At 69.3% G+C, this 106257-nt stretch carries 98 protein-coding genes (1 of these 98 only partly in view); 27 read left to right on the top strand and 71 right to left on the bottom strand.

Going from position 1 to position 106257, the window contains the following annotated elements:
• Positions 1 to 333: 333 nt before the first annotated feature.
• Positions 334 to 1638 carry a tyrosine--tRNA ligase gene (gene tyrS, locus RZO50_RS09995; RefSeq protein ID WP_322599557.1) on the bottom strand — a complete coding sequence of 435 codons (1305 nt, stop codon included), beginning with the start codon at positions 1636 to 1638 and terminating at the stop codon, positions 334 to 336.
• A gap of 108 nt (positions 1639 to 1746) precedes the next feature.
• Between tyrS and RZO50_RS09990 the strand changes: the two genes are divergently transcribed.
• Positions 1747 to 2355 carry a DNA-binding protein gene (locus RZO50_RS09990; protein WP_322599556.1) on the top strand — a complete coding sequence of 203 codons (609 nt, stop codon included), beginning with the start codon at positions 1747 to 1749 and terminating at the stop codon, positions 2353 to 2355.
• A 12-nt stretch (positions 2356 to 2367) separates the two neighbouring features.
• The gene (locus RZO50_RS09985) at positions 2368 to 2949 is read left to right on the top strand and encodes a hypothetical protein (protein WP_322599555.1); all 582 of its coding nucleotides are present in this window, start codon (positions 2368 to 2370) and stop codon (positions 2947 to 2949) included.
• 19 nt (positions 2950 to 2968) lie between these two features.
• Here the strand turns inward: RZO50_RS09985 and argH are convergent, their stop codons facing one another.
• From argH to infC, 19 genes are all read right to left on the bottom strand, one after another.
• Positions 2969 to 4399: an argininosuccinate lyase gene (gene argH, locus RZO50_RS09980; RefSeq protein WP_322599554.1), complete on the bottom strand. Its 1431-nt coding sequence runs from the start codon at positions 4397 to 4399 to the stop codon at positions 2969 to 2971.
• 9 nt (positions 4400 to 4408) lie between these two features.
• Complete coding sequence (locus RZO50_RS09975; protein WP_322599553.1) at positions 4409 to 5560, bottom strand: heparan-alpha-glucosaminide N-acetyltransferase domain-containing protein; 1152 nt, start codon at positions 5558 to 5560, stop codon at positions 4409 to 4411.
• Positions 5561 to 5589: 29 nt separating this feature from the next.
• The gene (argF, locus tag RZO50_RS09970; protein ID WP_322599552.1) at positions 5590 to 6513 is read right to left on the bottom strand and encodes an ornithine carbamoyltransferase; all 924 of its coding nucleotides are present in this window, start codon (positions 6511 to 6513) and stop codon (positions 5590 to 5592) included.
• Entirely contained in the window at positions 6510 to 7763 is a 1254-nt protein-coding gene (locus tag RZO50_RS09965) for an acetylornithine transaminase (protein ID WP_322599551.1), read from the bottom strand. Before RZO50_RS09965 ends, argF begins: the two co-directional genes overlap by 4 nt.
• Positions 7760 to 8659: an acetylglutamate kinase gene (gene argB, locus RZO50_RS09960; RefSeq protein WP_322599550.1), complete on the bottom strand. Its 900-nt coding sequence runs from the start codon at positions 8657 to 8659 to the stop codon at positions 7760 to 7762. The genes RZO50_RS09965 and argB overlap by 4 nt, the downstream gene beginning before the upstream one ends.
• Positions 8656 to 9813, bottom strand: a complete 1158-nt coding sequence (gene argJ / locus RZO50_RS09955) for a bifunctional glutamate N-acetyltransferase/amino-acid acetyltransferase ArgJ (protein ID WP_322599549.1) — start codon at positions 9811 to 9813, stop codon at positions 8656 to 8658. Before argJ ends, argB begins: the two co-directional genes overlap by 4 nt.
• On the bottom strand, positions 9810 to 10919 hold the full coding sequence (gene argC / locus RZO50_RS09950) for an N-acetyl-gamma-glutamyl-phosphate reductase (RefSeq protein WP_322599548.1): 1110 nt from the start codon (positions 10917 to 10919) through the stop codon (positions 9810 to 9812). Before argC ends, argJ begins: the two co-directional genes overlap by 4 nt.
• A 277-nt stretch (positions 10920 to 11196) precedes the next feature.
• A complete protein-coding gene (locus RZO50_RS09945) occupies positions 11197 to 13035 on the bottom strand; it encodes a hypothetical protein (protein ID WP_322599547.1) in 1839 nt (612 codons plus the stop codon).
• Positions 13032 to 16028, bottom strand: a complete 2997-nt coding sequence (locus RZO50_RS09940; protein WP_322599546.1) for an MMPL family transporter — start codon at positions 16026 to 16028, stop codon at positions 13032 to 13034. The genes RZO50_RS09945 and RZO50_RS09940 overlap by 4 nt, the downstream gene beginning before the upstream one ends.
• Before the next feature lie 21 nt (positions 16029 to 16049).
• Complete coding sequence (gene pheT / locus RZO50_RS09935; RefSeq protein WP_322599545.1) at positions 16050 to 18548, bottom strand: phenylalanine--tRNA ligase subunit beta; 2499 nt, start codon at positions 18546 to 18548, stop codon at positions 16050 to 16052.
• Positions 18548 to 19594: a phenylalanine--tRNA ligase subunit alpha gene (gene pheS / locus RZO50_RS09930; protein ID WP_322599544.1), complete on the bottom strand. Its 1047-nt coding sequence runs from the start codon at positions 19592 to 19594 to the stop codon at positions 18548 to 18550. The genes pheT and pheS overlap by 1 nt, the downstream gene beginning before the upstream one ends.
• Before the next feature lie 42 nt (positions 19595 to 19636).
• Positions 19637 to 20557, bottom strand: coding sequence for an amino acid ABC transporter permease (locus RZO50_RS09925; RefSeq protein ID WP_322599543.1), 921 nt, complete (start codon positions 20555 to 20557; stop codon positions 19637 to 19639).
• Positions 20554 to 21201 (bottom strand): amino acid ABC transporter permease, encoded by a 648-nt coding sequence (locus RZO50_RS09920; RefSeq protein ID WP_322599542.1) that lies wholly within the window; start codon positions 21199 to 21201, stop codon positions 20554 to 20556. Before RZO50_RS09920 ends, RZO50_RS09925 begins: the two co-directional genes overlap by 4 nt.
• A gap of 69 nt (positions 21202 to 21270) precedes the next feature.
• Entirely contained in the window at positions 21271 to 22143 is an 873-nt protein-coding gene (locus tag RZO50_RS09915) for a glutamate ABC transporter substrate-binding protein (protein WP_322599541.1), read from the bottom strand.
• A 75-nt stretch (positions 22144 to 22218) separates the two neighbouring features.
• Positions 22219 to 23013: an amino acid ABC transporter ATP-binding protein gene (locus RZO50_RS09910; protein ID WP_322599540.1), complete on the bottom strand. Its 795-nt coding sequence runs from the start codon at positions 23011 to 23013 to the stop codon at positions 22219 to 22221.
• Between the two features lie 89 nt (positions 23014 to 23102).
• Positions 23103 to 23900, bottom strand: a complete 798-nt coding sequence (locus RZO50_RS09905; protein WP_322599539.1) for a TrmH family RNA methyltransferase — start codon at positions 23898 to 23900, stop codon at positions 23103 to 23105.
• 233 nt (positions 23901 to 24133) lie between these two features.
• A complete protein-coding gene (gene rplT / locus RZO50_RS09900; RefSeq protein ID WP_322599538.1) occupies positions 24134 to 24517 on the bottom strand; it encodes a 50S ribosomal protein L20 in 384 nt (127 codons plus the stop codon).
• Positions 24518 to 24549: 32 nt separating this feature from the next.
• Complete coding sequence (gene rpmI / locus RZO50_RS09895) at positions 24550 to 24744, bottom strand: 50S ribosomal protein L35 (RefSeq protein WP_194425229.1); 195 nt, start codon at positions 24742 to 24744, stop codon at positions 24550 to 24552.
• A 71-nt stretch (positions 24745 to 24815) separates the two neighbouring features.
• Positions 24816 to 25526, bottom strand: coding sequence for a translation initiation factor IF-3 (gene infC, locus RZO50_RS09890; protein WP_322599537.1), 711 nt, complete (start codon positions 25524 to 25526; stop codon positions 24816 to 24818).
• Between the two features lie 177 nt (positions 25527 to 25703).
• Here infC and RZO50_RS09885 point away from each other — a divergent pair, with 177 nt between their 5' ends.
• The gene (locus tag RZO50_RS09885; protein ID WP_322599536.1) at positions 25704 to 26102 is read left to right on the top strand and encodes a DUF1844 domain-containing protein; all 399 of its coding nucleotides are present in this window, start codon (positions 25704 to 25706) and stop codon (positions 26100 to 26102) included.
• On the opposite strand, the gene RZO50_RS09880 is transcribed toward RZO50_RS09885, so the two are convergent.
• The 6 genes from RZO50_RS09880 to RZO50_RS09855 are packed head-to-tail and all read right to left on the bottom strand — an operon-like array spanning position 26095 to position 30400.
• Entirely contained in the window at positions 26095 to 26898 is an 804-nt protein-coding gene (locus tag RZO50_RS09880) for an SseB family protein (RefSeq protein ID WP_322599535.1), read from the bottom strand. The two genes, RZO50_RS09885 and RZO50_RS09880, sit on opposite strands and share 8 nt — an antisense overlap.
• A complete protein-coding gene (gene priA, locus RZO50_RS09875) occupies positions 26882 to 27628 on the bottom strand; it encodes a bifunctional 1-(5-phosphoribosyl)-5-((5-phosphoribosylamino)methylideneamino)imidazole-4-carboxamide isomerase/phosphoribosylanthranilate isomerase PriA (protein ID WP_322599534.1) in 747 nt (248 codons plus the stop codon). Before priA ends, RZO50_RS09880 begins: the two co-directional genes overlap by 17 nt.
• A gap of 52 nt (positions 27629 to 27680) precedes the next feature.
• Entirely contained in the window at positions 27681 to 28331 is a 651-nt protein-coding gene (gene hisH / locus RZO50_RS09870) for an imidazole glycerol phosphate synthase subunit HisH (protein ID WP_322599533.1), read from the bottom strand.
• Complete coding sequence (hisB, locus tag RZO50_RS09865) at positions 28328 to 28927, bottom strand: imidazoleglycerol-phosphate dehydratase HisB (RefSeq protein WP_416211586.1); 600 nt, start codon at positions 28925 to 28927, stop codon at positions 28328 to 28330. The genes hisH and hisB overlap by 4 nt, the downstream gene beginning before the upstream one ends.
• Positions 28924 to 30018, bottom strand: coding sequence for a histidinol-phosphate transaminase (locus RZO50_RS09860; RefSeq protein WP_322599532.1), 1095 nt, complete (start codon positions 30016 to 30018; stop codon positions 28924 to 28926). Before RZO50_RS09860 ends, hisB begins: the two co-directional genes overlap by 4 nt.
• 25 nt (positions 30019 to 30043) lie before the next feature.
• Complete coding sequence (locus RZO50_RS09855; protein ID WP_322599531.1) at positions 30044 to 30400, bottom strand: LysM peptidoglycan-binding domain-containing protein; 357 nt, start codon at positions 30398 to 30400, stop codon at positions 30044 to 30046.
• 279 nt (positions 30401 to 30679) lie between these two features.
• Here RZO50_RS09855 and lexA point away from each other — a divergent pair, with 279 nt between their 5' ends.
• From lexA to RZO50_RS09840, 3 genes are all read left to right on the top strand, one after another.
• Entirely contained in the window at positions 30680 to 31360 is a 681-nt protein-coding gene (gene lexA, locus RZO50_RS09850) for a transcriptional repressor LexA (protein ID WP_322599530.1), read from the top strand.
• Positions 31361 to 31430: 70 nt separating this feature from the next.
• The gene (locus RZO50_RS09845) at positions 31431 to 32858 is read left to right on the top strand and encodes a hypothetical protein (protein WP_322599529.1); all 1428 of its coding nucleotides are present in this window, start codon (positions 31431 to 31433) and stop codon (positions 32856 to 32858) included.
• Positions 32859 to 32896: 38 nt separating this feature from the next.
• On the top strand, positions 32897 to 34822 hold the full coding sequence (locus tag RZO50_RS09840) for a S9 family peptidase (protein WP_322599528.1): 1926 nt from the start codon (positions 32897 to 32899) through the stop codon (positions 34820 to 34822).
• A gap of 18 nt (positions 34823 to 34840) precedes the next feature.
• Here the strand turns inward: RZO50_RS09840 and hflX are convergent, their stop codons facing one another.
• Positions 34841 to 36361 carry a GTPase HflX gene (gene hflX / locus RZO50_RS09835; RefSeq protein WP_322599527.1) on the bottom strand — a complete coding sequence of 507 codons (1521 nt, stop codon included), beginning with the start codon at positions 36359 to 36361 and terminating at the stop codon, positions 34841 to 34843.
• Positions 36362 to 36498: 137 nt separating this feature from the next.
• On the opposite strand from hflX, the gene RZO50_RS09830 reads away from it, so the two are divergent.
• Positions 36499 to 37140 carry a class I SAM-dependent methyltransferase gene (locus tag RZO50_RS09830; protein WP_322599526.1) on the top strand — a complete coding sequence of 214 codons (642 nt, stop codon included), beginning with the start codon at positions 36499 to 36501 and terminating at the stop codon, positions 37138 to 37140.
• Between the two features lie 22 nt (positions 37141 to 37162).
• Here RZO50_RS09830 and dapF read toward each other — a convergent pair whose 3' ends face one another.
• From dapF to miaB, 3 genes are read right to left on the bottom strand one after another with little or no spacing between them, the layout of a single operon-like run.
• Entirely contained in the window at positions 37163 to 38032 is an 870-nt protein-coding gene (gene dapF / locus RZO50_RS09825; protein WP_322599525.1) for a diaminopimelate epimerase, read from the bottom strand.
• Positions 38033 to 38037: 5 nt separating this feature from the next.
• Positions 38038 to 38973, bottom strand: coding sequence for a tRNA (adenosine(37)-N6)-dimethylallyltransferase MiaA (gene miaA, locus RZO50_RS09820; protein WP_322599524.1), 936 nt, complete (start codon positions 38971 to 38973; stop codon positions 38038 to 38040).
• Entirely contained in the window at positions 38970 to 40517 is a 1548-nt protein-coding gene (miaB, locus tag RZO50_RS09815; RefSeq protein ID WP_322599523.1) for a tRNA (N6-isopentenyl adenosine(37)-C2)-methylthiotransferase MiaB, read from the bottom strand. The genes miaA and miaB overlap by 4 nt, the downstream gene beginning before the upstream one ends.
• Before the next feature lie 392 nt (positions 40518 to 40909).
• Between miaB and RZO50_RS09810 the strand changes: the two genes are divergently transcribed.
• Positions 40910 to 43471 (top strand): helix-turn-helix transcriptional regulator, encoded by a 2562-nt coding sequence (locus RZO50_RS09810; protein WP_322599522.1) that lies wholly within the window; start codon positions 40910 to 40912, stop codon positions 43469 to 43471.
• Between the two features lie 42 nt (positions 43472 to 43513).
• On the opposite strand, the gene RZO50_RS09805 is transcribed toward RZO50_RS09810, so the two are convergent.
• The 7 genes from RZO50_RS09805 to RZO50_RS09775 all read right to left on the bottom strand — a co-directional run bounded on the left by RZO50_RS09805 (position 43514) and on the right by RZO50_RS09775 (position 49999).
• Positions 43514 to 44254, bottom strand: a complete 741-nt coding sequence (locus tag RZO50_RS09805) for a regulatory protein RecX (RefSeq protein ID WP_322599591.1) — start codon at positions 44252 to 44254, stop codon at positions 43514 to 43516.
• Positions 44254 to 45300 carry a recombinase RecA gene (gene recA, locus RZO50_RS09800; protein ID WP_322599521.1) on the bottom strand — a complete coding sequence of 349 codons (1047 nt, stop codon included), beginning with the start codon at positions 45298 to 45300 and terminating at the stop codon, positions 44254 to 44256. Before recA ends, RZO50_RS09805 begins: the two co-directional genes overlap by 1 nt.
• A 235-nt stretch (positions 45301 to 45535) precedes the next feature.
• Positions 45536 to 45757, bottom strand: coding sequence for a DUF3046 domain-containing protein (locus RZO50_RS09795; protein WP_322599520.1), 222 nt, complete (start codon positions 45755 to 45757; stop codon positions 45536 to 45538).
• Between the two features lie 24 nt (positions 45758 to 45781).
• Positions 45782 to 46090, bottom strand: a complete 309-nt coding sequence (locus RZO50_RS09790; protein ID WP_322599519.1) for a helix-turn-helix domain-containing protein — start codon at positions 46088 to 46090, stop codon at positions 45782 to 45784.
• Between the two features lie 164 nt (positions 46091 to 46254).
• Complete coding sequence (locus RZO50_RS09785; RefSeq protein WP_322599518.1) at positions 46255 to 46728, bottom strand: CinA family protein; 474 nt, start codon at positions 46726 to 46728, stop codon at positions 46255 to 46257.
• Positions 46725 to 47291, bottom strand: coding sequence for a CDP-diacylglycerol--glycerol-3-phosphate 3-phosphatidyltransferase (gene pgsA, locus RZO50_RS09780; RefSeq protein ID WP_322599517.1), 567 nt, complete (start codon positions 47289 to 47291; stop codon positions 46725 to 46727). The genes RZO50_RS09785 and pgsA overlap by 4 nt, the downstream gene beginning before the upstream one ends.
• 5 nt (positions 47292 to 47296) lie before the next feature.
• Positions 47297 to 49999 (bottom strand): FtsK/SpoIIIE family DNA translocase, encoded by a 2703-nt coding sequence (locus RZO50_RS09775; RefSeq protein WP_322599516.1) that lies wholly within the window; start codon positions 49997 to 49999, stop codon positions 47297 to 47299.
• A 128-nt stretch (positions 50000 to 50127) separates the two neighbouring features.
• Between RZO50_RS09775 and RZO50_RS09770 the strand changes: the two genes are divergently transcribed.
• Genes RZO50_RS09770 through RZO50_RS09760 form a run of 3 tightly spaced genes read left to right on the top strand, consistent with a single transcriptional unit; the run spans position 50128 to position 52858 of the window.
• Positions 50128 to 51150 carry a sugar-transfer associated ATP-grasp domain-containing protein gene (locus RZO50_RS09770; RefSeq protein WP_322599515.1) on the top strand — a complete coding sequence of 341 codons (1023 nt, stop codon included), beginning with the start codon at positions 50128 to 50130 and terminating at the stop codon, positions 51148 to 51150.
• Positions 51147 to 51812: an alanine racemase C-terminal domain-containing protein gene (locus RZO50_RS09765; RefSeq protein WP_322599514.1), complete on the top strand. Its 666-nt coding sequence runs from the start codon at positions 51147 to 51149 to the stop codon at positions 51810 to 51812. The genes RZO50_RS09770 and RZO50_RS09765 overlap by 4 nt, the downstream gene beginning before the upstream one ends.
• Positions 51812 to 52858 (top strand): alanine racemase, encoded by a 1047-nt coding sequence (locus RZO50_RS09760; protein ID WP_322599513.1) that lies wholly within the window; start codon positions 51812 to 51814, stop codon positions 52856 to 52858. The genes RZO50_RS09765 and RZO50_RS09760 overlap by 1 nt, the downstream gene beginning before the upstream one ends.
• On the opposite strand, the gene RZO50_RS09755 is transcribed toward RZO50_RS09760, so the two are convergent.
• Genes RZO50_RS09755 through thyX form a run of 4 tightly spaced genes read right to left on the bottom strand, consistent with a single transcriptional unit; the run spans position 52845 to position 56994 of the window.
• Complete coding sequence (locus RZO50_RS09755; RefSeq protein WP_322599512.1) at positions 52845 to 54527, bottom strand: ribonuclease J; 1683 nt, start codon at positions 54525 to 54527, stop codon at positions 52845 to 52847. The genes RZO50_RS09760 and RZO50_RS09755 overlap by 14 nt on opposite strands.
• A complete protein-coding gene (gene dapA, locus RZO50_RS09750) occupies positions 54524 to 55501 on the bottom strand; it encodes a 4-hydroxy-tetrahydrodipicolinate synthase (RefSeq protein WP_322599511.1) in 978 nt (325 codons plus the stop codon). The genes RZO50_RS09755 and dapA overlap by 4 nt, the downstream gene beginning before the upstream one ends.
• 30 nt (positions 55502 to 55531) lie before the next feature.
• Positions 55532 to 56293 carry an SDR family NAD(P)-dependent oxidoreductase gene (locus RZO50_RS09745; RefSeq protein ID WP_322599510.1) on the bottom strand — a complete coding sequence of 254 codons (762 nt, stop codon included), beginning with the start codon at positions 56291 to 56293 and terminating at the stop codon, positions 55532 to 55534.
• 2 nt (positions 56294 to 56295) lie between these two features.
• Positions 56296 to 56994, bottom strand: coding sequence for an FAD-dependent thymidylate synthase (gene thyX / locus RZO50_RS09740; RefSeq protein WP_322599590.1), 699 nt, complete (start codon positions 56992 to 56994; stop codon positions 56296 to 56298).
• A gap of 157 nt (positions 56995 to 57151) precedes the next feature.
• Between thyX and RZO50_RS09735 the strand changes: the two genes are divergently transcribed.
• From RZO50_RS09735 to RZO50_RS09720, 4 genes are all read left to right on the top strand, one after another.
• Positions 57152 to 57589 carry a thioredoxin domain-containing protein gene (locus RZO50_RS09735; protein WP_322599589.1) on the top strand — a complete coding sequence of 146 codons (438 nt, stop codon included), beginning with the start codon at positions 57152 to 57154 and terminating at the stop codon, positions 57587 to 57589.
• On the top strand, positions 57582 to 58115 hold the full coding sequence (locus tag RZO50_RS09730; protein ID WP_322599509.1) for a DUF4395 domain-containing protein: 534 nt from the start codon (positions 57582 to 57584) through the stop codon (positions 58113 to 58115). The genes RZO50_RS09735 and RZO50_RS09730 overlap by 8 nt, the downstream gene beginning before the upstream one ends.
• 115 nt (positions 58116 to 58230) lie before the next feature.
• Complete coding sequence (locus tag RZO50_RS09725; RefSeq protein ID WP_322599508.1) at positions 58231 to 58656, top strand: OsmC family peroxiredoxin; 426 nt, start codon at positions 58231 to 58233, stop codon at positions 58654 to 58656.
• On the top strand, positions 58649 to 59560 hold the full coding sequence (locus RZO50_RS09720) for a TIGR01777 family oxidoreductase (protein ID WP_322599507.1): 912 nt from the start codon (positions 58649 to 58651) through the stop codon (positions 59558 to 59560). Before RZO50_RS09725 ends, RZO50_RS09720 begins: the two co-directional genes overlap by 8 nt.
• On the opposite strand, the gene RZO50_RS09715 is transcribed toward RZO50_RS09720, so the two are convergent.
• Both RZO50_RS09715 and dapB read right to left on the bottom strand, forming a co-directional pair.
• A complete protein-coding gene (locus tag RZO50_RS09715) occupies positions 59561 to 60007 on the bottom strand; it encodes a hypothetical protein (RefSeq protein WP_322599506.1) in 447 nt (148 codons plus the stop codon).
• The gene (gene dapB, locus RZO50_RS09710) at positions 60004 to 60816 is read right to left on the bottom strand and encodes a 4-hydroxy-tetrahydrodipicolinate reductase (protein ID WP_322599505.1); all 813 of its coding nucleotides are present in this window, start codon (positions 60814 to 60816) and stop codon (positions 60004 to 60006) included. Before dapB ends, RZO50_RS09715 begins: the two co-directional genes overlap by 4 nt.
• Before the next feature lie 54 nt (positions 60817 to 60870).
• Between dapB and RZO50_RS09705 the strand changes: the two genes are divergently transcribed.
• Positions 60871 to 61338, top strand: coding sequence for a GNAT family N-acetyltransferase (locus tag RZO50_RS09705; RefSeq protein WP_322599504.1), 468 nt, complete (start codon positions 60871 to 60873; stop codon positions 61336 to 61338).
• Between the two features lie 103 nt (positions 61339 to 61441).
• Here RZO50_RS09705 and RZO50_RS09700 read toward each other — a convergent pair whose 3' ends face one another.
• From RZO50_RS09700 to RZO50_RS09680, 5 genes are all read right to left on the bottom strand, one after another.
• Positions 61442 to 62044 (bottom strand): histidine phosphatase family protein, encoded by a 603-nt coding sequence (locus RZO50_RS09700; protein ID WP_322599503.1) that lies wholly within the window; start codon positions 62042 to 62044, stop codon positions 61442 to 61444.
• Between the two features lie 97 nt (positions 62045 to 62141).
• Complete coding sequence (locus RZO50_RS09695; protein ID WP_322599502.1) at positions 62142 to 63059, bottom strand: aldo/keto reductase; 918 nt, start codon at positions 63057 to 63059, stop codon at positions 62142 to 62144.
• 318 nt (positions 63060 to 63377) lie between these two features.
• Positions 63378 to 65654 (bottom strand): polyribonucleotide nucleotidyltransferase, encoded by a 2277-nt coding sequence (locus RZO50_RS09690; RefSeq protein WP_322599501.1) that lies wholly within the window; start codon positions 65652 to 65654, stop codon positions 63378 to 63380.
• Positions 65655 to 65924: 270 nt separating this feature from the next.
• A complete protein-coding gene (locus tag RZO50_RS09685; protein ID WP_322599500.1) occupies positions 65925 to 66704 on the bottom strand; it encodes a fructosamine kinase family protein in 780 nt (259 codons plus the stop codon).
• A 56-nt stretch (positions 66705 to 66760) separates the two neighbouring features.
• Positions 66761 to 68734, bottom strand: coding sequence for a glycosyltransferase (locus RZO50_RS09680; RefSeq protein ID WP_322599499.1), 1974 nt, complete (start codon positions 68732 to 68734; stop codon positions 66761 to 66763).
• 139 nt (positions 68735 to 68873) lie between these two features.
• Here RZO50_RS09680 and RZO50_RS09675 point away from each other — a divergent pair, with 139 nt between their 5' ends.
• Positions 68874 to 69482, top strand: coding sequence for a DedA family protein (locus RZO50_RS09675; protein ID WP_322599498.1), 609 nt, complete (start codon positions 68874 to 68876; stop codon positions 69480 to 69482).
• Between the two features lie 2 nt (positions 69483 to 69484).
• Here the strand turns inward: RZO50_RS09675 and RZO50_RS09670 are convergent, their stop codons facing one another.
• Both RZO50_RS09670 and RZO50_RS09665 read right to left on the bottom strand, forming a co-directional pair.
• Entirely contained in the window at positions 69485 to 70138 is a 654-nt protein-coding gene (locus tag RZO50_RS09670) for a CE1759 family FMN reductase (protein WP_322599497.1), read from the bottom strand.
• A gap of 1 nt (position 70139) precedes the next feature.
• A complete protein-coding gene (locus RZO50_RS09665; RefSeq protein ID WP_322599588.1) occupies positions 70140 to 71336 on the bottom strand; it encodes an LLM class flavin-dependent oxidoreductase in 1197 nt (398 codons plus the stop codon).
• Positions 71337 to 71470: 134 nt separating this feature from the next.
• Here RZO50_RS09665 and RZO50_RS09660 point away from each other — a divergent pair, with 134 nt between their 5' ends.
• Entirely contained in the window at positions 71471 to 72607 is a 1137-nt protein-coding gene (locus tag RZO50_RS09660) for an acyltransferase family protein (RefSeq protein ID WP_322599496.1), read from the top strand.
• A 76-nt stretch (positions 72608 to 72683) separates the two neighbouring features.
• Here RZO50_RS09660 and rpsO read toward each other — a convergent pair whose 3' ends face one another.
• A complete protein-coding gene (rpsO, locus tag RZO50_RS09655; RefSeq protein WP_322599495.1) occupies positions 72684 to 72953 on the bottom strand; it encodes a 30S ribosomal protein S15 in 270 nt (89 codons plus the stop codon).
• Positions 72954 to 73164: 211 nt separating this feature from the next.
• On the opposite strand from rpsO, the gene RZO50_RS09650 reads away from it, so the two are divergent.
• Entirely contained in the window at positions 73165 to 74106 is a 942-nt protein-coding gene (locus RZO50_RS09650; RefSeq protein ID WP_322599494.1) for a DMT family transporter, read from the top strand.
• 59 nt (positions 74107 to 74165) lie between these two features.
• Here RZO50_RS09650 and RZO50_RS09645 read toward each other — a convergent pair whose 3' ends face one another.
• The 3 genes from RZO50_RS09645 to RZO50_RS09635 all read right to left on the bottom strand — a co-directional run bounded on the left by RZO50_RS09645 (position 74166) and on the right by RZO50_RS09635 (position 76683).
• Entirely contained in the window at positions 74166 to 74729 is a 564-nt protein-coding gene (locus RZO50_RS09645) for a YceI family protein (protein WP_322599493.1), read from the bottom strand.
• 134 nt (positions 74730 to 74863) lie between these two features.
• The gene (locus tag RZO50_RS09640) at positions 74864 to 75232 is read right to left on the bottom strand and encodes an FKBP-type peptidyl-prolyl cis-trans isomerase (RefSeq protein ID WP_322599492.1); all 369 of its coding nucleotides are present in this window, start codon (positions 75230 to 75232) and stop codon (positions 74864 to 74866) included.
• Positions 75233 to 75450: 218 nt separating this feature from the next.
• Positions 75451 to 76683: a PrsW family intramembrane metalloprotease gene (locus RZO50_RS09635; RefSeq protein WP_322599491.1), complete on the bottom strand. Its 1233-nt coding sequence runs from the start codon at positions 76681 to 76683 to the stop codon at positions 75451 to 75453.
• Positions 76684 to 76736: 53 nt separating this feature from the next.
• Here RZO50_RS09635 and RZO50_RS09630 point away from each other — a divergent pair, with 53 nt between their 5' ends.
• Complete coding sequence (locus RZO50_RS09630) at positions 76737 to 77606, top strand: fumarylacetoacetate hydrolase family protein (protein ID WP_322599490.1); 870 nt, start codon at positions 76737 to 76739, stop codon at positions 77604 to 77606.
• Between the two features lie 51 nt (positions 77607 to 77657).
• Here the strand turns inward: RZO50_RS09630 and RZO50_RS09625 are convergent, their stop codons facing one another.
• The 3 genes from RZO50_RS09625 to RZO50_RS09615 all read right to left on the bottom strand — a co-directional run bounded on the left by RZO50_RS09625 (position 77658) and on the right by RZO50_RS09615 (position 80828).
• Positions 77658 to 78209, bottom strand: a complete 552-nt coding sequence (locus RZO50_RS09625; protein ID WP_322599489.1) for a DUF4190 domain-containing protein — start codon at positions 78207 to 78209, stop codon at positions 77658 to 77660.
• Between the two features lie 109 nt (positions 78210 to 78318).
• The gene (locus RZO50_RS09620) at positions 78319 to 79803 is read right to left on the bottom strand and encodes an aspartate ammonia-lyase (RefSeq protein WP_322599488.1); all 1485 of its coding nucleotides are present in this window, start codon (positions 79801 to 79803) and stop codon (positions 78319 to 78321) included.
• A gap of 119 nt (positions 79804 to 79922) precedes the next feature.
• Complete coding sequence (locus RZO50_RS09615) at positions 79923 to 80828, bottom strand: phosphodiesterase (protein ID WP_322599487.1); 906 nt, start codon at positions 80826 to 80828, stop codon at positions 79923 to 79925.
• A gap of 44 nt (positions 80829 to 80872) precedes the next feature.
• On the opposite strand from RZO50_RS09615, the gene RZO50_RS09610 reads away from it, so the two are divergent.
• Entirely contained in the window at positions 80873 to 82990 is a 2118-nt protein-coding gene (locus tag RZO50_RS09610) for a S9 family peptidase (protein ID WP_322599486.1), read from the top strand.
• Between the two features lie 129 nt (positions 82991 to 83119).
• Here RZO50_RS09610 and RZO50_RS09605 read toward each other — a convergent pair whose 3' ends face one another.
• The 5 genes from RZO50_RS09605 to RZO50_RS09585 all read right to left on the bottom strand — a co-directional run bounded on the left by RZO50_RS09605 (position 83120) and on the right by RZO50_RS09585 (position 89450).
• A complete protein-coding gene (locus RZO50_RS09605) occupies positions 83120 to 84064 on the bottom strand; it encodes a hypothetical protein (protein ID WP_322599485.1) in 945 nt (314 codons plus the stop codon).
• Positions 84065 to 84263: 199 nt separating this feature from the next.
• Positions 84264 to 85292 carry a 6-phosphofructokinase gene (locus RZO50_RS09600; protein WP_322599484.1) on the bottom strand — a complete coding sequence of 343 codons (1029 nt, stop codon included), beginning with the start codon at positions 85290 to 85292 and terminating at the stop codon, positions 84264 to 84266.
• A gap of 90 nt (positions 85293 to 85382) precedes the next feature.
• Positions 85383 to 86450, bottom strand: coding sequence for a hypothetical protein (locus RZO50_RS09595; protein WP_322599483.1), 1068 nt, complete (start codon positions 86448 to 86450; stop codon positions 85383 to 85385).
• A 19-nt stretch (positions 86451 to 86469) separates the two neighbouring features.
• Positions 86470 to 88629, bottom strand: a complete 2160-nt coding sequence (locus RZO50_RS09590; protein WP_322599482.1) for a DEAD/DEAH box helicase — start codon at positions 88627 to 88629, stop codon at positions 86470 to 86472.
• A gap of 212 nt (positions 88630 to 88841) precedes the next feature.
• Positions 88842 to 89450 carry a hypothetical protein gene (locus tag RZO50_RS09585; RefSeq protein ID WP_322599481.1) on the bottom strand — a complete coding sequence of 203 codons (609 nt, stop codon included), beginning with the start codon at positions 89448 to 89450 and terminating at the stop codon, positions 88842 to 88844.
• Positions 89451 to 89575: 125 nt separating this feature from the next.
• Here RZO50_RS09585 and RZO50_RS09580 point away from each other — a divergent pair, with 125 nt between their 5' ends.
• Together RZO50_RS09580 and deoC are read left to right on the top strand one after the other, a co-directional pair.
• Entirely contained in the window at positions 89576 to 90946 is a 1371-nt protein-coding gene (locus RZO50_RS09580) for an MFS transporter (protein ID WP_322599480.1), read from the top strand.
• Between the two features lie 9 nt (positions 90947 to 90955).
• Positions 90956 to 91672 (top strand): deoxyribose-phosphate aldolase, encoded by a 717-nt coding sequence (gene deoC, locus RZO50_RS09575; protein ID WP_322599479.1) that lies wholly within the window; start codon positions 90956 to 90958, stop codon positions 91670 to 91672.
• A gap of 21 nt (positions 91673 to 91693) precedes the next feature.
• On the opposite strand, the gene RZO50_RS09570 is transcribed toward deoC, so the two are convergent.
• From RZO50_RS09570 to truB, 4 genes are read right to left on the bottom strand one after another with little or no spacing between them, the layout of a single operon-like run.
• On the bottom strand, positions 91694 to 92677 hold the full coding sequence (locus tag RZO50_RS09570) for a bifunctional riboflavin kinase/FAD synthetase (RefSeq protein WP_322599478.1): 984 nt from the start codon (positions 92675 to 92677) through the stop codon (positions 91694 to 91696).
• Entirely contained in the window at positions 92674 to 93120 is a 447-nt protein-coding gene (locus RZO50_RS09565) for a hypothetical protein (protein WP_322599477.1), read from the bottom strand. The genes RZO50_RS09570 and RZO50_RS09565 overlap by 4 nt, the downstream gene beginning before the upstream one ends.
• Before the next feature lie 37 nt (positions 93121 to 93157).
• Positions 93158 to 93526: a hypothetical protein gene (locus RZO50_RS09560; protein ID WP_322599476.1), complete on the bottom strand. Its 369-nt coding sequence runs from the start codon at positions 93524 to 93526 to the stop codon at positions 93158 to 93160.
• On the bottom strand, positions 93523 to 94413 hold the full coding sequence (gene truB, locus RZO50_RS09555; RefSeq protein WP_322599475.1) for a tRNA pseudouridine(55) synthase TruB: 891 nt from the start codon (positions 94411 to 94413) through the stop codon (positions 93523 to 93525). The genes RZO50_RS09560 and truB overlap by 4 nt, the downstream gene beginning before the upstream one ends.
• 63 nt (positions 94414 to 94476) lie before the next feature.
• Here truB and RZO50_RS09550 point away from each other — a divergent pair, with 63 nt between their 5' ends.
• Positions 94477 to 95397 carry an HhH-GPD family protein gene (locus RZO50_RS09550; RefSeq protein ID WP_416211585.1) on the top strand — a complete coding sequence of 307 codons (921 nt, stop codon included), beginning with the start codon at positions 94477 to 94479 and terminating at the stop codon, positions 95395 to 95397.
• Between the two features lie 15 nt (positions 95398 to 95412).
• Here the strand turns inward: RZO50_RS09550 and rbfA are convergent, their stop codons facing one another.
• From rbfA to RZO50_RS09525, 5 genes are all read right to left on the bottom strand, one after another.
• Positions 95413 to 95841 (bottom strand): 30S ribosome-binding factor RbfA, encoded by a 429-nt coding sequence (gene rbfA / locus RZO50_RS09545; RefSeq protein ID WP_322599473.1) that lies wholly within the window; start codon positions 95839 to 95841, stop codon positions 95413 to 95415.
• Between the two features lie 147 nt (positions 95842 to 95988).
• Positions 95989 to 98769 (bottom strand): translation initiation factor IF-2, encoded by a 2781-nt coding sequence (infB, locus tag RZO50_RS09540; RefSeq protein WP_322599472.1) that lies wholly within the window; start codon positions 98767 to 98769, stop codon positions 95989 to 95991.
• A 56-nt stretch (positions 98770 to 98825) separates the two neighbouring features.
• Positions 98826 to 99098 (bottom strand): YlxR family protein, encoded by a 273-nt coding sequence (locus tag RZO50_RS09535; protein WP_322599471.1) that lies wholly within the window; start codon positions 99096 to 99098, stop codon positions 98826 to 98828.
• Positions 99099 to 99146: 48 nt separating this feature from the next.
• A complete protein-coding gene (nusA, locus tag RZO50_RS09530; protein ID WP_322599470.1) occupies positions 99147 to 100133 on the bottom strand; it encodes a transcription termination factor NusA in 987 nt (328 codons plus the stop codon).
• Positions 100134 to 100222: 89 nt separating this feature from the next.
• Entirely contained in the window at positions 100223 to 102088 is a 1866-nt protein-coding gene (locus tag RZO50_RS09525) for a lipase family protein (RefSeq protein ID WP_322599469.1), read from the bottom strand.
• Positions 102089 to 102159: 71 nt separating this feature from the next.
• Here RZO50_RS09525 and RZO50_RS09520 point away from each other — a divergent pair, with 71 nt between their 5' ends.
• The 3 genes from RZO50_RS09520 to RZO50_RS09510 all read left to right on the top strand — a co-directional run.
• Positions 102160 to 103671 carry an alanine/glycine:cation symporter family protein gene (locus RZO50_RS09520; RefSeq protein WP_322599468.1) on the top strand — a complete coding sequence of 504 codons (1512 nt, stop codon included), beginning with the start codon at positions 102160 to 102162 and terminating at the stop codon, positions 103669 to 103671.
• Between the two features lie 63 nt (positions 103672 to 103734).
• Positions 103735 to 104556, top strand: coding sequence for a DUF1206 domain-containing protein (locus RZO50_RS09515; RefSeq protein WP_322599467.1), 822 nt, complete (start codon positions 103735 to 103737; stop codon positions 104554 to 104556).
• Between the two features lie 147 nt (positions 104557 to 104703).
• Positions 104704 to 106257, top strand: the 5' portion of a protein-coding gene (locus RZO50_RS09510; protein ID WP_322599466.1) for a LamG-like jellyroll fold domain-containing protein. The gene runs 954 nt beyond the window's last position; 1554 of the gene's 2508 nt are visible here — the first part of the coding sequence; its start codon is at positions 104704 to 104706; its stop codon lies off the right edge, out of view.

The raw sequence follows: 106257 nt of genomic DNA, 5'->3' as shown, positions 1-106257 counted from the left end.
GGTCCGCTACTTGAGGGGGCGGGGCCTTCCGGCCGCTCCGCTCTCCCCTTTGGGGCGAACAACAAGAACATTACGCACAATCCCCCCACCCAGCAAACCCAACCCACACCCCGGGCGTGTCGCACGCGGAGAACCGCGGAATCACGCCGATGTTGGGACAGTCGGCCGACGTCTCGGGCGGGAGAGACGCGACCCCTCCTCGGCGCCGGCGCACCCGACTCGCCTCCGGATGGGTGCACGGAGGGCGCGCGCCGCAGAGCGCGTCGCATGCGACGCCCGGTCGGCGCTCCCCGCGAACGGCAAGCCGGGCTGCGCCTGTGGTCGTGCGAGGCGTCAGATGTCGAGGAAAAGCCCGGCGAGCGTCTTCTTGCCGCGCCGCAGGACCGCCACGCCGCCTGGAAGATCCCCCGAGACCCGGGCGGCGTCGTCGGCGACCTTGGCGCCGTTCATCGTCACGCCGCCCTGCGCGATCGCGCGGCGCGCCTCGGACAGACTCGACACGAGCCCGGTCGCGACCAGTGCATCGACGACGGCGCTGTCGGGCGCAACCGACGCGTGAGGCAGCTCCTGCAGGGCCTGACGCAGCGTGCCCGCATCGAGAGACGTCAGGTCCCCCTTGCCGAACAGGGCATCGGAAGCGGCGATCACCGCCTCCGTCGCCTCGACGCCATGCACGATGGTGGAGACCTCGCGAGCCAGTCGACGCTGGGCCGCGCGACGGAACGGCTCCTCCGCGACGACCCTGTCGTATTCCTCGATCTCGTCTCGGGTGAGGAACGTGAACACCTTGAGGCGCTCGATCACATCGCGGTCGTCCGTGTTGAGCCAGAACTGGTAGAACGCGTACGGGCTGGTGAGCTCGGCGTCGATCCAGATCGCGTTGCCCTCGCTCTTGCCGAACTTGGTGCCATCGCTGTTCGTGATCAGCGGCGTGCCGATCGCATGGACCGAGACGCCCTCGACACGGTGGACGAGGTCGGTGCCACTGGTGAGGTTGCCCCACTGGTCGCTGCCACCGGTCTGGAGCATGCATCCGTACTGACGATGAAGCTCGAGGAAGTCGAGGCCCTGAAGGATCTGGTAGCTGAACTCGGTGTAACTGATACCGGCATCCGAGTTCAGGCGCGCACTGACGGCGTCCTTCTTGATCATGGTGCCGACGCGGTAGTGCTTGCCGATCTCGCGCAGGAAATCGATGGCCGACAGCGGTGCGGTCCAATCGAGATTGTTCACCATGCGCGCGGCGTTCTCGCCCTCGAAGCTCAGGTAGCGCTCCACCTGAGCCCGCAGACTCTCCACCCACTCCGCGACGGTCTCGCGCGTGTTGAGGGTGCGCTCGGCTGTGGGCCGCGGGTCACCGATGAGGCCGGTCGACCCCCCGACGAGACCGAGGGGGCGGTGGCCTGCGAGCTGGAGACGCCTCATGGTGAGCAGCTGCACGAGGTGACCGAGGTGAAGGCTGGGGGCCGTCGGGTCGAAACCGCAGTAGAACGTCGTGGCAGACCCGCCGAGCAACGAGCGCAGCGCGTCCCGATCGGTGGACACATGCACCAACCCCCGCCAGACGAGCTCGTCCCAGACGTTCTCGAAGGTCGGGTCGTTCTTGGGCACGACCGCGCTCACGACGGTTTCAGACACCGTGAAAGGCTATCAGCGGCGCTGTGCGCCACCGCACGCGAACCACGGGATAATTTAGTTTCTACGCTTATTTATGTACGCGTTATGTCTTTGAGCTAAACTCAGGTCATGTTCGTGATCACCAGTGACCAGCGGAACAGCCGGGATGGAGATGACCTGGTCCCCCCGGCCCTCGACCTGCTCGACCGACTCGGTGAAGACCGCTGGGCGGCCCGACCGGAGAGAACCGCCGGCGACGAGATCCAGATGGCCACGGCTGACCCGGCGTTGGCGCTGGCGACGCTGCTCACCTTGACCCGCACCGGCGACTGGAGCGTGGGGGTGGGCGCCGGTCCGGTCGAACGCCCCCTTCCCTCCAGCGTCCGAGCCGGACGCGGGATCGCGTTCGTCGCGGCTCGGGAGGCCGTCGAACGGGCGAAGTCGGCGAGTTCTCGATGCACCGTCGTCGGCGGCTCGGGCGGACACGACGCGGATGCACTGGTGGCCCTGCTGATCGATCTGCGCGACCGTCGCAGCCCGGAAGGGTGGGAGGTTTTCGACCTCCTCGCCGAGGGCATGACGCAACGCGAGGCCGCCGAGCGACTCGGCATCAGCGCCGGCGCGGTGAGCCTTCGGGCGAAGGCCGCCGGACTCCGGCTCGAAGAGGCTGCGACCCCCGCGCTCGTACACGTTCTCGAGCATGCCGCCGACTCCCCCGACGACGTCGACGGCCCGTGACACACTGACGACATGCTGTCGCCCGAGCCGTTGATCACCATCAGCACGGCCGCCGCGCTCCTCCTCGGGATGTCGCTGGCGCTGGTGGCCGTGGTCGTCACCACCCGCCGAGACTCACCGATCCTCATCACGATCACCGGCGTCGCCGTCGCGGTGATGCTGACCGCCGTCGTGGTGGTCCCGGTTCCACTGCCCCCGGCGGTCTCCTTCCCCCTGGCGCTCCTCGGCTCGGCCGTCGCCGTCGTGGGCGGAAACCCCTTCACCCGCGACGTCCTCAGACGCGCGACCGCCGGCGCCGTCCGTGAAGGCGAACACGGCGGGATCCTGCTCCGGACCACGCGCGAGGGAGACGCCGCGGTCCGAGAGGTTCTCCTCGGCGGAACGACGATCGGCTACCTCGAGCGCGTGGCGGCGACCGTGACGATCCTCGTGGGCTTCCCCGAGGGACTCGCGGTGGTCGTCGCCCTCAAGGGGATCGGACGATTCTCCGAGCTGGCCAGCTCCGAGGCGCGAGAGCGGTTCATCATCGGCACGCTCGCCAGTCTGGTGTGGGCGTGCGCGGTCGCCGCAACGGTGCGATTCGCCGTCTGGTGACGAATCGTCGGCGGGCCGGTCAGAGACCGAGAGCGTGCGCGGCGGCTTGTGCGCGCTCCACGAGCTCGACACGTTGCTCGGCCACCCGGATCGGCGCGGTGCCGCCGAGTCCCGTCCGGCTGGCCACCGACCCTTCGACGGTCAGCACGTCCCGTACATCCGGGGTCAGATGTGACGAGACGTCGACGAGGACCGCGTCCGACGCCTCGTGCAGCTCGAGGCCGCGCTCCTCGCAGACCCGCACCAGGCTGCCCGAGATCTCATGAGCCTCGCGGAAGGGAACACCGCGCTTGACCAACCACTCGGCGACGTCGGTGGCGAGGGAGAATCCCGCCGGAGCGAGCTCCGCCATACGCGTCGTGTCGAAGCGCAGCGTCGCGATCATGCCGGCGAATGCCGGCAGAACGAGCTCCAGGGTGGCCACGGAGTCGAAGACGGGCTCCTTGTCCTCTTGCAGGTCGCGGTTGTAGGCGATCGGGAGCGCCTTGAGTGTCGCAAGCAGACCCGACAGGTTTCCGATGAGGCGCCCCGACTTGCCTCGCGCGAGCTCTGCGATGTCGGGGTTCTTCTTCTGCGGCATGATGCTCGAACCGGTGGAGTAGCCGTCATCCAACGTGACGAAGCCGAACTCCCGGGTGTTCCAGAGGATGATCTCCTCCGACAGCCGCGACAGGTCGATCCCGATCATCGCGGCGATGAAGGCGAACTCGGCCACGACATCGCGAGATGACGTGCCGTCGAGCGAGTTCTCCGCCGGTCGGGCGAGACCCAGCTCGTCCGCGACCAGCTGGGGGTCCAACCCGAGGGTCGACCCGGCAAGCGCGCCGCCCCCGTACGGCGAGACCGACGCTCGCGCGGACCAGTCGCGGAGGCGCTCGAGATCGCGCACGAGCGGCCACGCGTGGGCTTGGAGATGGTGGGCCAGCAGCACCGGCTGCGCGTGCTGGAGGTGGGTGCGGCCGGGCATGATCGCCTCGGCGTGCGCCTCGGCCTGAGCCGTCAGCGCGTCGATGACGCGGAGGACCTCGCGCGCGATCGTGCGCGCATGGTCGAGCAGGTAGAGGCGGATGAGGGTCGCGATCTGGTCGTTGCGACTGCGCCCTGCGCGGAGTTTGCCCCCCAGGTGCGGGCCGACCTCCGCGATCAGCGCGGCCTCCAGCGCTCCGTGCACGTCCTCGTCGTGCGGTGAGGGCTTCAGAGACCCGTCCGCGACACGCTCCGCGAGTGCGTCGAGTCCGGCGTGCATCGCCGCTTCCTCGTCGGCATCCAGGTAGCCGGCTGCGGCGAGCGCCTTGGCGTGGGCGTGCGAGCCGGCGAGATCATAGGGTGCCATCGCCCAGTCGAAGTGCGTCGAGCGACTCAGCGCCTCCAGCTCAGGCGACGGTCCCGTCGCGAATCGCGCGCCCCACAGGGCGCCTTCGTTCGTGCCTTCGCTCTTGCTCTCGCTCACCGTGTCAGCCTACCGATCGCCGGAGGTCCCACTGGCAGGCGGACGACCCGGCACCAGCGTGCGCGCGATGCGGTCGGTCGCGGCCTCCAGCGGCCCCCGCCCCACCAGGAGCGCCCAGGCGGTCGCGCCGGCCACGATCGACGCGGTGAGGATCCAGAAGAGGTCGAGATCACGGAACCCCGCGAGATCGGATGGATCGCCCAGCACGACCGCCGCGATCAGCGCCCAGGCCACGAGTTGCACGGTGTACGCCGTCAGCGGCATCGCACCGACCGCGCGGATGGGGAGAGCGAGCCATCCGACCGGGCTCATCGTGCGCCCCGGCCACATGCACGCCAGCACGCACGCGCCGATCACCGCGATGGCGAGGCCCCCCGAGCCCACGACTTCCAGCAATCCCGTCGAGTGCGGTCGCGCGGTCCACACCGCGCCGAGATACGTCGTCCACTCGTCGCCGGGCTCGAAACCGCTCACAGCGTTCGATCCGTAGGCGGCGATCGCCAGCGCCCCGCCCACCACCATCGCGCCGATCTGCGTGGCGCGTCGCATCAGGTCGGCTCGGGCCAGTCCGAGACCGGCGAGCACGAAACAGATCCAGACCGGGAACGGATACTGCCATCCGACAGCGAGGGCCGCCCCCTCTCCGAGCGGGGTGGTCCAGAACGTCAGGTCGTCGAGGAACACCTGCACGAAAGGCATGACCAGAGCGACCAGGGCCGCCAGGGCGAACAGCACCGGCGCCGCCAGACCCAGGGCCGGAAGGGCGAGCAGGAACAGCAACGCGTAGGCGGGCAGGATGACGTAGACCGGCACGCCCGTCGCGATCAGCAGCATCCCGAGGACCCACAAGAGCGCCGCGCGCACGGCGATCCGACGCCGCGAGAGGGCGAGCCGGTCCGCGGACACGGGGACGGCGCCGCCCGTGAGCAGCCCGAGTGACACCCCCGCGAGGGTCGCGAACAGAATCGAGGAACGCCCCGCGGCGATGTTCGACCACGTCGACGGATCCGACAGCACGACGCTGTCGCCGAGCCACAGCAGGTGCGCGGCGAGCATGCCGATCACGGCGAGCCCCCGCGCGAGGTCGATCCCGGCGATGCGGCCGGCAGCGTTCAGCTGCCACGCTCGTGCCCGCGCGTCGGGAGGTCCCGAGGCCGTCATCGTCGGATCGATCTTCGTACGGCGCCGGGTCAGTCCTGGCGCAGGAGCCAGACCAGCAACGCCTTCTGCGCATGGAGTCGGTTCTCTGCCTCGTCCCACACCACGCTCTGCGGTCCGTCGATGACCTCGGCGTCGACCTCGTAGCCGCGGTCCGCCGGCAGGCAGTGGATGAAGACCGCGTCGTCCTCGGCCAACCGCATCAGGTCGGTGGTGACCTTGTACTCGCCGAGGTCGCGGAGTCGCGCGAGCTTCTCCTCCTCTTTGCCCATCGACACCCAGGTGTCGGTGACGACCACGTCAGCGCCGGCGGCGGCCTCGTTCGGGTCGGTGAACAGCGTCACCGACCCTCCCGTCTCGGCCGCACGACGATCCGCGTCGGAGATCACATCGTCCCGCGGCGCGTAATGCTCCGGCGACGCGACCCTGACATGCATCCCCGCCGTGACTCCGGCCAACACGTACGAGTGGGCCATGTTGCTGCGTCCATCTCCGAAGAACGCGAGCGTCAGCCCCTCGAGATCACCCTTGTGCTCACGGATCGTCAGCAGGTCGGCCAGCAACTGACAGGGGTGGAAATCGTCGCTGAGGGCGTTGACCACCGGCACACGCGTTCCTTCGGCCATCTGCTCGAGCCCCGCCTGCGCGTAGGTGCGCCACACGATCGCCGCGACCTGACGCTCCAGCACCCTGGCGGTGTCGGCCGGGGTCTCCTTGCCGCCCAGTTGGCTGTTGGCGGTCGAGATGATCAACGGGGATCCCCCGAGATCGGCGATCCCCACGGCGAAGGACACCCGGGTGCGCGTGGATGACTTGTCGAAGATGACCGCGACGGTCTGTGGGCCCTCGAGCGGCTTGAGCTTCCACCTGTCCTTCTTCAGCGCGAGCGCGAGATCGAGGATCTCGCGCTGTTCCGCGGAGGTGAGGTCGTCGTCGCGGAGCAGGTGTCGGGTCATGCGGATACCTCCGTCGTGGCCGAATGGTCGGCGTCCAGCAGAACGGACGTCTCCACCGTTGCCAGAGCACGGGTGAACAGTCCGATGAAGTCGTCGATCTCGACGTCGCCGATGTTCAGCGGTGGGGCGATCCTCACCGTCGACGGGTTGGCGGCGTTGACGATCAGTCCGTGCTCCTGCGCCGCGGCGACGACCGCCCCCGCGACCGGGTGCTGCAACGCGACCCCGATGAGGAGGCCGCGGCCGCGGGTGCCGCGCACCAATGGCGATCCGATCGACGCGATGCGCTCGCGGATCTGGACTCCCCGCGCCGAGGCGTTCTCGACCAGACCGGCCCGCTCGATCTCGTCGAGCACCGCGAGGGACACCGCGGTCCCCAGCGCGTTGCCTCCGAAGGTGGACCCGTGGGTCCCGGGGTAGAACAGCTCGCTGGTCTCACCGAACGTGACGAGGGCCCCGATCGGGAAGCCGCCGCCGATGCCCTTGGCGACCGTGATCGCGTCGGGCACGATCCCCGCGTGCTGGAAGCCGAACCACGCTCCGGTGCGCCCCGCCCCGGTCTGGATCTCATCGACGATCAGCAATGCGCCGTGGCGTGAGGTGAGCTCCCGTGCCCGCTCGAGGTACCCGTCCGGAAGGTCGACCACGCCCGCCTCGCCCTGAATCGGCTCGACGACGAGAGCGGCGACGTCGTCCGCCATCGCCGCCTCGAGGGCGGCCACCGTGGGTGCGATGTGCTCGACACCGGCGACCATGGGAAGGAACGGCTCTTGCATGGCGGGCTTGCCCGTCATCGCGAGGGTCCCCATGGTGCGGCCGTGGAAGGCGTTCTCCAGCGTCAGGACGCGCGGCCGGGCGGCACGGGCATCCTGAGAGGCACCGTGCAGGCGGGCGAGCTTGAAAGCCGCCTCGTTCGCCTCGGCTCCGGAATTGGCGAAGTACACGCGGCCGTCGGGCCCGGTCCCGGCGAGCTGCTTCAGTTTCGCCGCCAGGGCGAGCTGGGGCGGGGTCGCGAAGTAGTTCGAGACGTGCGCGAGGGTCGCCGCCTGGCCGGCCACCGCGTCCACGAACACCGGATGCGCGTGTCCGAGCGAATTCACGGCGATACCGGCGAGGAAATCGAGGTAGCGCGTGCCGTCTTCATCCCAGAGGTAGGCGCCCTCGCCGCGGACGAAGAGAGCGAACCGGTCGCCGACGTTGCGGACCAGATCCCGTCCGGCGTCTTCCCGCCATGTCGTCGTCCCGGTCATCCGTTCACCACCTCGGTCCCGATTCCCTTGTTCGTGAAGATCTCCACCAGCACCGAATGCGGCACGCGCCCGTCGATGATGGCAGCCGTCTCGACACCGCCCTGCACCGCGTGCAGGCACGCGGTCATCTTGGGGATCATCCCCGACTCGAGGGTGGGCAGCATCCCCGTCAGCTCGGCCGCCGTCAGATGCGACACGAGGGAGTCCCGGTTGGGCCAGTCGGCGTAGAGACCGGCGACATCGGTCAGCACCACGAGTTTCGCCGCGCCCAAGGCCACGGCCAGGGCCGAAGCGGCCGCGTCCGCGTTCACGTTCAGCGACTGACCGGGGTTGTCGGTGTCCGGGGCGATGCTGGAGACCACCGGAATGCGTCCGGCCTCGAGCTGATCGAGCACCGGCTGCGGGTCGACATCCACGACGTCGCCCACCCGGCCCAGGTCGTGCTCCACCCCGTCGAGCATCACGCCGCGACGACGCCCCGTGAACAGCCCCGCGTCTTCGCCGGACAAACCCGTCGCCAGCGGACCGTGGGCGTTGATCTTCGCCACGAGCTGCGGATTGATCTGTCCGGTGAGAACCATGCGCACCACGGAGATCGCCTCGGTGGTGGTGACCCGGTAGCCGCCCTTGAACTCGCTCGGGATCGCGAGGCGGTCGAGCATCGACGAGATCTGCGGCCCGCCGCCGTGGACGATGACCGGTTTCACGCCCACGTAGCGGAGGTAGGCGATGTCGGCGGCGAAGGCCTCCTGCAGCTCGTCCGAGACCATCGCGTTGCCGCCGTACTTGATGACGATGATCTGGTCGCGGAAGCGCTGCAGCCACGGCAGCGACTCGATCATCGCCTCCACCCGGGCGCTGGCGGTGGTCGGATCGGTGTCCTGGATGTCGGTCATGAGGAGTAGGCGCTGTTCTCGTGGACGTAATCGTGGGTGAGGTCGTTGGTGTAGATCGTCGCCGCGGCGTCGCCGACGCGGAGGTCGATCAGCACGTGGGTCGCGCGCGGGGTCAGGTCGACCTCGTCGCGCGGGCGGTCCGGCCCCCCGGCCGTGCACACGCGGACACCGTTCATCGAGACGTCCACGTCGTACGGATCGAACGACGCGTCGGTCGTGCCGATCGCCGCCAGCACGCGGCCCCAGTTGGGGTCGTTGCCGAAGATCGCCGCCTTGAAGAGGTTGTTACGTGCGACCGAGCGTCCGACGTCGACGGCGTCTTCTTCGGAGGCCGCCCCGACGACCTCGATCGTGATGTCGTGGCTCGCGCCCTCCGCGTCGGACTGCAGTTGGATCGCAAGATCGGTGCACACCTCGGTGAGCGCGGCGCGGAAGGCGTCGGGTTCCGGCGTGATCCCGGATGCGCCGCTGGCCATGAGGGTCACCTGATCATTGGTGGACATGCAGCCATCCGAGTCGAGCCGGTCGAAGCTGACGCGCGTGGCGGCCCGCAGGTGGTCGTCGACATCCGCCGCCGGGAGCACGGCATCGGTGGTGATGACGACGAGCATGGTCGCCAGCCCCGGCGCCAGCATCCCGGCCCCCTTGGCCATGCCGCCGATCGTCCAGCCGTCCCGCGTGCGCACCGAGCGCTTCGGGCGCGAGTCGGTGGTCATGATCGCGAGCGAGGCGTCCTCTCCCCCGTCGGCGGACAGGGAGGCGATCGCCCGCTCCGTCCCATCGAGCACCTTCGCGCGGAACACCTCGTCACCGGTGCCGATCAGACCGGTCGAGCACACGACGACGTCACCGGCGCCGATCCCGAGGAGCTCGGCGGCCCGCTCAGCGGTCTGGTGGGTGGTCTGGAAGCCGAAGCTGCCGGTGAAGCAGTTCGCGCCCCCGGAGTTCAACACGATCGCCTCGATCGCACCGTCCTTGACGACCTGTTCCGACCACAGGATCGGATTCGCTTTGGCGCGGTTGGACGTGAAGACGGCGGCGCCGGCCGTGAGCGGGCCCCGGTTCACGACCACGGCGACGTCGGGCTTGCCGGTCGACTTCAGGCCGGCAGCCACCCCGGCTGCCTCGAATCCCTGCGCTGCGGTGACGCTCACGGGGCCACTCCGTTCACGGTGAGGGCACGGTCCTCGGGGAGGCCGAGCGCGATGTTCATGGATTGGACGGCCGCGCCCGCGGTGCCCTTGACGAGGTTGTCGACGGCCGCGACCACCACGACGCGGTTCGCCGACCGGTCGATCGCCAGCCCGAGGAGAGCCGTGTTGGCGCCGATGACGTCGGCGGTGCGGGGAAACGCCCCCTCGGGCAGCACGTGCACGAAGGGCTCGTCCGCGTAGGCCGACTCCCAGGCATCCCGGATCTGCGCATCCGTGACGCCGGGGGTGATCGGGGCGGTCGACGTGGCGAGGATGCCGCGCGACATCGGCACGAGCACCGGCGTGAAGGAGATCCCGACCCGTCGCTCGTCGGAGAATCCGTCCGATGTCGGAGAGGCCGCGGCGATCCCTCCGACATCGGGGCGATCGTCCGACATCGCGGCGGTGAGGGCTTGGCGGATCTCGGGGATGTGACGGTGCGTACCGCCGACGGCATACGGGTTCGCCGTTCCCAGGATCTCGGCAGCGAGGAGGTTCGTCTTGGCGGCCTTGCCCGCGCCGGAGGGCCCGACGGCGAGCACGCTGACGATGTCAGACGGGTCGATGACGCCGGCGGCCACGCCCGGCGCAAGGCTCAGACTCACGGTCGAGGCATTGCAGCCCGGTGCGGCGATCCGCGTCGCGCCCACCAGCCGCTGTCGCTGCTTGCCGCCGTCGACGAGCAGTTCCGGAACGCCGTAGGTCCAAGGCTCGTGGAACGCCCCGCCGTAGAACGCGTTCCACGCCTCTTCCGACGCGAGCCGGTGGTCGGCGCCGGCGTCGATCACGAGCGCGGCATCCCCGAGCGCATCGGTGTACTGCCCCGACTGGCCGTGCGGCAGGGCCAAGAACACGACATCGTGCCCGGCGAGCACCTCGGCCGAGGTCGGTTGGATCGTCAGGTGCGCCAGCGATCGCAGGTGCGGCTGGTGCTGGATGAGAGGCTGGCCGGCGGTCGAATGCGCCGTGACGGTGCGGATCTCGACGTCGGGATGCGCGGCGAGCAACCGCAGGATCTCACCACCGGCGTAGCCGGATGCGCCGGAGACGGCGACCGAATAGGTCATGCGTTCCACCTTAGTTTCGAAGGAGTCGGAGCCTGGAGACGGCGACACCCGCCGGTCCGATGAGGACCGCGTGCGAGGTCGCCTAAAGTCGGCGGCCGCGACGGAGCGAACCGAGGTGGCGTCGGCGCGACGAGGCGGTGCGCGTCGGCTGCGAGCCGACGACGAGCACCGGGCCCATGGCGGGCACCGTCGGGACCGAGGCAGCCGGAAGCATGGGGCTGACGATAGTCGCGTGCGAGCGGGCAGGGCAAATCGCGATGGGTCCGAGGGCAGGCGGTCACACCGCGCCGGCGACGAGTCCGGCCAGGGTGCGCCGACGTTCCCGGGCGACGGCGACACCGGTGCCGATGACGGCGAGCACCGCCCAGATCCCGAGGCCGACCGCCGATGCGAGGACGGCGTGCAACGAGCCGCCCATGAGCGCGTCGCCGCCCTGCAGCGCGATGCTCAGGGGAAGCAGCGCGACGGTCGGATCGTGGATGCCCGCGACCAGCGTGCCCGACGCGACCAGCTGGAGCCCGAGGGCGACGGCCGAGAACACGAGCCCGACGCGGCCGAGCAGGGCGACCAGCGCCTGGTGCACGAGCGCGAACGCGATGGCGGCGGCCAGGATCAGACCGAAGGCGACGAGCAGTCGTTCCGGGGCCGCCCCCAGCAACGCCATCGCGAGCCACACGAGGACGGCCTGCACGGTCCCGACGCCGATCGCCACCAGCGCCCCGTCGATGGCGATCCGTGCGGGCGAGCGGGACGTGGACACCTGCGAACGCGAGAACGGCGCGATGACGGTGAACGTCGCCATCGCTCCCAGCCACAGCGAGATCGGCACGACCGCCGCGAGCGTGGCGGCGAGCGCACTGGGTGGACCCGCGACCATGTCGATGCTCGAGGTGATCGGCTGCGCGACCACGGAGGCGATGTCCTTCTGCTGGTCGTCGCTGTAGTCAGGGACGGACGCGGCGATCTCGTCTGTGCCCGTGGCGACCTCGTCCGTCGCGGCGCCGAGCTGGACGAGGCCCGTTGCGAGGGCGCTGATCCCCTCGGCGAGTCCGACGGAACCGGCTGCGGCCTCATCGGTGAGCGCCGCGAGCGTCGTCAAGCCCTGGGCGACCGGCCCGCTGATCACCGCGATGCCCTCCGCACCGACCGCGATCACGGCGGCGTCGGCCGCGTCGGCGGCGAGGGCACGCGACTGTCCGGCGATGTCCTCTTCCACGACGGCGGCGCCTTGCCGGAGCGCCGCGATCTCATCCAGGAAATCTCCGGCCGGTGCCGTCGGGTCGGCCCGCACGGCGTCTTCGAGGTCGCCGAGTGCGTCGACGCCGAGGCTCTGCGCGACGGCGAGTTCCGCGAGCTCGAACGAGGACGCCGCAAGCGACTCGGCCAGGGATGCCGACGCCGCCGCGCCGTCCGCGCTCAGCGTGCCGAGGTCCGTCGCGCCCTGCGGAAGCACCTCGATGACGCGGTCGATTTCGGCGATGCCGTCTGCGAGGAGCTGCGCATCCGCCGCGAGCTCTTCGGCGCCGGCCGTCGCCGCGTCGGTTCCCTCCTGAAGCCCCGCCACCCCGGTCGCCAGTTCGGACAGTCCGTCGTGCAGCTCCGCGAAGGCCGCCAGCGTTCCGGCGACGTACTCCTGGGTGAGCTCCTGCGACACGTCCGCGGGAAGGCCGACGGCGACCGCCTCGGCCACCACACCCCCGACGTACCCGTGCTCGGTGCTGGTCTGCACGGCCAGCGTCGATACCGAGGGGTCGTCGGTCGAGATGCTGGAGACTGTCTTGGAGAAATCGGCAGGGATCGTCACGACCGCTTGGAAGGTGCCGTCGGCGAGGCCCGCGGAGGCGGTGTCGGCATCCGTGAGCGTCCACGCGATGTCGTCGTCGGAAGTCACGAGGTTCTGGGTCAGGAGCTTTCCGGCGGCGACGGTCGAGTCGGCATCCTGGATCGGCACGTCCAGGTTCACGATCGCGGCGGGGACCGCGTCGCCTCCCGACTTCGGCGCGAGCGCGAGGACGACGAGCATCGGCGCGATCACGGCAAGCGAGATCACGATGATCAGCGGCCAGCGTGCGCGGCCCACGGCGGGCGCGGACGCGAGAGGCCAGAACCGGCTCATGCGAACACCTCCGCTTCCGCCGCAGGACCCGCGGCGACGGCGACGACCGTGCGGTCGGTGACAGGGCACGGCGCGTCGGTGGCGAGGACGAGCGTCGCGGCGTGCGGTGCGCGGGCCACGACCACCGACAGCAGCGCGGCCGCCGGCTCCCGTCCGGTGAGGTCGATCGCGACGAGTGGTCGCTCGCCCGCGAGCGCGGCTGCGACATCGAGCGCCCACCGGCCACCGTCGTCGAGGTGCGACACCGGCGTATGGGGTGCGATATCCGGAGCGTCGCCGGGACGCAGGGTGTCCATGAGCCGATCGAAAGTCTCCGCGGCCGCGGCCTCGCGCTCGTCGCGCATCGGTCCCGCGGTGGTGCGCCCCCGGAGGCGTTCCTCCACCGTCTCCCCCGCGGGCGCATCGGCAACAGCCGGCACGTACGCGCTCTGGCGGGCGATCGCTGCGCGGTCGAAGGGAACGATCCTGTCGAACACACGCAGATCCCCCTCGGTGACCGCGGCACGGCCTGCGACGGCCGCGACGACGGCACCGGCACCTCGCCCTCCGATCAGAAGCAGATCGCGTCCCCGTGCGGCGAACGTCACCGGCTCGCTGTCGCCGACCCGCAGAGCATCGGCATGCACCCCGCCGCGTTCCCCGGCTTCGGCCCATTCGCGTTGGCGCAGCATGCGCTGGACCTCCTCGCCTTCGATGTCCGCGTTCGGCAGGAGTCGCTCGAGCCAGGCCGGCAACCACCAAGCCTTGTCACCGAGCAGCATCATCACCGCCGGAACGAGGGTCATCCGCACGACGAAGGCGTCGATGAGGACGCCGACGCCGAGAGCGAGTGCGATGGGCTGGATGATCGCAGATCCGCCCGGCACGAAGGAGAAGAAAACGGAGAACATGATGAGCGCGGCCGCGGTGACCACCCGCGCCGAAGCGGTGAACCCCCGCAGCACGGACGCCGCGGCGTCGCGCGTCTCGGAGAAATGCTCGCGCATCCGGGACACCAGGAACACGTGGTAGTCCATCGCGAGTCCGAACAGAACCGCCATGACGAGGATCGGCATGAAACTCACGACCGGACCGACCTTGACCACCCCGACCAGGTCCGCGCCGACACCGTGCTCGAACACGAGGGTGGCCAGCCCCAGTGATGCGCCGACGGTGAGAAGGTAACCCACCGTCGCCGACACCGGGACCGCGACGGACCGGAACATGATCGTCAGGAGCACGATGCACAGCCCGACCACGACGAGGGCGAAGGGCGGGAGCGCGGCGCCGAGCCGATCGGAGATGTCGATCGCGAGCGCGGTCTGGCCTGTCACGTCGTATGTGAAGCCGTTCGCCGCTTCGAACGCCGGCGCCATCGCCCGCAGCTCGCTGACCAGAGCGGCGGTCTTCTGGTCGGCGGGCGCGCTGTCGGGAATGATGGTGAGCACCGCCAGGTCGAGGGCTTCGTTGGGGACGGCCTGGGTGGTCGATGCGACGTCGGGAACCGTGGCGAACTCGTCGTCGAGCGCCGACAGCGCCCCCTCCACGTCCAGCGTCTCCGAGATGTCGGCCGTGATCACGAGAGGCCCGTTGAAGCCGGGCCCGAATCCACTGTCGAGCATGTCGTACGCCGTCCGCGCCGTGGTCCCCTCCGGATCGTAGCCGGCGTCGGGCAGGGTGAGTCGCAGCCCCATGGCGGGCAGGGCCAGGGCGATCAGCGCGGCGAAGACCACGACGATGGTGACCACCGGTGATGCGGTCACCGCGCGCCCCCAGAACGCCGGGCGCGGCGCCGCCGCCGGCTGATCCCGGGCATCTTCCGCCGCAGCCCCGTCCGAAGGTTCGTCGGATCCCTCATCCTCCGCGGCCTCGGCGTTCTCCTCCGCGGCCGCCTGGTCCGCCTGCGACCCGTCCGGGTCCTTGTCGTCGCCCCGGGCTTCGCTCTCGTGGTCGGCGGCGCGTCCGCGTCCCCGACCGCGCCGCGGACGCAGCAATCGGCCCAGGACAGCGAGGATCGCGGGCAACAACGTGACGGCGACGGCGAGGGCGCACAGGACCGCGGCGGCCGCGCCGACACCCATCACGGTGAGGAACGGGATACCGGCCACCGCGAGACCCAGCAAAGCGATCATGACGGTCAGGCCGGCGAACACGACCGCTGTACCGGCGGTCGAGATGGCCACCGCGACCGACTCCCGTACGGCCATTCCCGCGGCCAGCTGCGTGCGATGTCGGGAGGTGATGAGCAGCGAGTAGTCGATGCCGACGGCAAGGCCGAGCATGGTCGCCAGGAGCGGCGCCGTCGACGACACCGGCGCGAAGGCGGCGACGATCAGAATGGAGCTCGAGGCGACACCGACGCCCACCAGCGCGGTGATCAGCGGCACGCCCGCGGCGATGACCGAGAGGAAGGTGATCGCCAGGACGACGAAGGCGATCCCGAGCCCGACCACCTCGGTCCAGTCGACGCCCGAGGAGGCAGTCGACGGAAGGCCCGAGTAGGCGACGTCGAGCCCCGCATCGACGACCGGCTTCATCGCCGACTCGATGCTGTCTTCGAGCGTGTCCGTGATCGCGGCCGACGCGACGGTGAGGTCGGCGGTGATGTAGACCATCGAGCCGTCGTCGGAGATCTGCGCGGGATTTCCGGACGACGCCGGCGTCTGCCCGGACGCGGTCATCGCGTACGGGCATTCCACCACAGCGACGTCATCGAGGGCGGCGACGTCTTCGCAGGCGGTGACGATGAGATCCTGGTCGGTCGAGATGCCGGACCCGTCCGACGTCGCCACCACGATGCGGGTACTCGCGCCGCTCAGCTGCGGGAAGCGCTGTTCGAGGGTGTCCAAAGCGTTCTGGGACTCTGTGCCAGGGATCTCGAACGAGCTCTGCAGCTGTCCGCCCAGGGCATTGGACAACGCTCCGCCGCCGACGGCGAGGATCAGCCAGAAGGCGATCACCCACCACCGGCGGCGAGCAGAGAAGCGACCGACTCGGTACAGGAACGATGACATCGGCAGCCTCTCGGGGTTTCCTCAGTCGCGGATGGCCGCGCCGTGACGCTCTTGGGCCACCGCGACACCGGCGAGTTTCGCCGACGTCGCCTCCGCCGCGGTGAGGGTCCGGTCCGCCGCGCGGAAGCGCAACGCGAACGTCAGGCTCTTCGCGCCCTCCGCGATACCCGATCCGCGGTAGTCGTCCACCAGATGCAGGTCTTCGAGGAGGTCTCCGGCGCCCTCGCGCAGTGCTGCGGCGAGATCGGCGGCCGGCACGTCCGCCGTGACCACCAGCGATACGTCCTGCGTCGCCGCGGGGTAGGTCGAGAGCGATCCGGCGACCACGCGGTCCCCCGCGAGTTCGAGAATGCGGTCGAGATCGAGCTCGGCGACCACGACGCGACCCGGCAGGTCGGCCGCGTCGGCGACCTCCGGGAGCAGCTCGCCGACGTATCCGACCGCCTCGCCGCGCACGCGCAGGGAGCCGGTACGCCCCGGATGCAGCGCAGCGCGCACATCCTGCGTCACATCGACGTCGACGCCCGCGGCGAGGGCGATCGTCCGGACGGCGTCGAGCGCATCGGCGACATCGGCGGCACGCGCTGGCTCACCCGGTTGTTTCGCCACGAGCGACCCGGTCAGCAGGACGGCGACATGGCGTCGCTGGGGTGGGATGGCATCGTCCAGCTCCGCCAGGGTGGCCGCGGACGGGCGCACGGCCGGCGGCGGGACGTGCGCGGTGCCGTAGGAGACCCCCGCGCGGGGCAGGAAGACGACGCCGGTCTCGTACAGAGCCAGATCGGTCAGGCCCCGCGAGACGTTGCGATGAGCCACCTGGATCAGGCCCGGCACGAGCGAGCGGCGCAGGAACGGGGCCTGACCGTCGAGCGGGTTCGCGAGCTTGATGCTCGGCACGTGCTCGCCATCCGCCGAGCCGTGCAGGTCGTTCTGCATGTCGGTCGTGAACGGGAAGGAGGGCGTCTCGATGTAGCCCGCGGCCGCGAGGGCGTTCGCCACGCGGCGACGCCCACGCTGCGCCGCGGTCAGGCCACGGCCGGAGGGCGGGGTCGGCAGCTGCGAGGGGATGCGGTCGTATCCGGTGATCCGAGCCACCTCCTCGGCGAGTGACCATCGGTCGGTGAGGTCGGGGCGCCAGGTCGGCGCGACGACCGTCCAGCCGTGATCGGTCGGGGTCACCGAGCACCCGATCATCTCGAGCGAGGACACGATCTCGTCGTCGGCATAGGCGACGCCGACGAGACCGCCGACGAAGGCGCTCGGGAGGTCGATGGAGGCGGGGGTGATGTCGGCGCCGAAGACGCCTCCGACGCGTTCGTCCGTGCCCCCGGCCAGCTCGACCATGAGATCGACCACCCGCTGCGCGGCGACGGCCGGCAGCGCCGGATCCACGCCTCGCTCGAAGCGGCGCGAGGCTTCGCTCGGGAGCTTGTGGCGGCGGGCGGTACGGGCGATCGTGATCGGTTCGAACACGGCCGCTTCGACGAGCACGTTGCGCGTCGACGCCCCCATCTCCGTGGTGCCGCCACCCATGACGCCGGCGAGCCCGATCGGGCCCGATCCGTCGGTGATCAACAGGTCCTCGGCGTGGAGGTCGCGGACCTTCCCGTCCAGGGTCTCCAGCTTCTCCCCTGCCGTTGCGCGACGGACGACGATGCCGCCGCTGAGCGCGTCGAGATCGTAGCCGTGAATCGGCGTCCCCAGCTCGAGCATCACGTAGTTCGTGATGTCGATGAGGATCCCGAGCGACCGGATGCCGGCGAGGGTGAGGCGCGCGACCATCCACGACGGGGTGGGTTTGGTCGGATCGAGGTCTCGCACGACGCGGGCGACGAACGCCGTCGCGCCGACGCGGCCACGCACCGGCGCCTGGTCGTCGACGGTCACGGCGAACTCGTGGCGCTCGATGCGTACGTCGGCGCCGTCGCGCTCGGCCGGGTCGCGGAACGTCGCCCCGGTGGCGTGGGAGTACTCGCGCGCCACACCGCGCAGCGACAGCGCGTAGCCGCGGTCCGGCGTCACGTTGATCTCGACGGCGACATCGTCCAGGCCCAACAGGCCGATGGCGTCGGTGCCGGCCGGCGCGTCGATGCCGATCTCCACGAGGCGCAGGATGCCGTCGCTCTCCTCGCCGAGGCCGAGTTCCTTGGCCGACGCGATCATGCCGTCGGACACGTGGCCGTAGGTCTTGCGCGCGGCGATCGGGAACGGCCCGGGCAGGACCGACCCCGGGAGGGTCACGACGACCTTGTCGCCGGCGAAGAAGTTGCCGGCGCCGCAGACGATCCCGCGCACGTCGTCGCCGACGTCGACCTGGCACCAGCGGATCGTCTTGCCGTTCTTCTGCGGCTCCTCGACGAATTCGAGGACCTCTCCGACGACGATCGGACCGGACAGCTCGAACCGGTGCACGTCCTCCTCTTCGAATCCGACCGAGACCAACGCCGCGAGGACCTCCTCGGGCGTGGAATCGATCGGGACGTCGACGTACTCACGCAGCCATGACAGGGGGACGCGCATCAGACCACCATTCCGAACTGCTCGCTGAAGCGCACATCGCCCTCGGCCATGTCGCGCATGTCCTTGACGTCGCTGCGGAACATCAACGTCCGCTCGAAGCCCATGCCGAACGCGAACCCGGAGTACTCTTCGGGGTCGATCCCCGCCGCGCGCAGCACGTTGGGGTTGACCATGCCGCATCCGCCCCATTCGATCCACCGGGCACCGCCCTTGAAGGTGGGGTGCCACAGGTCGAACTCCGCCGACGGCTCGGTGAAGGGGAAGTAGTTGGCTCGCATCCGGGTCTTGGCCTCGTCGCCGAACAGGACGCGCGCGACGTGGTCGAGGGTGCCCTTCAGATGGGCCATCGTGATCCCCCGGTCGATGACCAGGCCCTCGAACTGCGAGAAGACCGGCAAGTGTGTCGCGTCGAACTCGTCGGCACGGTAGACCCGACCGGGCGAGAGGACGTAGATCGGGATGTCGCGCTCGAGCATCGAGCGCATCTGCACGGGGCTGGTGTGCGTGCGCATCACCAGGTGCCGCTGGACCGGGTCGACGTAGAACGAATCCTGCATCTGGCGCGACGGATGGTCGGGGGCGATGTTGAGCGCATCGAAGTTGAACCACTCGTGCTCGAGCTCAGGGCCCTCGGCGATCTCCCACCCCATCCCGACGAAGATGTCGGAGATCTCCTCCTGCAGGAGGGTGAGGGGATGACGAGCCCCGGTGCGCGCACGGTGCGCGAGCGCGGTGATGTCGATGCGCTCGGCCTCCAGCCGCGCGGCCGTCTCCGCTGCGGCGACCGCCTGCTCACGCGCCGCGAGAGCCTGCGCGACGCGGCCGCGGGCCTGGCCGACGAGCTTGCCGAACTCGGCCTTCTTCTCCTTGGGCACATCGCGCATCCGCGCGTTCAGGCGCGCCAGCGGCGAGCCGTCACCCGCGTGGGCCGCGCGTGCGGCCCTCAGGACGGCGGAGTCGGATGCCTCGGCGATGGCGGACAACGCGGCGTTGACCGCGGTCTCCACCGCCTCGGGGGTGATCTCGGGGGAAGCCTCGTCGGACACGAGAGACGAGTCTACCGATGTGCGGCGCTGCGCCCGGTCGGATCAGCGCTGTCGAGACGCCGCGGCCTTCGCGTTCGCCTGAGCGAGAAGAAGCGCCTGGTCCGGATCCTCCGGCGCGGCCCCGCCCTTCTTCCCTCTTCCCCCACCCGAGGCCGTGCGGCGGGACAGCCAGCGCGCGAACCACGAGAGGGAGAGGTTGATCGCCAGGTACAGCCCCAGGGTCACGACGAACAGCGAGAACATGTACCGGTTGCCGTAGAAGCTGCCGAGGTTGTTCATCGTCGTCCGGATGAGCTCGTTGTAGCCCACGATGTACCCGAGCGAGGTGTCCTTCAGAAGGACCACGAGCTGGGCGACGATGATGGGGAGCATCTGGCGGAAGGCCTGCGGGAACTCCACCAGGATCTTCGACTGGAAGTAGCGCATCCCCACGCTCAGAGCCGCCTCACGCTGCCCTCGGGGCAGGGCCGCGAGCCCGGCACGGAGGGCTTCTCCGATCAACGTGCCGTTGTAGATGATGAGGGCGATCACCACCGCCCAGAAGGCCCCGGTGGAAGCCACGAGGAGGATGAAGAGCATCATGAGCAGCACCGGCATCCCGCGGAAGAACTCCAGCAGCCACGCCGTGGGCACCCGGATCCAGGCCTGCTCGGAGCTGCGGAGGAGTGAGAACACCACTCCGAGGGCGACCGCGCCCACAGCCGCCACCGCTGCGGCCTGGAGCGTCGCGAGCACACCTCGTCCGATGAACTGCCACACCTCCGGGTCGGAGAAGATGTCCCACCGGCTGCCGTCGAACATCCCGGGCAGGGTGATGCCGCCGGACTGGCGGGGAGCCGCGAGAATCAGGTACACCCAGACGGCGAGCGCGATCAGCAGCACCGCCGCGACGATCGACACGATCAGGGAGTTCCGACGGGCCTTGGGCCCGGGGGCATCGAAGAGGACGCTCGAACCGCTCATCGCGCCACCACCCATCGCTTCTCGAGACGGCCGGCGGCGAACCCCAGCGGAACGGTGATGACGAGGTAGAGGGCGGCCGCGACGAGGAGGATCTGGATCACCAGGTTCCCGTTGTCGTTCGCGAGCTGGCGGGTCGTCGCGAAGAGCTCGACGACGAAGAACCCTCCCGCGACGGACGTGTTCTTCGTCAGGGCGATGAACACGTTGATCAGCGGCGGTACGGTCATCCGGAACGCCTGCGGGAGAACCACGAGCGAGACGGTCTGGCGGAAGCCCAACCCGATGCTGCGGGCGGCCTCGGCCTGCCCGACGGGGACACCGTTGATACCGGAGCGCAGTGCCTCGGCCACGAACGGCGACGTGTAGTAGGTCAGCGCGACGAACGCCAGAAGCAGGTAAGGAGCTCGAACGCCGAGCATCGGCATCACGAACGCGGTGAAGAAGAACACGAGGGTCAGCGGGGTGTTGCGGGCGATCTCGGTCCACGCCGCCGCGAAGCCGCGCAGCACCGGCACGGGCGAGATCCGCATCGCCGCGATCGCCGTTCCCAGGATGAGGGCGAGCACACCCGAGACCACGAGCAGCAGCAGCGTGACGCGGAATCCTTCCCAGAATTCGGGCATCAACGACCAGAGCTGGTCCATCGGTCCTCCTGTCGTTCCGAAGAGGTGAGGGGTGCCCCGCAGGCGAGTGCGGCGCACCCCTCACCGGTGTCAATAGCGGTCGGGTGCCGGCGGCTCGACGTACGGGAGCACGGTGCCCGCGGTGTCGTTCCACGCCTGCTCATAGCTGCCGTCGGCGTAGGACTCCTCGAGGACGTCGTTGATCCACATCCGGAAGTCGGTGTCGTCCAGCGCAAGCCCGATGCCGTAGGGCTCGTCGGTGAACGGCTCGCCCACGACCTTGAACTCGCCCTCGTTCTGCGCGGCGAGGCCGGCGAGGATCACGTTGTCGGTCGAGACCGCGACGACCTGGCCGTTGCGCAGCGGCTCGAGGCAGTTCGAGTACGTGTCGGTCAGCACCGGCTCGGCACCGATCTCCTCGAGCATGGCCGCCGGTGTGGATCCGGTCACCGAGCACACGGGCTGACCGACGAGGTCGTCCTCGCTGGCGATGTCATCATTGTCGGCGAGGACGAGGATCGACTGACCGGCCATGTAGTACGGCCCGGCGAAGGAGACGACCTCCTTGCGGGCATCGTTGATCGTGTAGGTGGCGATCACGATGTCGACCTGGCCGTTCTCGATGAAGGGCTCGCGGTTGGCCGACACCGTCTCGACCCACTCGATGTTCTCTTCGGAGATCCCCAGCTGTGCGGCGATGATCTTGCCGATCTCGACGTCGAAGCCCTCGGGATCACCGCTCGGACCGACCAGGCCGAACAACGGCTGGTCGAACTTCGTGCCGATCGTGATGCTGCCGGCCTCGTTCAAGGCCGCCATCGTGGTGCCTTCGTCGAAGGTGACCTCTTCGGCGGGCTCGACCGCCGCGTCGTCACCGGAGGTGTCGTCCCCTCCGCCACAGGCGGTCAGCGCCAGGGCGCCGGCCGCGGCCAGCGCGATGAGAGGGAGTCTCGCTCGCTTCATGTCTCGTCCTTTGCTGTGTGCGGTCGCCGAAGCGACCTCTTCTCGATTCCCGTCGCGCGACGCGCGGCGGTCCTTTCAGTGCTCGAGGATCTTGGACAGGAAGTCCTTCGCCCTCTCGCTCTGCGGGTTCGTGAAGAACTGCTCGGGTGCGGCTTCTTCGACGATGGCTCCGTCGGCCATGAACAGCACGCGGTCTGCGGCCTTGCGTGCGAATCCCATCTCGTGGGTGACGACGATCATGGTCATGCCCTCTTGCGCGAGCCCCACCATGACATCCAGGACCTCGTTGATCATCTCGGGGTCCAGTGCGCTGGTGGGCTCGTCGAGGAGGATGAGCTTCGGATTCATGGCGAGCGAGCGGGCGATCGCGACGCGCTGCTGCTGACCTCCGGAGAGCTGGCTCGGCATCTTCGCCGCCTGATTGGCCACCCCCACGCGGTCGAGCAACTCCATCGCCTTCTGCTCGGCGTCCTTTTTCTTCAGCCCGCGTACCCGCATCGGGCCGAGGGTGACGTTCTCGAGGACGGTCTTGTGGGCGAAGAGGTTGAAGGATTGGAAGACCATCCCGACGTCGGCGCGCAGCTTCGCCAAGGCACGTCCCTCTTCCGGAAGCGGCACGCCGTCGATGGTGATGGTTCCGGAGTCGATGGTCTCCAGACGGTTGACCGCTCGGCAGAGTGTCGACTTCCCCGAGCCGGAGGGTCCGATCACGACCACGACCTCGCCGCGGCTGACGACGGTGTTGATGTCTCGGAGGACGTGGAGGTCGCCGAAGTGCTTGTCGACGTGCTCGATGACGACGAGCGGTTCACCCCGTCGCACATTGATGTTCGACGTACGGGCCGCCGGCGAGGCATCGGATGTCGTCATGGCCTGAACATAGCCCCGCCGGCGAACCCGTTCCAGGGGTTGTGCGCGACCTTAACCGAGCTGTAATCGAGCGCAGCTGGTCAGATGGATCAGCTCGAGCGCTGCGCGAAGGCCGTTTCGTAGAGGCACACGCTGGCAGCGGTGGCCAGATTGAGCGATTCCGCCCGGCCGTAGATCGGCAGGCGGAGCGACAGGTCCACGAGCGAGACCGCATCCTCGTCGAGCCCGCGCGCCTCGTTTCCGAACACCCACGCGGTCGGGTCCGCGAGGAGCCCGCGCCCGGCGAGGAAGTCCTGACCGCCGACGTCGGCGGCCACGACCCGCACGCCTGCACCGCGCGCCAGATCGACGACATCCTCGAGCCTCGCCCCCACCGCGATGGGAAGGTGGAACAACGATCCCGTGGTGGATCGGACGACCTTCGGGTGGTACGGATCGACCGTATCCCCGGTGAGGATGACCGCATCGGCGCCGACGGCATCGGCTGCGCGGATGATGGTGCCCAGGTTCCCCGGATCACGGACCTGTTCGCACACCGCCACCAGTCGGGGTGCTGTCGAGAAGACCTCCTCGATGGAGACCGGGGCCTGGCGTGCGACGGCGACGATCCCCTGCGGCGTCACCGTGTCGGCCATGGCGTCGAGCACGGCATCGGTGGTGAGGATCGGCTCGACCTCGGCCGTCGACGCGGCATCACGGATATCGGCGTGTTTGTCCAGCGCGGCGGCCGTCGCGAACAGCTCCACGAGCGTGCGCGGTTGGTGGGCGAGAGCCTCGCGGGCCGCCTGCGGGCCCTCGAGCAGGTAGAGCCCGGTCTGCTTGCGAGCGCTCCGCTTTGTGAGTTTCGCCACGGCGCGCACGCGTGGCGACCGGGGGTTCTCGAGCACGCCACCAGTCTAGGCCCGTGGACCTGCCCATCCCGGACCGGTCAGGTCCGCTGTCCCGGGCAGATGTCGGAGAATCGCGTCGATGTCGGAGCAAACACGGCCCGTCCTCCGACATCGGGCCGATTCTCCGACATCGCGCTCTCCGCTCGCGGATCGGCATCCGGCCACCGGTCGCGTCGTGGGATGCCGAAGGGGCGCCCTCCCGGAGGAGGGCGCCCCTTCGTGAGAGGTGCTTACGCCGTCTTCTTGGCGTTGACGTTCTCGGGGAGCGCCTTCTTGGCGGTCTCGACGAGCGACGCGAACGCGTTCGGCTCGTTGACGGCCAGCTCGGCCAGCATGCGGCGGTCGACCTGGACACCCGCGAGGCCGAGGCCCTGCATGAAACGGTTGTAGGTCATGCCGTGCTGACGGCTCGCGGCGTTGATGCGCTGGATCCACAGACGACGGAAGTCGCCCTTGCGCTTGCGGCGGTCGCGGTAGGCGTAGACGAGCGAGTGGGTGACCTGCTCCTTCGCCTTGCGGTACAGACGCGAACGCTGACCCCGGTAACCGGAGGCGCGCTCGAGGATGACGCGACGCTTCTTGTGGGCGTTGACGGCCCGCTTGACTCTAGCCATTGTGTTTCGTTCCTATTCGTGCTCGGACCGCGTCAGCGGCCGAGGAGCTTCTTGGCGCCCTTGGTGTCGGCCTTGGAGAGCACCTGGTCCTGGTTCAGACGGCGGGTGCGGCGGCTCGACTTGCCCTCGAGGTTGTGGCGCATACCGGCCTGCTGCTTCTTGAGCTTGCCGCTGCCGGTGATCTTGAAGCGCTTCTTGGCACCCGAGTGGGTCTTCTGCTTCGGCATGTTTCTTCCTTCGGTGTCACTTCCCGCCCGGGCGGGAATGGGGGTCCCGCCGCAGCGGGAGTCTGTGGGCGTCAGTTCGCCGGGGCGGTGTCGTTCTCACCGCCGGCGCGCGACGCACGCGAGGCTTCCTTGTTCGCCGCACGCTGGGCGTTCTGCTCGGCCTTCGCCTCCGACTTGTTCTTGTGCGGGGCGACCACCATGGTCATGTTGCGACCGTCCTGCGTCGGGTTGACCTCGACGGTGCCGAACTCGGCCACGTCTTCCGCGAACTTGCGGAGAAGGCGCACCCCCTGCTCGGGACGCGACTGCTCACGGCCGCGGAACAGGATCATCGCCTTGACCTTGTCGCCCGCCTGCAGGAAGCCCTCGGCGCGCTTGAGCTTGGTGATGTAATCGTGCGCCTCGATCTTCAGGCGGAAACGGACCTCTTTGAGGACCGTGTTGGCCTGATTGCGACGCGCTTCCTTGGCCTTCTGGGCAGCCTCGTACTTGAACTTGCCGTAGTCCATGATCTTGACCACGGGAGGCTTGGAGTTGGGCGCGACCTCGACCAGGTCGAGATCCGCCTCTTGAGCCAGACGCTGCGCAACCTCGATGCGGACGACGCCGACCTGCTCGCCGTTGGGTCCGACGAGACGGACCTCGGGCACGCGGATGCGCTCGTTGGTGCGGGGATCGCTGATGCGGAACTCCTCTTCGTGCGGGTGGTGGCCACCGCGACACGGTGTGTCGCGGGCGGAAGAGTCCCCATTCCACCCGACGCGGTACCTCGGCACCGGCATCGTGCACCCTGCTCCCGGCGGACAGACCTCTCGCGGGAATCGACCCCGACGAGGTCTCGCCGGGGCGGAGTGCGTGGACCCGGTAGCCTGGAGCGGCAAGCGCGGGTGGGATGTGATCCTCTTTCGTTTCAGAGCACTCGGCCCTGAAGCCCGCTGAAGTCTACCAGAAAGCACCACGTGTCCACGATTCCCCCCGGCCACGGCCACACCGACGACGAACGCCATGCCCGATGGGCCGAACAGGAGGCGGCCGCGGGGGCGGCCACGCGGGACATCGCGGATGTTCCCGCAGTCGAGGTGATCACCACCGCCGCGGTCCATCTCATGAGCGCGGCGGCGGTCAAGGTGGGCCTCGCCGACGACCCCGACACGCAGCGGGATCTGGACGAGGCACGCAAACTCATCAACGCGCTGGCGGGCCTGATCACCGCCGGCGCTCCCGAGATCAGCGATATGCACGCGCGCTCTCTGCGCGACGGCCTCCGGTCGGTGCAGCTCGCCTTCCGCGAAGCCTCGGCGATTCCGGACCCGATCGGCAAAGGGCCGGGCGAGAAGTGGACCGGCCCGGTCAGCTGAGCGGATCAGCGCGCACGAGCTTGACGGCGAGGGAATCGACGAGCACCGCCACGCGGTCGTCGGTCGCCCACCGTTTCGCCAGACGCGCGAGAACGGCATCGAGCTGCGCCTGGTCGAGGCCGGCGGCCAGATGGAGACGGACGATCAGTTCCGGTCCACGCCCGCGCGCCTGCGGATCACCGGCCTCGAGCGCCACATCGATGACGGCGAGCTCTCCCCCGACGCTCTCGTGCAGGCCGGCCGCGACCTCGGGCGACCGATGGCTCGGCTCCCACTTCTGTCCTTGGGCGACCGCCCACACGGCCGGGCGACGCAGGACGAACTCGGTCTCGGAGCCGGGATCCACCACGATGAAGTCGGTGTCGTCGGCCGATGCCGCCAACGCGGTCCGGATGCCGTCGGCTGGGACGGGACGGGCCTGCGGGTCCCATGCCCGCATCGTGTCGACAGAGGTGAAGACCGGCAGGACGTGTCGACCGTCCGGCGAAGCCACGGTGACGATCGAAAGCTCTTGCGTCTTGTCGACGGGGAGACCGTGCGCCCCGAGCGTGTCGTCGTCGCCCTCTCCCTTGGTGGCGATCAGCGGGATCAGCAGCCGGGCGCGCCGGTAGGCGTCGACCACGTCGACCTCGTCGCCCTCGCCGCAGCGGAAAGCGTGGAGCGCACGGGACAGCGCCGGATCCGCGGCGCCGTCGTCGCCGGCGTGCGCGTTGTGGGAGAAGCTGCGCCCCTCCCAGGGGACCCCGGCCGAATCGGCGGCGCCCCGAGCGATCGGGTGGTCAGCGTCCGGCGACATCCAGCGCCTCGGCGAGGGTGAAGTTCCCCGCATAGAGGGCCTTGCCGACGATCGCCCCCTCGACCCCGAGGGGTACGAGCTCGCGAAGCGCGGCGATGTCGTCCAGGCTGGAGATACCGCCGGATGCGACAACCGGCTTGGGCGTCCGGGCGACCATCTCGCGAAGGAGGTCGGTGTTCGGCCCCTGGAGCGTGCCGTCCTTGGTCACATCCGTGACCACGTACCGACTGCATCCGGCGTGCTCGAGCCGGTCCAGGACCGTCCACAGGTCGCCGCCGTCGCGGGTCCACCCGCGCGCGGCCAGCGTCGTGCCGCGCACGTCGAGTCCGACGGCGATCAGGTCGCCGTAGCGCCCGATGACATCCGCCGCCCACTCGGGGTTCTCCAGCGCCGCCGTGCCGAGGTTCACCCGGGAGGCACCGCTTTCGAGGGCCGCTTCGAGCGAGGCGTCATCCCGGATCCCGCCGGAGAGCTCGACCTGGACTCCGCGTACCGACTTGATGACCTTGCGCATCACCCCCGCGTTGCTGCCGCGACCGAAGGCCGCGTCGAGGTCGACGAGGTGTATCCACTGTGCGCCCTGTCGTGCCCAGTCCATCGCGGCGTCGACGGGATCACCGTAGCTCGTCTCCGACCCGGCCTCCCCCTGAGTGAGTCGGACCGCCTTCCCCCCGGCGACGTCGACCGCGGGAAGCAGAATCAGCTGGGGGGTTGATGCGAAATCGTTCATGGCTCCTCGTGCGTCTCGGCCGGATCCGGGGCGTCCGGGCGCAGGCACGGATTCAGAGGTTAGTCTGCGGGAGCCCGTCGATCCAATTGGCCAGAAGGCGGATACCCGCCTCCCCCGATTTCTCCGGGTGGAACTGCGTTGCGGAGAGCGGACCGTTCTCCACCGCCGCGAGGAACGGCACACCGTGCTCGCTCCACGTCAGAACAGGCTCAGCGAAGGGGCGCTGCGCGTCCATCGTCCACGTCTGGGCCGCATAGGAGTGCACGAAGTAGAACCGCTCATCTTCAAGACCGCGGAACAGGCGGCTGCCTTCACCCGCTTGCACCGTATTCCATCCCATGTGGGGCAGAACCGGCGCGTCGAGCTCGGTCACCGCGCCCGGCCACTCGCCCAGCCCGGGGGTGTCGGCTCCGCGCTCGACGCCGTGCTCGAAGAGGACCTGCATCCCGACGCAGATGCCCAGGACGGGTCGGCCACCGGCCAACCGCCTCCCGATGAGCTCGTCGCCCCGCTGCTCGCGCAGCGCCGTCACTACGGCATCGAACGCACCCACGCCCGGCACGACGAGACCATCGGCGTCCAGCACCAGGGAACGGTCTCGGGTGAGGCGCGCATCCGCCCCGGCCGCGATGAGGGCTTTGACCGCGGAGTGGACGTTTCCCGAACCGTAGTCGAGGACCGCGACCAGCGGCGCACCGGTCACAGCGCACCCTTGGTGCTCGGTACGCCCTCCACCAGCGGATCGAGGGACTTCGCCTGCCGGAACGCGCGCGCGAACGCCTTGTACTCGGCCTCGGCGATGTGGTGGGGATCGCGCCCCGCGAGCACGCGGACGTGGACCGTCAACGCCGCCTGGAAGCTCAGCGCCTCGAACGTGTGCCGCACGAGCGATCCGGTGAAGTGGCCGCCGATCAGGTGGTGCTCGAAGCCGACGGGCTCCCCGGTGTGCACGAGGTAGGGCCGGCCGCTGATGTCCACGACCGCCTGCGCCAGCGCCTCATCCAGCGGAACGAGAGCGTCGCCGTAACGGCTGATTCCTGCCTTGTCGCCCAGCGCCTCTCGGATCGCCTGTCCGAGAACGATTGCGACGTCTTCGACGGTGTGGTGCGCATCGATGTGCGTGTCGCCGGAGGCCCGCACGGTCAAATCGGTCAGCGAGTGCTTCGCGAATGCCGTGAGCATGTGGTCGTAGAACGGCACGGAGGTGTCGATGCTGCTGCGTCCGGTGCCGTCGAGGTCGAGCTGCAGCTCGACGGTCGACTCGCTGGTCGAGCGCGTGAGCGAGGCGGTGCGGGTCATGACGTCGATCCTAACGAGGCGAGGGCCTCCAGAAAGGCGGTGGTCTCCGCCTCCGTCCCCGCCGTGACGCGGAGGTGGTGCGGGATCCCCACGTCTCTGACGAGGATGCCCCGGTCGTAGAGCGCGCGGAAGGTCGCGGCGGGATCGTCGACCCCACCGAAGAGGACGAAGTTCGTCCACGACGGGTGCGGCTGGTAGCCGAGCGCCTCGAGAGTCGCGGAGATGCGGTCGCGTTGCGCGACGATCTCGTCGACCATGCCCAGCATCACCGGCGCGTGCCGGAGTGCCGCGGTGGCGGCCGCCTGCGTGAGCGCACTCAGGTGGTACGGAAGACGAACCAGGCGCAGTGCGTCGACGACCGCCGGGTCGGCCGCCAGGTATCCGACGCGCGCCCCGGCGAAGGCGAACGCCTTCGACATCGTGCGGGAGACGATCAGGCGCTCGCGCCCACCCAACAGCGTGATCGCAGAGGGCTCGTCATGCGGCGCGAACTCCTCGTACGCCTCATCCACGACGACGATGCCGCGACTCGCCTCGTAGACCGCCGCGATCACGTCGAGGGACATCGGGGTGCCCGTGGGGTTGTTCGGTGCGCAGAGGAACACGACGTCCGGATCGACATCGGCGACCTGCGCGGCGGCGGTTTCCGGCGAGAGCGTGAAGTCATCCTCACGGGCCCCCGCCACCCAGGTTGCCCCGGTCGCCCGCGTCAGCAGCGGGTACATGGAGTACGTCGGGCCGAACCCGAAGGCGGTCCGACCAGGCCCACCGAAGGCCTGGAGGACGTGCTGCAGCACCTCGTTGGAGCCGTTGGCCGCCCAGATCTGCTCCGGGGTGACACCCTCGCCGAGGTAGTCAGCGAATGCCTCCCGAAGCGCAGGGAATTCGCGATCGGGATACCGGTTGACATCGCGCAGAGCAAGAGCGATCGAGTCGAGAATGTCGCCGGCGACCTCATCCGGCACAGGGTGGGTGTTCTCGTTGACGTTCAACGCCACCGGCAGGGGCGCCTGCGGGGCACCATACGGTGTCATACCGCGGAGGTCATCACGGAGCGGGAGGTCGTCGAGGCGAGCAGTCACCTCTCCCATGGTACGGGCGCGGGGCCGATCGGTATCACCGCCCGTCGGCGGCGTACTGCGCCGGAATCGCCAGCTCCTGACCGGCGGACACCGATACTCCGTCGAGCGCGTTCAATCGGGCGATGTCGTCGATGACGTCGCGCGGGTCACTGGCCGGCGCCACTCGTTCGGCCACGGCCCACAGGGACTCGCCGGCACCCACGACGACCGTCGAGAAGGACGCGGGATCGGCGCCGACGTCGCGGGAGGCCAGCGCCGAACCCCCGCTCACGACCGCGGCCGCGACGAACGCCGACAGCGGAAGCGCCACGATCCCCGCGACGACACGACGACCGCGGGCGGTCAGGCGCAGACGGGTACGGGGCTGCGAGGTGATGGTGATCGCGGTCATCTCTACTCCTCCTCCTCGGGAAGAGGTTCGCACCGAGCCACTCGGCCGGGAGCAGCCGGTGCGAACCTCTCTTCCGAAGCTATCTTCGAGTCTCTATGCTGTCAAGGGGCCGAAACTCGCGTTCTCACTCGAACACGACACGCGGCGCCGTTGCGGGCCGCACACCGAACGGGCGGATACGGTTTCGATGAGCACACCTCACCACGGGCCTCCGACATTCGAAGGCCAGTGCCCCTCTCGACGGGAAGACGACGCGGGGCGACCAGACAGGAGTACGAGATGACAGAGCCGAACGCACGCGCACGCGCTCAGACCCGGCGCCGGCGCAGCCTGAGCGACAAGCAGCTCGCGATCCTCGAGGTCATCCAGCGGTCGATCGCCAAGCACGGGTATCCGCCGAGCATGCGAGAGATCGGCGACGCTGTGGGACTGAAGTCGCTGTCGAGCGTGACCCACCAGCTCAATCAGCTCGAGCTGAGCGGGTATCTGCGGCGCGACGCCGGCAAGACCCGCGCGATGGAGGTCCTGATCGACCTCCCCGGCGCGAGCACCGAGAACCCTGCCGACGCCGCACCCCCGGTCGGTGATGCCGCAATGGTCCCTCTGGTCGGACGAATCGCCGCCGGAGTGCCGATCACGGCGGACCAGCAGATCGACGAGGTGTTCCCTCTGCCCCGTCAGCTGGTCGGCAAGGGAGACCTGTTCATGTTGAAGGTCTCCGGCGAATCGATGATCGACGCCGCGATCTGCGACGGTGACTGGGTTGTGGTCCGTTCGCAGCAGACCGCCGAGAACGGCGACATCGTCGCGGCGATGCTGGACGGCGAGGCGACGGTGAAGACCTTCCGGCAGCGCGATGGCCATGTCTGGCTGCTCCCCCGCAACTCGGCCTTCGAGCCGATCCTCGGCGACGAGGCCGTGGTCCTGGGCAAGGTGGTCGCGGTGATGCGCGCGGTCTGATCGCTCACAGGCGTGCGCAGACCCCGGTCGACCCGACAGAATGGGCAGACCGACCCTAGGGAGCCTCGCCATGCCCACGACCGACATCGACGATCTCCGCGCCGAGATCGAACGCCTCCGAGCAGAGAACGCCGATCTCCGCTCGCACGCAGCCGTGCCGGACGTCGAACCGGCGGGCTCCGATCGCGTCGCACGGTCGGGCTGGTGGCGCGCGCTGATCTCAGCGGTGTGCATCGTCCTGGCGGGAATCCTCGTGCCCGTGTCGGTGGTCGGCACATGGGCGCGCGCGGAGCTGGTCAGCGAAGACGCCTTCGTGCAGACCTTCGGCCCCCTGGCCGATGACCCGGATGTACAGCAGCTCGTCATCGACCAGGCCTCGGCGGCCGTGAACGACGCGGTCGACGTGGCCGGCCTCACCAACGACGTGATCGACGGGGTGCAGAGCCTGGATCTCCCCCCGGCAGCCTCCTCGGCGCTGGACCTGCTCCGGCAGCCCGCGGTGCAGGGCGTGCAGGGCCTGATCGACTCCGCGATAACAGGTGTCGTGCAATCCGATGCCTTCCCCCAGGTGTGGCGCACCGCGCTCGTCGCCAGCCACCGCGCTCTGGTGGCCGCGGCCACCGGGGACGAGTCCACCGCCATCGCGATCGATGACACCGGCGCGCTCGGCATCCAGCTGGGGCCGATCATCGACGAGCTGAAGACGCAACTGGTCGACCAGGGCTTCGGGTTCGCGTCCTCGATCCCGACGATCAACCAGACGATCGTGATCGTGCAGGCCGACAGCCTGCTGCTGGTGGGAACGGTCTACAACATCGCCGTCACGGCCGGCTACTGGATTCCCTTCATCGCCCTCGGGCTCGCCGCGGTCGGGGTGCTCGTGGCCCGACGCCGCTCCACGGCTCTGCTCGGCGTCGGAGTGGCGATCACGGTCGGCGCGGGGCTTCTGGCCGTCGCCCTCACGAGCGCTGCGGCCGTGCTCAGCCTCAATGCACCTGCGCTCGGGATCCCTGCCCGCACCCTCGAGGCCATCTACTACACCGTCGTCGGCGCGATGCGCGACACCGCCGTCGTGCTCACGTTCCTCGGCGTGGTCGTCGCGGTCGCCGCGTGGCTGAGCGGACGCTGGGCGCCCGCTCGCCGCATCCGCGCGCTCACCGGATCCCTCACCGCGTCGGCCCGCGGCGGACTGCGTCGTCGCGGGCTCGACACCGGTGCGTTCGGCGACTGGATGCACCGGCAGCGCGTGCTGGTGCGGATCGTCATCCTTGTGCTCGCGGTGATCCTTCTGTTCGCACTGCGCCCGCTCACCTTCGGCGACATCGTTCTGGTCGTCGTGCTCGCACTCGCCGTGTGGCTCATCGCGTCTCTGCTCGAAAAGGACCCCTCCGGCGCCGACGAGCTCGCCGCTGCCGAGGCGTCCGATGAGGAGACCCCGATCGCCGTCGACGCCGACACGGTGATCGTCGAGGAGGGGGCCTCCCCGGCTGCGAAGTGACGGTCGAGGTCTCCCTCGGGCCGTCGTACGGTGGGAGGGTGACCTCAGTGCTCCCTTACGGCTCCTGGCCCTCGCCGATCACCGCCGCCGCGGCATCGTCGTCATCATCCCGCGTCGACGGCGCACGGTTCGTCGGTGATGACATCTGGTGGGGGGAACCCGTGCCCGCGCAGGCGGGACGCGTCGCCGTCCGACGTCGTGGCGTCGACGGGCAGTCGGAGGATGTCCTGCCCGAGCCCTGGAACGCACGCAGCGGCGTGCACGAGTACGGCGGTGGCGCCTGGACGGCGGCCGACGACGGCACCCTGTTCTTCGTCGAGAAGACCGATCAGCGCGTGTACGCCGCCGTGGCCGGCGCCGTCCGCCCCCTGACTGCGGCGGCGGGAGACGTGCGACACGGGGGGCTGGTCTGGCAGGACGGCGTCCTCCTCGCGGTCCGCGAAGATCACACCGCCGACAACCGCGTACCCGCCCGCGCGATCGTGCGGATCCCCACCGACGGATCGGCGGCGGACGACCCGACGCGGATCGCCACGATCGTGCGGGGCAGCGACTTCCTCGCGCAGCCGGCGCTCTCCCCGGACGGGAGCCGATTGGCGTGGGTCGCGTGGGACCATCCGCACATGCCCTGGGAGCGCGCCGAGGTGCGCGTCGGCCGAATCGACGCCGGCCGCGTGCGCACGTGGACGACGCCGGCCTCGGGCGAGCGCTCGGTCCTGCAGCCTCGCTGGCTCGATGACCGGACGCTCCTCTACGTCGACGATGCTTCCGGCCGATGGAACCTCATGAGGTGGACCGTCGGCGAGGAACCGCCCACCACGTCCTTCGCCCCCGCCGACGCCGACACGGGCGGCGGACTGTGGGTGCTCGGTGCGTCCTGGTACGGCATCGCCGGCGACCACGTCGTCGCCATCCGCACCGATGGAGCGGACCACGTCGTGTCGATCGACCAGGCGACGGGTGAGACGGTGCGCATCGACGTGCCCGCGATCGCCGGCACGGTCATCGAGGACACCCGGCGCGGCAGAGCGCTCATCTCGGGCGCGGAACCCACCGGAGGCATGGGGCTGTGGATCGTGCAGACCGCGGACGGTTCGAGCTCGGCCGTGCGGGAGAGCTCACTGCCCTGGGCGGACGTCTGGACACCCCGCGCAGAGCCGGTGAGCGTCGACGGCCCTTCCGGCCCCGTCCACGCCTTCGCCTACCCTCCCACCAACCCCGATGTCGTCGCGCCGGACGGTGAACGTCCCCCCTATGTCCTGTTGGTGCACGGCGGACCGACCGCGCACGTCGGACCGATCGCGTCCGCACGGACCGCCTACCTCACGAGCCGGGGCATCGGCGTGCTCGATGTCAACTACGGAGGATCGACAGGGTACGGTCGCGCGTACCGCGAACGCCTGCGCGGGCAGTGGGGCGTCGTGGACGTGCAGGATGTCATCGCCGCTGCGCACGGGCTCGCTGCAGAGGGGTCAGCGGATCCCGACCGCATCGCCATCGCCGGCGGCTCCGCGGGCGGGTGGACCGTGCTGGGTGCGCTCGTCGCGGGTGACGTGTTCCGAGCGGGGATCTCCCGCTACGGTGTCGGCGACGCCCGAGCCCTCGCCGAGGACACCCACGACTTCGAAGCACGGTATCTGGACGGACTGATCGGCCCGCTCCCGGAGGCGGAGGCGCTGTACATCGAGCGGTCTCCGCTCACATACGCCGAACGCTTCTCCGCGCCGCTGCTGCTCCTCCAGGGTTCCGAGGACGCGGTCGTCCCGCCCGCGCAGTCCGAGGCGATCCGCGATGCCCTGGCGGCTCGCGGCGTCCCCCACGCCTACGTGCTCTACGAGGGTGAGGGACACGGCTTCCGTCGCGCGGAGACGATCGTGCACGCGATGGAGTCGGAGTACGCGTTCCTGGGCGCCGTCTTCGGCTTCGACACACCCGGTGTGACGCCCCTGACCCTCCAGCGCTGAACGCGCCGGCGGCCGCCCTCACGCGGAGAGGAACGGGGCGAGTCGCGCGCCGAGGATCGCCGGCACATGGGCGTGGATGGCCGTGCCCTCGGCGACGTGCTCCTGCGCCAGGATGATCCCCGTCTCGTGCACGGCCGATACGAGGTCGCCGCGGTCGTAGGGAACCAGGACACGCACCTCGACGGGCGGCAGGGGAAGCATCCGTTCGATCGCCGCGCGGATCTCCTCGACACCCTCCCCGGTCCGCGAAGAGGCGAAGATCGCGTGGGGCTCGAGGCCGCGCAGCACGAGCCGGGTGTCGTCGTCGATCAGATCGGACTTGTTGAACACGACGAGTTCCGGCAGCTCGCGCGCGCCGACATCACCGATGACGTCGCGGACGGTCGCGAGCTGGGCCGCGGGGTCGGGGTGCGCGCCGTCCACGACGTGCAGGACCACATCCGCCTCCCCCACCTCCTCCAGCGTCGAGCGGAACGCCTCGACCAGCTGATGCGGGAGGTTGCGGACGAACCCGACGGTGTCGGTGAACGTGTACACGCGTCCATCCGAGGTCTGGGTGCGCCGCACGGTCGCGTCCAGCGTGGCGAACAGGGCGTTCTCGACGAGCACCCCCGCGCTGGTCAATCGGTTCAGGAGACTCGATTTCCCGGCGTTGGTGTACCCGGCGATGGCGACCGAGGGCACGGTGTGCCGCTCGCGTTCAGCGCGCTTCGCTGCCCGCGCCGGCGCGAAGGAGGCGATCTGTCGCCGCAACTGCGCCATACGGGTGCGGATGCGACGGCGATCGAGCTCGATCTTGGTCTCGCCGGGACCGCGCGACCCCATTCCGGCGCCGGCGGCGCCGACCTGACCACCGGCCTGGCGGCTCATCGAGTCGCCCCATCCGCGCAAGCGTGGAAGGAGATACTCGAGCTGCGCCAGCTCGACCTGGGCCTTGCCCTCGCGGCTCTTGGCGTGCTGGCTAAAGATGTCGAGGATGACGGTGGTCCGATCGATCACCTTGACCTTCACGACGTCCTCCAACGCGCGGCGCTGGCTGGGCGCGAGCTCCGTGTCGGCGATCACCGTGTCGGCACCGACGGCCGCGACGAGATCGCGCAGCTCCTCCGCCTTGCCGCGCCCCAGGTACGTGGCCGGATCGGGGTGCGGACGGCGCTGCAGCACGCCGTCGAGCACGACCGCGCCGGCCGTCTCGGCCAGCGCAGCGAGTTCCCGCAGAGAGTTCTCGGCGTCTTCCTGCTCGCCCTGCGGGTGCACACCGGCGAGCACGACGTTCTCCAGACGCAGCTGACGGTATTCGACCTCGGTGACATCCTCCAGCTCCGTGGACAGCCCCGGGACGCGCCGCAACGCGGCGCGATCCTCGCGGTCCCATTGGTCGCCGTCGTCGTCACCGCGGCCGGCAGTCCGGACATCCTGGAGCGCCTGCGCGCCGGAGAAGACCGTGACCCCCGTGCGTCCGCCGGCGCGCGAGAGCACGCGATCGACCGGGTCGAGCGGCGTGTCGTCGGAGCCCTGCGGAGTGGTGGTGTCGGTCATCCTCGCCTTTCGCCATCGGGGGCAGCCGCGCCGTTCGCGGTCCGCCCGGCCCGCGCGGGAGCGGTTTCCCGCCCCGACCGGGCATCCGTGAATTCTAGTCCCCCGGGATCGCGTCGGCTCCGCTACGCTCGACCCTCATGGGGAGCGATCACTACTTCACTGCGGCCCCCGCGAGTCCCGAGAATCTCCGCACGATCCGTGTGACCCTGGCAGGCCGCGATGTGGATGTCGTGACAGCGGGCGGGGTCTTCAGCCCGGACCACGTCGACATCGGCACGTCCGTGCTGCTGGCCAACACGCCGGTGCCTCCGCAAGGCGGCCATCTGCTCGACATCGGATGCGGGTGGGGGCCGATCACCCTCAGCATGGCTCTGGAAGCCCCCCATGCGACGATCTGGGCCGTCGACGTGAACGAGCGGGCGCTGGACCTGACTCGACGCAACGCCGAGTCCCTGGGACTGGAGAACGTCACCGCCGTTACCCCGGACGCGGTCCCCGACGACATCGCGTTCCGCGCGATCCGCTCGAATCCCCCGATCAGGGTCGGCAAAGACCAGCTGCACGGCCTTCTGGAGGCATGGATCCCGCGACTGGATGAACGGGCGGATGCGCACCTGGTGGTGTCGAGGAACCTCGGATCGGACTCGTTGCAGCGGTGGCTGGCCGCGACCTTCGATCGCGGATACAGCGTGCATCGCGTGGCGACGGGGCGGGGCTTCCGTGTCCTGAAGATCCGTCGACACGGCGCCCCGATGACCGGAGTCATCCCGCTGCCCTGAGCCCGGTCCTCACGCAGCGCGGTCAGGCGAGAGTGATCTCGCCGGAGTAGACGAGGGTCGCCGGCCCCGACAACAGGACATGGGAGCCGTCCGCATGAGGGACGAGGCGCACCCCGAGGTGTCCTCCAGGCACCTCGACGGCCCAGTGCTCGGGAGCCGCGGGACCTGCCCAGTGGCGGACGGCGAGGGCGGCGGCCGCGACGCCGGTCCCGCAACTGAGCGTTTCGCCGACACCACGTTCGAAGACCCTCATGCGGATCCGACCGACCCCGTCGTGCACGAGCGGCTCCTCCGGAACGACGAACTCGACGTTCGCCCCGGCCGCGGGTGCCGGATCGAGGATCGGGGCGACCGTGAGATCCAGGCCTTCCAGCTCGTCGAGGGACGAGAGCGCGACGACGACATGCGGGTTGCCGAGATCCGCGTGCTGTCCTGGCCGTGAAACGCTCAGACCGCGCGCTCGCACCAGCACGTCGGCATCGTCCACAGCCCACCGGCCCAGGTCGACCTCGAATCCGAGGGCACTGCGGGTGAGGGTCTTGACGCCCGCGCGGGTGCCGATGCGCAACGGCTTCTCCAGCGACGCGAATCCGGTGTCGGCGAGGTACTTGGCGAACACCCGCGTACCGTTCCCGCACATCTCGGCGATCGAACCGTCGGCGTTGCGGTAGTCCATGAACCATTCGACGCCGTCGGCCGCGGCCTCCGCCCCTTCCGGGATCGCCGAGCAGCGCACGACCCGCAGCAGCCCGTCGCCTCCGATTCCGAAGCGACGGTCGCAGAGGATCGCGACGTGATCGTCTGTGAGCTCGAGAGAGCCGTCGGGGTCGGCGACGACGACGAAGTCGTTGCCGGTCCCGTGTCCTTTGGTGAACGCGACGGTCTGCGGCATGCGTGTCAGTCTACGGGGCGCGTCACGGCCGCCCGCGCCTCGTTCCGGGCGGCGTCTCGCGTGGGCGGGACCCAGCGCAGCCCGTCGTAGCGACGGAACCAGGAGACCTGCCGACGGGCGTACCGTCGGGTGAGCGCCTGTGTCTGGGCGATCGCCTCGGATTGGTCGAGGTGGCCGTCCAGCTGCGCGAGTGCTTGCGCGTAGCCGATCGCGCGCCGCGCGGTCGCACCGTCCTCGAGACCGCGTGCACGCAGCTGCGCTGCTTCGGCGACCAGGCCTTCCTCCCACATCGCCTCGACCCGCCGGTCCAGTCGTTCCACCAGAGCCGACCGCTCGGCGTGGGCCCCCAGAAGGACGGTGCGGGGATGCCAGAGAGTCGGAGCGGTGGGAAGCACGGCCCCGTGGGTGTCTCTCCCCTGCAGCACGATCTCGAGCGCCCGCACCACCCGGCGCCCGTTGCGCGCGTCGATGCGTTCGGCCGTGGCCGGGTCGAGCTCGCGGAGTCGGCGGAAGAGGGCACCCGCGCCGTCCTCGGCAAGCTCGGCCTCGAGGCGAGCGCGCAGCGCGTCGTCATGCGGGGGGAAGCGGAAATCGAACACGACGCTCGAGACGTACAGGCCGGATCCGCCGACGAGAACCGCATCCGCGCCGCGGGTGAACACGCCCTCGACGACCGTCCGAGCCGCGGGCTGGTACCAGGCGACCGCCGCTTCCTCGGTGACCTCGAGGACATCGAACAGATGGTGCGGAATGCCTCGCCGCTCAGCGGGCGGAAGCTTCGCCGTCCCGATGTCCATGCCCCGGTACAGCTGCATGGCATCGGCGTTGATGATCTCGGCCGGCCGCCCGAACTCTTCGAGCGCTTCGGCCAGGTCGAGCGAGAACGACGTCTTGCCGGTGCCGGTCGCTCCGGCGACGACCCACAGCCGTGGGGGGCTCACCTGCCGATGCGCAGCGTCGGCAGTCCGAGCGACACCGCACGCGGTCCCGCGCCCCCGTCAGGCGAGGGCGTGCCGCAGGAGTCCGCCTGCGACCGGTCCCAGGCGTCTCCGGACCGGGTACGGCGGATGCGCAAGGGCGATCCGTCGGGCGCATCGGCGAGCAGGTGGAAGGGCGCCGCGTGCGTCACCACGACCGAGACGACATCGCCCGGACGTGGCAGGGGCGACCCCGCGGGGACCTCGAAGTGCACGAGGCGGTTGTCTTCGGCACGGCCGGTCAGTCGATGCGTCGCAGCGTCCTTCTTGCCCTCCCCCGTCGAGACGAGCACCTGCAGCTCGCGCCCGAGCTGATTCCGGTTCTCTTCGAGACTGATCCGCTCCTGGAGGGCGACGAGACGCTCGTAGCGCTCCTGCACAACGGCTTTCGGAAGCTGATCCGGCATGGTCGCGGCGGGGGTGCCCTCGCGAATGGAGTACTGGAACGTGAAGGCGGACGCGAACCGCGACGCCTCCACCACGCGCATGGTGTCCTCGAAGTCCTCGTCGGTCTCGCCCGGGAACCCGACGATGATGTCCGTGGAGATGGCCGCATGCGGGATGCGCTCGCGCACCCGATCGAGGATCCCGAGGAACTTCGAGCTGCGGTAGGAGCGGCGCATCGCCTTGAGGATCCGATCACTGCCGGACTGCAGCGGCATGTGCAGCTGCGGCATCACATTCGGCGTGTCGGCCATCGCGTCGATGACGTCATCGGTGAAGGCCGCAGGGTGGGGGCTGGTGAAGCGGATCCGCTCGAGCCCGGGTATCTCCCCCGCCGCGCGGAGCAGCTTTCCGAACGCGTGGCGGTCTCCGAACTCCACGCCGTACGAGTTGACGTTCTGACCGAGCAGTGTGACCTCGATCGCACCGTCATCCACGAGCATCCGGATCTCGTTGAGGATGTCGCCGGGTCGCCGATCCTTCTCCTTGCCCCGCAGGCTCGGGACGATGCAGAAGGTGCAGGTGTTGTTGCACCCCACCGAGATGGAGACCCAGCCGCTGTAGACCGAGTCCCGCTTGGTCGGGAGAGTCGACGGGAACACGTCGAGGGACTCGAGGATCTCCAGCTCGGCTTCGCCGTTGTGACGGGCCCGCTCGAGCAGGTTCGGCAGCGAACCCATGTTGTGGGTGCCGAAGACGACGTCCACCCACGGCGCTTTGTCGAGCACCGCCTGCTTGTCCATCTGCGCCATGCAGCCACCGACGGCGATCTGCATCCCCTCGTGCTTGTCCTTGACGGACTTCAGGTGACCGAGGGTGCCGTAGAGCTTGCCGGCGGCGTTGTCGCGGACGGCGCACGTGTTGATCACCACCACGTCCGCGTCGTCGCCGCTTTCCGCCTTCACGTAGCCGGCGCTCTCCAGGGAGCCGGACAGCCGCTCGGAGTCGTGAACGTTCATCTGGCACCCGAAGGTGCGCACCTCGTACGTGCGGGCGCGACCGTCGAGCGTGGTCGCGGCCGGGGAGGGATCGATCAGCGTCGGCGCAGAGGAGGGCATGGACATGATCTTCTTATTCTACGAGGGCCGCCCGAGAGGGCGGTGAGCGTCACCGTCATCAACCGCCCGCCCGCCAACGGCGGGGGATGCACCCGTGTCGCTCGACAGTCGGTGGCGCACGCATCCGCCGCGGAGGATCGATTTCGAGCCGGATTCGGCGGCAGACACGGGGTATCGGTGTCGCAGTGGCGCACGGACCGAGAATGTCCGTCGATCCGGCGCCTGACCGGCAAGAAGTGCCCGTGGTATCGCCGCGCGTCGCGTGCCGGCGGGCACGTTTCCGCAAGTTTGCGACAAGAAACACAGTAGAAACTACCGAGGATCACGCCTGGCACATCGTTCACTGATCGGTAACCTGTGGAGCAGGTAGCGGTTTGAGACGTCAGCCTGGGGGGCCAATGGAATCTGCCAACACGACGGCCGCGTGGGTCGTGGTCGGAGCCGACCGCGACCCCGACACCATGTGTGCCCGCATCCGCGCGGGCGGGAGCGTCGTGGTCGTCGGCACACCCGGCAGCGGTAGGAGTTTCCTGCTCGACCACATCCGGACCGCGCTCGAACGAGACGGACACGCGCCGCTCGTGATCCGCACCGGACGGACACTGTCTTCGGTACCGTTCGGTTGCCTCGAAGCGGCACCCGACACCCGCGCGGCCGATCTCCGCGAGGCGCCCGACCGCCCATCCGGCCTCACCGACACGGATCCCGTCATCGTCATCGTCGACGACGCCGACCTGCTCGATTCCGATACGGCCCGCTCACTGACGGCCCGTGCCTATCGCAAGGAGGTCGTCATCCTCGCGGCCATCGCCGCCGGCTCGCCCCGTCTCGGAGAGAGCTTCGACTCACCGCTCGCAGACCTCTGGGCCCACGGCATCGCGCAGCGGATCGATCTTCGCGATCTCACCGTCGACGAGGCCTTCGACCTCATCGACGCGTCGACGACCGCCCGGCCGCTGGATAAGGCGACCCGTGCGAAGATCGTGTCTCTCGCCGGCGGATCGCGTGCTCTGTTGACCGAGGCGGTCTCCTACGCGGCGCAGGCACGCGATGCCGGGCGTGACCCGCTGACATGCCTCAGAGAGGTGCCGCCAACCAGTCGCTTCGGCGAGCTGCTCATCGCCCGGGCCGCCGAGCTGTCAGGCCCGCACGCAGAGGTCCTGGCGACGCTGGGGCGGGTCGCGGGGATCGAGTTCGTGGATGCCATTCGCTTCCTCCCGGAGGACGACGTCGAAGAGCTCATATCGCTCGGTCTGGTGTTCGACGCCGGCGTGCCGTCGCGGCACCTGTTCGCGCACCCCCTCATCGCGCGCGCGGCGTCGCGGAGATGCCACGACGGCGAGGTGCGGGCGCGCCTCGACCTGATGGTCCGCCGGATGTTGGACGCGGGCGGCTCGTGGTGGAGCGAAGCGATCGCCTGCGAGCTCGCGCGACGCCGACACCGCGGCGATCTCGAGCTCGAGACGCCGCCCCGTGAGGATCTCCTCCGGCGCGCAATCGTCGATGCGGCTCGCGCCGCGAACGATGACGCCCAGCCCGCTGTGGCGATCGCATACGCCGCCACCGCGCCGCCCGTCGAACGACCCGACCATCTCGACATCGAAGTTCAGCACGCTTCAGCCCTGCTCGAGGGCCACCCCTCGCGTCACGCGGTGGACGCTTTCAGCACCTCCTTCCGTCGCGAGAGGCGCCTCGATCCCGACGCAGCCGGCGTCGCGGCCGAATGCGCGATACAGCAGCGCGGCCGCCTCAGCCGGCCCCTTTCACCGTTGGTCCTGCTCACGGCCGCCAATGCCGCACTGCTGGACATGAGGTGGAGCATTGCCGAGGCATACGCGCGGTGCGCCACCGAGCACCCCACGTCCGACGCGACGTCGGCCAAGGAGTCCGCCTTCGTCCGCGCCATGAGCCTGTGCGTGCGAGGGCGGTTGGACCGCGCATCACAGGTACTGGCGGGAACCGACGCGGTCACCACGACGACGCCGCGCCAAGAGGGAGCGGATGCCGTCGGCCGGCTGATCGTCCTCTGCGGGCGTGCGCTCGGCATGCAGGTCAACGGGATCGAGGTGGAGTCGATGCGCGATCGACTGCGCCGCGAAGGCGTCCGCGCGGCGGCCGCCGATGATCGTCTGGCCCTGGTGTGGCTCAATCACCTGGCGGCGCTCGTCTTCGCAGGCCTGGGGGACGCTGGTGGCGCCGCCCGCGAAGCACGACTGGCCCTGATACGGGGCGAATCGTTCAGACTCAGCCCCTGGTCTTCCGTGACCCTGATGTACGTCGCACGCGCGCTCGCACTGCTCGGCGACACCTCCGCGGCGCGGGAGATCTGGGATGCGACGGCGACACCATCCGCGATGCGGTTCACGCTCGTACGCCACGCAGCGCTCATGGCCGAGGCGGGCATCCTCGAGGCTGAGGGCCGCCACCAAGACGCCGTGAAACGCACGCGCACCGCTTTGGAAATCGCCGAGCTGGCGGGGACGCCGCTGCTCACCGCGTGGGGCCTATATCAGGCGGTCGCGCTCGGCGACAGCACGGAGAACGATATGACACGCCTCTCGTCCATCGCCATCACGATTGAGGGCGAGATGGGCGAGACCCTTCGCACCTGGGCGCAGCAGATCACTTCCGGGGCTGCACCGGAGTCCCCCCTCGATCGTCTGCGGCTCGCGGGCCCGTGGACCGCACCGCTCGTCCCGGCGCCCGCGCGGCGTGCGCGCGAGCACGCGATACCGTTGCCGCCGGGCACAGGGATCGACACCGGCCTCACCCGACGCGAGCGCGAGATCGCGCAGCTGGCAGCCGAGGGCATGAACAATCGCGAGATCGCCGAACACCTGTATCTGTCGGTCCGCACCGTCGAGTCGCACGTCTACCAGGCACGCATGAAGGTCGGCGCACGATCACGTCGTGAACTGGGAAGGATGATCGGCCCGAGGCAGACGCGACGTACGGCGTAGGACGGCCCCGCCCGCCGAGAGCAGGCCCGTCAGTCGTCCGTCTCAGGAGAAACGGACGCCGCCGCGGCGGTGCTCGTCGAGCGCGCCGCGCGCAGCATCCATCGCGATCGACCCGGTGTAGCCGCGGCGCGACAGCTGTCCGACCAGGCGCCGGAGGGCGACGTCGGGCTCCACACGATCGAGTTGTCGCACCTTGGTCCGCGCGAACTCCCACGCGCGATCGACGTCGTCATCGGGGAGCGCCTGGAGGGCTGTGTCGACGACGTCGCGCGGGATCCGCCGCTTCTGCAGAGCGAGCGCGATAGCGGTCCGACCCTGGCCCTTCCGATCGACTGCCACGTGGATGAGGTGCTCCGCCAACGCCGCATCGTCGAGATACCCGCGCCGGCATGCGTCGTCGATGATCGCCTGAGCGCCATCGTCAGTGAGGCCGAACCCGTCGAGCACCGCCCGCGCCTCGGCAATCGACAGCGGCTTGCCTCGGAGCTTTCGAAGCAGATGCTTCTCGGCTGCGGAGTTCGCCTCATCGGCGTCGGCTGCGGCGTCGATGGATGGCTCGGCCGCGCGCGATCGCGGCGTTGCCCCGCCCCGGAGGTGCGCGGGCCCGGCGGGCTCGGACGTCCACGTGCGATCCCAGCCATCGGAGGCGTCCGTGGTCGGTCGGTTGCCGACATGTCGCGGCGAGGTCACCGGTCGCGGCGTCGGGCCTCGCCGGAACAAGGGCGTGACGGGGGCGAGGTGCTCGTCGGCGACCTCGTCCCCGTCATCGGTGAAGCGGACCATCACGCCGGGCGGCGCGCCGCCAGCTCGTCGGCGGTGTCTTCGGCGCGCGGCTGCCCGATGCCGAGCTTCTCCTTGATCTTCGTCTCGATGTCGGCGGCGACATCGACGTTCTTGATCAGGAAGTTGCGAGCGTTCTCCTTGCCCTGACCCAACTGCTCGCCGTCGTAGGTGTACCACGCGCCGGACTTCTTCACGATTCCATGCTCCACGCCGAAATCGATGAGGCTTCCCTCCCGCGAAATCCCGACGCCGTACAGGATGTCGAACTCGGCCTGCTTGAACGGAGGGGCCATCTTGTTCTTGACGATCTTCACGCGGGTCCGGTTTCCGACCGCATCGGACCCGTCCTTGAGGGTCTCGATACGACGGATGTCGAGACGAACCGATGCATAGAACTTCAGCGCCTTGCCGCCGGCCGTTGTCTCAGGAGAACCGAAGAAGACACCGATCTTCTCGCGGAGCTGGTTGATGAAGATCGCCGTCGTTTTGGTCGAGTTGAGCCCACCGGTGAGCTTTCGCAGGGCCTGGGACATCAATCGCGCCTGGAGGCCGACGTGGGAGTCACCCATCTCGCCCTCGATCTCGGCCTTGGGGACGAGAGCGGCGACTGAGTCGATGACGACCAGGTCGATCGCGCCGGATCGGATCAGCATGTCGGCGATCTCGAGCGCCTGCTCCCCCGTGTCGGGCTGGGACACCAGGAGCGCATCGATGTCCACGCCCAGCTTCTGGGCATAGTCGGGGTCGAGCGCATGCTCCGCGTCGATGAACGCGGCGATACCACCGGCGCGCTGCACGTTGGCGATCGCGTGCAACGTCAATGTCGTCTTACCCGAGGACTCCGGGCCGTAGATCTCGATGATGCGGCCGCGCGGAAGTCCTCCCACCCCCAGCGCCACATCGAGCGCGATCGATCCGGTCGGGATGATCTCGACCGGGGCGCGCTCGTCGCTGCCCAGTCGCATGACCGATCCCTTGCCGAACTGACGGTCGATCTGGGCGAGAGCCGATTCGAGGGCCTTCTCGCGGTCAGCGGGTGATGGCATGGCGTGCTCCTTATGCTCGCGGTCCGTCGCCTGTAGGCTGTCGCGCTCTTCTCCGGCGGATCGGATGCTGCGACAAGGCGTGGGCTGTCTCGATGACGCATCTCACGGTAGGGGTGGCCTCCGACATCGGTGGGAGGCCACTCTTCGACGGTGGGAAGCGAGGATCGAGACGACCCGTGTGCAGAACACTACGCCACGAATCGAACAGATCTTCGAGGTCGGCGGCGTGTCGAGATCAGCGGCGCGGCTCGAGCCGGCCCACGCCGTGCCGCCTGGCCTCGGGGACGTCCATCTCGACGCACAGGGCGAGCCAGACCTCGCGTGGCGGGATTCCCGCGTCCAGAGCATCGGTGGCTGTTCGGTCTCCGATGCCGGGGATCACGAGGTCGTCGAGCAGGGCCCCGCCGCGCGCGCCGAATTCGTCGTCGACGGCACGACGGAACTCACTTCTGCGCACGGCAGCCTTCGCGGCGCCGGGTGATCACCGAAGCGTCAACTCGGCGTCCACGGACGCGACGAGCTCGTCGGGCACTACGTCGGGGAAGGTCTGAAGTCCTTCGAGAACCGACAGTCGATCGCCGACTTCGCGCATGATCGTCGAGATCGGCACATCCAGCGCCTCGGCGAGCGACGCGAGGATCTCGCTCGACGCCTCCTTCTGACCGCGCTCGACCTCGCTGAGATAGCCGAGTGCCACGCTCGCGCGGCTGGCGACCTGTCGGAGGGTCTGTCCCTTCTGCTGGCGGAAGTCCCGCAGGACTTCACCGATCTCCTGACGTACAAGGATCATGTCGGGCCCCTCCTCACTCGTGATTCCGCTTCGCCGGGTGCACCACAGTACAACACCGTGATCATCAATCTAATCCCGGTTGCTATGCATTGGGCGGGAATCACCGAATGTAACCCGCGGGAAACACCGGGCATTCCCGAAAGACGACCGCACCCCTTCACCCGTCACTTCTCCGGCCGGACCAATCCCCTCGCGAGGGCGATCGCCTGGCGGACGGTCTCTCGTCGGATGTCCTCGCGCGTGCCGTCCAGATCAAGCTTCTCGGTGCGGCGCCCATGCGGACCGGCAGCGGCGATGAAGACCCGACCGACCGGGGCCGAACCCTGCGGCTCCGGGCCGGCGACGCCCGTCGTGGCGATCCCGACCTCCGCCCCCAGAGCGCCCCTGACCCCGTCCGCCATGGCAACGGCGACCTCGGCGTCGACAGGACCTCGTTCCGCGAGAAGCTCGGAGGCAACACCGAGCATGTCGGCCTTGAGGTCGGTGGCGTAGGCGACCACGCCGCCGCGCACGACGGCCGAGGCGCCGGGAACCGCGGTGAGCTGCGCACATACGAGCCCTCCCGTCAGCGACTCCGCACAGGCGATCGTCCACCCCCGGCCGCGGAGGGCGTCGAGAAGCTCGGATTCTTCGCTCATCGACGGGTGCGCCGCGCGGCACGCACCTCGGTGACGACGTAATCGATGCCACTGGCCACGGTGAGAAGGACTGCGATCGCCATCGTCACGCCGTTGACCCAGAAGACCCACTCGCCCACGACCGTCCACAGCGGCAGCAGCGCCAGCGAGAGGGCAACGCCCTGTGCGACCGTCTTGAGCTTGCCCATCCACGCCGCCGCGAGCACGTGGTCGTTCACGACGATGAAGCGGTACACGGTGATGCCGATCTCGCGAACAAGGATGACGACGGTCACCCACCAGGGAAGCTCGCCGAGGATCGAGAGGCCGACGAAGGCGAACCCGGTGAGGACTTTGTCTGCGATCGGGTCGAGCAGCTTGCCCAGATCGGTGACGATGTCGTGTCGACGGGCGATGTGACCGTCGAGGCCGTCGGTCGCGATCGCGACGACGAAGAGGGCGCCCGCGGCCCAGCGCAGGGCGCCGTCTGCGCCGTCGTCGGCCAGGAGCATCCAGAGGAAGACCGGCGCGCAGAGGATGCGCACGATCGTGATCGCGTTGGGGAGCTGACGGGGAACGGCCATGGTCATCATTCTCGCCCGGTCAGGCCCCAGGCATCCTCATCTTCTTCGACGTGCACGACGGGCCTGCCCTCGTACTGCGCCTCGAGCGGATCGGCCCCGTACGGATCCGCCGGCTCCGCGGACGGCTTCGGGGCCTCCTCCGGAGCGTCTTCGCCTCGCAGGCGCGCGAGCACACCCGGCAGCTGCTCGTTCGTGACGAGCACGTCGCGGGCCTTGGAGCCTTCGGAGGGCCCGACGATCTCGCGCGATTCCAGGAGGTCCATGAGACGCCCGGCTTTGGCGAACCCCACTCGAAGCTTTCGCTGCAGCATCGAGGTCGACCCGAACTGCGTCGATACGACCAGTTCGGCAGCGGCCAGGAGCAGCTCGAGGTCGTCGCCGATGTCGGCATCGACCTCCTTCTTCTCGACCGCCGCTTCGACGTCGGGTCGATACTCCGGCCGAGCCTGGTGCGTCACGTGGGCGACGACCTTCTCGATCTCGCTCTCACTCACCCAGGCCCCCTGCACGCGGAGCGACTTCGAGGCGCCCATCGGCAGGAACAGTCCGTCACCCTGGCCGATGAGGCGGTCGGCGCCGGGCTGATCGAGGATGACGCGCGAGTCGGTGACGCTGGTGACGGCGAAGGCCAGACGCGAAGGGACGTTCGCCTTGATGAGGCCGGTGACGACGTCGACGCTCGGCCGCTGGGTGGCGAGGACGAGGTGGATGCCGCTCGCACGCGCGAGCTGCGTGATGCGGACGATCGAGTCCTCGACGTCGCGTGGCGCGACCATCATGAGGTCGGCGAGCTCGTCGACGACCACGAGCAGATACGGGTAGGGCTTCAGCACCCGCTCGCTCCCCTCGGGGAGGGTGATCTCACCGGCGACGACCGCCTTGTTGAAGTCGTCGATGTGACGGAATCCGAACGACGCGAGGTCGTCGTATCGCATGTCCATCTCCTTCACGACCCATTGCAGTGCCTCAGCCGCCTTCTTCGGGTTCGTGATGATGGGCGTGATCAGGTGCGGCACCCCGGTATACGAGGTCAACTCCACACGCTTCGGGTCGATGAGGACCATGCGCACGTCGGAGGGTTTCGCGCGCATCAGCAGGCTCGTGATCATCGAGTTCACGAAGCTGGACTTACCCGAACCCGTCGAGCCGGCTACGAGCAGGTGCGGCATCTTCGCGAGGTTCGCCACCACGAATCCGCCGCCGACGTCCTTTCCGACGCCGATCGTCATCGGATGTGTCGACTGCGTGGCCGCCGGGGAACGCAGGACGTCTCCCAGGGTCACGATCTCGCGGTCGGTGTTCGGAATCTCCACGCCGATGGCGCTCTTGCCCGGGATGGGCGCGAGGATGCGCACCTCATTCGAGGCGACCGCATAGGCGATGTTGTTGGTCAGCGCGGTGATGCGCTCGACCTTCACTCCGGGACCGAGCTCGATCTCGTACTGCGTGACGGTCGGGCCACGGGAGAAACCGGTGACGGTGGCATCGACCTTGAACTGTTCGAAGACGCCGGTGATGGCGGCGACGACCGCGTCATTCGCCTCCGAACGCGACTTGTGCGGGGTTCCCTGGGCGAGCGCCGCGACCGACGGGAGGCGGTAGGGGGCGCTGGGCTGGTCTCGCGGCGCGTCTCCACCCAGCCCCGACAGACCGGGCAGGTCGTCGTCGGTGTCGGTGTCGGCATCGTCCCGGAGCGACGTCTGCGATGACGCCGCCGACAGACCAGCCAGCGCCGCAGGGTCGATGACCTCGGTCACCGCATCGTCCGCCGGCAGCGGCATGGTCGCCGGGGCGGGCTCCGGCGCGGGCTGCTCGATGGCCTTGTCGAAACCGCCTTCGGGAACCCCGGGGCTCAGCAGTTCGGTGAGGTCCTGCGAGCCGAGCTCGTCGTCGGGGTCCTGCTCACGACCGCTCTTGTTGCGACGCCACCACGGCACGCCCGCCTCGCCGGCGTCGGTGTCGGCATCGGCATCCTCGTCGAACCGCGGCGTCTGCTTCTCGTCCCGCTCGGCACCGAACATCCAGGCGTAGAGGTCGCCGAGTCGTCGGCCGATGCGGTTCGGGGGCGTCTTGGTGAGGATGAGCACGCTGAGCACGGTCAGCACGCCGAGGACGATGCAGCCGCCGACGTCGGTGAGGAGCATCGCGAGCGGCTCGCCGATCATCCAGCCGAAGACCCCACCGGCCTCGCTGAGTGCCGGCAGCCCCTGCGGGGGCTGAGGTCGCCCGCCGACGATGTGGCAGAACCCGGCGACGGTGACCACGAAGAGTCCGAGCCCGATGCCGATCCGCCCGTTGTCGTGCACCGACGACGGGTGGCGGAACATCCACCCTGCGAGGAGGACCAGCAGCACGGGCATGACGAAGGCCACCCGGCCGACCAGACCACCGACCGAGTAGGCGCTGATGGCCGCCCCGATCTCGGTCCCGATGAAGAACCACTCCACGATCGCGCCGACGACGGCCAGGACCACGAGGAGGAAAGGAAGCCCGTCGCGGCGCTGGTCCTTTTCGAGCGACTCCGGCCCGAAGGCACGGAACAGCCCGCCGACGCCGTGCGCCAGCCCCATCCACGCGCGCGCGACGACCGGGGGTCGCTCCTCTTCACCCACGTACCGCTTGGGGGTCGGATCGGGCTTGCGGGCGCGCGACGCGGAACCCTTCCCGGGCGTCCGCCCGCGCGACGTGGAGGTCGAGCTCTTGGCCATGCTTCCACGGTAGGCGAGGGCGCCGACGTTCCCAGGGAGCGACTCGGCGGTGTGCACAGGCACCGCGCGGCCGTGACGATTAGGCTCTCCGGGGAGAGCATCCCGTCCCGCCCATCGAGAGAGAACGAATGGCATCGCGCAGTCTCGGCCTCCGGTCGCATGTGAACTACCTCGTCTACCGTGTCCGCAACCTCAACGCCGCGTCGGTCGTCGAGCGGGCGCGGGATGTGTCGAAGCAGTTCGGCAGGCCGGTACCTCTGGTCGTGGCCGACATGTATTGGCAGGCGGCCTTCCACAAGGTGGGTTTCCAGGACTACGTCGACTACGACTTCGCCATGCTCACGCGCGCCGAACGCAAGACGTTCATGACGCACCCGATCTCCAACGCGCTCTCGCAGAAATACGACCACCCCGACTACCGCCACCTCTTCCACGACAAGTTCGAGTTCGTCCGGGAGTTCTCCGATCTGCTGGGTCGCGACTGGATGATGCTCGACGCGGGCAACGCCGACCAGCTGGCCGCCTTCATGGCGAAGCACCCCACCATCATCACCAAGCGGCAGAGCGGGCAGGCCGGCTCCGCCATCAGGCGGTACACCGTCGACGACGTCGAGGATCCGATCGCCTTCCACCGCGGGCTCGTCGAACGCGGCGAGCTCCTGATCGAAGAGAACATCGTCCAGCACCCGGACCTGGCGGCCGTGTGCCCGGGCACGGTCAACTCCACCCGCATCGCCGCGTTCTTCGACGGCGACAAGACCCACATCCTCGCGATCGCCCAGAAGTTCGGGCGCGGACAGGCCGCAGACCAGATGGATTTCGGTGGGTTCTACACGATGCTCGATGAGCGGGGCAAGGCGATGGGCGACGGCTATGACTCTCACGGCCACGTCTGGGAATCGCACCCCGACACCGGCTACCGGATCGCCGACTTCCAGTTGCCGATGCTCGAGGAGGCCCTCGATCTGATCGATCGCGCTGCGCGCGTGGTCCCCCAGGTGCAGTACGTCGGGTGGGACGTGGCGATCACGGAGAACGGCCCGGTTCTGATCGAGGGCAACTGGGGCACCGGTGTCTACGAGATCAAACCGTCGGTGCTCGGCCGCCGGACCGGCCACCGGCCGCGCTACCGCGAGGTGATCGGCTTTTGACCCCCTCCGGGCTCTCGGTCGAGGTCTCCCACGGGGCCCTCGTCGCGGGTGCCCGGTCCGCCGACCGCGAGAGGGCCGTCTTCGATCTCCGTCGCGACGCATGGGGCCACGGGCTGGGTACGGCCCTGGACGCGCTGGTTGCCGCGGGTGCGCGGCACGCGGTCGCCGATCCCGCGGACACCCCCCGGGTCCAGGCGGCGGGGATCGCGGTGGCAGCGGTCGCAGATGGGGCATCCGCCGCCGTCTACGGGCTCCCCTCTTCGCCCGCGATGCGCGCCGTCTCGGTCGTGCTGTCGACCAAGCGTCTGCGCGCGGGGGAAGGCGTGTCCTACGGGTACACGCATCGCGCGACGACCGACACCTGGATCGGACTGGTCGCCGGCGGCTATGGCCAGGGGGTCGCCCGGGCACTCGGGAACCGCGTGGCGATCGCCGTCGACGGACGGATGTGCCCGGTGGTGGGCCGCATCGCCATGGACGTCTGTGTCGTCGATCTCGGCGCGGACGGCGCCCGGACGCTCCCCGGCACGCCGGTGACCCTGTTCGGCGGCGAGGGGCCCGCACGCGGCAACCTGCTCGCGTGGACCGAGGCCACAGGATGGTCCGCGGCCGAGCTCGCCGGCGTCATCGGCGCCTCGGTCCCCCGGCGGACGGTCGCCTGATGCCCGCGCGCCTCGATGTCGACCTCGACCGCCTTCGCCGGAATATCGAGACGGTGCGACGCACCGTCATGCCCGCGGAGACGCTCTTCGTCGTCAAGAACGATGCGTACGGGCACGGTGTCGAATCCGTCGCGGCCACAGCCGCCGCAGCCGGCGTCCGGTGGTTCGGCTCCTTCGACGTCGACACGGGCACGCGCGTGCGGGCGGCCGTCGGGTCTTCGGCGCGGATCTTCGCGTGGGCGACGACCCTCGACGCCGGGTCCGTGCAGCGCGCCGCGGACGCCGACCTCGACGTGGGCGTCGGCGACCCGGGGTATCTGGACCGTGTCATCGCCGCCGACCGCGCCCTGCGCGTCCATCTGAAGATCGACACCGGGCTGCGTCGCAACGGCGTACGTCCCGAGGAGTGGCCGGAGTTCATCGAGAGTGCGGTGCGCGCCCAAGAACGGGGCGCCATCCGCGTCACCGGACTGTGGACGCACATCGCCGAGACGAGCGATGCGGACGACGACGACGCCCGGGAACTCTTCGTCGACGCGGTCGATTCCGCTCGCGCCGCAGGGCTCTCTCCCGAAGTCCGGCACATGGCAGCCAGTGCCGCCTCGTTCGCCCGACCCGGGTTCCGCGACGACCTCGTCCGGATCGGTGCGTTCGCATACGGCATCCGGTCGGCCGACGGTCCGGATATCCCCGGTATCGTGCCGATCGCCGCGTTGTCGGCGGAGGTCGTCGAGGTCGCGAGCGACCGCGTGACGATCGACATCGGCTCGCTCGACGGCCTCCCCTCGACGCTGGCGGGCTGTGTCGAGGTGGGTACGGAAGCCGGGCCCCGCCACCTCATGACCGTCGGCGTGACGACCTCTCAGGTCCGGGTGTACCCGGGCGCGATGGTCGGCGACCGGGTGACCCTGTTCGGGCCGGGCACACGCGGTGAGAACAGCGCGACGACACTGGCCGAGGCCATTGACACCGTGGGGGAAGAACTGCTCGTGCGACTCACGCCGGCGCTCGAGCGCCGTTACCTCGGTGCGGTCACGCCTCGATGACGAGCGGCACGATCATCGGGCGTCGGCGCAGTCGCTGGTTCACCCATCGTCCGATCGTCCGACGCACCACCTGCGACAGGGCGTGCTGATCCCGCACCCCCGACTGCGCCGCGTCCGCCAGAGCCGATGCGATCTTCGGCTTGACGTCGTCGAACACCCTGTCGTCCTCGGCGAAGCCGCGTGCGTGGATCTCCGGCCCGCTGATGATCTTGCCGGTGGCGGCGTCGACGACGACGATGACGGAGATGAACCCCTCTTCTCCGAGGATGCGGCGATCCTTCAGGTCGGCATCGGTGATCTCTCCCACGGACGATCCGTCGACGTAGACGAACCCGAGGTCGAGCTGGCCGACGGCGCGGGCATCGCCGTCACGCAGATCGATGACCGTGCCGTTCTCGGCGAGCAGCGTGCGCTCGGTGGGGATCCCGGTGTCCTGCGCGAGCTTCGCGTTCGCCATCAGGTGGCGGTACTCACCGTGGATCGGGAGGACGTTGCGCGGGCGCAGGATGTTGTAGCAGTAGAGGAGTTCACCGGCCGCGGCGTGCCCCGACACGTGCACCTTCGCGTTGCCCTTGTGGACCACGTTGGTCCCGAGCTTGGTGAGGCCGTCGATCACGCGATAGACGGCGTTCTCGTTCCCGGGGATCAGACTCGAGGCGAGGATCACGGTGTCGCCGGAACCAGGTTCGATCTCGTGGTCGAGATTGGCCATACGGCTCAGCACGGCCATCGGTTCGCCCTGCGACCCGGTCGACATGTAGACGATCCTGTCGTCGGGCAGGTCGCGGGCCTTCTTGTAGTCGATCAGGACGCCCTCGGGCACGGTGAGGTAGCCGAGCTTCTCGGCGATCGTCATGTTGCGCAGCATGCTCCGGCCGAGCAGCGCGACTCGCCGCCCGTGGGCGTGCGCGGCGTCGAGCACCTGCTGAACGCGATGCACATGACTGGAGAAACTCGCGACGATCACCCGGCGCGGCGCCTTGCCGATGACCTGATCCAGGACCGGTCCGATCTCGCGTTCCAACGGCGTGAAGCCGGGGACGTCGGCGTTGGTCGAATCGACCATGAACAGGTCGATCCCTTCCTCGCCGATGCGCGCGAACGACCGGAGGTCGGTCAGCCGGCCGTCCAGCGGCAGCTGGTCCATCTTGAAGTCGCCGGTGGCCAGCACCGTTCCCGCGACGGTGCGGATGGCGACGGCCAACGCGTCCGGGATGGAGTGATTGACGGCGATGAATTCGAGGTCGAACGGACCGACCTGTTCCCGCTGCCCCTCGGCCACCGTGAGGGTGAAGGGCTTGATGCGGTGCTCCTTGAGCTTCGCCTCGGTGAGCGCCAGGGTCAGTCCCGATCCGACGATGGGGATGTCGCCCTTGAGCTTCAGCAGGTACGGGACCGCACCGATGTGGTCCTCGTGTCCGTGGGTGAGGACCACTGCGACGATGTCGTCGAGGCGCGATTTGATCGGTTCGAAGTCCGGCAGGATGAGGTCGACACCCGGCTGGTGCTCCTCGGGGAACAGCACACCGCAATCGACGACCAGCAGTTTGCCGTCGAGCTCGAACACGGTCATGTTCCGCCCGACCTCGCCGAGGCCGCCGAGCGGGATGATCCGGAGGGTGCCCTTCTCCAGCACCGGCGGTGCGGAGACGGTGATGGGCGGGGTCATCGGGTCGTCCCCGAGACCTGAGGGAGCGCGCCGCCGGCAGCCGCATTGCGATCCGGCCGGAAGTTGCGGAAGTCCGCCCCCTCGACGCCGCTGACCAGGGCGAGTTCGTCTTCGATCATGGCTGCCTCCCACTCCTCCGGACCGACCAGGGGAAGTCGTACGCGAGGGCTGGAGATGCGCCCGAGCCCGTGCAGGATGTACTTTGCCGCGACGGTGCCGGGCACATGGGTCATGACGGCGCGCACGAGCGGCTCGAGGGTCTTGTGCTGCGCCGTGGCCGTCGCGAGGTCGCCGCGGTTGACCGCATCGACGATGGCGCGATACGGAGCCGACGCGATGTTCGCCGTGACGCCGATCATGCCGCTCGCGCCGATGGACAGGTGCGGCAGGACGTTCGCGTCGTCACCCGAGAAGTAGAGCAGATCGGTCTGGTTCAGCACGCGGCTCACCTCGCTGAAGTCACCCTTCGCGTCCTTGATGCCGAGGATGTTCGGGTGCTTGGCGAGGCGCAGGATCGTCTCGTACGCGATCGGAACGCCGGTGCGCCCGGGGATGTCGTACAGCAGCACGGGAAGATCGGTCGCGCCCGCGACGAGGCGGAAGTGCGTGAGGATTCCGGCCTGTGTGGGCTTGTTGTAGTACGGCGTGACGATCATGATGCCGTCGGCGCCGGCCTTCTCGCTGGCTTTGTACAGCTCGATCGCGTGGGCCGTCTCGTTCGATCCGCCGCCGGTGATGATCTTCGCCCTGCCGGCGGCGACATCCTTGCCGACCTCGACCAAGCGCAGCTTCTCGGCGTCGGTGAGGGTCGAGGTCTCCCCCGTCGTCCCGGTCACGACGACGCCGTCAGCTCCCGCCGACACGACATCGTCGATGTGCTTCTCGGTCGCGGGCCAGTCGACCTCTCCGTCCGCCGTCATCGGAGTGATGAGGGCGACGAGCACCTGGCCGAAGGGATTGGCGTCGAGCGTCATGCCTCCAGGCTATCGCCTCGCAGCGGCCGCTCAGCGCCCGCGGGTGCCGATGCCGGCGGCGACCGATGCCGGCAGAAGAGCGGCCAGACGGACGAGCGCTTTGTACCGGACGGACGGGATCGACACGCCGCGCCCGCGCGCGGCGTCTCGCAGCGACTCGGCGACGACGTCGCGGGCATCCAGCCACAACGGCCCCGGCACGCCCTCCTGCCCCGGGGGCAATCCCATGCGCTCGTGGAAGTCCGTATGGGTGAATCCTGGGCATACGGCCGTGACGGTCACACCGCGGGGCGTGTACAGCGCGTTCGCCCACCGACTGAACTCCACCAGCCACCGTTTGCAGGCGCCGTACGTGGAACGCGGGAGATAGGCGGCGACCGAGGCGACGTTCAGCACTCGACCGTGTCCGCGGGAGAGCATGCCCGCGAGAGCGGCGTGGGTCAGGCGCAGCGGAGCCTCGACGTGGATGCGGAGGTGGTCCACCTCACGGGCGATGTCGTTCGTCTCGAAGTCGAGGGGAAGCCCGAAACCGGCGTTGTTGACGAGGAGCTCGATCGGCGCCGCCGGATCCGCCAACCGCGCGGCCACCCGTTCGACGTCTTCGGTGACGGTGAGGTCGGCGCCGAGGATCTCGACGTCGACGCGGTGGCAGGAGCGGATCGCTTCGGCCACGGCACCGAGCGCATCGACCGAACGGGCCACGAGCACCAGGTCTGCACCCCGCGCCGCCAGCTGGCGCGCGTACTCCGCCCCGAGCCCGGAGCTCGCACCGGTGATGAGCGCGGTGACCATGGCTACGGCGCCACCCGCCCGTTGGCGTTGAAAGCGGCGTGGGTCAGGGGCATGAGCTCGCGCCAGTGCACCTCCATCTGCTCGGCGCACATCTCGATCTCGCGTTGCGGGAAGGACGGGAAATGCGTCCCCTCGACCTTCGTGCGCAACGACAGGAAGTTCATCAGCGCGCGGGAGTTCATCGTCACGTACATCGACGAGTAGATGTTCAGCGGCAGCACGATTCGAGCGACCTCACGGGCGACCCCTGCCTCCAGCATCCGCTGGTAGGCCTCGAAGGCCTGCGTGCTCGCAGCGCGCGTCGCCTGGTCCACGAGCGCTGACTGCGCCTCGTCGCCGGGAAGGAACTCGTACGCACCCGGCTTGCCCACCTGGATGAGGTTCCGCTCGGGGGCCGGCACGTAGAACACCGGTCGCAGCTCGCGGTAGCGGCCCGATTCCTCGTTGTAGGACGCGATGCGATGACGCATGAACTCGCGGAAGACGAAGATCGGCGCCTGGATGTAGAAGGTCATCGAGTTGTGCTCGAACGGGGACCCGTGACGGTCCCGCATGAGGTAGTTGATCAGTCCGCGATCCCGCCCGGAGGCCTCAGCGCCGGCCTGCGCCGCCTCCAAGGTCTGCTCGCCCTGCGTGGAGACCCGCGCCGCGAAGAGCACATCGGAATCCGACGCGCTCGATCGGACGAGCTCGACGGTCATGTCACTGCGGAACTGGATGTCGGCGTCGCTCACGGTGCCCACCCTACCCGCGCCGTCGCATCCGCCGTCGACGCGCCACCGGGCCGTTCGTGGCCTTCCGCACCGGTTGCCGACGGATCGGCCTTTTCCCACCGTGCAGCGTCTAGCCTTGTCTGTTGTGGAAATCCTGCCCGCCCTCCTCGGCACCGTCCTGCTGCTCGCCGGCACCGTCGGCGCCGGCATGATCGTGCGCGCCCGACAGGGCCGCATCCGCCGGGGCATCCCCCATGAAGTGATCCAGCCCCGGCGCCTGGGCGCGGACACACTCGGCGAGCGCGCGACGCTGTTGCAGTTCAGCACGGAGATGTGCGCGAAGTGCCCTGGTGTGCACCGCACGCTCGCGCAGATCGCAGCCGGACACCCGGGCGTCCGCCACCTCGACATCGACCTCACGCACCGCCCGGACATCGCCAAGCACTTCCACGTGCTCCAGACGCCGACGACCCTCATCCTCGACGCGGCCGGCGCGGTGCAGTCTCGTGTCGGCGGAGTGCCCAGCCGGCACATGCTGGAGCTCGAGCTGTCCCGCCTCACCGGGGACGCCGCTCGTGTCTGACCGTCCGCGGGGCGTCGACCCGCGCGGGCCGCGGTTCGCCGCCGGCATCACCTCGCTCCTCCTTCTCGTCGATGTCTTCCTCGGCCTGACCGGACTGTCGACCAGCCGCGCATCGGAGGCCGCGTCGGGGTGGGCGGTCACGTCGGCGAGCCTCGGGCAGCGTGCCGCGGATCCCGCGTTCCTCCTGCTGGCAGCTCTGGCGCTCCTGTTCCTGTGGGGTGTGATCGCGCCAGGCTCCGCGCCCTGGGGAGTGCTCTACCGGCGCCTGATCGCACCGCGCCTGCCTCGTCCTAACGAGCTCGAGGATCCCCGCCCGCCCCGCTTCGCCCAGGGCGTGGGGCTCTTCGTCTCCGCCATCGGACTGCTGCTGCACCTGGCCGGCGTCCCCTGGGCGCTTCCCGTCGCCGCCGCCGCGGCGTTCGCAGCCGCTTTCCTGAATGCGGCGTTCGGTGTGTGCCTCGGGTGCCAGCTGTACCTCGTGCTCCAACGCGCGGGCCTGATCGGCCGCGAGCGACCGGTCCTCTGAGCGAGCACCGACCGGTGAGGTGTCAACCCGTCGCGACCGACTGCCCCCGCCATTAGGCTGGCGGCGTCCGCCACCGGGTCGGACCATCGTCACCGCCACGAGGAACAGGGGCATCATGACCGTCACGAGCGAAGCGACCACCGCCTGGAAGGGCTCTCTGACCGACGGCGAGGGCACTGTCTCCCTGGTGTCCTCGGGGGCGGCTTCACTTGCGGTGGACTGGAAGGCACGCAGCGAGGGCTCCACCTCGACCACGACCCCCGAGGAGCTGATCGCCGCCGCCCACGCCTCCTGCTTCAGCATGGCGCTCTCCCACGCGCTCACCGGAAACGGCACTCCCCCTGAGTCCGTGGACACGACCGCGTCGGTGACCTTCCAGCCGGGCACCGGCATCACCGGCAGCCATCTGAACGTCAACGCCGTGGTCCCCGGCATCGACGCCGAGGACTTCGCGCGGATCGCCGAGGACGCCAAGGCCGGCTGCCCCGTCTCTCAGGCGCTCGCCGGCGTCGAGATCACGCTCGAGGCAACACTTGCCTGACCGCTCCCCCGGTCGCATCGTCGTCGGCGGCGCGGGCGGTCTGATCGGCCGGGCGCTCGTCGACAGCCTCCGCGCCGACGGTCACGATGTGGTCCGACTCGTCCGGCGCCCGGCCGCGGCGCCGGACGAGATCGAATGGCTGACGGACACCCGACCGCTCGATCCGGATGTCCTCGCGGGTGCGTCGGCCGTCGTCGGGCTCAACGGTGCGAGTATCGGGCGCTTCCCGTGGACTCGCTCCTACCGGAGCACCCTGCTGTGGTCGCGCATCACCCCGACGCGCGCCATCGCGCGCGCCGTCCGCCAGCTGGGCGAAGAGGCGCCCGCGTTCGTGTCGGCCTCCGCGGTCGGATATTACGGCCCGTTCCCCGAGGGGCGCGTGGACGAGTCCGCGCCACGCGGAGATGCCTTCCTCGCCGATGTGTGCGGCGAGTGGGAGAACGCGGCGCGAGCCGCCGGCGACGACGTGCGCGTGTCGCTGCTGCGCACCGCGCCGGTGGTGCACCCCGAAGGCGTCCTCAAGCCGCTCATGCTCCTCACCCGGGCGGGCCTGTCCGGTCCGATCGGACGCGGCACCCAGGTCTGGCCCTGGATCTCGCTGGACGACGAGGTACGTGCGATCCGGCACGTGATCGACTCCGGTCTGACCGGGCCGATCAATCTCACGGGACCCACGCGCGCGACCGCCAACGATCTCGGTTTCGCCCTCGCAGTTCGGATGAATCGGCCCTATCTGGTCCGCGCGCCGGCGTGGGGCCTGCGAGCCGTCCTCGGACGCGACGCGGTCGAAGCGCTGCTGACGACCGACGCCGACGTCGTACCCAGCGCCCTCGAGGACTCCGGTTTCGGGTTCACCCACCGCACCGTCGAAGAAGCCGTGGACGCAGCCCTGGCAAAAGCGTGATCAGGAGCGGGATCCCGATTCGAGCCGAATCGCCCGGCGCACCGCCTCCCGCGCGCGTCGACGGTCGCCCGAGGCATCGTAGGCCAGTGCGAGGCGATACCACGCCCGCCAATCCTCCGGAGCCGCCTCGACATCGGCTCGGTAGCGCGGGAAGACCGCGTCGGCGTCCTCCCGGAGCACGCGCCCACTCGGCCGGACGCCGACCGACTCGACCGGCAGCTCGTCATCGGCCTCCAGGAGACGTCCGAGTTGTTGGGCCCGCCACCCGAACCACAGCTCACGACCGAGCCCCCACGCGGCGATCAGGGGCAGAACGATGAGGGCGACACCCATGGCGATCCCCACCGGGTCGCCGGTTCCGAGCAGCAGCACCGCCCGCCAGCCGACCAGCGCGATGTAGATCGCGAGCAGCACCGCCATGACGGCGACGCCGATTCTGACGCTCATGCTCCCGTGGCGCGCGCGACCTGGCCGGGCACTCCGCCCTCGTCGACCGGTCCCCTCCCGGCGGCATGCGGCGTGCGGATACCGATGTCGAGGAAGCTGTCGAGGCCGACGACGACACCCCGCGCGCCGAGCGCGTGCTCGAGGGCCAGGCGGATCCCGGGCGCGTAGGCACGGGCGGGCTCGATGGTGTCATGGGTGATGGTCAGGGACTCACCCGGACCGGACAGGATGACGTCTTGCTTGGCGACGACACCCGGGCGCCGAAGCGAGTGCACGGGAACGCTCGCGACACGCTGGCCTCGGGCTCGCTGATCGACGTGGGGCGACTCGACGGGTCCGACCGCGCTGCGCGCCGCGGCGACGAGCTCGGCCGTGCGAACCGCGGTGCCACTTGGCGAATCGACCTTCGACTCGCGGTGCGCCTCGACGATTTCGATGGACGGGAAGAACGGCGCCGCCGCGCTGGCCAGCGCCGAGCCGATGACCGACCCGAGCGAGAAGTTCGGGATGAACACCGCCCCTGTACCTGCCGCGTCCACGAGGGGGCGCACCAGCGCGATCCGTTCCGCGGACCAGCCGGAGGTGCCCACCAGAACGTTGATTCCCCGTTCGACGGCCGCGCGCACGACATCGATGGACACGGCCGGCGTCGACGCATCGACCACGAGATCGGCACCGTCGATCTCGTCGATGTCGGAGCGCGACGTCAGCACGGCGTGCACGAGGTAGGCGTCATCGGCGTTCACGATGTCGCGGATGATGCCGCCCAGCTTGCCGGTTCCACCCACGATGGCCACACGTGTCGTCATACCTCCACCGTAGCCGCCTCGGCGTCCCGGGGCGCCTCCCACTAGGCTCCCGTCATGCCGCGTATCGACACCGAACCCGTGGACACGGAGGTGGCCCGCGCCCTTCTGGCGGAGTACGTCGCCGCGCGCGCGGCATCGTTCCCGGGCAGGGCCTACACCCCCACCACGCCCGACCCCGCTGCGTTCACACCCCCGGCCGGGGTCTTCGTCCTGCTCCGCGATGGGGACCTCCCTGTGGGATGCGGCGGGATCCGTCGCCTCACCGCCGAGGACGCCGCCGTCCGCTACGAGGTCAAGCATCTCTTCCTCCGCCCCGAGACACGCGGACGCGGCTGGGGTCGCTTGCTCCTGGAGGAGCTCGAGCAGCGTGCCCGCTCCTTCGGAGCGACCGAACTCGTCCTCGATACGCACCACACCCTCGAGGCCGCCGCGGCGCTGTACGCCGCATCCGGCTTTCGCACCATTCCGCCTTACAACGACAATCCCAACGCGACGCGCTGGTACAGAAAGCCCCTCACCTGACCGCGAGTCCACCACTTCGCGTCGAATCCACCGCTTTCTGACGCTCGAAACGGGTGGATTCGGCGCGGATGGGTGGAGTCGGCGCCACATGACCGTCCGGGGCTCAGACGGGATGCGTCTCCGGGAGCCCCGTGCGCAACTCGACGGGCAGGTGCGCCAGGTCGTTGTGCGTCAGCAGCATCCACGGTCGGCCCTGCTTCTGGGCGATGACGGTGAGGCCGCAGTGCGCCTGGTTGAGTGTCATCCACTTCCACTCGGGCGCCTGGAGGATCTCGCGCACGAACCACGCGATGACGGCGTTGTGCGTGATGATCAGCTCGTGGACGTCGCCGCTCTTGCGGCGGAGGAACTCGCTCACGGCATCCGCCATCTGCGCTCGACCGGCATCGATCTCGGCGTCGGTGACGCCCCCGAAGAACGGTTCGAAGACCGTCGGAGTCTCCTCGGTCATGCCGGTCGGGACGCAGTCGAACAGCAATGCCGAGGGGGTCGGTTCGAGAGAGGGCATGCGTTCGGCGAAGGCCCGGGCCGTTTCGCTGGCGCGCTCGAGCGGGGAATGCCAGACGCTGTCGAACGGGACGCCGGACAGTCGGTCCGCAAGGGCCGCTGCCTGGCGGCGCCCGCGCGGAGACAGGGGGCCGTCGATCAGTCCGTGCTCGGCATCCTGGTGCTCGCCATGCCGCACGAGGTAGATGTAGTGCGTCACGTCACTCGCTCCATCGGGAAGTCTTCGGCGCCGCTGCGGGCGCTCATCCACCCTATGTCACCGCTCGCTCGACGGCGCCTGGCCTCCGGCGCGTCGGTCAGTCCGCGGCGCGGGCGATCTCGGCCAGCTGTGCACGACTCAGCCGCACACCGACTCCCTGCACCAGCTCCTCGACATGCTGAGGCGCGTATGCGTTGACGATCGGGGCGCTCACGAGCTTCTGCGCCAGCAACCATGCCACGGCCACCGCCGCGTCGGGGACCCCCAACTCGGCGCCGACGGCGTCGAGGGCGCGCAGCGTGCGTGTGCCGCGTCGATTGAGGCTCGCCGCCAGCTGGGCACCACGAACCGACAGGGCGCCTTTGGATCGCGTGCGATGGCGTCCCGCGAGGAAGCCGTGCTCGAGGGCGTGGGAGGGGGTGACGGCGAGCTGCTGCGCGCCCGCGATCAGACGGAGATCCTCATCGAACTCGTGGCGTCGCAGAATGTTGAACGGCACGTCGAGGACGTGCAGCCGGGGGAACCCCGCGGATGCGAGGATGCGTGCCTCGATGAGCTGGGTGGCGGTGTATCCGATCGCGCCGAGCGCTCGCGCCTTGCCGGTGTCGACGAGCCACTCCGCCGTGGCGAGGGTGTCTTCGAGCGCCGTGGCCGTGTCGGCGGTCGCGTCCAGGTAGATCAGATCGATCCGGTCGGTGCGCAGCCGCCCGAGCGAGGACTCCACGGCCCGCACCAGGTCGACCGGGCCGAGGCCGGGGTTGTCGGGGTGCCCCCCGATGCGCACGGCGAGGACCATTTCGTCGCGCATCCCGCGGGAGCGCATCCACTGCCCGATGATGTGCTCGCTGCGGCCGCCGGAGAAGCTGTCCGCGGTGTGCACGACGTTGCCGCCCAGTTCCGCGTACGTGTCGAGGATGCCGTGGCTGGACTCGAGGTCGACGTTCCATCCGAACTCGGAGCCGCCCAGGATGAGCGGGAAGATGTCCAGGCCCGTCTCACCCAACGGACTCCTCACGCCCGCTCCCACCCCGGGACCCTGAACCGGAATCGGGGCGGAGGGGTGGAGGCCGCGAGAGCCGTCGGCGTCTGGACGGGCGTACGCGGCGGCGCGTTCGGGACCTGTTCCGCGGACCGACATCTCACACCCCCTCGCGATGACGAGGCGGGCTTCCCGCCCCTCGCGCCCCCCAGCACGTGCTTCGAGCGTACGGCAGTGACGCGCGCACGCGTCGCCGCCAGGCGACGTGGCGGTGAACTGCGCATAACGCTTTCATCACGACACATGGCGAATGCCCGCCCCAACGGGACGGGCATTCGCGACGCGAAGCGCGGATCAGCCTTCGGCGGGCTCCTCCGGACCGGGGTTGGCCGCAGCACGACCTTCCTGGTCGGCGTCTTCGAGGACCGGCTCGAGCGACAGCTTGCCGCGGTCGTCGACCTTCGTGATGCGCACGAGCAGCTTCTGACCGACCGAGACCACGTCTTCGACGTTCTCGACCCGCTTGCCGCCGGCGAGCTTGCGCACTTCACTGACGTGCAGCAGGCCGTCCTTGCCGGGAAGCAGCGAGATGAACGCGCCGAAGGTGGCGATCTTCACGACCGTGCCCAGGAACTGGTCGCCCACCTCGGGGTTGGTCGGGTTGGCGATCGCGTTGACCTGCGCGCGTGCGGCCTCTGCCGAGGGGCCGTCGGTGGCGCCGATGTAGACGGTGCCGTCCTCCTCGATGGAGATCTGGGCCCCGGTCTCGTCCTGGATCGCGTTGATCGTCTTGCCCTTCGGGCCGATCAGCTCACCGATCTTGTCGACCGGGATCTGCACGCTGATGACACGAGGCGCGGTCGGTGCCATCTCGTCGGGCGCGTCGATGGCACTGTTGAGCACGTTGAGGATCGTCAGACGAGCATCCTTGGCCTGCGTCAGGGCCGCCGACAGGACCGACGACGGGATGCCGTCGAGCTTGGTGTCGAGCTGGATCGCGGTGACGAACTCGCTGGTACCGGCGACCTTGAAGTCCATGTCGCCGAGGGCGTCTTCGGCACCGAGGATGTCGGTCAGTGCGGCGTAACGCGTCTGACCGTCGACCTCATCCGAGACCAGGCCCATCGCGATACCGGCGACCGGTGCGCGCAGCGGCACACCGGCATTCAGCAGCGACAGCGTCGAGGCGCAGACCGATCCCATCGAGGTCGAACCGTTCGAGCCGAGGGCCTCGGAGACCTGACGGATCGCGTACGGGAACTCCTCACGGCTGGGAAGCACCGGCACGAGCGCGCGCTCGGCCAGGAAGCCGTGGCCGATCTCGCGACGCTTCGGGCTGCCCACACGCCCGGTCTCACCGGTCGAGTAGGGCGGGAAGTTGTAGTGGTGCATGTAACGCTTGCTCGTCGTGGGCGACAGCGAGTCGATCTGCTGCTCCATCTTGAGCATGTTCAGCGTCGTGACACCCATGATCTGGGTCTCACCGCGCTGGAAGATCGCCGAGCCGTGCACGCGGGGGATGACCTGGACCTCGGCGTCGAGCGGGCGGATGTCGGCCAGGCCACGACCGTCGATGCGCACGCCCTCGGTGAGGATGCGGCCACGCACGATGAGCTTGGTGACGGACTTGTAGGCGGCGGAGAACTCCAGCGGAGCGGCGGCGGGCAGCTCGCCCGCCTCGGTCGCTGCCAGCACCTCCGCCTTGACGCGATCCTTGATGGCGTCGTCGGCGTTCTGGCGCTCCTGCTTGTCGGCGATCTGGTACACCCCGACGAGGTCGTCGTAGGCGCGACCGGCGACGAAGTCGTAGACCTCGGACGTGTACGGCGGGAAGACCGGGTAGTCCTGGATCTCCTTCGCCGCGGTGCTCGCGACCTTGGTCTGCGCCTCCACGAGCTGCGTGATGAACGGCTTCGCCGCTTCCAGGCCCTCGGCCACGACCTCTTCGCTCGGCTTGACGGCGCCGCCCTTGATGAGGTTCCAGCTCTGCTCGGTGGCCTCGGCCTCGACCATCATGATGGCGACTTCACCGTCGGGCAGCACACGGCCCGCGACGATGAGATCGAACACCGCGTCGTCGAGCTGCTCGGCCTTGGGGAACGCGACCCACTGGTCGGCGTTGCCGGCCTGGCCGGGGATGAGTGCGAGGCGCACGCCGGCGATGGGGCCCGAGAAGGGCAGACCCGAGATCTGGGTCGACAGCGACGCGGCGTTGATGGCGAGAGCGTCGTAGAACTCGCCCGGCGCGATGGAGAGCACCGTGACGACGATCTGGACCTCGTTGCGCAGACCCGACACGAACGACGGGCGCAGCGGACGGTCGATCAGACGGCATACGAGGATCGCCTCGGTCGACGGGCGGCCCTCACGACGGAAGAACGATCCGGGGATCTTGCCGGCGGCGTAGGAGCGCTCCTCGACGTCGACGGTCAGCGGGAAGAAGTCGAAGCCTTCGCGCGGGTGCTTGCCCGCACTGGTGGCCGACAGCAGCATGGTCTCGTCATCCAGGTAGGCGGCGACCGAACCCTGCGCCTGCTGGGCGAGGCGGCCGGTCTCGAACCGGACGGTGCGGGTGCCGAAGCGGCCGTTGTCGAGGACGGCTTCGGCGGCGGTGATTTCAGGACCTTCCAAGAGGTCTCTCCTTCTTTGTTTAGACTCGCAGGCGCGTTTCGCCGGCGAGATCGTGCGAAGGAGCAGGAACAGGCAGATCTCAGCGCGCGGGGAACCGCGTGTTCGCCAGCACTGGTCACCAGTCGAAGATCACCGATCGCGGTGTCGCGTCGATCGGGAACCCACCACAGGGGACCAGCTTCCTGCCGGCCTGCTCCGTGAGCTCATATGAAATTGAGCGGGTGCCGCGAGGGCAACCTCGACGAGCCTACCAGCGGCGAGGCACTCGGCCTAGGAACGCCCGCAGAGCGCCAACGTGCGGCGGGCCGCGTCCACCAGCGCGGATCCATACGCGGGCCCGTGCCCGACGGCGTGGACGGCGAGGGGATGCAGCTGGTGGACGGCGATGCGCTGTACCCACCCCTCACGCAGGGGGTGGGTGAGGCGGTACCCCTCGACCACCTCCTCGAGGTGCGGGAACCCGAACAGCTCGAGCATCGCCAGATCGGTTTCGCGGTGTCCGCCGTGAGCGGCGGGGTCGATGAGGACGGCTCCGTCGGGCGCGAAGAGGACGTTGCCGTTCCACAGGTCCCCGTGCAGTCGGGCGGGTGGATCGTCGTCGTCGAACGCCCCCTCGGCGACGGCCTCGCACGCGCGTTCGACGACGGCCACGTCCCCGGCGGGCAGATTGCCGGCGTCGACGGCGGGCCGCAGGAAGACCTCGACGCGGTCACGGGCGTAGAAGACGCCCCACGTCGTCTCGGCCGCGACCGGCTGGGCGAGGCGTCCGATGTAGAGCGGTCCGTCCCAACCGTCCGGCGGCGCACCGAACGCGGCAGCACCGGCCGCGTGGGTGACGGCGAGCGCCCGGCCGAAGGCTCGCGCCGAGCCGCGGTCCGCCGTCCCGGGCGACACGCGCTCGACCCGGATGCGGGTCGCGGTGGCTTCGTGCACCCGCGCGATCCTCACTCCCCCGCGCGCGTGGGCCTCACCCAGCCACCGCAGTCCCGCGGCCTCCGCCTCGAAGAACCGCGGCGGCGCGTCCTCCCGCTCTTTGACGACGTCGCCCATGCCGCCATGGGATCACACCCGCATCCGCCTGTCCACCGAGGTCGGGGGCCGGCGGCTCAGCGGCGCGGCTCACGCACCCTCGTGTCCGTACCGCCCCGACCGATCTGAATCAGGCCGGTGTGCTTGGCGAGAACGCCGTCCCCCGCGGTGCGTCCGCGCACCCGACGCCAGATCCACGGAAGCGCGTCGCGCTGCAGCCACGTGCCGGTCAACACCGGATCGTTGTCGGCGTGGAGGGCCGCGTCGAGGCCGCCGAGCGTCTCGGCGTCGGGTACCCCGAGCGCGTCGGCGGCGCGATAAGCGACGAATCGGTGTCCGCGGCTGCGCAGGTGCACTTTGTCGGCGGCGTACATCTCGAGGTCTCCGATGGCCGGCAGCGCCTCCAGATCCAGAAGGAGGGCTCCGGTGTCGGCGGCGATCCTGCGCAGCTCGCTGTTGAAGGCGGCGAAGCGCTTGGCGAACAGCATGGCGGCGCGCCGACGCGGAAGGAAAGGCGTGACCAACAGCACATCGGCGCCGGATGCGCGCAGCGCGCGCACGGCGACCTCGACCTGGCGCGCCAGAACGACCGGATCCTCCCTCCCGCCGACGAGGTCGTTCGATCCCATGAGGATCGAGACGAGGTCGGGCCGCAGCGCGAGGGCCTGCGGCAGTTGCTCGTCGAGCAGATGGCGCACACGACGACTGCGTACCGCGAAGTTGGCGTAGTGGAAGGGGCTGTCACCCCCGCCCGCGTAGGCCAGGAGCTCCGCGAGACGGTCGGCCCACCCCCGGTACTCGCCTGCCGCCATGCGCGACGAGTCGCACAGTCCCTCCGTCAGCGAATCGCCGAGTGCGACGTACCGCTGCCAACGCGGCGCCCGTGGCGCCACCGACGGAGCCCACGGGCGCCTGGCCCCCCGGGCCAGGAGGCGGTCGTCGATCGCGCGCAGCCTCCGCGCCTCGGCGTAGTGGGATTCGAGCGTGGTCACCATCGCCTCCCACGACCGCTCGCGCACGGACTCGCGGGCGGCGGCGGCGAAGGCCTCCCGCTTGGCGGCGTCGCCGGTCAGATCCGCCACGCGGGACCGCAGATCCTCGAGATCGCCGGGACGATAGAGCCACCCGTCGATACTCGACCGCACGAGGTCGACGGGACCCCCGGTACCTGTGGCGACCACCGGAACCCCGCTGGCCAGTGCCTCCTGGATGGTCTGCCCGAAGGTCTCACTCTCGCCCGGGTGGACGAAGACGTCGAAACTCGCCAGCGCCTGCCCGAGGGCGGCTCCGGAAAGGTGCCCGGTGAACACCGCCTCGGGCATCGCGCGTTCGAGCGCGGGGCGGGAAGGGCCGTCGCCGACGATCACGACGCGCACGCCCGGCAGATCGTGGAGGACGCGGAGGTCTTCGACCTGCTTCTCCGGAGCGAGCCGACCGACATATCCGACGATGGTCTGCCCGGACGCGACGAGATCCCGCCACGCGTCGCTGCGCCGGTCGGGACGGAACATGGTCGTGTCGACCCCTCGCCCCCAGATGCGGATGCGGTCGACCCCGAGGTCTTCCAGCTGCGTGCGGGAGGAGGTCGAGGGCGCGAGATTCAGCGTGGCGCGGCGGTGCAGCCGGCCGATGTGGGCGGCCACCAACGAGGTGGCCTGCGGCACACCGTATTTGCGCGCGTAGGCGACCACGTCGGTCTGGTAGACCGCGACCGTCGGGATCTTCAGGGCGTCAGCCGCGGCGATGCCCTGCCAGCCGAGCACGAACGGCGAGGCGAGGTGGACGACATCCGGAGCGAACTCGCGCAGCAGTCCGGCCAGAGTCGCGGCGCGGGCGAAGACGACACGGACGTCCGGGTAGGAGGGAAGCGGGACCGAGCGCATCAGGGCGGTGCGCGCCCCGTGGAGGTCCGCGTCGACCTCGCCTGCCTTCGGCGCGATCACGAGCGTTTCGTGGCCGTGGTCGGAGAGGTGCCGGAGAACGTGGAGGACCGAACCGGTGACACCGTTCATGTGCGGGAGGAATGATTCCGCAAGGATCGCGACTCTCACGTGTCCAGAGTGAGGGTCATCGACCCGTCGCGCGCCGCGGCACGGGCCCTGTCGCCGACTGTTCACCCGATGCACCGCGCCAGGTCACCAGGCCGTCGGTGTTCGGTCGCCGTTCACCCGCGGCTGGTACTCCTCGGTCGTGCTCGACGACGTCTTGGTGCAGATCGCCGGAAGCCCGTGGGCGCTGCCCTTGCTGTTCCTGCTGGTCGCCGCCGATGCCTTTCTCGTCGTCGTCCCGGGCGAGGCTGCGGTCACCGCCCTCGGGGCACTTGCCGTCTCGGGCGGACGACCGCCCATCGTCGGCGTGATCGCCGTCGCCGCAGCCGCGGCCTTCGCGGGCGACGCCGCGATCTATGCGCTCGGTCGCTTTGCCGGGGTCGATCGCTGGCGGTGGATGCGCACGGCACGGGTGCGCGCGGCGCTGGATTGGGCGAACCGGCGGCTGGAGCGCAGCATGGCATCCATCGTGTTCACCGCCCGCTTCATCCCGTTCGCCAGGCTCGCCGTCGATCTGACCGCAGGCGCGACCCGGGTTCCCGCCGCACGCTTCCTCACCGTCGCCGGCATCGCCGCGACCGGTTGGGCTGCCTACCAGACCTTCATCGGGGCGGCAGTGGCGTTCCTGGTCCCGGGTGGTCCCGTGGTGGCGGTTGTCGTCTCGGTCGCCCTCGCCCTGGCCCTGGGGGCAGCGGTCGACCTCGTCCTGGCGGCGCGGCGGAGAGCGCGGCGCGGGGACGGGACCGCGTGAACTCAGTCGCGGGAGAGCCCGCCGAGGAGATCGTCGAACGAGCGTCCCCGACCGAGGTACGCCGCCGGGTCGAACGGGTCGATCCTGCTGACGACGGGTCGCGCTCCGATGGCGTCCGCGAATTCCGCCGCGGCGCGAGCGATCCGCTCCGACAGCGGGGAAGAACCGTCGTCGGCACCACCCCAGTCCGATGACGCGGCGAATACGCCGGTCGACACGGGCTGGGTGTGCAGGTACGCGAACAGTGGCCGGATCGCGTAGTCGATGGCCAGCGAGTGACGGACCGTTCCGGCGTTCGCGCCGATGAGCACCGGCTTGCCGGCCAGCGCGTCGGGGTCGAGGACATCGATGAACGACTTGAACAAGCCGGAGTAGCTCGTGGAGAAGATCGGGGTCACCGCGATGAGCGCGTCAGCCGACACGACGGCGTTCACCATCGTCTCGAGCTTGGGCGGGGCGAAACCGGTCAGCAGGTTGTCGGTGATCTCATGCGCGTGATCGCGCAGTTCGAACGTGTCGACCTCGGCCGGCATCCCCCGCTCGCCGAGCCGCTCGAGGGTGGCATGGGCGAGTCGGTCGGCCAGGATGCGGGTAGAGGACGGGTGGGACAGGCCCGCCGAGACGACGGCCACACGACGCGGAGAGGAGTCGACCACCTCACACCCCCAGACCCGCGGCGGCCACGCCGAACGAGGCACCCGATGCGACGGGCCCGTCCCGGTACGGGGCGGGGCCGGAGAGGTTGTCGCCGCGGTTCGCACGCGGTCGCGCCTGCCGCCCGCCGCCGGCCGCCGCGACGCGTGCCGCGTGTGTCGGGGCATCCGGCACCTCGGACGGACGGTCCCTCGCCAGTTCTCGCCGCAGCACCGGGACGACCTCGCCTCCGAGTATGTCGAGCTGCTCCAACACGGTCTTCAGCGGCAGCCCCGCGTGGTCCATGAGGAACAGCTGCCGCTGGTAGTCGCCATAGTGTTCGCGCATGCCCGCGTAGCGGTCGATGACCTGCTGCGGCGACCCCACGGTCAACGGGGTCATGTCGCTGAAGTCCTCGAGGGACGGCCCGTGACCGTACACGGGCGCATTGTCGAAGTAGGGGCGGAACTCCCGCACCGCGTCCTGCGAGTTCGCTCGCATGAAGACCTGACCTCCCAGCCCGACGATCGCCTGTTCCGGCGTGCCGTGACCGTAGTGCGCGTAGCGCTGCCGGTAGAGGCCGATCAGACGCTGATAATGCTCTTTCGGCCAGAAGATGTTGTTGGCGAAGAACCCGTCGCCGTAGAAGGCGGCCTGTTCCGCGATCTCCGGGGTCCGGATCGAGCCGTGCCAGACGAACGGGGCCACGCCGTCGAGCGGGCGCGGCGTCGAGGTGAATCCCTGCAGGGGGGTCCGGAAGTTCCCTTCCCAGTCGACGACGTCTTCGCGCCACAGCTTGTGCAGCAGTGCGTAGTTCTCGATCGCGAGCGGCAGGCCCTGTCGGATGTCTTTGCCGAACCACGGATACACCGGGCCGGTGTTCCCTCGTCCCAGCATGACGTCCACGCGGCCGCGGGCGACGTGCTGGAGCATCGCGAAGTCCTCCGCGATCTTCACCGGGTCGTTCGTGGTGATCAGCGTGGTCGCGGTCGACAGCACGAGTCGTTCGGTCTGCGCGGCGATGTAGGCCAGCGCCGTCGTGGGCGACGACGACCAGAAGGGCGGATTATGGTGCTCGCCGAGCGCGAACACATCCAGACCCACGTCCTCGGCATGGCGCGCGATGGTGAGCGTGTCCTGGATGCGCTCGGCTTCGCTCGGGGTGCGCCCGGTGGTGGGGTTTTCCGTGATGTCGCTCACCGTGAAGATGCCGAACTGCATTCCCGCCCAGATCGTGTCGTCCACGATGTCTCCGATCCTCGATGCGTACACGCATCCGATTTATGCAAACGAATGTACCTTGTGGAACGCGGTGCGCTCCAGGGTATTCCCGGGAGTAAGGTGTCCTTCTCGATATGAGCGACTCGACATCATCACCCCCGGCCGCGACCGGCTCCGTCCGCACGTCCACGGGCAAACGCCGCGTGCCGTTCTGGGACAATGCGCGCTTCGCCTGCATCGTGTTGGTGGTGCTCGGTCATGCCATCCAGCGCCTGACCTACGACTCGGACATCGCGCTGGGACTGTATCTGCTCGTCTACGCCTTCCACATGCCCGCGTTCGCTCTCATCTCCGGCTACTTCTCGAAGTCCGACCCACCGGGTCGCCGCCAGATGGTGCGGGTGGTCACCGACATCGTGCTCCCCTACCTCGTCTTCGAGGGACTCTGGACGATCACCAAGCTCATCGTGGAGGGACAGGCGGACCCGAACATCACCCAGCCGTCGTGGACGCTGTGGTTCCTTCTCGCGCTCGCGATCTTCCGACTGGTGCTGCCCTACCTGGCCCTGCTGCGGTGGCCGCTTCTGTGGACCCTGCTGATCAGCATCGGAGCGGGATACCTTCCGAACATCGACTCGACGTTCTCGCTGTCGCGCACGCTCGGCCTGCTGCCGTTCTTCACCCTGGGGTGGTGGATCCACGAACACGACCTCGTCGAGCGCTTCGCCCTGCTGCGTCCGCGATGGTGGGTCACCGCCCTCTCCCTGGCGGCCTTCGTCGCGGCCGGCTGGGCCGCATGGTTCTTCCTCGACTTCTGGCAGGCGATGGAGCTGCGCCAATGGCTGTTCTACGACGACGACTACGCCACGATCGGCGAGCGGGGGTGGTGGGCCGGCGGCGTGCGCCTTCTGCTCATGGTGGTCGCACTCACCCTGAGTGTCGCCTTCTTCAGCATCGTCCCGCGCGAGAAGCACTGGTGGACACACTTCGGCCAGTACACGATGTATGTCTACCTGTTGCACTCGTTCGTGCTGTACCCGTTCCGCGAATCAGGTGTCCTGCGCGGCCTGGACCCAACGTGGCTGTGGCTCCCCCTCGTGATCGTCGCCTCGGTGCTGATCTCGCTCGGCCTGGCCACACGGCCCGTGCGACAGGTGTTCCGCCCCCTGGTGGAGCCGCGGCCGACCTGGCTGTTCACCGACCCGTCTCTGTCCGCGGTCGGGCGCCGCAACGATCCGACGGGGTCTCATCGCACTCACGACGGCGCCTGAGACGGCGCAGCGAGCATGACGAAGGGCCGCCCACACCGTGGACGGCCCTTCGAGAAGACGATTGAACGCGGTGGCGTTATCGGCGAAGACCCAGTCGGCCGATGAGCGCACGGTAGCGCTCGATGTCGACGTCCTGGAGGTAGCCGAGCAGGCGACGGCGCTGACCCACGAGCAGGAACAGGCCACGACGCGAGTGGTGGTCGTGCTTGTGTCCCTTGAGGTGCTCGGTCAGGTCGGTGATGCGCTGCGTCATGAGCGCCACCTGCACCTCGGGGGATCCGGTGTCACCGGGGTGCGTTGCGTACTCTTCGATGATCGCCTTCTTGACGTCTGCTTCCAGTGCCATAAAGTGATCCCCTCTCTGCTTGTTGCGCGGTGCCCGACGCCCGATGCGTGAGCTCTCTTTATCCGCGGCCGATCCAACGGCAACCGCAATAGTCTACCAGCGTTCACCGACCCGGCACGACGCCGTCGCGGATCCGACATCGTCCGGCGGATTTCGGACTCCGTACCGCCCCGACCATGCCTCCGGCACCCCCGCGGGATAGATTGCGTCCGTGACCGCGCCCCCTCCGCCGAGCAACGCCAGGACTCCCGCTCCGGACGGGCGCGCCATCCCCGCCCAGTTCGCCCTCACAGGGATCGCGTGGGGTGCGAGCTTCCTCTTCATCGCCATCGGGCTCACGGGACTCACGCCCGCACAGGTGGTGTGGTCGCGACTGGTCTTCGGCGCCCTCGCGCTCGCTGCGATCGTGGCGGTTCGCCGGGAGCGCCTTCCGCGCGACCCGCGCGTGTGGGGCCACCTCTCGGTGATAGCCGTGACCTTCTGCGTCGCGCCGTACCTTCTCTTCGCCTGGGCGCAGCAACACGTGCCCTCCGGGCTCGCGAGCATCTTCAACGCGACCACTCCGATCATGACGGCGATCATGGCGTGGCTGGTCTTCCGCGTCGAGAAGCTCGACGCCGGCCAGCTCACGGGCATCGGCGTCGGCGTGGCGGGCGTCGCACTCATCATCGGCCCGGGTGCCGGTGCCGACATGACGGACAGTGTGATCGCCCACCTCGCGCTTCTCGGCGCGACTGCCTGCTACGGCTTCAGCCTCGCGTACATGCGACGCTTCCTCGGCGACACCGGCATGAGCGGTCTCGCCCTGGCCGCGGGCTTCGTGGGGATCGGCGCACTGCTGATGCTGGCCTCATCGCCGTGGACGTTCCAGACACCGCCGATGTGGTCGCCGGAGGTCGTGGCGAGCATGATCGCCCTCGGCTCGATCGGCACCGGGCTGGCGTACGTCTGGAATCAGAACACCCTGCGCGCGTGGGGCCCTACCCGCGCCTCGACGGTCACCTACATCACACCCGTCATCGGCGTGCTTCTGGGTATCGCCATCCTCGGAGAACGGCTGTCGTGGAACGAGCCGGTCGGAGCGGGGATCGTCTTCGTGGGCATCCTGCTGGTACAGAGACGCCTGCGTCTTGGGTCGCGCATCCGCGCGTGACGACGCGGCGGTGCAGGCGGAATGCTCCGCACCCCGCCGCGCCGTCAGACCATCGACGATCAGTCCTGCTGGAGCGCGCCCTGCAGGTCGAGGGTGATCGTGACGTCCTTGCCGACGAGCACACCACCGGTCTCGAGCGCGGCATTCCAGGTCAGCCCGAACGCCTCACGGTCGATGACGGTCTTGGCGGTGGCGCCGGCCTTGTAGGTGCCCCAGGGGTCGGTACCGAACCCACCGAATTCGACCTCGAACGAGACCGGCTTGGTGACGCCGCGAATGGTCAGATCGCCGTCGACGACGAAGTCGCCGCCGTCGTAGCGCACGCCGGTGGAGACGAAGTCGATGGTCGGGTAGGTCTCGACGTCGAAGAAGTCGGCCGATCGCAGGTGGTTGTCGCGCCCCTCATCACCGGTGTCGATCGAGGCGACGTCGACGGTCGCGGTCAGCGATGTGGCGAGCGGGTTCTCCGGAGCGCTGATCGTGGCGCTCTTGACCCCGAAGGAGCCGCGCACCTTGGAGATCATCATGTGTCGCACCGAGAAGGTCACCTCGCTGTGGGAGGGGTCGAGCACCCAGGTGCCCGCCTTGTAGCCCGGAACCTCGATCGTGGTCGTATCGGTCATCGTCATCCTTCGTGTCGTGTGGGTAGCCGTCGTGGCAACGGTTCACCGGGGTCCAACACGGAGCGACGATATCTATTCCCGTGAATGCAAAGAAGGCGGATGCACACGCATCCGCCTTCATTTCCGAGGGGTGGTCAGCCGACCTGGACCAGGTCGATGATGAAGATGAGGGTCTTGCCGCCGAGGAAGTGCCCACCGGCCGGTCCGTAGGCGAGGTGCGGCGGGATGACCAGCTCGCGTCGCCCTCCCGCCTTCATGCCCGGGATGCCGTCCTGCCAGCCCTGGATGAGCCCGCGGAGCGGGAACTGGATCGTCTCGCCGCGATTCCACGACGAGTCGAACTCCTCACCGGACTCGTACTCGACGCCCACGTAATGGACGGTGACGGTGTCGCCGGGCTTCGCCTCATCGCCGTCCCCGACGATGATGTCGCGGACGACGAGCTCGGCGGGAGCGGGGCCCTGGGGGGCATCGATCTCGGGCTTGGTGCGGTCTGCAGTCATGACTCCATCCAAACACGCGTCACCGCTCCGACATATGCCGGTGGGGTGCCGAGTCGTCCCCGGCGAGTGGGGGACTCCGACCCTTGACACCCCGTGCGGACGGGTGCATGCTGATGCCACGACCAACTCAGCGCTCGGGAGACACGCAGGCATCGCCGCGGCACCGGGCGCTGAGTCTGTGTGTGGCCTCGCCTCTCTCGGCACGCGCGCGGGGCGGATCAGGGGGCGAACATCGCCGCCCGCGCGGCGGTCGTCCGTTGCAGGAGCACCTGTTCGTCCTGCGCCGCGTGCGGGTCGCGCCCACTGATCGCCCGCTGCCGCGCGGCGGCGAGCGCCGTCGCGTCCGCGATGAATCCCCGCATCAGATCGGTCCGGTCGCCGCGCAGGGAGCTCGCCCAATCGAGCGCAGCCTTGCGCCCTCTACCGGTGGCGAGCATGTCCACCTCCTGCTCGGTGAACCACCCGGCCTCGGCATACTCGGCCAGCCGCGTCCGCGTGAGCCTCGCCTCCTCGCGACGCAGGGCGATGAGTCCGAGGATGAACAGGACGAACAGTGGCACCTGCAGCGTCAGATAGAGCGCGAAGAAGTCGCCGAACACCGCAGAACCGTTCCAGAACGCGTGGAGCACGATGGCTCCCGCCATCCCGAGAAGCCACGGCCCGAGCGCGGAGCCTGCCCGGGCGCCACGTCGAGCGGCCAGCCCCAGCGCGAAGCCGGTCACGCTCGTGAACATGACGTGCGCGAACGGCGAGAGGATGCCGCGGACGAAGAAGGTGGCCGTCGTGTCGGCCGCACCGCCCTCGATGAAGCTGAGCGCGAAGTACTGGATGTTCTCGGTGAAGGCGAAGCCCGCCCCCACCAGCGCACCGTAGACGATGCCATCGACCGGTCCGTCGAAGGCGCGCCTGGCGCTGAGGAAGATGATGTACACGCCGAGACCCTTGGCGATCTCTTCGACGATCGGTGCCTGCAGGACCGGAGAGACGACATCGGCGACGAAAGCGGAATCGGGCCCGAACGCCCAGAGCAGCAACAGGTCGAAGCCGAGGGTCATTCCGATCGCGACGAACGCCCCCCAGGCCAACGCCGCGACGACCAGCCCGACGGGCTCAGGCTCCCAGCGGTCGATGAGACGGACCGCCATGAGCACGACCGCGAGGGGCACGAGCGCGAGGATCATACCGATGAGTGAAGCCGCAGGGCCGATCGCGTTGAGGAAGTAGCCGACGACGGCGACGGCCACGAGCACGACGATGCCCAGCACCCACAGCGGCGCGGAGCGCCCCGCCCGCGCGACCGAAGGCGATCGCTGCGGAAACGGGTGGGCTGGCGCTTCCGGCCGCGGGATCACCGCCCCGGGGGCCACATCGGGTTGCTCGAACGGCGAGTGGAAGGGCGGCGGGGTCAGCGAGGGCCGCGACGGCTCGGACGACGGCGCAGGATGCGTCATACGATCAGCCTACGGGCGCGCTCGCGCGCGGACGCGGCGATAATCTTGGGATCATGCGCTTCGCTCACGTCTTCACCCCCGGGGCGCTGGAGCCCCGACTCGTTGCGGCCGTCGACGACGACGCCGTCGACGTCGAGGCCCTCTTCGACGGCGCGCCGCGCGTGCTCGAAGACCTCATCGCCGGCGGCGACGAGCTGCTCGCGCGAGTGCGCCGCGCGGTCGACGCGCACCGAGGCCCGCGTCGGCCTCTCGCCGGGCTCACCTTCGCCCCCGCCGTCCTGACACCGCCCGTGATCCTCGCCATCGGACTGAACTACGCGGCGCACTCGAGCGAGCTGGGGTTGAAGACGGACTCGACACCCACCGTGTTCGTGTTGTGGCCGAATTCCCTCGACGCGCACGGGGGCACGACGAGCTGGCCCCGCTCACTGAGCGAGTCGGTGGACTACGAGGCCGAGCTCGGGGTGGTCATCGGCACGCCCGCCAAGGATGTCTCCGCCGACGACGCGCTCTCGCACGTGTGGGGCTACACGGTCGTGAACGACATCACCGCTCGCGACATCCAGTACTCCGAGGCGCAGTGGTCACGATGCAAATCGTTCGACGGCTTCACCCCGGTCGGACCGTTCGTGGTGACCGCCGACGAGGTGCCCGATCCGCAGAGCCTGCACATCTGGACACGGCTGGACGGCCACCTGCTGCAGGACGGTTCGACCGCGCAGATGGTCCGTCCCGTCTCGACCCTCATCTCCCACCTGTCGCGGTCGGTCACCCTGCTCCCCGGGACCCTCATCTCCACCGGGAGCCCGGGGGGCGCAGGCTATTCGCGCGACCCACAGGTCTTCCTGCGCGACCGGTCGACGGTCACGGTGGGTGTCGACGGTATCGGCGAGCTGACCACCCACTGTCGGATCCTCGACTGACCGGCGCCGGCCCGGTCCGTGTTGGCGGACCGGGCCGGTGCGTCAGCGGGCTCAGCCGCAGGTGATGACGGTGCCGTCCGTGAGCTCCCAGACCCCCGGGCCGAGCTCCGCGCACGCGGCCAGGACGGGTCCGAGCGCGGCGATGAGCACCACGCCGATGATGATGCCGATCACCATGAACACCGAGCTGATGATGATCGCCGCGACGGCGAAACCGTTCTTCGCGCCGGCCTTCCGGCTCTGCACGAGCGCCACGATGCCCAGGATGAGGGCGACGAGCTGGATGAAGAACGCCAGGACCAGCGCCACGATGCCCAGGGTCTTGCCAGGGGTGGGTCCGGCCTGCTCGGGGACCGGGTATCCGCCCGGCGCGGGGTAGCCGCCCTGATGGGCCGGCGGCGGGTAGGCCGCCTGCCCGGAACCGGTCGAAGCCGACGGGTCCGACGGTGTCGCCGGAGGAACGTTCGCCGGCGGCGGATACGCGCCCGGCGGGTTCGGCTCGGTGCTCTGCGGCACCGGCGGCGGGTAGGCGCTCGGCGGGGACGGCTGCGCCGAGGCGGAGTCGCCGGATGCGGGGGGCACGGGGTTCTGCGGATCTGACACGGTCTTCCTCCCTCGTGGGCCGCTCGGGCGCGGCACCGTCGTTCGGAACGCTATCGGTCCCACGCGCCGACCGGCAATGGGACCGGCGCGCGACCGCGTGCAAGGGGCGTCAGTCGTCGCGTCTCCGATCCGCCGGCGCGACGACGTTCTCGGCGGGCTGGGCGATCGGAATCGCCGTCGTGATCGCTTCCAGACCGGACAACCGCGCGGGCGAGAGCTGCTTGGCGACCTCCTCGCGCGTCATCAGTCCGGCCTCGACGACGAGGTCCGCGATGTTGCGTCCGGTCAGCAGCGCGGTCTTGGCCAGCGCCGCGGATGCGGCGTAACCGATGAACGGCGTGAGCGCGGTCACGACGCCGACCGAGGCCCCCACCATGGCACCGAGGCGCTCGGTGTTGGCGGTGATCCCGTCGATGCAGTTCACGCGCAGGGTGTGCATGCCGCGGCGCATCCAGGTGATGGATTGGAAGATCGAATGGGCGATGATCGGCTCGAAGGCGTTCAGCTGCAGCTGCCCACTCTCGACAGCCATCGTCACCGTGGTGTCGGCGCCGGCGACGGCATACGCCACCTGGTTGACGACCTCCGGGATCACCGGGTTGACCTTCCCCGGCATGATGCTCGACCCGGCCTGCCGGGGCGGGAGGTTGATCTCACCGAGACCCGCCTGCGGACCTGAGGACAGCAGGCGAAGGTCGTTGCAGATCTTCGAGAGCTTGATGGCGTTGCGCTTGAGGGACGATGAGAACGACATGAACGACCCGGTGTCACTGGTCGACTCGACCAGATCCGTCGCCAGTTCGAGGTCGAGGCCGGTGATCTCGCGCAGGTGACGGAGCACCGCCGGCGAATAGCCCGGATGCGTGGTGATGCCGGTCCCGATCGCGGTGGCGCCCATGTTGATCTCGAAGAGCAGATACGCGTTCTCGGTGAGGCGCTTGTGGTCCTCCCCGAGAGTGGTGGCGAACCCGTGGAACTCCTGTCCGAGCGTCATGGGAACGGCATCCTGCAGCTGCGTGCGCCCGACCTTCAGGATGTCGTGGAACTCCGTCGCTTTGTCGAGGAAGGACCGTCGGAGCAGGTCGAGCTCCTCCAGAAGACTGCGCAGATCAAGGCTCAGACCGATCTTCACCGCCGTCGGATACACGTCGTTGGTGGACTGCGACCGGTTCGTGTGGTCGATCGGAGAAAGGAAGCCGTAGTCGCCCTTGTCGCGCCCCGCGATCTCGAGCGCGATGTTGGTGATGACCTCGTTGGCGTTCATGTTCGTCGAGGTGCCGGCACCTCCCTGGACGACACCGACGACGAACTGGTCGTGGAAGTCACCGTCGATGACTCGCTGGGCCGCACGGTCGATGAGGTCGGCCCGCTCGGCGTTCAGCACTCCGATCTCGCGATTGGCCCGCGCCGAGGCCTGTTTGACCATCGCGAGCGCGATCACCAGATCCTTATAGACCGAGATCGGGCGTTTCGAGATCGGGAAGTTCTCCATCGCCCGCGCCGTGTGGATACCCCAGTAGGCGTCGGCGGGGATCTCGAGGGACCCCAGCGAATCGGTTTCGGTGCGGGTGCGCGTCGTCGCGTCCTGGGCCATGGAACATCCTTGTGGGTCGGCACGGCAGAGTGGAACGAGCCCGAGCCTACTCGCGGCCCCGAGGCCGTTCCCTGTACATCCGGGCGCGTCGAGGCCCATTCGGTGTACCGGTGGGACCGTCACCGCTTGCGGGAGAAGGCCTCCAAGCGGCCCTCGGGCGTGAGTGCCGCCATGCGATCGACCCATTCCTGAGAGAAGTACTCCCCCGACGGGGCTTCGGCGACCGGGACCACCGAGTGGGTGACCGTGTCGTCGTAGACGTGGGTGAGGTGGAACGACTGCCCCGCGTCCATCCCGTTGACCTCCGCAGGAGGACGGGAGATGTCCATCGTGTAGCACGTGGCCGCCGCGACGCTGACCGGCACCCCGGCGAAGGTGCCCGATGTCGAGTAGTGCAGATGCCCGGCGAGGATGCCCCGAACATCCGTCCCGGCGATGACGTCGGCCAGCGCCGGCTGGTCACGGAGCTCGAGGATGTCGAAGACGGGAAGATGCGACGGCAACGGCGGGTGGTGCAGGGCCAGAAGGGTGCCCAGCGGAGCCGGTTCGGCCAGCACGTCGGCCAGCCACGCGAGCTGGCGTGCGTCGAGCGCGCCGTGATGCCACCCGGGGACGCTCGAGTCGAGGGCGACGATCCGCAGCCCCTCGATGTCGTGCACCGAGACGATCGGCTCCTCCGTGGGTGCGAGATCGAGAAGGTGCTGCCGCATCGGACCGCGCTCATCGTGGTTGCCGGCCACCCAGATGATGGGGGCGTCCAGCGCGTGGGCGAGCGGTTCGACGGCGTCGCGCAGCGCGCGATAGGCCTCCGGCTCCCCGAGGTCGGTGAGATCGCCCGTGAAGACCAGGGCGTCAGGCTGCGCACCCATACGCTCCACGCGCCGCAGCGTCGCCGCCAGATTGGCGGCGGTGTCGTAGGTTCCCACGAGCGGGGCGTTCCCGGCAAGGAGGTGCGTGTCGCTGAGGTGGAGAATCGTGCGCTGGGCGGGTGCGTGCTGACCGAACTGCACGGATGCGGCGACCATGCCCTTCAGCCTAGGGCAGGCCACCGACGGTCTACCGTGGAGGGGTGACCGACAACCTCGAGCCGCCCCTCCCCCGCGCCGCATCACGTCCCGTCATCCGCCGTCACCACGGCGACGACGTCGAGGACCGATACGAGTGGTTGCGCGACAAGGACGACGCCGAGGTGATCGCCCACCTCGAGCGCGAGAACGCGTACGCGGACGCTCGCACGGCACACCTCGAGGGGCAACGGCAGCGGATCTTCGACGAGATCAAGGCGCGCACCCTCGAGACCGACCTCTCCGTCCCCACCCGACGCGGCGATTGGTGGTACTACGGCCGCACTCTCGAGGGCCGACAGTATGGCATCCAGTGTCGTGCCCCGCTGGCCGACCCCGACGACTGGACCCCACCCGAGCTCAGCCCCGACGTGGCGGTGCCGGGCGAGCAGGTGCTGCTCGACGGGAACGTCGAGGCGGAGGGCCACGATTTCTTCTCCCTGGGCAGCTTCGAGGTCACCTCCGACGGCACGCGCATGCTGTACGGCGTCGACGTCGCCGGAGACGAGCGCTACACGATCCGGGTGCGCGACATCGCCACCGGCGAGCTGCTGCCCGATGAGATCCCCGACACCTTCGCCGGCGCGAGCTTCTCCCCCGACGGGCGCTACATCGTGTACACCACCGTCGATGACGCCTGGCGCCCGGACACGGTGTGGCTGCATGAGTTGGGTACGCCGGTTTCCGAGGATCGTAAGCTCCACCACGAGAGCGACGAGCGCTACTGGGTCGGTGCGGGCTTCACCCGGAGCGAGCGCTACCTGGTCATCGAAGCCGGTTCGTCCATCACCTCGGAGCAGTGGACCCTGCCCGCCGACGACCTCGGAGCCGAGCCGCGCGTGGTGTGGCCGCGCGCGGAGGGCGTCGAATACGACCTCTCCCACGCGGTCGTCGACGGCGCGGACGTGTTCTACATCCTCCACAATCAGGACGCGCTCGACTTCGAGCTGGTTCGCGTCGACGCAGCAGAGCCCGCAGGCCCCCGCGAGGTCGTCATCCCCCACGAGCCGGGGACGCGCCTGCTGGGTCTGTCGACCTTCCGGGACTGGGGCGTCGTCGGGTATCGCCGTGAGGGCCTCGCACGACTGGGGATGCTCGACTACGTTTCGCACGACATAGCGGAGATCACCTTCGACGAACCGCTGTATTCCGCCGGCGCCGGCGGGAACGCCGAGTGGGCTCCCCCGGTGCTGCGACTCGGGTACGGCTCGTTCGTCACGCCGGGCACGGTCTACGACTACGACGTGGCACGCGACGAGCTTCTGCTGCGCAAGCGTCAGCCCGTTCTGGGCGACTACGATCCGGCCGACTACGGCCAGGCACGGGTCTGGGCCACCGCGGACGACGGAACGCAGGTTCCGCTTTCCCTGGTGTGGAAGCGGTCTTTCGGCGACCTCGGCGCGACTCCCCGCCCCATCCACCTGTATGGCTACGGATCCTACGAGCACTCCATCGAGCCCGGGTTCTCCATCGCACGGTTGAGCGAGCTCGACCGAGGCGTGGTGTTCGCCGTCGCCCACGTCCGCGGCGGCGGCGAGATGGGCCGGCAGTGGTACGAGGACGGCAAGCTCCTCGCCAAGCGCAACTCGTTCACCGACTTCGTCGCCTGCGCTCGCCATCTGGTCGACGCGGGCTACACGACGCCCGAGCAGATGGTGGCCGAGGGCGGGTCGGCCGGAGGCCTGCTGATGGGCGCCGTCGCCAACCTCGCCCCGGAACTGTTCGCGGGCATCCTGGCCGCGGTCCCCTTCGTCGATGCCCTCACCACGATCCTGGACCCGAGCCTGCCGCTCACCGTCATCGAATGGGACGAATGGGGCGACCCGCTGCACGACGCCGAGGTGTACGCGTACATGAAGTCCTACAGCCCGTACGAGAACGTGCGCGAGAACGTGCGATACCCGCGGATCCTGGCCGTGACGTCCCTCAACGACACGCGCGTTCTGTACGTCGAGCCCGCCAAGTGGATCGCGCGCCTGCGCGAAGTCGGAGCTGATGCGCTGCTGAAGTGCGAGATGGTCGCCGGGCACGGCGGGGTGAGCGGCCGTTACAACTCCTGGAAGGAGCGGGCGTACGAGCTTGCCTGGCTCTTCGACACGCTCGGCGTCGCCGACGCCGACTGATCGCCGACATCGCCCGTCCGCCGAACCATGTCCCACTTTCTGCTCTTCTGAGCCGCTGCAAGAGCGGATAGTGGGACACGCATCGTCCGTTCCCCGAAGCATGTCCCACTTTATGCGCCCACGGGGACGTCAGGGCAGCAGATTGTGGGACATGGTTCGGGGAGGTCGCCAGCCGGCATCGACGAGGGCCGCGACCACCATGCGCAGGGCAGGGATCCCGCGACCCCGCACGTGATGGTCCAGGCACCGGACGTGACGCCAGCCCGCGCGGCGTATCGCCTCCCACCGATCGGCGTCGCGCGCGAACTGCGCAGCATCCTCGGCATGCACGCGTCCGTCGTACTCGGGCGCGACTTTCCAGCGCGGAAAGGCGAGATCCAACTCGGCGACGAAGCTGCCGCCCTCATCCCGCAGGGTCCAGTTGATCTCGGGCTCCGGCAGCCCCTCGCGCACGAGCAGCAGCCGCAGTCGCGTCTCGCGGGGCGATCGGACACCGTCGCGCGCTTCCTCGAGCGCGCGACCGAGAAGCCCGCCACGAACGTCACCCATGATGTCGACCTCCTCCCAGAGCGCCCTGCGGGAAGCGCCCCGCGCGGGGTCGAATGAGAGCGTGTCGGCCGCGGCAATGAGGTCGTCGAGGGACCAGAGCGTGCCGCACTGACGCCACGCCCGAGCCGGATCCTCGACGGGAAGACCGTCCGGCGTCCTTCGCACCGCCGTCTCACGCGCCTGGAGACGATGTCCGATCACGCCCACCGTGCGCGGCTCGCGACGTGGCCGGTGGGTCGAGACGTGGACCCGAGGCCGATAGGGCCACCCGGGCAGCGCGAATCCGTACAGCGCAAGCGCGGTCTCGTGACTGAAGAACTGATGCTCGGCGACGCGCGGCGCGTATGCACGACAGAGGTCCCGGATCTCGGAGAGAGGCGTCGATGCACTCCGGGTGCGCACACCGTGGAAGGGACGGCCAAGGTCTCGTCCGCGGAGCCGACCGGCGCTGACGCCGAGGTCATCCGCCGACGCCACGCTGAACGCGGCCGGAAGGGCGACAGGGAGGGGCGAGTGACGCTGCATCCTCCGAACCTCGCTCAGAGCGAGGAGAACCTCTCGCCGAGCGCGGCGACCTCGGGACAGGTCGCCGCGCCCGGCCCGTGTGGAGGAGAGGTCATGTCCCAATACCTGTCCGCGTCGCGCCGTATGCAGACAGAAAGTGGGACATGCCCGAAAGGTGCGGGCGCGCACCGGTGGGGATGCACACCGGTGGGGATGCGGGTCAGCCGAAGAGAGCGGCGGCCTCTTCGTAACGCGACGCCGGCACGGTGTTCAGTTCGCCCAGCGCCTCGGCGAACGGGACACGGACGATGTCGGTACCGCGCATCGCGACCATCTGGCCCCATGCCTCGTCCACGACGGCATCGGCCGCGTGCAGCCCGAGACGGGTGGCGAGCACCCGGTCGAAGCCGGATGGCGACCCACCCCGCTGGATGTGGCCGAGCACCGTCGCGCGGGTCTCGACGCCGGTGATCCGCTCGATCTCGGGAGCCAGGATCTCGCCGATCCCGCCCAGGCGCGGACGGTTGAACGCGTCGAGGCCCTTGTCGCTGAACGCCTCGTCCATGTCTTTGAGCTTGAACCCCTCCGACACGACGACCAGTGGGGCGCGACCGCGCGCGTGGGCGCTGGTGACCTGCTCGCAGATCTCATCCATCGACATCGGCACCTCGGGGATGCAGATCACATGCGCGCCCGCCGCCATCCCGGCGTGCAAAGCGATCCACCCGACGTGGCGCCCCATCACCTCGGCGACCATGCAGCGCTGGTGCGAGTCACCGGTGGTGCGGAGGCGATCCATCGCGTCGGTGGCGATGTTGACGGCGGTGTCGAATCCGAAGGAGTAATCGGTCGCACGAAGATCGTTGTCGATGGTCTTGGGGACCCCGAGCACGTTGATGCCGTCTTTCGACAGGCGGTCGGCCGCCGCCAGCGTCCCCTCACCACCGATGGCGATGATGCCGTCGATCCGGTGCCCGTACATGGTCTTCGCGATGTTCTCCGCGCCGCCGCGGGGTCCCTCGTACGGGTTCGTGCGACTCGTGCCGAGGATGGTGCCGCCGACCTTGGACAGACCCTTGACCTCGTGCCGCGTCAACGGGAAGAAGTCGCCGTCGACCACACCGCGCCATCCGTCACGGATGCCGACGAACTCGAGATCGTAGGTCGTGGTGCCTTTGAGTACGACACCGCGGATGACGGCGTTCAGGCCTGGGCAGTCGCCGCCGCTGGTCAGGATTCCGATCTTCATGCTGTGGTCCTCAATGGTCGGGATGATGCGGGGGCGACGTTGCCTCACCCGACATTAGTGGCCGAAGCCGCGTCCTGCCACACCGTGGTGTCAGACCCGACGCCAGTTGTTCGTATCCACATCCCGCCATCGTTCGGATGCGCCGTCCACGGAAACAGGCACAAACCAGTAGGTCGAATCCGGAGCCCACCCTGCGACAATCGTGGCAAGGTCGTCACCGACGTCGATGAGCTGCGTCGCGGCGGTGAGGTAGCCCGCGACGGTCAGGTGCACGCCGTCGTACTTTCGGGCCACGGCGGCCCAGTCCGGCTGCACCCACGCGCCGTCGCGCCCCGTCACGCGGAACCACTCATGCCGCCGAGAAGCGGTGACCGACAACGGGTGCTGACGGCAGAGCTCGACCCACGCCTGGACGCCGTCGATCTCGTACACGCGGTGCGACGGAGCGGCGACCGGGATGATCGTCGCGCTCTCCCACCCCAGCGAGTCCTCGACGTGCCAGAGTTCGGATGCTCCGCCACCCGCGAGCGACCGCGTCGTATGCACGAGCCGATATGGAGGTGTCGACCACCATGTGCCACCCCACATTGCCGTTGGATCGCGCGGGCGCTCGCGTTCGGCGTGAGCCTCCTCCTCGAGCGCCTCGCGGCGCCACTCGGCGAGCAGCACCCGCGGATCACCGGGGGCGAAAGGATGATCGTCCCATTGCACGACCCATTGGTCCTTGGCAGCGATCGGCGACTCCCACCATGACACCCACGGCGTCGCAGCGACTGCATCGGCGACTCGCGCGAGCACCGAGCGCATCTCGGGCCTCGCGGCGAGCATGTCGCCGCCATCGAGCTCCTGCCAGTACCGCGCGAGCGAGACGGAGTCGGCGAGCGCGCGCCGTACCTCCAGCTCGTCGAGGTCGGGCACCGAGACCTCGGAGAGGACGCGCGCGGCGTGTGCGGGACCGGCATCGGGAATGACGTACCGGTCGACGTCGCCGATCAGCGTTCCGGGCGCAGGATCGAGTCGGCGGATCACCCACCAGACCGTGGATGCGGTATCCCTCGCCTCGTCAGTGTCGGACGCGTCAAGCGCGGACATCGCAACCTGGAGGCACAGCCGCCGGCCCCGGGGACCGTCGAGAAGCATGTCGGGGTCGAGGGACATGACTCGACCCTGTCCAGGGTCACTCGCCGCCGAGCGCCGCCTCAAGCAGGTGCATGAGTGCCGACAACTGCACCGAGTCGCTCGACTGCGGGTCGACGGCCTCGCCGTCGAGCGCACGGGCAGCAAGGCCCTGCTTCGAGTCGATCAGTTCGGCGATCTTCGTGTCGATCGTATGCGCGGCGATGATGCGCCAAGCCGTCACCGGCTCGTCCTGTCCGATGCGGTGCACGCGGTCGATCGCCTGCGTCTGCTCCGCGGCCGTCCACGACAGTTCAGCGAGCACCACGTTCGACGACGCCTGCATGTTCACGCCGACACCTGCAGCCGTGAGCGAACAGACCGCGACACCGACCTCGGGGTCGTTGTTGAAGGCGTCGATGGCGTCTTGCCGGGCGGTGCTGGACTGGTCGCCGCGCACGGACACGGTCTTGAGACCGGATGCGGCGAAGTGCGCCTCGGCGGCATCCATCACGTCGATGTGCTTCGCGAAGAAGACGACCTTGCCCACCGAGCGCTGCAGCTGCAAGGCGTAGTCTGCGGCGAGCACCGCCTTGGCCTGACCGATCCGGCGCACCATCGTGAACACGTTCTCGGAGCCCGTGCCGGCGGCTTTGGACTCCTCGAGTTCGTTGTGGGCGACCAGCCGGACGATGTCGTCGTCGATCTCACCGGGCGCCAGGCCCCGATCGCCTCGCGCCTCGATGATCCGGCGGTACTTCGCCGCCAGTCGTTCACCCAGCTCGCGCTCGGCGTCACGGATCGAGCGTCCGAATTCATCGTCGAGTTCGACGGGGAGGTCCGCGATGAGCTTGTCCGGCAGGTCTGCAGCGACGTCCTTCTTCTTGCGTCGCACGATGCCCATCGAGATCACAGCGTCGCGGGCCTCGGGGTAGAACGCCTTGTCGGCGGGGGTGAACCCGGTCGCATCCAGCTTGTCCATGAGCTCCGGCCCGGGCTTCTCACCGTTGGTCCAGCCGAGGAAACGCCAGATCGCGTCGAAGTCCTCGACGTCGTTGATCAGCGGCGTACCGGTGAGGGCCATCATGAGCGGATCGCGCAGCTGTTCACGGATGCGGCCGGCGAGCGCGAGAACGTTGCGCGAGCGCTGCGAGGTGAGGTTCTTGATGAAGTGGGCCTCATCGACGACCATGCCCTTGAGCCCGATCGAACCGAGCCAGGAGAGATGCCGGTCGAGGATCTCGTAGTTGACGATGAAGACGTCGGCGAACGCATCGATGTCCTCGCCGTCTCCCTGGATGACCGTGGCCCGCCGGTGCGGCGTCCACCGCTTCACTTCGCGGGCCCAGTTCATCTTGACGACGTTCGGTACGACCGCGAGCAGCGGGTAGGCATCGGCGACGGATGCGGCCAAGACCGACTCCGCGGTCTTGCCGAGCCCCGGCTCGTCGGCCAGCAGGAAGCTGCGGTGCCCTTCGCGCACGGCCTCGAGGAAACGGGACTGGTGGGGCATCACCTCGAGCCCGCGCGGGGACAGCCGGTCGAACTCCGGCACCGGGGGCAGCTCCATGGACGCACTCGCGCCGCCGGCACCCGTTTCGAAGGCCTTGTAGAGAGGCCCCATCAGCTCCCACCCATCCAGGCGACGCCGGGGGTTCGGCGCGGGCGCACGCATCGTCAGGTCGGGCGCGAGGAAGGGGTTCGCCATCTGACGCGACTCGATGCCGGCGGGGACGACCTGCCGGTCTGCGAGCGCCGGCGGCACCACCGTGGGTGTCGCGGGGGCGATATCGGTGATGATCAACTCGTCCGGCGGCAGCTCGGCGCCGGACTCGAGCAGCCAGTCACGACGCATGCGCTTGGCGACCGGCGAGGTGGCCTGGTCGACTTCGAGCAGCTGGATGAGCGACGTGTCTCGCGCGGCGGTCTTGGCGAGGATCGTCGCCACACCGTCGAGACGCTTGAGCAGCTCGGCACGCGCGGAGTCGGCGATGGCGTCGTCCGCCTTCACGCGTGCCCGCTCCTCCCGGACGAGGAAGGCGATCACCTGGAACTTCACACGGTTGGTGGGGCCGAGTTTGCCGCGCTGGGCCTTCGCCTCGACCTCTCGGACCTTGCGGGCGAGGATCGGAATCAGCGGCGCTTCGTCGTCACGTCGCGAGGACGACGACTTGCGCCGACGCGCGGCGGTGGACTGTGCGGCGGGTGCCGAGGTCGGCATGCTCCTCCTGAGCCTAGGGATCGGATACCGGTGGCCCGGTGATCCGGCGAGAGAAATCGGCTTCCGTGGGCGGCGTCGGGACGCCGTCTCGAACACGGGTCGGAGATGCCGCTACCGACGGTCGCGGGCACTCGCTTCAGCGAGCAGCGACAGCGCGGTCGGGATCCCCTCCCCCATGCTAGCGGGTCGGCGCCGGATTCCCCAGACCGACCTCACCAGAGGGTCGCGACGATGTCCTCGGTGTACCCGCTCGGGGCGAAGTTGATCCACCGGGTCGACACGATCGCTCCGGATCCGATGTAGTGGGTCTCCCCCAACGTGTACGGTTCATCGTCGAGCGTGATCCCGCGCTGTTCGACGCGGTGCACGCTTCCGCCGCCGAGTTCCTGGTCGCTGAAACCGGCCGCGATCAGTTCCGAGCGCACCGTGTCGGCCTGGGCGGCGTCGGCGAGCGTCACGTTCGTCGCGAGCCCGTACTCGGAGGGGCCACCCCACGTGCATCGGATCGTCGGGGCACCCGAATCGATCAGCTCGAGGATGGCGGCGTTCTCGCTGGAGTACATCGTCACGCCGGGTTCGTTCAGCGGGGGGTTCTCCGCGAGGAGCGTCGCGAGCATGTCCGCGGAATAGATCTCCTCGCACGCCGTGGGCAGCATGAAAGCCGCCGTCGGCGTCGGAGTCGCTGTCTCCGTCGCCGCGTCGACCTGATCCGACGCGTCGGGCGTCGGGGTCGCGGAGGACGTGACCTCGGGCTCCGGCTGGCAGGCGGTCAGGGCGAACGCCACACCGGCGACAGCCGTGACGACGGACAGACGGTGCATCCTGACGCGACGGTGTGGCACGGTTCCTCCTGATGGGCGCGGGCCGCCGGACGCGGCTCGCCGGACAGACTCTACCCAGGGGCCGGCCCGCCCGCGCGACGACGCGGCGACCGTAGGCTGACAACATGCCGGAACGGATGTCGCGAGACGAGCGAGTCGTCCTGACCGTCGCGATCCTCGCCTCTTTCGTTTCCTTCCTGGACGGAACGGTCGTCACCGTCGCGCTTCCCGCCATCCGGAATGACCTGGGCGGCGGTCTGACCACCCAGCAATGGGTCGTCGACGCGTACCTGGTGACCTTGGGCGCTCTGATCCTCGTCGCCGGATCGCTCAGCGACGTGTTCGGGCGCATCCGGGTGCTCCGCTGGGGTCTGGTGCTGTTCGGCGTCACGTCTATCGCGATCGCGGCCGCGCCGACGCCGGAGTTCCTGATCGTCGCGCGGGCGCTGCAGGGCGTTGCCGGGGCGCTTCTGGTCCCCAGCTCGCTCGCCCTCATCACCTCGACGTTCCGCGGGGCCGCGCAGGGGCGCGCGATCGGGATATGGACGGCGGCCACGACAGGTGCCATGGTCGTCGGCCCCGTCGTCGGCGGGCTGAGCGTGGATCTGCTGTCGTGGCGCCTGGTCTTTCTCATCAACGTGTTCCCCATCGCGGTCACCCTGTGGTTGCTCGCGGTACTCCGCCGGCCGGACGTGCGCGCGGCCGGCCGGACCGTGGATGTCCTCGGGGCGGTCCTGTGCACGGTGGGTCTCGGCGGAATGGTCTTCGCGTTGATCGAGCAGCCGAACCTCGGCTGGGGTTCTCCGCTGATCTGGGGGACGGCCACCGTCGGCGTCGCCGCCTTCATCGGATTCCTCGTGCGCCAGGCCACCGCCGCCGACCCGATGATGCCGTTGGACCTGTTCCGGCAGCGCAACTTCTGGGCGGGCAACCTCACGACGGCCTTCGTCTATGCGGCACTGTCCCTGAACGGCTTCGTCGTGGGTGTGTACCTGCAGCAGGGCGCCGGCCTGTCAGCCACGCTCGCCGGCCTCGCGACGTTGCCGATCACCGTGCTCATGATCCTCTTCAGCTCTCGCGTGGGGGGCCTCGCCGGCCGGTTCGGTCCGCGCCTGTTCATGACGGTGGGACCGCTGGTGATGGCCGCCGGGGCGCTGCTTCTCCTGTCGGTGGGCGATCCGTTCGACTATTGGGCCCAGGTCCTCCCCGGCGTCGTCGTCTTCGGCCTCGGCCTCACCCTGACCGTTTCCCCCCTGACTTCCGCGATCCTCGGCGCGATCGATTCATCGCGCTCGGGTATCGCCTCCGCCGTCAACAACGCGATCTCCCGCGTCGCCGGCCTGATCGTCATCGCCATGCTCGCCGGGATCGTCGGCGGCGCGCTCGACCTGGACGGGTTCCACCGGGCCGCGATCGTGACCGCTGCGCTCCTGGCGGGAGGCGGCGTGGTTTCCTTCCTCGGCATCCGCAACGACCGAGCGTCCGCTCCGACGTAGGCTGAGCACATGACCAGCTACACCGAGAGTCAGCTCGCCGCGACCATCGACCACGCCATCCTCAAACCCGAGTTGACGCGCGCCGACCTCGACGCCGAACTCGACGTCGCCGCGGAGTGGAAGGTGTTCAGCGTCTGCGTGCGCCCGTCCGACATCCCGCACGCCGTGGCACGACTGCAGGGCACCGGGGTCGCGGTCGGTACGGTGATCGGGTTCCCGCACGGCACGACCTCGACCGCCGCGAAGGTCGCCGAGGCAGGGCAGGCCCTCGCGGACGGCGCGGTCGAACTGGACATGGTGCTCAACATCGGCATGCTCCGTTCGGGTATGGACGACGCCGTCGAATCGGACATCCGTGCCGTCGTCGAGGCGGCCGGCGACCACATCGTCAAGGTCATCTTCGAAACGGCCTATCTCGACGACGAGCAGATCGGGCGGGCCTGCCGGCTGAGCGAGGCAGCCGGAGCGGACTTCGTGAAGACCTCCACGGGATTCGCCGGCGGCGGCGCGACGGTCGCGCACATCCGTCTGATGCGTGCGAGCGTGGGCGAGAACGTCCAGGTGAAGGCATCCGGAGGAGTGCGCGGGTTCGACGCGGCCGTTGCGATGCTGGAGGCCGGCGCCACGCGATTGGGAACCTCGGCCGCCGCCACGATCCTGGGCGCCGCGCGTCGCCAGGAAGGCGGCGGACCTGCGACCTCCGCCGTCGACGAGTCGTCCTACTGATCAGGCTTCGTCGCCGGGCGTTCAGGCCCCGCGCGTGAGGAGCGTCGCTCGTGTGCGGGCGACGTCCTCGGCCATCTGCGCCATGAGCGGTTCGACGCCGGTGAAGGCGACCATGCCGCGCAGGCGCTCGACGAAGCGGATCTCCACTGTGTGTCCGTAGAGGTCCAGATCCGTCTCATCCAGCACGTAGGCCTCGACCTGTCTGACGAGGACGTCGCCGAATGTCGGGTTCGTGCCGATGCTGATCGCCGCCGGGTAACGCGTGCGGGCATGCGGTTCGACCGCGCCCCGCCCCCGTTCGCCTTCGTCGACGAGCCACCCGGCGTACACGCCCTCGGCCGGTACGAGCCCCTCGCCGTCGGCCGCGAGGTTCGCGGTGGGATAGCCGAGTTCACGACCTCGCTTGTGGCCGTGCACGACCTCGCCGCGCACCGCGTGCGGTCGGCCGAGCAGCCGCGCGGCGGTGGCGACGTCTCCCCCTGCCAGCAGATCGCGGATCCACGTCGAGGACACCCGTCGACCGTCATCGACCGCGCAGACGTCTTCGACGACATGCACCTCGAATCCGAGTTCCGCGCCGAGCGCGCGGAGGGTCGCGGGATCCCCTGCGCCCTCCCGCCCGAAGCGGAAGTCCTGTCCGACCAGGACCGTGCGCACGCCGAGGGCATCGACGAGGACATGCTCGACGAAATCGCGTGGGGACAGGGCCGCCAGCTGCTCGTCGAAGGTCAGGACGAGGGTCGCATCCACTCCCGCTCCCGCCAGCAGGCGCACCTTCTGGGCCGCACTCACCAGCGCATCCGGGCAGATGTCGGGGCGCAGCAGCGCCAGCGGATTGCGGTCGAACGTCACCGCGACCACCCGCGCGCCCGTCGCCGCCGCGTCGACGCGCGCGCGATCGATCACCGCGCGGTGCCCGGAGTGGACGCCGTCGAACTTGCCGATGGCAACGACCGAAGGTCCGTACCCGTCGGGCACCTCGGCGGGATGGCGCCAGAGCGTCACGGGACCATCGCCTCGGCGGGCGCGGTCGACGTCGCGGTGTGCGCGCGGTGCGTCCACAGCCACCACAGGCCGAGGAAAGGCAGCACCAGCGGCACCATGAGATACCCGGCTCCGAACCAGGACCAGACCGTCGGGTGGGCGAACAGCGCGGGAAGCAGCAGACTCAGCGTGCCGACGACCAGGACGCCGACGAGTTCGAAGACGATCGCGATCCACGCGATGCGGTACCACGCTCGAGAGGAGGAGAAGACCAGTGCGAGGGTGGCGAGGATGTAGACCACAGCGGCCAACGCGGAGAGCGTGTAGGCCAGTGGGGCCTCCTCGAAGCGCTGCACGATCTGGACGAAGCTGCGACCCGTGGCGGCGAGGGCCATGATCGCATAGACGATCACGAGCACCCGACCGATACCGGTCATACGGGGGCGGGACGAGGACGTGGACATCGCTCATCGATTCTAGGCGCCGTGCGCCCCGGCGTCCTCACGCGATCTGCACGCTCCAGATGACCTGCATCCGATAGACCATGATCGCGACCGCGAACGCCGCGACGCCGAGGATCACGGTGCTCCACCGGCTGCGCTCGAGCAACGCCCACAGCACCGCCGCGGGTGGCACGAGCGCGGCGCTCACCAGGTAGACCCAGAATTCCAACAGACTGCCGCTCGGGGGGTTTCCCGCGAACGGTGCGACCACGGCGATGACGATCTGCGCCAGCAGGAGCACCTCCACCAGCGCGAGGGCGCCGACGCTGAGGTCGCTCGGGCGCCGTCCGATCAACCCGAGGACCACGCACAGGGTGCCGGCGGCGACGCCGACGGCCACCTGCACGACGGTGAACCACTCGATCATCGCGACTGCTCCTCCGGCATGTTCATCTCGCTCTTCAGGTCGGCACCTCGGGGCTGCACCACGCCGACGAAGGTGCCGTCCGGCGCCAGTGCCGCGGCCCGAGACCCGGTGATGGCCGAGGCCATCCCGTGCAGGCGCTTGCCGTGGCGAAGATCCCGCGCCTGCTGGTCGGTGACCTCCAGGCGCGGAAGGACCATCCCTGCCGCCCGGGCGACGGGAATGACGTGCGCTCCGACGAGGTCATCGATCGACACCGCGTCGCTCACGTCGAACGAGCCGATGCGCGTCCGGCGCAGAGCCGTCAGATGCCCCCCCACCGCGAGCGCCGCCCCCAGGTCGCGCGCAAGGGCGCGGATGTAGGTTCCGCTCGAGCAGTCCACCACTACGTCCAGATCTACGACCTCTCCCACTCGTCGCTCCGCGACGACCTCGAACCGCGAGACCGTGACCTCCCGCGCCTTCAGCGTGACCTCCTCGCCGGCCCGGGCCAGTTCGTAGGCCCGCCGGCCGTCGACTTTGATCGCCGAGACGCGGCTGGGCACCTGCGAAATCCGCCCTCGGAGCGGGAGCATCGCCGCATCCACCATCTCGCGCGTGACTCCGGAAGCATCGGCCGTGCCGAGCACGTCGCCGTCCGCGTCGTCACTGTCCGTGGTGGCGCCCAGGCGGATCGTCGCCAGGTAGGTCTTGTCCTGTCCGACGACGAAGGTGAGCAGCCGCGTCGCGGCTTCGACGCCGAGGACCAGAAGCCCGGTCGCCATGGGGTCGAGCGTGCCGGCATGACCGATCTTCCGCGTGCCGAGCGATCGCCGCGCACGGGCGACGACGTCGTGACTGGTCAGGCCTCCCGGCTTGTCGACGAGCAGGATGCCGGGGTCGGGACGCATCTGCCCAGCCTACGTCGCCGACGGCTGCTCTTCCTGCGTGGCACCGCCCGCGGCCAGCGGCCGATGACATGCGCGACGCATACGCTGGAAGATGTGCCCGCTTCCCCGCCGCCGCTCGCGCCCGCGCTGATCGACTGGTTCGGCGCACACGCGCGCGACCTGCCGTGGCGGCGTCCTGACTACGGCGCGTGGGGCGTGCTGGTGAGCGAGTTCATGCTGCAGCAGACGCCGGTGAATCGGGTGATCCCCCGACTGGCCCAGTGGCTCGAGCGGTGGCCCACACCCGCGGCGCTGGCCGCGGCCGCGCCGGCCGACGCCGTGCGCCAGTGGGCGAACCTCGGGTACCCGCGGCGCGCCCTGTGGCTGCACCGCGCCGCGGTGGAGATCACCGACCGACACGGCGGCGTCGTCCCGCGCGAGGTCGCCGATCTGCTCGCCCTCACCGGCATCGGGGACTACACAGCCCGTGCCGTGGCGGTGTTCGCCTACGGCGATCGACACCCGGTGGTCGACACGAACACGCGACGCGTCATCGCTCGCGCGATCGGCGGCACCGCTCATCCGGGTCCACCGCATCGTCGGGACCTGCAGGCCATGAGCGAGCTGCTGCCCCTGGACGACCACGACGCCGCGCGGTTCAACGCCGCGGCGATGGAGTTGGGCGCGCTGGTCTGCACCGCGCGCGCTCCACGGTGCGACGCGTGCCCGGTCGCCGACCGCTGCGCGTGGCGCGCCGCGGGGTATCCGGACACCGGCGACACCCGGCGACGGCAGGCCGCGTACGAAGGCAGCGACCGTCAGACGCGCGGGGCGATCCTGGCTGTCCTGCGGGAGAGGACCGAGATACCGGAAGACGAGGTCATCGCGGATTGGCCCGATCGGGCGCAACGAGACAGAGCGATCGACTCCCTGATCGTCGACGGCCTCGTCGAGGCGATCGAGGGAACCCTGCGGCTCCCCCACGGGGACCGGGCCGCTCGGTGACGGCGCCGGCGAAGATCACTCTTCGTCGTCGCGGACCTTCTTGTACGGATCGGCCTCGCCGGCGAAGGCGGCGGATCCGGCGATACCGGCGACGGCCTCGTCGCGCTCGCGCGCCTCACGAAGCAGCTCCTCGATGTGACCGGCGTTCTCCGGAATACCGTCGGCGATGAACTCCAGCGTCGGCACCAGCCGGGCGTTCAGGCCCCGCCCCACCTCGCTGCGCAGCATACCGGTCGCTGCGCGCAGCGCCTCGGCCGACGACACGCGCTCCTTCTCGTCGCCGAGCACCGTGTAGAACACGGAGGCGTGCTGGAGATCGCCGGTCACGCGGACATCGGTGATGGTCACGAAGCCGAGTCGCGGATCACGCAGCCCCTTTTCGAGGCGTTCGGCGATGAGGACGCGGATGCGGTCCGCCAATCGTGCCTGTCGTTCGTTTCCCATAGTCACTTCTTTCTCCTCATCGCCGGCGCTGTCTTCGCGGCCGCGAGGAGGCTGCCTTCCCAAGAGCGAGCATCGGGGTGCCCGCGAAGCGGGCGGGGTCCCCGCTCTGCGAGCGAAGGGAAAGCAGCCTCCGGAGCAGCACGACCGTCAGCCGCGCGGCTTCTCCACCATCTCTGTCGTTTCGATCTCGTCGCCGATCTGGATGTCGTTGTACTTGCCGAGGCCGATACCGCATTCGTAGTCGGTTCGCACTTCGGTGACATCGTCCTTGAAGCGACGCAGCGATTCGATGGCCAAGCCATCGGCGATCACGACACCCTCGCGGATGATGCGCGCCTTGGCGTTGCGGGTGATCGTGCCGCTGCGGACGATCGCACCGGCGATGTTGCCGAACTTCGAGGAGCGGAACACCTCGCGGATCTCGGCCACACCCGACTGCACCTCTTCGAACTCCGGCTTGAGCAGGCCCTTGAGCGACTGCTCGACGTCGTCGATCGCGTTGTAGATGACCGAGTAGAAGCGGATGTCCACTCCCTCGCGGGCGGCGCGCTCACGTGCCTTGGCGTCCGGACGGACGTTGAAGCCGATCACGATCGCGTTGTCGATCGTCGCCAGGTTCACATCCGACTCGGTCACGGCACCGACACCGCGGTGGATGATCCGAAGCTGGACGGACTCGTCCACCTCGATCTTCAGCAGTGACTCCTCCAGCGCCTCGACGGCACCGGACACGTCGCCCTTGATGATGAGGTTGAGGGATGTGACCTTGCCCTCCTCCAACGCGCGGGTGAAGTCCTCGAGCGAGATGCGCTTGCGGGCCTTGGCCAGCTGCGCGTTGCGCTCGGCCGCTTCACGCTTCTCGGCGATCTGGCGGGCGGTGCGGTCTTCCTCCGTGACGATGAACACGTCACCGGCGCGGGGCACCGAGTTCAGACCCTGCACCTGGACGGGACGCGACGGAGCGGCCTCCGCGACCTGCTCGCCGTTCTCGTCGATCATCGCTCGAACGCGGCCATAGGCCGTACCCGCGACGATCGCGTCACCGACCCGGAGCGTTCCGGACTGGATCAGCACGGTCGCCACCGAACCGCGGCCCTTGTCGAGCTTCGCCTCGATCGCCACACCGCGCGCATCCTTGTTCGGGTTCGCGCGGAGGTCCAGGCCGGCGTCCGCGGTGAGCAGCACCGCGTCGAGCAGATCCTGGATGCCGCTGCCCTGACGGGCCGACACGTCGACGAACATGACGTCGCCGCCGTACTCCTCGGCCACCAGGCCGTACTCCGTCAGCTGCTGCCGGACCTTGCCGGGGTTGGCGTCGGGCTTGTCGACCTTGTTCACCGCCACGACGATCGGCACGTTGGCCGCCTGCGCGTGGTTCAGCGCTTCCACCGTCTGCGGCATGATGCCGTCGTCGGCGGCGACGACCAGGATCGCGAGGTCGGTCACCTGGGCACCGCGGGCACGCATGGCGGTGAACGCCTCGTGACCCGGGGTATCGATGAAGGTGATCGCGCGCTCGATCTCCTCGTGCTCGGTCCACACCTGGTAGGCACCGATGTGCTGGGTGATGCCGCCGGCTTCACCTTCGATGACGTTGCTCTGACGGATCGCGTCGAGCAGTCGCGTCTTACCGTGGTCGACGTGACCCATGACGGTCACGACCGGCGGGCGGATCTCGAGCTGGTCGTCGTCCTCTTCCGCGAGCTCCTGCTCGAGGTCCAGACCGAAGCCCTCGAGGAGCTCCTTGTCCTCGTCCTCGGGCGAGACCATCTGGATCTTGTAGCCCAGCTCGTCGCCCAGGACCTCGAAGGTCGCTTCGTCGAGCGACTCGGTCGCGGTGGCCATCTCACCCAGGTTGAACAGGATCGTCACCAGGGTCGAGGGCTGCACCGAGTACCCGGCCAGCTGCTCGATCTTGTCGGCGAAGTCCGAGATGGATGCGCCGCGGCGCATACGGATGATCTCGCCGTTGCCCTTGCGGACATTGACGCCGCCGACCTGGGGCGCATCCCTCATCTCGAATTCTTGACGCTTCGCCCGACGCGACTTGCGCTGCTTCGACTTACCGCCGCCCTTACCGAAGGCTCCGGCCGTGCCGCCGCCGCGACCACGACCGCCGCCACTCGGGCGACCGGCGAAACCGCCACCGGGGCGACCGGCGAAGCCACCACCGGCACCACCGCCGCCACCGGGACGACCGGCGCCACCGGGACGCTGCTGGAACGGGGCGCCGCCACGACCGCCACCGGCACGACCGCCGCCACCGGGACGGGGCGCGCCGGGCCGGGGCGAACCCGGACGAGGCGCCTGCGGGCGCGGGATGTTGCCCGGATTCGGACGCTGACCCATGCCCTGCGCCGATGCGAACGGATTGTTGCCCGGACGCGGGCCGGCGGGACGCTGGCCCATGCCCTGCGAGGAGGAGAACGGGTTGTTGCCCGGACGCGGCGCACCGCCGGATCGCGGGTTGCCTCCACCGGACCGCTGGTTGCCGCCGGGACGCGGGGCCTGGGGGCTCGCGCCCCCGGGGCCGGGCTTGGGACCGGGCTTGGACGCGGGCGCCTCGGCACCGGGCTTCGGAGCCGATGCCGCCGGCGCGGCCGGGGTGGGGGCCGGCGCACCGGGCTTCGGCGCACCGCCGGGGGTGGCGGCAGCACCGGGCTTCGGCGCGGACGCGCCGGGCTTGGGGGCGGCGGCGCCGGGCTTGGGCGCCGGACCGGGCTTCGCGCCGGGCTTGCCGGCTACGGGCTTGGCGTCACCCGAGCCCCCCTCGGATGCGAGGGCTGCTCGGAGCTTTCGGGCGACCGGGGGCTCGATCGTCGATGAGGGGCTCTTGACGAACTCGCCGAGCTCCTTGAGCTTGGCGAGGGCCACCTTGCTGTCGACACCGAGCTCGGACGCGATCTCGTGTACGCGTGGTTTTGCCACAATTCTCCTGTCTGGGGTCCACCCAGACAGGGCAGACCGTTAGTCGCGGACGGGTCTCATTTCGAGCCGTTCACTTTGTTTCCATAGCCGTTCAGCCGTTTCTCGATGGTCTGCGCGTCGAGTGGTCTCGACACACGCAATGCACGCACGAAGGCCCGACGACGCAGAGCTGTCGTCACGCACTCGGGCGTCTCGTGGACCCACGCGCCTCTCCCCGGCATCGTGGCACGGTCGTCGGGGACGAGCCGGTCATCGATGGCGACCACCCGCAGAAGGGCGGATCGAGGAGCACGCGTGCGACAACCGACGCACGTTCGTACGGGTTCCATCCTACACCTCGGCGCTCGACGCGCTTCGCACGGCGCAGCGCGCCGTGATCAGGACTCCAGGATGGAGTCGGGCTGGATGTCGATCTTCGCGCCGGTGAGCTTGGCGGCCAGACGCGCGTTCTGCCCCTCCTTGCCGATCGCGAGGGACAACTGATAGTCGGGCACGAGGGCGCGGACGGCCTTGCTGTTGGCATCGAGGACGTAGCTGGACGTGACCTTCGCCGGCGAGAGGGCGTGCGCCACGAAGGTGGGCAGATCGGCGTTGTAGTCGACGATGTCGATCTTCTCGCCGGCCAGCTCCTCGGTGACGGCGCGGACGCGACGGCCCAACTCCCCGATGCAAGCCCCCTTGGCGTTGATGGCGGGGTCGTTGGCCTTCACGGCGATCTTGCTGCGATGTCCGGCCTCCCGGGCGAGCGACACGATCTCCACGAGCCCGGCGGGAATCTCGGGGACTTCCATGGCGAACAGCTTGCGGACCAGTCCCGGGTGGGTGCGTGAGACGGTGATCGAGGGCCCCTTGGTCCCCTTGGACACGCTCGTGACGTACACACGGATACGGGAGCCGTGGGTGTACTCCTCGCCGGGAACCTGCTCCTCGGGGGGCAGGATCGCTTCGACGGTGCCGAGATCGACGTGGATCATGCGCGGGTTGGGGCCCTGCTGGATGACGCCGGCGACGATGTCCCCCTCCTTGCCGCGGAACTCCCCCAGCACGGCGTCGTCGGCGATGTCCCGCAGGCGCTGACTGATCACCTGCTTGGCGGCGAAGGCCGCGATACGTCCGAAGTCGTCGGGAGTCGTCTCCTCCTCGCCGATGACCGCGCCGGATTCATCCAGCAGCGGCACGAAGACGGCGACGTGACCGGTCTTGCGGTCCAGCTGCGCGCGAGCCCCTTCGGGGGCCTCGCCCGTGGGCGAACTGTGCTTCGCGTACGCGGTCAAGATCGCCTGTTCGATGATGCGTACGAGTTCGTCGAAGGGAATCTCCTTCTCCCGCTCGACCGTCCGCAGCAGACCCAGATCGATGTCCACGTCGACCTCCCTTTATTCAGCTCTTCCGCCGTCGCGGCGTGGCCGACGGCATCCCGTACACGTTACCCGATCCCGCCGTCACCGGCCGGTCAGTCTCCGAGCGGTTTCGCCTCGCAGTCGTTGCGCGCCGGCTGCCGCAGATCGAACCGGTCCTCGGTCCACCGCATCAGCACCGGGAGGAACGCCGATCGCGGAAGCATGATGCCGAGGTGGTCGTACCCGACGTACTCCAGGTAGCGGACGTCCTCCCCCTGCGCGCACACGTCCGCGACGAACCACTCCTGAAGCTCCGGCGAGATCACCTCGTCGTCGCCGCCCCAGGCGATCAGCATCGGCGTGCCCCACGGTCCCTGCGGCGCATTCTCGCGCAGACGCTGCCCCAGCGGCCCGGCGGCGAGGTTCTCGACGTAGAGCGGGCGATCCTCCGACACCCCGAGCGCCGTGGCGACCGACACGACCACACCGGGCTCCGAGGGGCAGCGCTGCGTCATCTCGCGGACGATCGCTTCGCCGCCGGGCGCGACATAGCGCGCGAGGTCGACGTCGTCGTACGTGTCGGCGTAGGGCACGAGGACCCACGAGATGAGGATCGACAACTCCACGGTGGCGGAGTCTCGCAGCAGCTCCGTCGCGAGCGCATGGGGGTCGGCTGCCGGCGAGAGCGCCGCCGTGCCGAGCACGTCGAGCGCGGGGGTGTATCCGTCCGCGATCTGCGAGGCCCACAGCGCCGCATGGCCGCCCTGCGAGTGGCCCCACACGACCGTCCGCGTCGAGAGCATCAGATCATCGAGCTGCCGGGCTGCGACGACGGCGTCCAACGAGGAACGCGCCTCGCCGAGTCCGATCAGATAGGGAAAGACCCCGGGTGCGCCCTGGCCTGAATAGTCGGGCGCGACGACGACCCAGCCGTTGTCGATCACCTCATCCAGGCTCGGGACGGCCCACTTCGTCGCGGAGGCGTCGCGAAGGCTCGGCGCGCATCCCTGCGCCACGCCCGTGGTGCCGTGGTTCCACAGGATCACCGGGCGGGGCCCCCGGGGCGGGTCGGCAGGCGCGATCACCAGCGCGCTCCCCACCGCCGGCTGACCGAGCGCATCACGGGTGGTGTACAGGATCCGGCGCACCTCGGTGTCGGCCGGCTGCTGCCCGGAGAACCCACCCTCCCGGATCAGCTGCCCGTGGTCGTATGGGACGACCACAGGCGGGTCGTAGAAGGCGTCGACGACGGGCGCACCGTCCTGCAGCCAGTCGTTCAGCCACCATCCCCCGATCGAAACGGCCACCAGGACGACCGACAGCGCGTAGCGGCCCGCGGCGGCCCACCCCCGCGCACGGCGGTCATAGACCTCCTCGATACTCAGCGCGGAACGAGCGAACAGGTCGGCGTCGCGTTCGTGCGGCGCCCGCGAGAACATCACGGCACCGCGTACGACCGTGGACACCCCGAAGGCGAGCGTGCGCACACCGAAGACGACGGCCACGACGAGCACGGTCACATCGGGCCACGTGAGGGAGAGGATGCCGAAGACGACCTGCGCGACGCCCGAGGCCGCCCACAGCACGCGCTGGCTGATCGTGCCGCCCATGGCCGCATCCACCAGCGCCTGCGCGCCGCCGACGAGAAGGAGAACGGCCAGTGCCACGGGCAGCAGGTCGAGTGTGCGCCCGAGACCGAGCAGCATCGCAAGCCCCAGGACGACCCAGAGCCCGGCGAAGAGCCGAGCCGCCCAGCCGCGTTCCTGGTGCGGGGCGGCGAACTCGACCAGTCCGAAGACGAGGGCGCTGAGACCGACGTACACGGTCAGCAGCACCAGCGAGGTCAGCGGGCGGGTGACGATCAGCGCTCCCAAGAGCAGCGCGAGCCCGCCGACCGCGATCACGACGATCGGAGGGGCGTCGGCGACGAGCCGGGGCAGGGCGTTGAGTCCCCTTCGCCAGGCGTCCGACCGCTTCACCACGTCAGCATAGGCACGCCGCGACCCGCGCGGCGTCGTCGCCGCCACCGAATCACCGCCATACTGACCGAATGGCTGATGTGAGCGAATGGCTCGCCGAGTGGGGCGACCACCTCTGGACCTGGCTGGTGCTGCCCATCGTGGTGTTGCTGGGCCTCTACTTCACAGCGCGATCGGGGGTCGTCCAGTTCCGACTGATCCCGGAGATGTTCCGCACCCTGACCGACAAGACCCCCCGCACACCCGACGGCAAGCCGCAGTCGGTGTCGGCCTTCCAGGCCTTCACCATCTCCGCGGCTTCTCGCGTGGGCGTGGGCAACATCGCCGGCGTCGGCACCGCGATCGCGATCGGCGGCCCCGGGGCGGTGTTCTGGATGTGGCTCATGGCCTTCATCGGCGGCGCGTCGGCCTTCATCGAGTCCTCCCTCGCGCAGCTCTACAAGACGCGTGACGCCGACGGATTCCGCGGGGGCCCGGCGTATTACATGCAGCGCGGTCTGAACGCCCGCTGGATGGGCGTCGTCTTCGCCGTGGTCCTCATCATCTGCTTCCCCGTCGCCTTCTCGTCGTTGCAGGCCAACACCATCCAGGCCACCATCGCCGGGGGACTCGACGAGTCCGTCTCCGGCTGGCTGCCCTGGGTGATCGGGATCACCCTCAGCGCGCTCATGGCCCTGGTCATCTTCGGCGGAGTCCGCCGGATCGCGTCGGTGACACAGCTTCTGGTCCCGCTCATGGCGCTGCTGTACCTTCTCATCGGCCTGGTCATCGTCGCCCTGAACCTGGACAGGCTGCCGATGGCCGTCGCAACGATCTTCTCCGAGGCGTTCGGACCGAACGAGGTGGTCGGGGCCACCCTCGGCTACATCATCCTCACCGGCGTGAAGCGAGGCATGTTCTCCAACGAGGCGGGCCTGGGCTCGGCGCCGAACGCCAGCGCATCCGCGGCGGTGACGCACCCGGTCAAGCAGGGACTGGTGCAGACCCTGGGCGTGTACTTCGACACCTTCCTGGTCTGCTCCATCACCGCCTTCATCATCCTGGTCTCGGTCCCCGACCTCGCGAACGCCGAGCGCGGCATCGGACTGACGCAGGGAGCGGTGATCGGCACCCTCGGCGAGTGGTCGAACATCGTGCTGAGCGTCATCATCTTCCTGCTCGCGTTCAGCTCGATCCTGGGCAACTACTACTACGGCGAGAGCAACATCGAGTTCATCACCCGCAACCGCGGCGTGCTGCTCGGGTACCGGGTCGCCGCGGTCATCGCCGTTCTCATCGGCGCGCTGCTGTCCGCCGACGTCGTGTGGACCTTCGCCGACGGCGCCATGGGGTTCATGGCCCTGGTCAACCTCGTCGCGATCGGCCTGCTCTCCGGGGTCGCCTTCAAGCTCCTCCGCGACTACACCCAGCAACGGCGCGAAGGCAGAGATCCGGTCTTCACCCGCGACCGTCTCCCGGGAGTGGCGAACATCGAGGTCTGGGAGGACGAGCTGTCGGTCACCGGCCCCATCGACATCACCACGCGTGGCCGTCAGGCGGCCAAGCATCGCGATCATCTGCACGGAGGCGCTCCGCGCGGCTGACACATCCGGCACGACGGGGCAAGCCCCTCCGCACGCGAATGCGGATGTTCCTACGCTTGGGGCATGGGAACGTCCGCTGACGAAGCAGCGCGAGAAGCGACATCCACACCGGCGGTCCGCGTGGCCGCACGCCTGGGGTATGTGGCGAACGGGCTGCTCCACCTGATCCTGGGTGGGATCATCGTGTCGGTCGCCTTCGGGGCGAATGCGGACAGTGACCAGTCCGGGGCTTTCAAGGCCATCGCCGCTGCTCCTCTGGGCTTCGTCGCCCTGTGGGCCCTGGCGGCCGGGTTGTGGGCGCTGGGAGCCTGGTACGTCCTGGACGGGTTCCTGCAGCGCGATCGGCCCGGCACGAAGGGCAAAGCGAAGAAGTGGGGTCGGCGTGTGTCTCTCTGGGCGCGCGCCGCGGTCTACATCGCGCTCGGCGGCATCGCCGCGTCCGTCGCGCTCGGCTCACGCCCGAACGGCGACCAGAGCACGGAGCAGGCGAGCCAGGGCGTGCTGTCGTTGCCCGGCGGCCCGTTCATCCTCGGCGCGGCGGGCGTCGCCGTCGGCGCCATCGGCGTGGGGTTCGTCGTGATCGGGGTCCGTCGCGGCTTCCGCAAGAAAGTGGACCTTCCCCCGGGCGCTCCGGGGAAGACCGTCGTCGCCGTCGGGGTGGTGGGGTACATCGCGAAAGGTGTCTCGCTGGCCACCGTCGGGATCCTCGTCCTCGTCGCGGCGGTTCAGGTCGATCCAGATGCGGCGGGAGGGCTGGACGCTGCCATCCAGACCCTCGTCGGGCTGCCCTTCGGCCCTGTGATCGTCGCCGCCGTCGGCTTCGGCTTCCTCGCGTACGGGGTCTTCTGCGTCGTGCGGGCCCGGTACGCCCGACTGGATTCGTAAGCGCGCTGAACTTTCCTCGCGAGTCACTGCGAGGAGAGCGGAAAGTCATCGAAAGGTCACGTCGGACCACAAGGCTTCCAGGGTTCCCCTGAGCAGGTGTCGCCGCGTGCGCGCCGCTCTCCGCCATGCCCTGAAGGAGCATTCGCCTTGCATTCCCGTTTTCGATCGCGGACACGCGTCCGCGGCATCCTGGCTTCCTGTCTGACCCTCGGCCTCGCCGCGGGCACCATCGCCACCACGGCGGCCCCGGCCGTCGCGGAGACCACCGACGACGATCTCGGATCGCGCTTCACCCTCGCAGTCCTCCCCGACACGCAGTTCTACTCGCGATACGATGACGCGCTGCAATCGCAGTGGGGCGCGAACCCGTTCGATGTGCAGACCCAGTGGTTGGCCGAGCACCGACACACGCTCAACATCCCGTTCGTCACGCACCTCGGGGATGTCGTGGATCGCGCGGGGGTCCAAAGCGAGTGGATGGTCGCGGACGGCGCAATGGAGACCCTGGAAGATGCGGGTCTGCCGTACTCGATCCTCGCTGGCAACCACGACGTGAACAACAGCGACGACAGCCTCGACGACACCGACTACGACCTCGGGGCCGAGCCGTACCTGACGTGGTTTGGCCCGGAGCGCGCGGCGGACCAGGCGACATTCGGCGGCCGCGATGACACCGGCATGAGCGAGTTCCACGTGTTCGAAGCAGAAGGGCAGCAATTCCTCGTCCTCGCACTGTCGTGGCGCATATCGACTCAGACACAGCAGTGGGCTCAGGACGTCATGGACGCGCACCCCACGCTCCCGGTCATCCTGACCACGCACTCACTCCTCGCCGTCGAAAGCGATCAGGTCAGCCCGCTGGAGACGGAGTACGGCCTCGAGCTGTGGGAGAACCTGATCCGCTCGAACGATCAGATCTTCCTCACCATGAACGGCCACTCGCACGGTGCGACCGTCCTGGAGAAAACCAACGACGCCGGTCACGCGGTGACCCAGATCCTCATCGACTACCAGATGGCCGCAGACGGGGGCAACGGCTACCTCGGGCTGTACGAGTTCGACCTCACGAACAACCGCATCAACGTCCAGACGGCGTCGCCGTGGATCGTCTCCAAGCCCGCCGACCGCCTGCAGGCCTACGATCAGCCACTGCTGGAAAGCGGGACGCAGCAGTTCACAATCGAGATCGACTTCGCCGAGCGCTTCTCCGGGTTCACCGACTCGTTCACCGCTGGCTCTGCCGATGAGCCCTCCCTCAGCGCCGCCGCTCGTGACATTCTGCTCGACGGGTTCGAGGGTCCGGATCCGATCACCACCGCGCTGCCGGGTGACGAACGCGACTTCGTCGCCGTCGAAGGCACCCTCGCGCACTGGCGCTTCAACGGCGCCGAGGGTATCGCCGACGCTGACGCCGTCTTCGAGGACATCGCCGGCGACAACGACCTCCGTCGCGTCGACCCCGCCGCGACGAGCGCGGAGGGTGCGATCTGGGAGGACGTCACGATCCAGTCGGATGACGTCCATGGATTCTCCTCCGATGGAGCCGCCGCATGCTTCGACGCGTCCTCCGGAGCGCGTTACAGCTACCTTTCGACGGCGCAGGACGCGCCGCTCAACGACGTCGTCCTCAGTGACGGGTACACCATTGAGACGTTCGTGAAGATGGACGCCGATTGGGACGCCGCCGACAACCAGTGGTCG

This window comes from Microbacterium xanthum (assembly GCF_034531355.1).
Classification (GTDB): Bacteria; Actinomycetota; Actinomycetes; order Actinomycetales; family Microbacteriaceae; genus Microbacterium; species Microbacterium xanthum.
Note: the sequence above shows the minus strand (reverse complement) of the source record. Positions and strands in the feature narration are given on the sequence as shown.

Bases quoted from the DNA above. Each gene is read 5' to 3' on its own strand.
- RZO50_RS09990 (WP_322599556.1), top strand. From the start codon at position 1,747: ATGTTCGTGATCACCAGTGACCAGCGGAACAGCCGGGATGGAGATGAC.
- RZO50_RS09985 (WP_322599555.1), top strand. From the start codon at position 2,368: ATGCTGTCGCCCGAGCCGTTGATCACCATCAGCACGGCCGCCGCGCTC.
- RZO50_RS09975 (WP_322599553.1), bottom strand. From the start codon at position 5,560: ATGACGGCCTCGGGACCTCCCGACGCGCGGGCACGAGCGTGGCAGCTG.
- argF (WP_322599552.1), bottom strand. From the start codon at position 6,513: ATGACCCGACACCTGCTCCGCGACGACGACCTCACCTCCGCGGAACAG.
- RZO50_RS09965 (WP_322599551.1), bottom strand. From the start codon at position 7,763: ATGACCGGGACGACGACATGGCGGGAAGACGCCGGACGGGATCTGGTC.
- argB (WP_322599550.1), bottom strand. From the start codon at position 8,659: ATGACCGACATCCAGGACACCGATCCGACCACCGCCAGCGCCCGGGTG.
- argC (WP_322599548.1), bottom strand. From the start codon at position 10,919: ATGACCTATTCGGTCGCCGTCTCCGGCGCATCCGGCTACGCCGGTGGT.
- RZO50_RS09945 (WP_322599547.1), bottom strand. From the start codon at position 13,035: ATGAGCCGGTTCTGGCCTCTCGCGTCCGCGCCCGCCGTGGGCCGCGCA.
- RZO50_RS09940 (WP_322599546.1), bottom strand. From the start codon at position 16,028: ATGTCATCGTTCCTGTACCGAGTCGGTCGCTTCTCTGCTCGCCGCCGG.
- pheT (WP_322599545.1), bottom strand. From the start codon at position 18,548: ATGCGCGTCCCCCTGTCATGGCTGCGTGAGTACGTCGACGTCCCGATC.
- RZO50_RS09925 (WP_322599543.1), bottom strand. From the start codon at position 20,557: ATGAGCGGTTCGAGCGTCCTCTTCGATGCCCCCGGGCCCAAGGCCCGT.
- RZO50_RS09920 (WP_322599542.1), bottom strand. From the start codon at position 21,201: ATGGACCAGCTCTGGTCGTTGATGCCCGAATTCTGGGAAGGATTCCGC.
- RZO50_RS09915 (WP_322599541.1), bottom strand. From the start codon at position 22,143: ATGAAGCGAGCGAGACTCCCTCTCATCGCGCTGGCCGCGGCCGGCGCC.
- RZO50_RS09910 (WP_322599540.1), bottom strand. From the start codon at position 23,013: ATGACGACATCCGATGCCTCGCCGGCGGCCCGTACGTCGAACATCAAT.
- rplT (WP_322599538.1), bottom strand. From the start codon at position 24,517: ATGGCTAGAGTCAAGCGGGCCGTCAACGCCCACAAGAAGCGTCGCGTC.
- rpmI (WP_194425229.1), bottom strand. From the start codon at position 24,744: ATGCCGAAGCAGAAGACCCACTCGGGTGCCAAGAAGCGCTTCAAGATC.
- infC (WP_322599537.1), bottom strand. From the start codon at position 25,526: ATGCCGGTGCCGAGGTACCGCGTCGGGTGGAATGGGGACTCTTCCGCC.
- RZO50_RS09880 (WP_322599535.1), bottom strand. From the start codon at position 26,898: ATGTCGCCGGACGCTGACCACCCGATCGCTCGGGGCGCCGCCGATTCG.
- priA (WP_322599534.1), bottom strand. From the start codon at position 27,628: ATGAACGATTTCGCATCAACCCCCCAGCTGATTCTGCTTCCCGCGGTC.
- hisB (WP_416211586.1), bottom strand. From the start codon at position 28,927: ATGACCCGCACCGCCTCGCTCACGCGCTCGACCAGCGAGTCGACCGTC.
- RZO50_RS09860 (WP_322599532.1), bottom strand. From the start codon at position 30,018: ATGGGAGAGGTGACTGCTCGCCTCGACGACCTCCCGCTCCGTGATGAC.
- RZO50_RS09855 (WP_322599531.1), bottom strand. From the start codon at position 30,400: ATGACCGCGATCACCATCACCTCGCAGCCCCGTACCCGTCTGCGCCTG.
- lexA (WP_322599530.1), top strand. From the start codon at position 30,680: ATGACAGAGCCGAACGCACGCGCACGCGCTCAGACCCGGCGCCGGCGC.
- RZO50_RS09845 (WP_322599529.1), top strand. From the start codon at position 31,431: ATGCCCACGACCGACATCGACGATCTCCGCGCCGAGATCGAACGCCTC.
- hflX (WP_322599527.1), bottom strand. From the start codon at position 36,361: ATGACCGACACCACCACTCCGCAGGGCTCCGACGACACGCCGCTCGAC.
- RZO50_RS09830 (WP_322599526.1), top strand. From the start codon at position 36,499: ATGGGGAGCGATCACTACTTCACTGCGGCCCCCGCGAGTCCCGAGAAT.
- dapF (WP_322599525.1), bottom strand. From the start codon at position 38,032: ATGCCGCAGACCGTCGCGTTCACCAAAGGACACGGGACCGGCAACGAC.
- miaB (WP_322599523.1), bottom strand. From the start codon at position 40,517: ATGTCCATGCCCTCCTCTGCGCCGACGCTGATCGATCCCTCCCCGGCC.
- RZO50_RS09810 (WP_322599522.1), top strand. From the start codon at position 40,910: ATGGAATCTGCCAACACGACGGCCGCGTGGGTCGTGGTCGGAGCCGAC.
- RZO50_RS09805 (WP_322599591.1), bottom strand. From the start codon at position 44,254: ATGGTCCGCTTCACCGATGACGGGGACGAGGTCGCCGACGAGCACCTC.
- recA (WP_322599521.1), bottom strand. From the start codon at position 45,300: ATGCCATCACCCGCTGACCGCGAGAAGGCCCTCGAATCGGCTCTCGCC.
- RZO50_RS09790 (WP_322599519.1), bottom strand. From the start codon at position 46,090: ATGATCCTTGTACGTCAGGAGATCGGTGAAGTCCTGCGGGACTTCCGC.
- RZO50_RS09785 (WP_322599518.1), bottom strand. From the start codon at position 46,728: ATGAGCGAAGAATCCGAGCTTCTCGACGCCCTCCGCGGCCGGGGGTGG.
- pgsA (WP_322599517.1), bottom strand. From the start codon at position 47,291: ATGGCCGTTCCCCGTCAGCTCCCCAACGCGATCACGATCGTGCGCATC.
- RZO50_RS09775 (WP_322599516.1), bottom strand. From the start codon at position 49,999: ATGGCCAAGAGCTCGACCTCCACGTCGCGCGGGCGGACGCCCGGGAAG.
- RZO50_RS09770 (WP_322599515.1), top strand. From the start codon at position 50,128: ATGGCATCGCGCAGTCTCGGCCTCCGGTCGCATGTGAACTACCTCGTC.
- RZO50_RS09760 (WP_322599513.1), top strand. From the start codon at position 51,812: ATGCCCGCGCGCCTCGATGTCGACCTCGACCGCCTTCGCCGGAATATC.
- RZO50_RS09755 (WP_322599512.1), bottom strand. From the start codon at position 54,527: ATGACCCCGCCCATCACCGTCTCCGCACCGCCGGTGCTGGAGAAGGGC.
- dapA (WP_322599511.1), bottom strand. From the start codon at position 55,501: ATGACGCTCGACGCCAATCCCTTCGGCCAGGTGCTCGTCGCCCTCATC.
- RZO50_RS09745 (WP_322599510.1), bottom strand. From the start codon at position 56,293: ATGGTCACCGCGCTCATCACCGGTGCGAGCTCCGGGCTCGGGGCGGAG.
- thyX (WP_322599590.1), bottom strand. From the start codon at position 56,994: ATGACCGTCGAGCTCGTCCGATCGAGCGCGTCGGATTCCGATGTGCTC.
- RZO50_RS09725 (WP_322599508.1), top strand. From the start codon at position 58,231: ATGACCGTCACGAGCGAAGCGACCACCGCCTGGAAGGGCTCTCTGACC.
- RZO50_RS09715 (WP_322599506.1), bottom strand. From the start codon at position 60,007: ATGAGCGTCAGAATCGGCGTCGCCGTCATGGCGGTGCTGCTCGCGATC.
- dapB (WP_322599505.1), bottom strand. From the start codon at position 60,816: ATGACGACACGTGTGGCCATCGTGGGTGGAACCGGCAAGCTGGGCGGC.
- RZO50_RS09705 (WP_322599504.1), top strand. From the start codon at position 60,871: ATGCCGCGTATCGACACCGAACCCGTGGACACGGAGGTGGCCCGCGCC.
- RZO50_RS09685 (WP_322599500.1), bottom strand. From the start codon at position 66,704: ATGGGCGACGTCGTCAAAGAGCGGGAGGACGCGCCGCCGCGGTTCTTC.
- RZO50_RS09665 (WP_322599588.1), bottom strand. From the start codon at position 71,336: ATGCAGTTCGGCATCTTCACGGTGAGCGACATCACGGAAAACCCCACC.
- RZO50_RS09660 (WP_322599496.1), top strand. From the start codon at position 71,471: ATGAGCGACTCGACATCATCACCCCCGGCCGCGACCGGCTCCGTCCGC.
- rpsO (WP_322599495.1), bottom strand. From the start codon at position 72,953: ATGGCACTGGAAGCAGACGTCAAGAAGGCGATCATCGAAGAGTACGCA.
- RZO50_RS09645 (WP_322599493.1), bottom strand. From the start codon at position 74,729: ATGACCGATACGACCACGATCGAGGTTCCGGGCTACAAGGCGGGCACC.
- RZO50_RS09640 (WP_322599492.1), bottom strand. From the start codon at position 75,232: ATGACTGCAGACCGCACCAAGCCCGAGATCGATGCCCCCCAGGGCCCC.
- RZO50_RS09635 (WP_322599491.1), bottom strand. From the start codon at position 76,683: ATGACGCATCCTGCGCCGTCGTCCGAGCCGTCGCGGCCCTCGCTGACC.
- RZO50_RS09630 (WP_322599490.1), top strand. From the start codon at position 76,737: ATGCGCTTCGCTCACGTCTTCACCCCCGGGGCGCTGGAGCCCCGACTC.
- RZO50_RS09620 (WP_322599488.1), bottom strand. From the start codon at position 79,803: ATGGCCCAGGACGCGACGACGCGCACCCGCACCGAAACCGATTCGCTG.
- RZO50_RS09615 (WP_322599487.1), bottom strand. From the start codon at position 80,828: ATGGTCGCCGCATCCGTGCAGTTCGGTCAGCACGCACCCGCCCAGCGC.
- RZO50_RS09605 (WP_322599485.1), bottom strand. From the start codon at position 84,064: ATGCAGCGTCACTCGCCCCTCCCTGTCGCCCTTCCGGCCGCGTTCAGC.
- RZO50_RS09600 (WP_322599484.1), bottom strand. From the start codon at position 85,292: ATGAAGATCGGAATCCTGACCAGCGGCGGCGACTGCCCAGGCCTGAAC.
- RZO50_RS09595 (WP_322599483.1), bottom strand. From the start codon at position 86,450: ATGTCCCTCGACCCCGACATGCTTCTCGACGGTCCCCGGGGCCGGCGG.
- RZO50_RS09590 (WP_322599482.1), bottom strand. From the start codon at position 88,629: ATGCCGACCTCGGCACCCGCCGCACAGTCCACCGCCGCGCGTCGGCGC.
- RZO50_RS09585 (WP_322599481.1), bottom strand. From the start codon at position 89,450: ATGCACCGTCTGTCCGTCGTCACGGCTGTCGCCGGTGTGGCGTTCGCC.
- RZO50_RS09580 (WP_322599480.1), top strand. From the start codon at position 89,576: ATGCCGGAACGGATGTCGCGAGACGAGCGAGTCGTCCTGACCGTCGCG.
- deoC (WP_322599479.1), top strand. From the start codon at position 90,956: ATGACCAGCTACACCGAGAGTCAGCTCGCCGCGACCATCGACCACGCC.
- RZO50_RS09565 (WP_322599477.1), bottom strand. From the start codon at position 93,120: ATGTCCACGTCCTCGTCCCGCCCCCGTATGACCGGTATCGGTCGGGTG.
- RZO50_RS09560 (WP_322599476.1), bottom strand. From the start codon at position 93,526: ATGATCGAGTGGTTCACCGTCGTGCAGGTGGCCGTCGGCGTCGCCGCC.
- truB (WP_322599475.1), bottom strand. From the start codon at position 94,413: ATGCGTCCCGACCCCGGCATCCTGCTCGTCGACAAGCCGGGAGGCCTG.
- RZO50_RS09550 (WP_416211585.1), top strand. From the start codon at position 94,477: ATGACATGCGCGACGCATACGCTGGAAGATGTGCCCGCTTCCCCGCCG.
- rbfA (WP_322599473.1), bottom strand. From the start codon at position 95,841: ATGGGAAACGAACGACAGGCACGATTGGCGGACCGCATCCGCGTCCTC.
- RZO50_RS09535 (WP_322599471.1), bottom strand. From the start codon at position 99,098: ATGGAACCCGTACGAACGTGCGTCGGTTGTCGCACGCGTGCTCCTCGA.
- RZO50_RS09520 (WP_322599468.1), top strand. From the start codon at position 102,160: ATGGCTGATGTGAGCGAATGGCTCGCCGAGTGGGGCGACCACCTCTGG.
- RZO50_RS09515 (WP_322599467.1), top strand. From the start codon at position 103,735: ATGGGAACGTCCGCTGACGAAGCAGCGCGAGAAGCGACATCCACACCG.